The organism is Streptomonospora salina, from assembly GCF_014204715.1.
GTDB lineage: Bacteria > Actinomycetota > Actinomycetes > Streptosporangiales > Streptosporangiaceae > Streptomonospora > Streptomonospora salina.
On record NZ_JACHLY010000001.1, the window covers coordinates 851,260 to 964,512 of the forward strand.

At 72.0% G+C, this 113,253-nt stretch carries 102 protein-coding genes and 2 tRNA genes (2 of these 104 cut by a window edge); 38 read left to right on the top strand and 66 right to left on the bottom strand.

What is annotated here, in order from left to right; translation table 11 throughout:
* The 8 genes from HNR25_RS03910 to HNR25_RS03940 all read right to left on the bottom strand — a co-directional run.
* On the bottom strand, positions 1 to 416 hold the beginning of the coding sequence (locus HNR25_RS03910) for a LacI family DNA-binding transcriptional regulator (RefSeq protein ID WP_312862345.1). It extends 628 nt beyond the left edge of the window; only the first 416 of its 1,044 coding nucleotides appear in the window; the start codon lies at positions 414 to 416; the stop codon falls past the left edge of the window.
* Positions 417 to 779: 363 nt separating this feature from the next.
* Complete coding sequence (locus HNR25_RS26740) at positions 780 to 1,139, bottom strand: 3'-5' exonuclease (RefSeq protein ID WP_312862346.1); 360 nt, start codon at positions 1,137 to 1,139, stop codon at positions 780 to 782.
* A complete protein-coding gene (locus HNR25_RS25640; RefSeq protein ID WP_246463515.1) occupies positions 1,136 to 1,453 on the bottom strand; it encodes a hypothetical protein in 318 nt (105 codons plus the stop codon). Before HNR25_RS25640 ends, HNR25_RS26740 begins: the two co-directional genes overlap by 4 nt.
* Positions 1,450 to 1,593 carry a hypothetical protein gene (locus HNR25_RS03920; RefSeq protein WP_221457428.1) on the bottom strand — a complete coding sequence of 48 codons (144 nt, stop codon included), beginning with the start codon at positions 1,591 to 1,593 and terminating at the stop codon, positions 1,450 to 1,452. Before HNR25_RS03920 ends, HNR25_RS25640 begins: the two co-directional genes overlap by 4 nt.
* A 67-nt stretch (positions 1,594 to 1,660) precedes the next feature.
* Positions 1,661 to 2,350: a hypothetical protein gene (locus HNR25_RS03925; RefSeq protein WP_184633362.1), complete on the bottom strand. Its 690-nt coding sequence runs from the start codon at positions 2,348 to 2,350 to the stop codon at positions 1,661 to 1,663.
* Positions 2,351 to 2,501: 151 nt separating this feature from the next.
* Positions 2,502 to 2,738: a hypothetical protein gene (locus HNR25_RS03930; RefSeq protein WP_184639729.1), complete on the bottom strand. Its 237-nt coding sequence runs from the start codon at positions 2,736 to 2,738 to the stop codon at positions 2,502 to 2,504.
* Positions 2,739 to 3,011: 273 nt separating this feature from the next.
* Entirely contained in the window at positions 3,012 to 3,272 is a 261-nt protein-coding gene (locus HNR25_RS03935) for a DUF397 domain-containing protein (protein ID WP_221457429.1), read from the bottom strand.
* Complete coding sequence (locus HNR25_RS03940; RefSeq protein ID WP_184633363.1) at positions 3,269 to 4,078, bottom strand: helix-turn-helix domain-containing protein; 810 nt, start codon at positions 4,076 to 4,078, stop codon at positions 3,269 to 3,271. The genes HNR25_RS03935 and HNR25_RS03940 overlap by 4 nt, the downstream gene beginning before the upstream one ends.
* 314 nt (positions 4,079 to 4,392) lie before the next feature.
* Here HNR25_RS03940 and HNR25_RS03945 point away from each other — a divergent pair, with 314 nt between their 5' ends.
* The gene (locus HNR25_RS03945) at positions 4,393 to 4,902 is read left to right on the top strand and encodes an ATP-binding protein (RefSeq protein WP_184633364.1); all 510 of its coding nucleotides are present in this window, start codon (positions 4,393 to 4,395) and stop codon (positions 4,900 to 4,902) included.
* A 120-nt stretch (positions 4,903 to 5,022) separates the two neighbouring features.
* On the opposite strand, the gene HNR25_RS25285 is transcribed toward HNR25_RS03945, so the two are convergent.
* Complete coding sequence (locus tag HNR25_RS25285) at positions 5,023 to 5,199, bottom strand: hypothetical protein (RefSeq protein WP_221457430.1); 177 nt, start codon at positions 5,197 to 5,199, stop codon at positions 5,023 to 5,025.
* A gap of 9 nt (positions 5,200 to 5,208) precedes the next feature.
* Here HNR25_RS25285 and HNR25_RS25290 point away from each other — a divergent pair, with 9 nt between their 5' ends.
* Positions 5,209 to 5,658, top strand: a complete 450-nt coding sequence (locus HNR25_RS25290) for an MrfA Zn-binding domain-containing protein (RefSeq protein ID WP_221457431.1) — start codon at positions 5,209 to 5,211, stop codon at positions 5,656 to 5,658.
* A gap of 76 nt (positions 5,659 to 5,734) precedes the next feature.
* Here HNR25_RS25290 and HNR25_RS03955 read toward each other — a convergent pair whose 3' ends face one another.
* From HNR25_RS03955 to HNR25_RS03975, 5 genes are all read right to left on the bottom strand, one after another.
* Positions 5,735 to 5,917, bottom strand: a complete 183-nt coding sequence (locus HNR25_RS03955) for a hypothetical protein (protein WP_184633366.1) — start codon at positions 5,915 to 5,917, stop codon at positions 5,735 to 5,737.
* Positions 5,918 to 6,277: 360 nt separating this feature from the next.
* On the bottom strand, positions 6,278 to 6,907 hold the full coding sequence (locus HNR25_RS03960) for a TetR/AcrR family transcriptional regulator (protein ID WP_184633367.1): 630 nt from the start codon (positions 6,905 to 6,907) through the stop codon (positions 6,278 to 6,280).
* A gap of 148 nt (positions 6,908 to 7,055) precedes the next feature.
* Entirely contained in the window at positions 7,056 to 8,003 is a 948-nt protein-coding gene (locus HNR25_RS03965; RefSeq protein ID WP_184633368.1) for an NADP-dependent oxidoreductase, read from the bottom strand.
* Positions 8,004 to 8,120: 117 nt separating this feature from the next.
* A complete protein-coding gene (locus HNR25_RS03970) occupies positions 8,121 to 9,143 on the bottom strand; it encodes an ABC transporter ATP-binding protein (RefSeq protein WP_312862347.1) in 1,023 nt (340 codons plus the stop codon).
* Positions 9,136 to 10,038, bottom strand: a complete 903-nt coding sequence (locus HNR25_RS03975; RefSeq protein ID WP_312862348.1) for an ABC transporter permease — start codon at positions 10,036 to 10,038, stop codon at positions 9,136 to 9,138. Before HNR25_RS03975 ends, HNR25_RS03970 begins: the two co-directional genes overlap by 8 nt.
* Positions 10,039 to 10,204: 166 nt before the next feature.
* Here HNR25_RS03975 and HNR25_RS03980 point away from each other — a divergent pair, with 166 nt between their 5' ends.
* Both HNR25_RS03980 and HNR25_RS03985 read left to right on the top strand, forming a co-directional pair.
* Positions 10,205 to 10,846, top strand: coding sequence for a TetR/AcrR family transcriptional regulator (locus HNR25_RS03980; protein ID WP_184633370.1), 642 nt, complete (start codon positions 10,205 to 10,207; stop codon positions 10,844 to 10,846).
* A gap of 379 nt (positions 10,847 to 11,225) precedes the next feature.
* On the top strand, positions 11,226 to 14,132 hold the full coding sequence (locus HNR25_RS03985; protein WP_184633371.1) for a glycoside hydrolase family 9 protein: 2,907 nt from the start codon (positions 11,226 to 11,228) through the stop codon (positions 14,130 to 14,132).
* Between the two features lie 134 nt (positions 14,133 to 14,266).
* Here the strand turns inward: HNR25_RS03985 and HNR25_RS03990 are convergent, their stop codons facing one another.
* From HNR25_RS03990 to HNR25_RS04015, 6 genes are all read right to left on the bottom strand, one after another.
* Complete coding sequence (locus HNR25_RS03990; protein WP_184633372.1) at positions 14,267 to 15,298, bottom strand: DUF2207 domain-containing protein; 1,032 nt, start codon at positions 15,296 to 15,298, stop codon at positions 14,267 to 14,269.
* A gap of 74 nt (positions 15,299 to 15,372) precedes the next feature.
* Positions 15,373 to 15,768 (bottom strand): transcriptional regulator, encoded by a 396-nt coding sequence (locus HNR25_RS26745; protein WP_184633373.1) that lies wholly within the window; start codon positions 15,766 to 15,768, stop codon positions 15,373 to 15,375.
* Positions 15,768 to 16,247, bottom strand: a complete 480-nt coding sequence (locus HNR25_RS04000) for a hypothetical protein (protein WP_184633374.1) — start codon at positions 16,245 to 16,247, stop codon at positions 15,768 to 15,770. The genes HNR25_RS26745 and HNR25_RS04000 overlap by 1 nt, the downstream gene beginning before the upstream one ends.
* Positions 16,248 to 16,620: 373 nt before the next feature.
* Positions 16,621 to 17,799 carry an oxygenase MpaB family protein gene (locus HNR25_RS04005; protein WP_184633375.1) on the bottom strand — a complete coding sequence of 393 codons (1,179 nt, stop codon included), beginning with the start codon at positions 17,797 to 17,799 and terminating at the stop codon, positions 16,621 to 16,623.
* Between the two features lie 234 nt (positions 17,800 to 18,033).
* Entirely contained in the window at positions 18,034 to 18,609 is a 576-nt protein-coding gene (locus HNR25_RS04010; RefSeq protein ID WP_184633376.1) for a hypothetical protein, read from the bottom strand.
* Between the two features lie 349 nt (positions 18,610 to 18,958).
* On the bottom strand, positions 18,959 to 20,236 hold the full coding sequence (locus HNR25_RS04015; protein ID WP_184633377.1) for a hypothetical protein: 1,278 nt from the start codon (positions 20,234 to 20,236) through the stop codon (positions 18,959 to 18,961).
* A 289-nt stretch (positions 20,237 to 20,525) separates the two neighbouring features.
* Here HNR25_RS04015 and gnd point away from each other — a divergent pair, with 289 nt between their 5' ends.
* Complete coding sequence (gnd, locus tag HNR25_RS04020) at positions 20,526 to 21,968, top strand: NADP-dependent phosphogluconate dehydrogenase (RefSeq protein ID WP_184633378.1); 1,443 nt, start codon at positions 20,526 to 20,528, stop codon at positions 21,966 to 21,968.
* A gap of 463 nt (positions 21,969 to 22,431) precedes the next feature.
* On the opposite strand, the gene HNR25_RS04025 is transcribed toward gnd, so the two are convergent.
* Together HNR25_RS04025 and HNR25_RS04030 are read right to left on the bottom strand one after the other, a co-directional pair.
* A complete protein-coding gene (locus HNR25_RS04025) occupies positions 22,432 to 23,289 on the bottom strand; it encodes an SAM-dependent methyltransferase (RefSeq protein WP_184633379.1) in 858 nt (285 codons plus the stop codon).
* A 219-nt stretch (positions 23,290 to 23,508) separates the two neighbouring features.
* The gene (locus tag HNR25_RS04030) at positions 23,509 to 24,240 is read right to left on the bottom strand and encodes a sugar isomerase domain-containing protein (RefSeq protein WP_184633380.1); all 732 of its coding nucleotides are present in this window, start codon (positions 24,238 to 24,240) and stop codon (positions 23,509 to 23,511) included.
* Positions 24,241 to 24,487: 247 nt separating this feature from the next.
* Here HNR25_RS04030 and sigJ point away from each other — a divergent pair, with 247 nt between their 5' ends.
* From sigJ to HNR25_RS04050, 4 genes are all read left to right on the top strand, one after another.
* Positions 24,488 to 25,567, top strand: a complete 1,080-nt coding sequence (sigJ, locus tag HNR25_RS04035) for an RNA polymerase sigma factor SigJ (protein ID WP_184633381.1) — start codon at positions 24,488 to 24,490, stop codon at positions 25,565 to 25,567.
* The gene (locus HNR25_RS04040) at positions 25,564 to 26,022 is read left to right on the top strand and encodes a carboxymuconolactone decarboxylase family protein (protein ID WP_184633382.1); all 459 of its coding nucleotides are present in this window, start codon (positions 25,564 to 25,566) and stop codon (positions 26,020 to 26,022) included. The genes sigJ and HNR25_RS04040 overlap by 4 nt, the downstream gene beginning before the upstream one ends.
* Before the next feature lie 197 nt (positions 26,023 to 26,219).
* Positions 26,220 to 26,888: a class I SAM-dependent methyltransferase gene (locus HNR25_RS04045; protein ID WP_184633383.1), complete on the top strand. Its 669-nt coding sequence runs from the start codon at positions 26,220 to 26,222 to the stop codon at positions 26,886 to 26,888.
* Between the two features lie 41 nt (positions 26,889 to 26,929).
* On the top strand, positions 26,930 to 28,189 hold the full coding sequence (locus HNR25_RS04050) for a folylpolyglutamate synthase family protein (RefSeq protein ID WP_312862349.1): 1,260 nt from the start codon (positions 26,930 to 26,932) through the stop codon (positions 28,187 to 28,189).
* 29 nt (positions 28,190 to 28,218) lie between these two features.
* Here HNR25_RS04050 and HNR25_RS04055 read toward each other — a convergent pair whose 3' ends face one another.
* The 4 genes from HNR25_RS04055 to HNR25_RS04070 all read right to left on the bottom strand — a co-directional run bounded on the left by HNR25_RS04055 (position 28,219) and on the right by HNR25_RS04070 (position 31,843).
* Entirely contained in the window at positions 28,219 to 28,695 is a 477-nt protein-coding gene (locus HNR25_RS04055) for an SRPBCC domain-containing protein (protein ID WP_184633384.1), read from the bottom strand.
* A gap of 155 nt (positions 28,696 to 28,850) precedes the next feature.
* Positions 28,851 to 29,501, bottom strand: a complete 651-nt coding sequence (locus HNR25_RS04060) for a TetR/AcrR family transcriptional regulator (protein WP_184633385.1) — start codon at positions 29,499 to 29,501, stop codon at positions 28,851 to 28,853.
* Between the two features lie 183 nt (positions 29,502 to 29,684).
* Complete coding sequence (locus HNR25_RS04065) at positions 29,685 to 31,004, bottom strand: multidrug effflux MFS transporter (protein ID WP_221457432.1); 1,320 nt, start codon at positions 31,002 to 31,004, stop codon at positions 29,685 to 29,687.
* Between the two features lie 245 nt (positions 31,005 to 31,249).
* A complete protein-coding gene (locus tag HNR25_RS04070) occupies positions 31,250 to 31,843 on the bottom strand; it encodes a TIGR03086 family metal-binding protein (RefSeq protein WP_184633386.1) in 594 nt (197 codons plus the stop codon).
* Between the two features lie 326 nt (positions 31,844 to 32,169).
* Between HNR25_RS04070 and HNR25_RS04075 the strand changes: the two genes are divergently transcribed.
* The 5 genes from HNR25_RS04075 (at position 32,170) to HNR25_RS04095 (ending at position 37,765) form a co-directional block, all read left to right on the top strand.
* Entirely contained in the window at positions 32,170 to 33,153 is a 984-nt protein-coding gene (locus HNR25_RS04075) for an LLM class flavin-dependent oxidoreductase (protein ID WP_184633387.1), read from the top strand.
* Positions 33,154 to 33,229: 76 nt separating this feature from the next.
* A complete protein-coding gene (locus HNR25_RS04080) occupies positions 33,230 to 33,517 on the top strand; it encodes an Rdx family protein (protein ID WP_184633388.1) in 288 nt (95 codons plus the stop codon).
* A gap of 261 nt (positions 33,518 to 33,778) precedes the next feature.
* Positions 33,779 to 34,102 carry a hypothetical protein gene (locus HNR25_RS04085; protein WP_184633389.1) on the top strand — a complete coding sequence of 108 codons (324 nt, stop codon included), beginning with the start codon at positions 33,779 to 33,781 and terminating at the stop codon, positions 34,100 to 34,102.
* Between the two features lie 161 nt (positions 34,103 to 34,263).
* Positions 34,264 to 35,061 carry a nucleotidyltransferase domain-containing protein gene (locus HNR25_RS04090; protein ID WP_184633390.1) on the top strand — a complete coding sequence of 266 codons (798 nt, stop codon included), beginning with the start codon at positions 34,264 to 34,266 and terminating at the stop codon, positions 35,059 to 35,061.
* Between the two features lie 88 nt (positions 35,062 to 35,149).
* Entirely contained in the window at positions 35,150 to 37,765 is a 2,616-nt protein-coding gene (locus tag HNR25_RS04095; RefSeq protein ID WP_184633391.1) for a penicillin acylase family protein, read from the top strand.
* Positions 37,766 to 37,849: 84 nt separating this feature from the next.
* Here the strand turns inward: HNR25_RS04095 and HNR25_RS04100 are convergent, their stop codons facing one another.
* The 3 genes from HNR25_RS04100 to HNR25_RS04110 form a co-directional block, all read right to left on the bottom strand.
* Positions 37,850 to 38,545, bottom strand: a complete 696-nt coding sequence (locus HNR25_RS04100; RefSeq protein WP_184633392.1) for an RDD family protein — start codon at positions 38,543 to 38,545, stop codon at positions 37,850 to 37,852.
* A gap of 223 nt (positions 38,546 to 38,768) precedes the next feature.
* On the bottom strand, positions 38,769 to 38,876 hold the full coding sequence (locus tag HNR25_RS04105; RefSeq protein ID WP_184633393.1) for a methionine/alanine import family NSS transporter small subunit: 108 nt from the start codon (positions 38,874 to 38,876) through the stop codon (positions 38,769 to 38,771).
* A complete protein-coding gene (locus tag HNR25_RS04110) occupies positions 38,876 to 40,423 on the bottom strand; it encodes a sodium-dependent transporter (RefSeq protein WP_184633394.1) in 1,548 nt (515 codons plus the stop codon). Before HNR25_RS04110 ends, HNR25_RS04105 begins: the two co-directional genes overlap by 1 nt.
* Before the next feature lie 441 nt (positions 40,424 to 40,864).
* Here HNR25_RS04110 and HNR25_RS04115 point away from each other — a divergent pair, with 441 nt between their 5' ends.
* Positions 40,865 to 42,604, top strand: a complete 1,740-nt coding sequence (locus HNR25_RS04115) for a stealth family protein (protein WP_184633395.1) — start codon at positions 40,865 to 40,867, stop codon at positions 42,602 to 42,604.
* 105 nt (positions 42,605 to 42,709) lie between these two features.
* On the opposite strand, the gene HNR25_RS04120 is transcribed toward HNR25_RS04115, so the two are convergent.
* Positions 42,710 to 44,053 carry a pectate lyase family protein gene (locus tag HNR25_RS04120; RefSeq protein ID WP_184633396.1) on the bottom strand — a complete coding sequence of 448 codons (1,344 nt, stop codon included), beginning with the start codon at positions 44,051 to 44,053 and terminating at the stop codon, positions 42,710 to 42,712.
* A 494-nt stretch (positions 44,054 to 44,547) separates the two neighbouring features.
* Here HNR25_RS04120 and idi point away from each other — a divergent pair, with 494 nt between their 5' ends.
* On the top strand, positions 44,548 to 45,108 hold the full coding sequence (idi, locus tag HNR25_RS04125) for an isopentenyl-diphosphate Delta-isomerase (RefSeq protein WP_184633397.1): 561 nt from the start codon (positions 44,548 to 44,550) through the stop codon (positions 45,106 to 45,108).
* A 620-nt stretch (positions 45,109 to 45,728) separates the two neighbouring features.
* On the opposite strand, the gene HNR25_RS04130 is transcribed toward idi, so the two are convergent.
* Positions 45,729 to 45,802 (bottom strand) — tRNA-Ile (locus HNR25_RS04130).
* 331 nt (positions 45,803 to 46,133) lie between these two features.
* Between HNR25_RS04130 and HNR25_RS04135 the strand changes: the two genes are divergently transcribed.
* The 3 genes from HNR25_RS04135 (at position 46,134) to HNR25_RS04145 (ending at position 50,807) form a co-directional block, all read left to right on the top strand.
* Positions 46,134 to 47,123 carry a malate dehydrogenase gene (locus HNR25_RS04135; RefSeq protein WP_184633398.1) on the top strand — a complete coding sequence of 330 codons (990 nt, stop codon included), beginning with the start codon at positions 46,134 to 46,136 and terminating at the stop codon, positions 47,121 to 47,123.
* A gap of 100 nt (positions 47,124 to 47,223) precedes the next feature.
* Positions 47,224 to 48,195 (top strand): acetylxylan esterase, encoded by a 972-nt coding sequence (locus HNR25_RS04140; RefSeq protein ID WP_184633399.1) that lies wholly within the window; start codon positions 47,224 to 47,226, stop codon positions 48,193 to 48,195.
* A gap of 95 nt (positions 48,196 to 48,290) precedes the next feature.
* A complete protein-coding gene (locus tag HNR25_RS04145) occupies positions 48,291 to 50,807 on the top strand; it encodes a DEAD/DEAH box helicase (protein WP_184633400.1) in 2,517 nt (838 codons plus the stop codon).
* 118 nt (positions 50,808 to 50,925) lie between these two features.
* Here HNR25_RS04145 and HNR25_RS04150 read toward each other — a convergent pair whose 3' ends face one another.
* The 8 genes from HNR25_RS04150 to HNR25_RS04185 form a co-directional block, all read right to left on the bottom strand.
* A complete protein-coding gene (locus HNR25_RS04150) occupies positions 50,926 to 51,435 on the bottom strand; it encodes a cytidine/deoxycytidylate deaminase family protein (protein ID WP_184633401.1) in 510 nt (169 codons plus the stop codon).
* Entirely contained in the window at positions 51,432 to 52,121 is a 690-nt protein-coding gene (locus HNR25_RS04155; RefSeq protein WP_184633402.1) for a RibD family protein, read from the bottom strand. Before HNR25_RS04155 ends, HNR25_RS04150 begins: the two co-directional genes overlap by 4 nt.
* A 377-nt stretch (positions 52,122 to 52,498) precedes the next feature.
* On the bottom strand, positions 52,499 to 53,959 hold the full coding sequence (locus HNR25_RS04160; protein ID WP_184633403.1) for a benzaldehyde dehydrogenase: 1,461 nt from the start codon (positions 53,957 to 53,959) through the stop codon (positions 52,499 to 52,501).
* Between the two features lie 143 nt (positions 53,960 to 54,102).
* Positions 54,103 to 54,906, bottom strand: coding sequence for an ABC transporter ATP-binding protein (locus HNR25_RS04165; RefSeq protein WP_184638813.1), 804 nt, complete (start codon positions 54,904 to 54,906; stop codon positions 54,103 to 54,105).
* A 68-nt stretch (positions 54,907 to 54,974) separates the two neighbouring features.
* Positions 54,975 to 55,799 (bottom strand): ABC transporter permease, encoded by an 825-nt coding sequence (locus HNR25_RS04170; RefSeq protein WP_184633404.1) that lies wholly within the window; start codon positions 55,797 to 55,799, stop codon positions 54,975 to 54,977.
* Complete coding sequence (locus tag HNR25_RS04175; protein WP_184633405.1) at positions 55,796 to 56,647, bottom strand: ABC transporter permease; 852 nt, start codon at positions 56,645 to 56,647, stop codon at positions 55,796 to 55,798. The genes HNR25_RS04170 and HNR25_RS04175 overlap by 4 nt, the downstream gene beginning before the upstream one ends.
* Positions 56,644 to 57,606, bottom strand: coding sequence for an ABC transporter substrate-binding protein (locus HNR25_RS04180; RefSeq protein ID WP_184633406.1), 963 nt, complete (start codon positions 57,604 to 57,606; stop codon positions 56,644 to 56,646). The genes HNR25_RS04175 and HNR25_RS04180 overlap by 4 nt, the downstream gene beginning before the upstream one ends.
* Before the next feature lie 62 nt (positions 57,607 to 57,668).
* A complete protein-coding gene (locus HNR25_RS04185; RefSeq protein ID WP_184633407.1) occupies positions 57,669 to 58,799 on the bottom strand; it encodes a 5-methyltetrahydropteroyltriglutamate--homocysteine S-methyltransferase in 1,131 nt (376 codons plus the stop codon).
* A gap of 438 nt (positions 58,800 to 59,237) precedes the next feature.
* Here HNR25_RS04185 and HNR25_RS04190 point away from each other — a divergent pair, with 438 nt between their 5' ends.
* The 11 genes from HNR25_RS04190 (at position 59,238) to HNR25_RS04240 (ending at position 70,101) form a co-directional block, all read left to right on the top strand.
* The gene (locus tag HNR25_RS04190) at positions 59,238 to 60,053 is read left to right on the top strand and encodes an IclR family transcriptional regulator domain-containing protein (RefSeq protein WP_184633408.1); all 816 of its coding nucleotides are present in this window, start codon (positions 59,238 to 59,240) and stop codon (positions 60,051 to 60,053) included.
* A gap of 375 nt (positions 60,054 to 60,428) precedes the next feature.
* On the top strand, positions 60,429 to 61,253 hold the full coding sequence (locus HNR25_RS04195; protein WP_184633409.1) for a CoA transferase subunit A: 825 nt from the start codon (positions 60,429 to 60,431) through the stop codon (positions 61,251 to 61,253).
* 1 nt (position 61,254) lies between these two features.
* Positions 61,255 to 62,013 carry a CoA-transferase subunit beta gene (locus HNR25_RS04200; protein ID WP_184633410.1) on the top strand — a complete coding sequence of 253 codons (759 nt, stop codon included), beginning with the start codon at positions 61,255 to 61,257 and terminating at the stop codon, positions 62,011 to 62,013.
* Positions 62,014 to 62,219: 206 nt separating this feature from the next.
* Positions 62,220 to 63,395 carry a thiolase family protein gene (locus tag HNR25_RS04205; protein WP_184633411.1) on the top strand — a complete coding sequence of 392 codons (1,176 nt, stop codon included), beginning with the start codon at positions 62,220 to 62,222 and terminating at the stop codon, positions 63,393 to 63,395.
* A 76-nt stretch (positions 63,396 to 63,471) separates the two neighbouring features.
* Positions 63,472 to 64,215, top strand: a complete 744-nt coding sequence (gene pcaH, locus HNR25_RS04210; protein WP_184633412.1) for a protocatechuate 3,4-dioxygenase subunit beta — start codon at positions 63,472 to 63,474, stop codon at positions 64,213 to 64,215.
* Complete coding sequence (pcaG, locus tag HNR25_RS04215; protein WP_184633413.1) at positions 64,215 to 64,805, top strand: protocatechuate 3,4-dioxygenase subunit alpha; 591 nt, start codon at positions 64,215 to 64,217, stop codon at positions 64,803 to 64,805. Before pcaH ends, pcaG begins: the two co-directional genes overlap by 1 nt.
* Before the next feature lie 99 nt (positions 64,806 to 64,904).
* On the top strand, positions 64,905 to 66,275 hold the full coding sequence (pcaB, locus tag HNR25_RS04220) for a 3-carboxy-cis,cis-muconate cycloisomerase (RefSeq protein ID WP_184633414.1): 1,371 nt from the start codon (positions 64,905 to 64,907) through the stop codon (positions 66,273 to 66,275).
* 46 nt (positions 66,276 to 66,321) lie between these two features.
* On the top strand, positions 66,322 to 67,164 hold the full coding sequence (pcaD, locus tag HNR25_RS04225; protein ID WP_376767456.1) for a 3-oxoadipate enol-lactonase: 843 nt from the start codon (positions 66,322 to 66,324) through the stop codon (positions 67,162 to 67,164).
* Entirely contained in the window at positions 67,161 to 67,577 is a 417-nt protein-coding gene (gene pcaC, locus HNR25_RS04230) for a 4-carboxymuconolactone decarboxylase (RefSeq protein ID WP_184633415.1), read from the top strand. The genes pcaD and pcaC overlap by 4 nt, the downstream gene beginning before the upstream one ends.
* 201 nt (positions 67,578 to 67,778) lie before the next feature.
* Entirely contained in the window at positions 67,779 to 68,957 is a 1,179-nt protein-coding gene (locus HNR25_RS04235; RefSeq protein WP_184633416.1) for a 4-hydroxybenzoate 3-monooxygenase, read from the top strand.
* Between the two features lie 262 nt (positions 68,958 to 69,219).
* Positions 69,220 to 70,101 carry an SAM-dependent methyltransferase gene (locus tag HNR25_RS04240; protein WP_184633417.1) on the top strand — a complete coding sequence of 294 codons (882 nt, stop codon included), beginning with the start codon at positions 69,220 to 69,222 and terminating at the stop codon, positions 70,099 to 70,101.
* A gap of 105 nt (positions 70,102 to 70,206) precedes the next feature.
* Here HNR25_RS04240 and HNR25_RS04245 read toward each other — a convergent pair whose 3' ends face one another.
* The 4 genes from HNR25_RS04245 to HNR25_RS04260 all read right to left on the bottom strand — a co-directional run bounded on the left by HNR25_RS04245 (position 70,207) and on the right by HNR25_RS04260 (position 71,773).
* Positions 70,207 to 70,695, bottom strand: a complete 489-nt coding sequence (locus HNR25_RS04245) for an NUDIX hydrolase (RefSeq protein ID WP_184633418.1) — start codon at positions 70,693 to 70,695, stop codon at positions 70,207 to 70,209.
* Positions 70,696 to 70,820: 125 nt separating this feature from the next.
* Positions 70,821 to 71,258 carry a type II toxin-antitoxin system VapC family toxin gene (locus HNR25_RS04250; protein ID WP_184633419.1) on the bottom strand — a complete coding sequence of 146 codons (438 nt, stop codon included), beginning with the start codon at positions 71,256 to 71,258 and terminating at the stop codon, positions 70,821 to 70,823.
* The gene (locus HNR25_RS04255; protein ID WP_184633420.1) at positions 71,255 to 71,494 is read right to left on the bottom strand and encodes a ribbon-helix-helix domain-containing protein; all 240 of its coding nucleotides are present in this window, start codon (positions 71,492 to 71,494) and stop codon (positions 71,255 to 71,257) included. The genes HNR25_RS04250 and HNR25_RS04255 overlap by 4 nt, the downstream gene beginning before the upstream one ends.
* A 206-nt stretch (positions 71,495 to 71,700) precedes the next feature.
* A tRNA-Asn gene (locus HNR25_RS04260) sits at positions 71,701 to 71,773 on the bottom strand.
* A gap of 153 nt (positions 71,774 to 71,926) precedes the next feature.
* Between HNR25_RS04260 and HNR25_RS04265 the strand changes: the two genes are divergently transcribed.
* Both HNR25_RS04265 and HNR25_RS04270 read left to right on the top strand, forming a co-directional pair.
* On the top strand, positions 71,927 to 72,244 hold the full coding sequence (locus HNR25_RS04265) for a hypothetical protein (protein WP_184633421.1): 318 nt from the start codon (positions 71,927 to 71,929) through the stop codon (positions 72,242 to 72,244).
* 5 nt (positions 72,245 to 72,249) lie between these two features.
* The gene (locus HNR25_RS04270) at positions 72,250 to 72,732 is read left to right on the top strand and encodes a hypothetical protein (RefSeq protein ID WP_184633422.1); all 483 of its coding nucleotides are present in this window, start codon (positions 72,250 to 72,252) and stop codon (positions 72,730 to 72,732) included.
* Positions 72,733 to 72,770: 38 nt separating this feature from the next.
* On the opposite strand, the gene HNR25_RS04275 is transcribed toward HNR25_RS04270, so the two are convergent.
* Complete coding sequence (locus HNR25_RS04275; protein ID WP_184633423.1) at positions 72,771 to 75,770, bottom strand: FAD-binding and (Fe-S)-binding domain-containing protein; 3,000 nt, start codon at positions 75,768 to 75,770, stop codon at positions 72,771 to 72,773.
* Positions 75,771 to 75,866: 96 nt separating this feature from the next.
* Here HNR25_RS04275 and HNR25_RS04280 point away from each other — a divergent pair, with 96 nt between their 5' ends.
* On the top strand, positions 75,867 to 76,391 hold the full coding sequence (locus HNR25_RS04280) for a pyridoxamine 5'-phosphate oxidase family protein (protein ID WP_184633424.1): 525 nt from the start codon (positions 75,867 to 75,869) through the stop codon (positions 76,389 to 76,391).
* A gap of 5 nt (positions 76,392 to 76,396) precedes the next feature.
* Here the strand turns inward: HNR25_RS04280 and HNR25_RS04285 are convergent, their stop codons facing one another.
* The 19 genes from HNR25_RS04285 to ppdK form a co-directional block, all read right to left on the bottom strand.
* On the bottom strand, positions 76,397 to 77,734 hold the full coding sequence (locus tag HNR25_RS04285; RefSeq protein ID WP_184633425.1) for a glycoside hydrolase family 18 protein: 1,338 nt from the start codon (positions 77,732 to 77,734) through the stop codon (positions 76,397 to 76,399).
* Between the two features lie 111 nt (positions 77,735 to 77,845).
* Positions 77,846 to 78,970, bottom strand: a complete 1,125-nt coding sequence (rpoD, locus tag HNR25_RS04290) for an RNA polymerase sigma factor RpoD (RefSeq protein WP_184638817.1) — start codon at positions 78,968 to 78,970, stop codon at positions 77,846 to 77,848.
* 100 nt (positions 78,971 to 79,070) lie between these two features.
* Positions 79,071 to 80,951 carry a DNA primase gene (dnaG, locus tag HNR25_RS04295; protein WP_184633426.1) on the bottom strand — a complete coding sequence of 627 codons (1,881 nt, stop codon included), beginning with the start codon at positions 80,949 to 80,951 and terminating at the stop codon, positions 79,071 to 79,073.
* 141 nt (positions 80,952 to 81,092) lie between these two features.
* Positions 81,093 to 82,394, bottom strand: coding sequence for a multiple monosaccharide ABC transporter permease (mmsB, locus tag HNR25_RS04300; RefSeq protein WP_246463516.1), 1,302 nt, complete (start codon positions 82,392 to 82,394; stop codon positions 81,093 to 81,095).
* A 6-nt stretch (positions 82,395 to 82,400) separates the two neighbouring features.
* A complete protein-coding gene (locus HNR25_RS04305) occupies positions 82,401 to 83,933 on the bottom strand; it encodes an ATP-binding cassette domain-containing protein (protein ID WP_184633427.1) in 1,533 nt (510 codons plus the stop codon).
* 13 nt (positions 83,934 to 83,946) lie between these two features.
* Positions 83,947 to 85,041, bottom strand: coding sequence for a multiple monosaccharide ABC transporter substrate-binding protein (gene chvE, locus HNR25_RS04310; RefSeq protein WP_376767535.1), 1,095 nt, complete (start codon positions 85,039 to 85,041; stop codon positions 83,947 to 83,949).
* Positions 85,042 to 85,092: 51 nt separating this feature from the next.
* Complete coding sequence (gene arfA / locus HNR25_RS04315) at positions 85,093 to 86,607, bottom strand: arabinosylfuranosidase ArfA (RefSeq protein WP_184633429.1); 1,515 nt, start codon at positions 86,605 to 86,607, stop codon at positions 85,093 to 85,095.
* Positions 86,608 to 86,742: 135 nt separating this feature from the next.
* Positions 86,743 to 86,901 carry a hypothetical protein gene (locus HNR25_RS04320; RefSeq protein ID WP_184633430.1) on the bottom strand — a complete coding sequence of 53 codons (159 nt, stop codon included), beginning with the start codon at positions 86,899 to 86,901 and terminating at the stop codon, positions 86,743 to 86,745.
* A 63-nt stretch (positions 86,902 to 86,964) separates the two neighbouring features.
* Positions 86,965 to 87,861, bottom strand: a complete 897-nt coding sequence (locus HNR25_RS04325) for a carbohydrate ABC transporter permease (RefSeq protein WP_184633431.1) — start codon at positions 87,859 to 87,861, stop codon at positions 86,965 to 86,967.
* A complete protein-coding gene (locus HNR25_RS04330; RefSeq protein WP_184633432.1) occupies positions 87,858 to 88,817 on the bottom strand; it encodes a carbohydrate ABC transporter permease in 960 nt (319 codons plus the stop codon). The genes HNR25_RS04325 and HNR25_RS04330 overlap by 4 nt, the downstream gene beginning before the upstream one ends.
* A 37-nt stretch (positions 88,818 to 88,854) precedes the next feature.
* On the bottom strand, positions 88,855 to 90,171 hold the full coding sequence (locus HNR25_RS04335; RefSeq protein WP_184633433.1) for an ABC transporter substrate-binding protein: 1,317 nt from the start codon (positions 90,169 to 90,171) through the stop codon (positions 88,855 to 88,857).
* Positions 90,172 to 90,487: 316 nt separating this feature from the next.
* Positions 90,488 to 91,846 carry an L-fucose/L-arabinose isomerase family protein gene (locus HNR25_RS04340; RefSeq protein WP_221458091.1) on the bottom strand — a complete coding sequence of 453 codons (1,359 nt, stop codon included), beginning with the start codon at positions 91,844 to 91,846 and terminating at the stop codon, positions 90,488 to 90,490.
* A gap of 35 nt (positions 91,847 to 91,881) precedes the next feature.
* Positions 91,882 to 92,586: an L-ribulose-5-phosphate 4-epimerase gene (locus HNR25_RS04345; protein ID WP_184633435.1), complete on the bottom strand. Its 705-nt coding sequence runs from the start codon at positions 92,584 to 92,586 to the stop codon at positions 91,882 to 91,884.
* A gap of 15 nt (positions 92,587 to 92,601) precedes the next feature.
* Complete coding sequence (gene araB, locus HNR25_RS04350) at positions 92,602 to 94,290, bottom strand: ribulokinase (RefSeq protein WP_184633436.1); 1,689 nt, start codon at positions 94,288 to 94,290, stop codon at positions 92,602 to 92,604.
* 29 nt (positions 94,291 to 94,319) lie between these two features.
* Positions 94,320 to 95,360: a LacI family DNA-binding transcriptional regulator gene (locus HNR25_RS04355; RefSeq protein ID WP_184633437.1), complete on the bottom strand. Its 1,041-nt coding sequence runs from the start codon at positions 95,358 to 95,360 to the stop codon at positions 94,320 to 94,322.
* A gap of 255 nt (positions 95,361 to 95,615) precedes the next feature.
* Positions 95,616 to 96,410, bottom strand: coding sequence for a putative protein N(5)-glutamine methyltransferase (locus tag HNR25_RS04360; RefSeq protein WP_184633438.1), 795 nt, complete (start codon positions 96,408 to 96,410; stop codon positions 95,616 to 95,618).
* Between the two features lie 211 nt (positions 96,411 to 96,621).
* Entirely contained in the window at positions 96,622 to 97,947 is a 1,326-nt protein-coding gene (locus tag HNR25_RS04365; RefSeq protein WP_184633439.1) for a deoxyguanosinetriphosphate triphosphohydrolase, read from the bottom strand.
* Positions 97,948 to 98,057: 110 nt separating this feature from the next.
* Positions 98,058 to 98,993, bottom strand: coding sequence for a YdcF family protein (locus HNR25_RS04370; RefSeq protein WP_312862351.1), 936 nt, complete (start codon positions 98,991 to 98,993; stop codon positions 98,058 to 98,060).
* Between the two features lie 114 nt (positions 98,994 to 99,107).
* The gene (ppdK, locus tag HNR25_RS04375) at positions 99,108 to 101,786 is read right to left on the bottom strand and encodes a pyruvate, phosphate dikinase (RefSeq protein ID WP_184633440.1); all 2,679 of its coding nucleotides are present in this window, start codon (positions 101,784 to 101,786) and stop codon (positions 99,108 to 99,110) included.
* A gap of 464 nt (positions 101,787 to 102,250) precedes the next feature.
* On the opposite strand from ppdK, the gene HNR25_RS04380 reads away from it, so the two are divergent.
* Both HNR25_RS04380 and trhA read left to right on the top strand, forming a co-directional pair.
* Entirely contained in the window at positions 102,251 to 103,612 is a 1,362-nt protein-coding gene (locus HNR25_RS04380) for a DUF2252 domain-containing protein (RefSeq protein WP_184633441.1), read from the top strand.
* A gap of 195 nt (positions 103,613 to 103,807) precedes the next feature.
* Positions 103,808 to 104,515, top strand: coding sequence for a PAQR family membrane homeostasis protein TrhA (gene trhA / locus HNR25_RS04385; RefSeq protein ID WP_312862352.1), 708 nt, complete (start codon positions 103,808 to 103,810; stop codon positions 104,513 to 104,515).
* Positions 104,516 to 104,859: 344 nt separating this feature from the next.
* Here trhA and HNR25_RS04390 read toward each other — a convergent pair whose 3' ends face one another.
* The 3 genes from HNR25_RS04390 to HNR25_RS04400 all read right to left on the bottom strand — a co-directional run bounded on the left by HNR25_RS04390 (position 104,860) and on the right by HNR25_RS04400 (position 110,528).
* On the bottom strand, positions 104,860 to 106,251 hold the full coding sequence (locus HNR25_RS04390; RefSeq protein WP_184633443.1) for a glycine--tRNA ligase: 1,392 nt from the start codon (positions 106,249 to 106,251) through the stop codon (positions 104,860 to 104,862).
* A gap of 176 nt (positions 106,252 to 106,427) precedes the next feature.
* Complete coding sequence (locus HNR25_RS04395) at positions 106,428 to 106,763, bottom strand: antibiotic biosynthesis monooxygenase family protein (RefSeq protein ID WP_184633444.1); 336 nt, start codon at positions 106,761 to 106,763, stop codon at positions 106,428 to 106,430.
* 84 nt (positions 106,764 to 106,847) lie between these two features.
* Positions 106,848 to 110,528: a CDP-glycerol glycerophosphotransferase family protein gene (locus tag HNR25_RS04400; RefSeq protein ID WP_184633445.1), complete on the bottom strand. Its 3,681-nt coding sequence runs from the start codon at positions 110,526 to 110,528 to the stop codon at positions 106,848 to 106,850.
* 653 nt (positions 110,529 to 111,181) lie between these two features.
* On the opposite strand from HNR25_RS04400, the gene HNR25_RS04405 reads away from it, so the two are divergent.
* The 3 genes from HNR25_RS04405 to HNR25_RS04415 form a co-directional block, all read left to right on the top strand.
* Complete coding sequence (locus tag HNR25_RS04405) at positions 111,182 to 111,574, top strand: DUF6703 family protein (protein ID WP_312862353.1); 393 nt, start codon at positions 111,182 to 111,184, stop codon at positions 111,572 to 111,574.
* 85 nt (positions 111,575 to 111,659) lie between these two features.
* Entirely contained in the window at positions 111,660 to 112,469 is an 810-nt protein-coding gene (locus HNR25_RS04410) for a metal ABC transporter ATP-binding protein (protein ID WP_184633446.1), read from the top strand.
* Positions 112,462 to 113,253, top strand: the 5' portion of a protein-coding gene (locus tag HNR25_RS04415; RefSeq protein ID WP_184633447.1) for a metal ABC transporter permease. Its footprint extends 108 nt past the window's final position; the window shows 792 of its 900 coding nt (coding positions 1–792); the start codon lies at positions 112,462 to 112,464; its stop codon lies beyond the right edge, outside the window. The genes HNR25_RS04410 and HNR25_RS04415 overlap by 8 nt, the downstream gene beginning before the upstream one ends.

The following is a 113,253-nucleotide window of genomic DNA, read 5'->3' on the forward strand; positions in this document are numbered from 1 at the left end:
GGAGAGGGACCGGTGAGGATCAGCGCCTCGCTGCGCAGCCCGAGCAGCTCCTCGATGGCCTGGCGCTCACCGCGCGAAGGGACGTTGGCGCTGAGCGCGATGCCGTAACCGACGTCCTGGGCGCAGGCGTAGAGGCCCTCGACCAGTTCGACGTTGTGCGGCTGATCCATGTTGAACAGGACGCCGATCTGCCGGCTGCGGGTGCGGCGCAGCAGCTGCGCGGCGGTGTGGGGGCGGTAGCCGAGCTCGTCGGCGGCCTCGCGCACCCGGCGCCGGGTCTCGTCGCTGGGACCGGCCTGGTCGCGCATGACCAGCGACACCAGTTGCCGGGACACGCCCACGCGTTCGGCGACGTCGCCCATCGTGGGGCGCCGCCGCGGCTCGGCGGCCCCGGTCGCGCTCTTCGAGTCCGTCACCCTGTCTCATCTCCGGCCGGCTGCGGGCGGAAAAGACCCGCGCCGTGGCGAGAACGATCGCCTTCGGGGCGAGGTTCGCAGTTTAGCACGTTAAAACTCTTCGCTCGGCGGATGCTCACGGGGCCCGGACGGCCGGCAGCACGACGTCGTCCTCGGCCGAGTCGGGCATGTTCTCCAGCAGGCCGTCGCACCGCCCACATGGTCGGCGCCGACGAGCGCGCGGATTTCGCCGCCGCAGCGCCGGAAAACGGTCATGACCCCGCGCTCGTTTCCAGTGAACCCGACACTGCGGGGTCGGAACGCACGCTGAAGCGACCGCCCGCCCGCCGACGCCGTGCAACGGTCCGCATGCCCCACGGCCGCTCAGGCGATCCCCGCCTCGGTGAGGAACTCGCTGGGTTCGCCGTACCACGACACGTGCAGGCTGTCGCGGGCGCGTGTGCAGGCGACGAACAGCAGGCAGCGTTCGCTCATCATGTCGGTGGCGTGCTGGATGGAGTCGACTTCTTTCGGTGTGACGGCCTTGGCGAAGGGCAGCGCCCATGAGCACACTCCGGCCACCGCGACGCAGCGGAACTCCAGTCCCTTCAAGGCGTACCAGCTGCCCACCCGCACGCCCGCGGCCTCCGCGCCGGTGGCGGAGCCGAGCCGGACCGCCGCGATGCCGTCCGCCTCCAGGGCCTCCGCGACCTTCTTGGCCGCCGAGTTGAAGCGCACGGTCACGGCGATGTCGGCGGTGTCGATGCCGGCCTCCGTCCACGACCGGACCCGCCGGACGACCGTGGCGATCTCCTCGTCCTGGTCGGTGTCACGCGCTCCAGCGCGTCGGCGTTCCAGATCTCCAGCCCGCGGGTCACCGGGTTGGCGGCGGCGTCGAGTTTGCGCGCCCAGGCGTAGGCGTCGTCGTGCGGCAGCACCTTCAGCAGGACGAGGGTGCCGCCGCCCTCGGGGGCGTAGACCACGCCGCGGAAGTTGTCGTCGACTTTGAACGTGCGTACGTGCGGGTTGCGCGCCGTCTGGGGCGGTTTGAAGTTCAACCCTTGTCCGCCTTCAGCTGGGAGGGCGTGAGCCGGGGGAACTTGTCCATCGCCGCGCGCACCCGCTTGCGGATGTGCTTGGGCAGTGCGTCGTAGTCGCCGCCCGTGAAGAAGCTTTTGGCGAACGCCAGTTGGGGCACGGGGGTGCTCGCTTTCAGCGGCCGGGGCATGGGCCGGGCAGGGGTACGCAGGGGCAGGGACAGGGCGTCATGGCGCGCCGCCCTGCAGCTCGATCCATTCGGAGTTCTCGAACGCGGCCGTGTGGGGCTCGACCTCCTCGGGCGCCTCGATCTCGGGGAAATCGTCGGCCACCATCCAGTCGCCGTCACGCACGTCCGCCACCCAGACACACCGGGCTTTCGGAGTGACGAGGAATTCGGTGCGCCGGGATATCCCGTCGTAGGCGGAGATCTCCGCCAGCACCGCGACGTCGATCCTGCGCGCGTCGACCCGCTCGTAGACCGCGGCCAGCGGGACGGCCGACATCGAGGCCTGCGTCGGGAGCTCTTCGAACGTCATGCCGAAGCCGTACGACTCCAAATCGAGGCCGATATTGCCGCGCATGCCTTCGGTCAGCTCTTGAATGTCCTTGTTCCGCATCTCGTTCATGTAGAGCTGACCGACGCGTGCCTTGACCGCCGGATCGAGGGTTGTGTAGTTGCTGACGAAGGCGGCGAGGGCGGAGACCACCCCCTCGGGCGTGCGAGCGAACTTGACCGGGTAGCGCCCGTCGACGTGGCTGTCCCCCCCGGACAGCTGGATCGGTCCCCCGCTGGCGGGCGGCGGCGACGAGGGCGACGCTGACGGCGCGGGCGAGGCGGAAGGCCGACTCGCCGCACCGCCGGCCGCCCCCGAACCCAGGGAATAGCCGACCGATATCGCCAGTGCCAGGGCCAAGACCGCCACCAGGACGACAAGGACGGTGACCAGTCGGCGGCTGCGCTGCGCGGTGATCTCGTGGGGGGGGTGGACACCGGCGGCCTCTTCCTACCTCGTGTCGTATTCGGGGGTCCGCGGCGTCGGCCGCCGCGGTGTACGGCCGGGCCCCTCAGCCGCTCGCGCGGCGGATGCGATCGAGGAGCTCCGCGGCCTCGCCGGCCATGGGGGCGTCGGGTCCGTTCTCGGCCGTGAGGTCGGGGCGGATGAGCTTGACCGCGATCTCCCGGTCGAGAACGGTGTCGTAACCCCGCCACACCTGCCCCATCCCGCCGGTGCTGATGGGCGAGGTGAGTTCGTAGCGCTCCCCGACGCGGGTCGGCTGCTCTCGGGGCGGCTCCGTCGGCAACGTGCCCGATCCTCTCCGTTCACGGCGGGACGAACGCCCGCCGGTGGCGTGCTTGCTGGCGCGGGATCTTCGGGTCTATTCGGTCGTATTGGGCTGGACGTTGCGGCGATCCTACGGGGGAACGTGCGCGGGCGTGGAAGCGTGACGCCAGGCTTGTGAATAACTCACAGAGGGGTTGCGGGAACGGCCGGGATGCTCAAGAGACACGGCCCCCTCGGAAGGCGAGGAGGCCGTGGGGACAGGGGGATCACCGTGTGAGGCGGGGAGTCGGAGTCAGAGTCGACGTTCCTTGAGGTCCTTGAGGAAGGAAGACCACTCGGAGGCGGGGAAGGCGAGATGGCCGCGGTCACGGTTCTGGGTGTCGCGGACGGCTGCCCCGTACGCGGTGTCCGCTACCTCGACGCAGTTCCCGCCGGTGTCGTTGCTGTAGCTGGACTTGCGCCAGGTCACGGCCATCTCGACGCACTCGCCACCCGATGCGTTGCTGTAGCTGGACTTGCGCCACACACCATCCAAGCCATCCATATCTGTCATAAGAACTCACCCCTTACTGCCTCGATCAGCTTGCGAGACTCTCTCGGCGGGAGGGCCACCCCACGGATGTCGCCCAAGAGCCGAACGTACTGTGCGACATCTTCAAGACTCTCAACAGGTGCCCCGGACAGCGGTGTCTCCATGTAGAGAATCTCGGCTCCGCCGACAGTCAGGAGAGTAAACGCCCCGCTCAACCCCGGGTTGTTCTCCGTCGCCTGCGGTACCACCTGAAGGGTCACACGAGAACTCTCTGAAGCTTGAAGCAGTCGCTCCAGTTGCGGCTTCATCACCGTGGGGCCTCCGACAGGGCGCCGGATCACCGTCTCATCCAATACGCCCAGTAGCAGGGGCATATTCCCGTCTGTAAAAGCCGCTTGCCGCGCCATCCGACCATAGACGAGCTCGTCGATTGCCGAGTCTGAGTCCATCGGCCGACCATCCCGCAGGATCGTGCGGGCATAGTCCTCGGTCTGCAACAACCCATGAACGAGGAGCGGTTGAAACGACTTGATTTCGGTCGCCTGTTGCTCTAGCGAGGCAACGCCCCGGAACCAGGAAGGCAGGCCGTTGTTCTCGCTCAGGCGCTCCCAGCTTCGGAGGAGCGCACCGCCTGTTGAGAGCACCTGGTCGAATTGTTCTACATGCTCACGCCTTGCCCCCCGTGCTCCACGCTCGATTGCACTGATCATCGCATGCGATACAGCAATCTCCTTGCCGAGCTGGTGCTGCGAAAGCCCAGCTTTCGTCCGTAGACGCTTGAGTTCCCGCCCGAAACGAACCCACCTCTGATTGACGCGTTCAACCATACATCAATGGTACTCAACCACCCTGACACGTGTCTCAAACTTCGTGAACGAGAATCACCGGTTGAGTTGAATCAGTGGAATCCGAGCATCCGTAAAGGGATCGTTGATCGAGAGGCTCGCTGAACGCAGCTCCTCTTCCCGACGAAAGAACGGCCCTGCCAGGTGCTGGTGACACCGGACAGGGCCTCGGCCCCCGACCTGAACAGGACAGGTGAGGACTTGATGCCCAAGATTATCCGCCGACGGCAGTCCGCCCGAATTCGCCCCTATGTGGCGCGACGTGCCGCGCTGCGGACCTGGGAGGTGCGCTGACCATGGACATGTACAGCACCTCCCTCCCCGGCAAGCCCGAGAACGTCGCCGACGCCCGGAACTGGCTGGACGGGCTGCTGCGCTGCCAACCCGCCGGCGACCGCCCCGTCCCCGACGACACTCGCGCCACCGCCGTGCTCCTGCTCTCCGAGCTGGCGACCAACGCGCTCCACCATTCCCGCAGCGGCGACGGCGGCGCATACAACGTGCGGCTGTGCCTGGCCGCCGGAGCCCTGCGGGTGGAGGTCGAGGACGACGGCCCGCTCGGCTGTCAGGTCCCCGAGCAGCGCGCAGCCTCCCCCGACGACGAGTCCGGGCGCGGTCTGGCGCTCGTCGCCGCCTTCGCCGACGCCTGGGGACCCTGCCGCGTGGGGCGCGGCGCCTACTTCCTGCTCTACTGGCAAGACCGCACCGCCCCGCCCCTCCCCCGCCGTCGCCGCGGCCGCTCCTACGCGGACGGCAACCCGTTCGCCCCGCCCCGGCGGGCCGATGGAGGCGACGCGCGGATGTGAGGGCGGCTTCCCGGTCGCCGGTTTCCCACCGAGCGGACGGTGCGGCGTGCGCTCGGCGGGCTCTGCTCCCCGCACAGCGCGGAACTCCCCCTCAGCCGACCGGGAAGCACCCCCGCGCGATCACTCCTCGGCGCCGTGGCGCTTGCGGAGGATGCGGAAGGCCGCGCGGCGCATGCTGCCGGTCAGCGAGCTTCGGAACTCCTCCTCGCCGAAGTAGCGGTCGGTGAACTTGCTGTTCGCCTCCGCTCGCTCCAGCGCTGGGGCGCCAGCACCGTCGACAAGAAGCCCAAGGAGCACACGAACCCGTTGAAAGGGCGGGCGTGCGACGGCCCCCTCAGCAACTACTCGCTCGCGCACAATTACCAGACCGACATCCTGGAGGTCGTCTTCTCCGGGCGGCTGGACGTCGGCGGCGCCTCGGAGCAGACGCGGTTCTCGCTGCTGTACGCCCTGCTGGAAGGGGCGTCCTCGGCGTTGGAGATCAGCCGCGACGACGTCGACGGCACCCTGTACCGCCGCACGGCGGGCACCTCCACGCTGGTGCTGTTCGACACGGTGCCGGGCGGCGCCGGCGGCGCCAAGCGCATCGCCGAAGCGTTCCCCGAGGTGATAGGCGCCGCACACGAGCGCGTCCGCAACTGCGACTGCGGCGCCGAGACCTCCTGCTACAGCTGCCTGCGCACCTATCGCAACCAGTACTTCCACGACCGGCTGCGGCGGGACGCGGCGCTGGAAGCGTTGGACGCGCTGCTGTGAGGCCGCTACTGCGCTGTCACGGACAGACCGATGGTCCTCCGACGGCAGTACCCAGGGCCTGAAGGCGAATCCGCTTCTACGACGGGCGGCGATGGCGGCCGCGGGAGGGATAGCGGCCGTTGCGGCGCAGGATCCACACTGCGACCCCGGTGAAGACGAGGATCGCCCCTCCCGATAGCAGGACGGGTCTGATGCGCGCGGGCACGGCGGGCCGGTCGGACGGCGAGTGCGCAGGGGCCTGCGCCTGTGTGTCGGACATATCCGGTTTCCTTTCGAGTTCGGATCCGCGCGGAGACACGGGAGGACTCGTCTCGTCGGTCCGATGGAATCCGGACCGGCTACGCACACTGACCTCCGCTTATGGTGCACACGCATATGTTCTTACTAATGCACGTGCATAAACCATCGAACCTGGATCCTACCGACACATGACCGCCTACGCCACAAAAACGGTGCTTCCCCTGAAGCGGGATGGCGCTCCCGCGCAGCAACGGATCGCATGAAGCGGAGTCGATCGAGGCCAGGCGTAACCAGGCGCGCCAGGGCGGTCTTACACGCGTCTGCGGAATTCGTCGCCCGCGGCGATCGAGCCGGGCGTGCCCGGGGCCTCTCGCCCCCTCTACCGCCCGCGCAGCGCCAGCCCCTCGAATGCGATCCGGGTGACCGCGTCGGCGATGGCGGCGGTGTCGTGGCGGCCGTTGGGGCGGTACCACTCGACCAGGGAGTTCACCATCCCGAACAGCAGGCGGCTGGTCAGCTCCGGCGGGATGTCGGAGCGCAGCGAGCCCTCGTCGGCCGCGGCGCGGACGAGGTCGGCGAGCTTGGCGTCGATGGCGCGGCGGCGGCGCAGGGCGTCCAGCTCGACGTCGCTGTTGCCGTGCACGCGCAGCAGCAGCGTCACCGCCGGCAAGTGCTCGACCAGGACCGCCACCGACTGGCGCACCGCCGACTCCAGGCGCTCGCGGGCGGTCTCGCGCGCCCCGTTCTCGCTGGCGACAGCGGTGTCGATGACCTCCGACAACCCGTCCAGGGCCTCGTTCAGCGCGGCCTGCAGCAAGTCGGACTTGCTCGGGAAGTGGTGGTAGATGGCCGACTTGGTCAGCCCCAGCTCACCGGCGAGGTCGCCGACGCTGGTGCCGTCGTAGCCGCGGCGGTTGAAGAGGTCGACGGCGCATCGCAGGACCGCCTCCTGGTCGTAGCCGGGCCGCCCGCGGCGCGGCGCCCCGCTGGTCGGCGAAAGGCGTGGCATGGGCCCAGAATCCCATACCGCCGCAGCCGGCGAGAACGCGTCTCCCGCAGCGCCGGGGCCGCGACCTCCGGCTTCGCCGGGGTGGCGGCGCGGACACGCTCGGCGCCGGGGGCGTCCTCGGCTGCCACCCCCGGCGCGCTCGGTCCGCTCAGAACTCCAGGACGAGCCGTCCCCGCACTCCTCCGGCCTCCAGAAGGCGGTGGGCCTCGGCGGCCTGGTCGGCGGGGAAGGTCCGGGCGACGCGCAGACTCAGGGCTCCGTCCTCGGCCTGCGCGCGCAGCCCGTCGAGCTCGGCCTGCGCGCGGTGGTAGTCCACGACGAGGACCGGGTGGACGACCACACCGCGCTTCAGGGTCTCTTCGTCGCCCTGGAAGCCGCGCACGGTGGCGATCCGGCCGCCGTCGCGCACGGCGGGGCCGACCAGCTCGTCCTGCACCGCCCCGTCGGCGAGGGCGTCCACACCGCCCGGTTCGACGTCGAGGATGCGCGCGGCGACGTCGTCGCCGCGCCGCACCACGGTGTCGGCACCCAGGTCGCGGACCAGCTGCTCGTCCTTCTCGGCGGCGTCGGCGATCACCCGCAGCCCTTCGGCCTTGGCCAGCTGCACCATGTAGCCGCCGAACGCCCCGGCCGCGCCGGTGACGGCCAGCGTCGCGCCGGGCTCCAGGGCCATCCGGTCCAGGGCCAGGCGCGCGGTGAGCCCGTTCATCGGCAGGGTCGAGGCGGCGGCGTAGCCGGCCCCGGCCGGGATCCGGGCGGCCGATTCCGCCGGTACCACCAGGTGCTCGCTGTAGGCGCCGTGCGATCCGCTGGGCACCACGACCGCCATGACCGCGTCGCCGACCGCGAGGTCGGTTTCGGTGTGCGGCCCGACTTCGTCGATGTCGCCGGCGGCGTCCATGCCCGGAACGTGCGGCGACCCGGTGTCGCCGCGGCGGGCGGCGTAGACCCCGCTGCGGGCGACGGTGTCGGTCGGGTTGACCGCGGCCGCACGCACGCGCAGGCGCACCTCGCCGGGGCCCGCGTGGCGCTCGTCGACGTCGAACTCCCGCAACGCCTCGGGGGCGCCGAAATCTGCTACTCCGATGACACGCATACGCCCGCTCCTACCCGCAGGGGCCGCGCCCGATACGGCGAGCGACGACACGCCGCCCGCGCTCGGGGCCGCCGCGACGGTGTGCGGGACCGGGTCCCGGCGCGCGGCGGCGCCGCATCAGGCGTTCATGAACTCCTCGTAGGCTTCGAGCACCTCTTCGGTGGGCCCGTCCATGACCAGGCTGCCGGTTTCCAGCCACAGGACCCGGTCGCAGGTGTCGCGGATGGACTTGTTGCTGTGGCTGACGAGGAAGACGGTGCCGGCCTCGCCCCGCAGTTCGCGGATGCGCTCCTCGGAGCGCCGCCGGAACTTGCGGTCGCCGGTGGCCAGCGCCTCGTCGATCATCAGCACGTCGTGGTTCTTGGCCGAGGCGATGGCGAAGCGCAGCCGGGCGGCCATGCCCGAGGAGTAGGCGCGCATCGGCAGCGAGCTGAAGTCGCCCTTCTCGTTGATGCCGGAGAAGTCGATGATCGCCGCGCGCTTGGCGTAGGCCTCCTGCGGGGTCATGCCCATCGCCAGGCAGCCGAGGATGACGTTGCGCTCGCCGCTGAGGTCGTTCATCAGTGCCGCGTTGACGCCCAGAAGCGAGGGCTGGCCGTCGGTGTAGACGCGGCCGGCCTCGGGCGGCATCAGCCCGGCGATGGCGCGCAGGATGGTGGACTTGCCGGAACCGTTGGAGCCGATCACGCCGATGGCCTCGCCCCGGTAGGCGGTGAAGCTCACGCCCTTGATGGCGTGCACTTTGCGGCCGCCCTTCGTGTCCGGCGCGGCCGGTTTTCCGGTCAGGCGGCGCAGCGCCCGCGAGGCGCGTCCGCCGCCGCGCCGCTCCCCCCGGCCGGTGTCCTGCCGCTCTTGAGCGGACTCCTGCTGCTCTTGGGCGGCGGCCTGCTCGCGCCGGGCGGCCTTGCCTTTGCCGCCCTTTCCGGGGCCGGCGCCGGCGCGCAGCCGGTAGACGACGTGCAGGTTGTCCACGATGACCGTGGGCGTCCGGTCCTGCGCCGCCTCGGCCTGCCCGCTCCGCTCGGCCGCGTGACCGGCCTGTTGGGCCTGTCGGTCCTGTTGGGCCTGTCGGTCCTGTTGGGCCTGTCGGTCCTGTTGGGCCTGTCGGTCCTGTTGGGCCTGTTCGGACACGTCAGTCACGACCGTACTCCTCTTCCGCCCGGTAGAAGTAGACGAACCCCGCGACCAGCGAGAGCAGCGCCCAGCCCAGGGCGAGCATCCAGACGTGGTCCGGCAGGTACTCGGTACCGAAGTTCTCGGTGTTCATCAGCGCGAATCGCATGAGGTCGATGTAGACGGCGGCCGGCTGCATGTCGAGCAGGTGCAGCGCCCAAGCGGGCGCGTTCGCCGCCCGGTCCTCCACCAAGTAGAGCACACCCGACCCGTACATCCAGGCGCGCAGCACGAACGGCAGCCACTGCGCGGCGTCGCTCGATTTACTGCCCAGCCGGGCCGCCCACAGGGCCAGCCCCGTGTTGAACATCAGCTGCAGCGCCAGGACGGGGAAGATCAGCAGCCATTCCCAGTCGGGGTAGTTCGCCCGCGCCATGACGATCACCATCAGCACCACCATGGAGATCATGATCTGGCGGAACTTCATGCTGACCTGGGTGAGGGGCAGCACCGCACGGGGGAAGTGCAGCGCACGGATCAGCCCGCGCTCGCTGGAGATGGACTTCACGCCGCTGGTGACCGTGTCGCGGGTGAACGTGAACACGAAGACCCCGGTCACCAGGAAGGAGATGAAGTCCGCCACGCCCCGGCTGGTGCCGAGCAGCAGGCCGAAGATCACGTAGTAGACGGCGGCGTTCAGCAGCGGGGTGAGGACGAACCAGAACCCGCCGAGCCGGGCCTGGGTGTACTTGGTGGTGGAGCGGGCCTTGGCGAATTCGGCGATGAAGTACCGGTGCCGCCACAGGCGGCGGATGTACTCGATCACGCCAGGTCGGGCGCCGGTGACCGACAGCCCGTACTGGGACGCCAGTTCCGCGGCGCCGGGATCCGGCCGATCCCTGGTGACTCCGTCTAGTGCCACGCGTCTGCTCACTTCGGGTTGCTCTATAGGACTGAAGGATGGCTCCGTGCCCCCGGCCGGCGCTCACCTGCGAAACCACGTCGGAACGAAACCGTTTCGTCGCCCGAATAGCGTAGATCGAACCGGGACAGAACGCAACCGTTTCGTCCTGCGTTAAGATGGCCGTGTGGCCGATGCGGAGAAACCCCGGAGCGAGCGCCGAGCGCCCGCGGGAGCGGCTGTTCTGCAGAAGGATGTCACGCTTGCGATCCAGGCGGCCGTACTGACCGAACTGGCCAAGCACGGTTACGGCCGACTCTCCATCGAGGCCGTGGCCAGGCGGGCGGGCGTCGGCAAGACGGCGGTCTACCGCCGTTGGTCGTCCAAGTTGCAAATGGTCGTCGAGGTCGTCTCGGCGGCCGCGGTGAAGGTGATGCCGGTGCCCGACACCGGCACGCTGAGCGGCGACATCCGCGAGTTGCTCGATGCGGGAGCCGAGGCGATGCGCCACCCGCTGGCATCGCAGATCGTACCCGACCTTCTGGCCGAAGCCGCTCGCAACCCCGACATAGCCGAAACCCTGGAGAACACCCTGCGCGAGACGCAGCAGGGGCTCAGCGCGGTGATGATCAAGAACGCGGTGGAGCGCGGCGACCTACCGCCCGACACCGACGTCGAACTCGCCCTGGACATGGTTTTCGGTCCGCTGTATTGGCGCGTGGCCGTGACCCGCAGGCCGGTTTCCGACAGCTACCTCGACCGCCTCGCCGAGGGCGCCACCGCCGCGCTGATCGGCGCCCACACGCCCGAGGAGCGCCCGGCCGGCTGAGGCTCCCGCAGCGCGGGAGGCCGAACGCGGAACGGCCGCCGCCCCGGGCGCGCCTCGGCCGTCAACGTGGCGGGTCCGGCGACTCCGGCGGTTCCTCCGCGTGCGCCCGCCGCTTCAGGCCGGTGCGCCGCGGCGCACCGGCGTCGAGGCCGATCCGGTGGAGTCCGACGGCGAGACCGGCCACGTGTCCTGGACACCCGCCGCAGGCGCGACTGCGGACGGAACGTGTCCATTGACACACCGGAATCCGCACTGCCACGATTCCGCTACAGCTGGGAGCGCTCCCATGCATCGATCGCGCAGAGCCGGACACCACCGCCGGACACCATCCCCCGTCCCCGTCCTCTCCCCGTGCCCATCCCCCAACGTGAGGACTCCCATGAGCCCATCCTCGTCCCGCAGCAGATTCGCCGCGGGAGCGGTCACCGCCGCCTCCGCACTCGCCCTGTCCATGCTGGCCGGCGCGCCCACCGCCCACGCCGCCGAACTCGTCACCAACGGCGGCTTCGACAACGGCACCACCGGCTGGTGGAACACCGAGAACGCCCCCGCCGACGCCGCCGACGGCCGACTGTGCGCCGACGTCGAAGGCGGCACCACCGACGCCTGGGAAGCGATCGTCGGCCAGGACGACATCGCCCTCACCTCGGGCGAGTCCTACGAGTTCACCTTCACCGCGAGCGCGAGCACCGACACCACGGTCCGCGCGCTGATCCAGGAGCCCGAAGAGCCCTACACGGCGTTCTTGACCGAGAACCCCACTCTGACCTCTGAAGACCAGACCTTCACCCACACCTTCACCGCCGACTCCACACTGGAGGACGCCCAGCTCGTCTTCCAGCTCGGCGGCGAGGCCGAGGCCTGGACGCTGTGCCTGGACGACGTCTCGCTGCAGGACGGCGCCGAACCGCCCGTCTACGAGCCCGACACCGGCCCTGCGGTCAAGGTGAACCAGGTCGGCTACCTGCCCGACGGCCCCAAGAACGCCACGGTGGTCACCGACGCCGCGTCGGCCCAGCCCTGGACGCTCGCCGACGCCGCCGGCGAGGAGGTCGCCCAGGGCCAGACGTCGCCCCAGGGCACCGAGCAGAGCTCGGGCGAGGACGTCCACACCGTCGACTTCAGCGACTACACCGGCGAGGGCACCGGGTACACGCTCACCGTCGGCGACTCCACCAGCCACCCGTTCGACATCTCCGGCAGCGCCTACAAGAACCTGCGCACCGACGCGCTGCAGCTGTACTACGCCCAGCGCAGCGGCATCGAGATCGACGACTCCCTGATGCCCGGCTACGGCCGCGACGCCGGCCACGTCGGCACCGAGCCCAACCAGGGCGACCTCAGCGTGCCGTGCGACCCCGACTACCCCTGCGACTACGAGCTGGACGTGTCCGGCGGCTGGTACGACGCCGGCGACCACGGCAAGTACGTCGTCAACGGCGGTATCTCCGCCGCCCAGGTCATGAGCGTCTGGGAACGCACCACCTACGCCGACTCCGCCAGCCCCGACAAGCTCGGCGACGGTTCGCTGTCGATCCCCGAGCAGGGCAACGACGTCCCCGACGTGCTCGACGAAGCGCGTTGGGAGATGGAGTTCCTGATGAGCATGCAGGTGCCCGAGGGCCAGGAGCGCGCGGGCATGGCGCACCACAAGATGCACGACGAGGAGTGGACCGGCCTTCCGCTGATGCCGGCCGACGACCCGCAGCCGCGCTACCTGCAGCCGCCCTCCACCGCGGCCACGCTCAACCTCGCCGCCACCGGCGCCCAGTGCGCCCGCGTGTTCGAGTCCTACGACGCCGACTTCGCCGCCCAGTGCCTGGAGACCGCCGAGAAGGCGTGGCAGGCCGCCCAGGACAACCCCGACGTCATCGCCCCCTCCGACAACGGCGTGGGCGGCGGCGCCTACGGCGACGACGACGTCTCCGACGAGTTCTACTGGGCCGCGGCCGAACTGTTCGTCACCACCGGCGAGCAGAACTACGAAGACGCGGTGACCGGTCACGACCTGCACACCGAGGACGTCTTCACCGCCGGCGGCCTCTCCTGGGGCGCGGTGGCGCCGCTGGGCCGTATGAACCTGGCCCTGGTGCCCAACGACCTCGGCGACCGCGACCGCGTCGTCGACTCGGTGGTGGCCGGCGCCGACCAGTACCTGGACACCCTCGACGACCACGCCTTCGGGCTGCCCTACGCTCCCCCGGACAACGTGTTCGTGTGGGGCTCCAACAGCCAGGTGCTCAACAACATGGTCGTCATGGCCGCCGCCCACGACCTGACCGGCGACGGCGCCTACCGCGACGGCGTTCTGGAAGGCATGGACTACATCCTGGGCCGCAACGCCCTGGGCCAGTCCTACGTCACCGGATACGGCGAGCAGTCCTCCCAGAACCAGCACAGCCGCTGGTACGCCGACCAGCTCGACGCCGATCTGCCCAACCCGCCCGACGGCACCGTCTCGGGCGGCCCCAACTCCCAGACCAGCAGTTGGGACCCGGTCGCGGAGGACAACCTGGAGGGCTGCGCTCCCCAGTTCTGCTACATCGACGACATCGAGTCGTGGGCGACCAACGAACTCACCGTCAACTGGAACGCACCGCTGGCGATCGTGTCCTCGTTCGTCGCCGACCAGACCGGTGACGGCGAACCGCCGGCCGAGGACGAGACCGCTCCCACGGCACCGGGCCAGCCCGAGGTCTCGGCGGTCACCGCTTCTCAGGCCGAGCTGACCTGGGAGTCCTCCACCGACGAGGGCGGCAGCGGCGTCGACGCCTACGACGTCTACCAGGGCTCCGGCGACTCCGCCGAGAAGGTCGGCCAGGCCAGTGGCACCTCGTTCACCCTGACCGGGCTGGAGCCCGAGACCGAGTACACCGTCCAGGTCGTCGCCCGCGACGGTGCCGGAAACGAGTCCGACCCCGGCCCGAGCGCCGCGTTCACCACCGAGGCGGATGACACCGGCGGCGGTGGCGACGCCGCCTGCGAGGTCGACTACAGCACCAGCGGCTGGAACGGCGGGTTCACCGCCTCGGTGACCGTCACCAACACCGGCGACACCGAGATCGACGATTGGGAACTGGCCTTCGAGTTCGGTGCGGACCAGGAGATCAGCCACGGCTGGAACGCCGAGTGGGCCCAGGACGGCAGCTCCGTGACGGCCTCGGGCCTGTCGTGGAACTCCGGTATCGCTCCGGGGTCCTCGGTCGACGCCGGGTTCAACGCCGACGCCCCGGGCTCCAACCCCGCCCCGGAGGAGTTCACCGTCAACGGCGAGACCTGCGCCTGACGGGACGCGGCGGGTGACGCCGCTCAGAACCGGGCCGGCCACCGCGCACGCGCGGTGGCCGGCCGCTTGAGCGGGGGCGCCCTGTCGGGCCGGCGGCGGGAACCGCGAGGCACCGCGGCGGGGGGGGCGACGGGTCAGCCGCCGCCACCCCCGCCTCCCCCGCCGCCGGCACCACCTCCGCCTCCGCCGCCTCCGCCTGCACCACCGCCACCGGCGCCGCCACCGGCCGCACCGCCGCCGACCCCGCCGACGCCCCGACCGCCGCCGCTCCCCCGGGTGCGGTAGGAACTCACCGCCAACAGCGCGAAGACGGCCGGCCCGACGATGAGCACAATCAGCATCACGCGTTCGCGAAGGGCGTCGGACCCCGCCTCCGAGTCGCCGCTGCCGCCGCCTCCGGCCTCCTGGGGAGCGGGCGCGGGAGCGGGAACGTCCACCGCCCCCGCGCCGAGTCCGAGGTCGATGCTGAAGGCCTGTCCGGGATCGATCCGGCCGCTGGCGAACGACGCGTCGCCGCCCTGCGAGTCGGCTCTCCGGCAGGACGCCGTCGACGAGGGCTCGCCGGCGTAGCAATCGGCGCTGTCGACCGTCCCGGGGGTGTGCACCCGGGCCCGCGCCGACTCCACGGGGATCTCCCATCCGCTGCCGACGATGTCCTGGAACAGCCGGGGACGGCCCTCGGGCCCCTCGGTCAGCAGCGTCTCGTAGGTGTAGGTGAACACGAACGTCTTCTCGCCCGTCAGTTCGATGTCGCGGTCCGAACCGATCCGGGCCACGTCCGCGCCGTCGCCGCTTTCGGTCTCGACGGGACCGACGCCCGCGGCGTCGGCGACCACCAGGTCCGTGAGCCCGAAGGACCGCTCCTGGCCGTCGATCGCGCCGCTGTGGGGCACCCACCGCTCCACCGGGCCGCCCGCCCCCTCTCCCAGGCGGTACGTCAGCTCCTCGCGCACCCGGACCGCGCCGTCTTCGGCTACGGTCACGTCCGCGGCGAAGTCGGTGATCGCCCGCTCGGTCTCCGCCGTGTCTCCGGTGCCGGCCGCCGCCGGCGGTACCGTCCACATCCCGGCCAGCGCGGCCGCCGCCAGACTCGCGGCCGCCGCGCGGACGGCGCTTGGCGTCCCCGCCGGCCCTCCGGTTCGCGTTCCCGTCGTCGTCGACTCCATACCGGATCCGACTCACCGACCGGGCCTCCGGTTCCACAGCCGCCCTGTGCGGCCGGATCCGGACGCCGACGGGCTCAGGGCTCCCGCGGCACCGCTCCCGGGGCGCGGGCGGCCCGGTCCGCTTCGTCACCGGGTGCGTTCCCCGGCTCGTCCCCGCCCGTATCGGCGCGCCGCCCGGCCGCGCCGCCGATGATGGCGTCCAGGGCGGCGACGTGGCCGTGGAACGCCGTGTCGCCCTCCTCGGTGATGTCCACCCGGGTGCGGCGCCGGCCGCGGCCGAGGTTCTCCTTGCGCACGGTCAGATAACCGGCCGCTTCCAGAGCGCCCAGGTGCTTGGAGAGGACGGAGTCGCTGACGCCCAGCTCGTCGCGGATGAACCGGAACTCGATCGCCGCGCCCGCAGCGGCCATCGCCATGATCGACAGCCGCGTGGAGGCGTGGATGAGCTCGTCGAACCGCGGCGCCGCCACTACCGGGCTCCCGGGGAGGATCGGCGCGGCCCGAAGGAGACCCACCACATCCACTGGGCGAAGAACCACGTGACGACCGCCGCCGGGAGGCCCGCCGCGAAGGGCGCCAGCCACTCGGCCAGGTGGTCGTCCAGAATCGAATCGGCCAGGAGGAACACGGCGAGGATCCCCACGAGCCAGGCCGCGGTCACCGCCAAGCGCAGGGGCGTCCACATCGGGCGCCGAGCGCCCACCGGGCTGCGCCCCGCCCGCACGATGGCCAGCACCCCCGACACGACCAGCGCGGCGAAACCGCCGCCGGCCACCAGCAGGGACCCGGCGGCCCCCAGCTCGATGCTGGCCATGACCAGGTACATGCCCAGTACGTACAGCGCCGTCATCCACCACACCGGCCGGTAGCGGCCGAGCTCCCGGCCGACCGCCTCCTGTCTGCGCCGCACGCCGTCGCGTGCGGCGCGCGCCTCCTGCTCCTGTTCCATCACGTGCCTCCCCGAGCGAACCCTCCCACTTTCCACGTTAGAAAGTAGCACGACTTTCCATGACGGAAAACAGGTTGGGGCAGGTCCCCGCGTTCGGCGGCCGCGAGGCCGGCCGGAGCAGCGCAGCGGCGCGCCGCGCGAAAACCCCGCACGGGCGGGCGCAGCCGTGCCACGCGGATGAACAGCCGATGCGCGCAGGCCGCAGTGGCCGCGCCGGAGAGGCGGGCGCGCCGCCGGACGGACGGGATCCGGCGGCGCGCCTTTTCATCCTGCCCGCTACGCCCAGCCAGGGCAGGACGGCCTTGCAGCGGTAACGCTAGACGAGTCCGCCGCGTGCCGCCCCGGGCTGGCCGCCTCCGGCCAGCACATGCGATCAGGCCTCTTCGGCCACCGCATCGCGGTACTCGGTTCCCGGAAGATGGGCGAATTCGCCGCGCCGGAACTCGGTGTGCTCGTGCAGCGCCTGCCGCCAGGACTCCTCGGTGGCCCGCTCCCAGCGGCGCACCCGGGAGTTGGCCATCGCCAGCAGCGGAACGTAAGGGGCGGGGTCCTCAGGTCCGATTCCCAGCGCGTCGGCGAGCTCGTCGCCGTGGATCAGCCGGGTCAAGGCGTCCAGCAGCCGCCGGACGGAGTCGCCCTGCAGCGGCAGGACCTGGCCCAGCGGGCCGCCGGCCAGCGCATCCAACAGCGCGTGCACCAGTGCGCTCGCGGTCTCGTCGGGGCGGTCGTTGGCGGTCTCCACCAGCGCCAGCAGCCGGTCCGCCGACGCGTGGTCGACCACGTCGGCGTAGAAGCGCGGGTCCACGCCCAGCAGCGCGGCGACGGTGCGCCAGTACCGGTGGAGTTCGCGCTCCTCGTCCTCGCCGAGCACGATGCCGACCTTCTCCAGCGCCCGGAACGGCACGATGGTGAAGTCCAGCCAGGTGCGGACGGCGTCGACCTGGTTGATGGGCACACCCCAGCGGTCGGCGTCCCAGCCGCGCCGCTGCGTGGCGGCGCGCACGCGCGCGTGCAGCAGGCGGACCTGGACGGTGTCGGTGTAGCCGGGGGCGCCGCGCAGCAGGCCGCCCGGCAGGATGGCGTTGGTGCGCCACAGCGCGGTTTCGGCGAGCCGGCGGCCGGCGGACTCGGTGAGCTTTCCGGTGCCGACGAGCACCCGCGCGATGCCGGGGGCGCTGTAGGTGTGCACCAGCGACCCCAGCGCGAGGGCGATGCGGCTCCAGAAGGGGTCGACGGCGATGCCGGCGACGTCGCCGCGCTCCAGCAGGTCGGGGTCGGCGGCGGCGACCGCTTCTTCGGACTCGCGCAGCAGCTCGGCGATCCCGGCCGGGACGTCGGGCACCGACCCGCGCCCGTCGCTCAGGCCGGCCGCGAGGGTGCGGCGCGCGGCGGCGCCGCCCGCGTCGAGGTCGGCGAAGGCGGCGTCGGCGACCGGGTCGCCGGTGTTCAGCCCTTCGGTCAGCAGCGCGAGCCGGGATTCGCCGTGCTCGTGGGCGATCCGCTCCGGCTCGCGGAGGCGCTGCGGGGCGGTCGGGGCTGATTCGTCGGACATTCGGACCCTTCTTGACGTGCGGGTATGAACGGATCGGCACGGCCCCGGCTGCGGGACCGCCCTGCGGGTCGGGGTTCGCGCCCGTGCCCGGGGCGCCGAGCGGGGCCGCGCGGGAACCCTATCCACCGCGCCGGCCCGTGCCCGCTGCGGCCTCGGCCGAGCGTTCGGGCCGCCTCTGGTACGGCAGCCGCAATACGAAACACCCAAGAAGGATATTATGCACTTGTCGACAGGCTACCGCGGAACCGTCGTCCCGATAGCCCAAAAAAGACCGAACCAAAGCACGAACGACACGATTATCCACACGAACCCGAAACGAAAGAGGCGCTCTACTCCACCCGGCCCGTTTCTCTTCATCGCACGGCGGTGTGTGCGCGCATACCGGTTGATCTCGTCCGCTGCGCGACGATGGTAGCGATCACCGAACAGACTTCCCAGCACACTCCCCGACATCCCGATGCAACCGTAGACTTCACCGCCCGCGCTTCGAACCTCCAATGGCCCGTTCCCCGAAGCGGAAGCAACCAGATCCGCTGGAATTCGATAACGAAAGACGATCCCGTCGACCTCGACGAACCCCGAACGCAATCGCATGCGAGAAAGAAACGCACCTTTAAGCATAACCCAAGCGGCGACCGAAAAGAGTGCCGACACCGCTAGCGCAACATTGAAGAATTTTGTCGTTGAAAATTCATTGGAATCGAAGGAGAAACCGAAAACCAAAAACGCCAGAAAACCGAAACAGAAGACTGAGAAAATAGTCCCTGGAATATTCCGGTAGCTCTTCCCTTCGAGGGATCCAGACATCATCCTTCTTTCTCGTGGCGTTCGGCGAGGACCGGCAGTGGAAGTAACGGCGGTGACCGGACACGGCCGTACCGATCGACCACCGGGGCGCGGGCGCGGGTGCTTCCGAATCCGCAGGCCGAACGGATCAAGAATGCGGAATCACGCACGTCGGCACCGGAGCCGAGCAGGGGCGGGTGCCGCGCGCGGGCTCACCGGGCACATCACCGACCGCTCTGCGCCCGGACAGCCCCCGGAACGGCCGTCAATCCGCCTTGCCAGCCGACCCGGCTGATCACGCTGGGCGTTGCGTATCAACCGCACCGCAGTCTGGCCGGGCGCGCTCTCCCCGCATGTTCCTCTGCGCCCCGGATCAAGCGGAGCCGCGGCTCCGGCGTCCGGGCGACACGCGCTTGCGCAACCGGCGGAGCTTGCGGACGCCGCGGTTGCCGAGCTCGCGGACCAACCGCCCGGACGTCACGTTGGGCAGCCGTTCCGGATCGCGCTTCCTCGCCTTCTCCGCGACCGCGGCCGCTCCCTCCTCTGCCGCGACGGCCTTCCGGGCGGCGGACTCCGCTTTCTTCTTCGCGGCGATCTCGCTGTCCCTGCCTGCGGCGACGGCGCCGAACACGGCGTGGGCCGCGGCTTCAGAAGGGACGGCCGCGTCGCCGGGCGGCGTACCCACCCGGTCCTTCGGGAGTTCGCTGAGCACCGCGAGGTCGCCCATGATCCGCAGCCCGAGGCCGGAGATGGCCGACGCCGATTCACTGCCCGACTTCGCGGCGCGCGCCATGGCCCACTCGGGTGTGCGGATGACGGATTCCTCCCGCGAGGGCCGGTATTCGACCTTCATGCGCCGAACCGCGCCGCGGCGGATGTATCGCCCGTACAGCAGCCGATCCCAGTCGTCTTGCCCCCGGAACTCCTCGTTGAACCGCCGGAAAAGCTCGGCCTCGCCGTAGGACAGCGAGCGGTTCTCCTGGGTGTCGTCGGGTGCCAGGAAGCCGTCGGGCAGATCCGTGATCTCCTCGAAGCTGCGCAGCAGCATGCCCCGATCGGAGTCGTCCACGGCGATCACCGTCATGTTCTCCGGGCCGACGATCGCGGACCACCTGCTGACCAGGTCCCCGTGGTCGTGGCGCCGCCAGAAGCTGGGGTTGGGCTGTTCGGCGGCCGGCCGGTTGAAAACCGCCTCCAGCCACTCGTCGTAGGGGACCCTCGACCCGTTCTGCACATACTGCTGCCATTGGGCGGCGAGGACCTTGGACAGCGGCCGCAGCGTCACGACGAGATGCACCCGGGATCCGCCGAGGTCGTCGACGATCCGGCGGGCCGACGCGTCGTCGGCCTCGCAGAAGAACTCGCTGCTGATCACCGGACGCAGGTCGTCGTTCGCCTCGACCTCGTCGAGCAGGTTCCGCCAGTGGTCCTTGCCGCCGTGCGCGGACCCGAACATGGGTGGGCGTCCCGTGGCCTGCTGCGCCGCTTTGACCGGCTGGCGGCCCGTGCCGACGTAGAACAGCCCGTGCTCCCGCAGGCGGGGGCGGGCCAGATTGAACGCGCCCTGAATCGCGGTCGTCCCGGTCTTGTGCGGACCGATGTGCAAGAACCGGGTCCCGCTCGGAAGCTCTCCCATACCCGACGGCGTCACGGATTCTCTCCTCTAAGCGTTTTGGGGGATTTCGGATGAAATTAACGGAAACTGAAGACTCCGGCAAATCACCGGCATCCAGGCACGCGCGCCTCCGGGCGCAGCGGTGCCGCCAGCCGCCCGCCCGCCCCGCACCGGCGCAGACACCGTCGCATTCCCCGACGAGCCGCAGCGCGCCGCCGCGCGGGCGCATCCCGCGCCCGCGTGCGGGCAGCGCCTACGGTGGACGCAGCCCGCGCCCCGGCCTTCGCGCACCGGCGACCGGGGCAGACTTCGACCGGGGAGCAGCATGAGCACACCAGCCGACGTCGGCGTCACCGGCCTGGCCGTGATGGGGCGCAACCTCGCCCGTAACCTGGCCCGCAGCGGAAACACCGTCGCCGTCCACAACCGCACTCCCGCCAAGACCCGGGCCCTGGTCGCCGACTTCGGCGACGAGGGCGCCTTCGTGCCCGCCGAGTCGCCGCAGGAACTGGTGGCCTCGCTGAAGCGGCCGCGGCGCCTGATCACCATGGTCAAAGCGGGCGAGGCGACCGACGCCGTCATCGCCGAGGTCGCCCCCCTGCTGGAGGAAGGCGACATCATCGTCGACGGCGGCAACGCCCACTTCGCCGACACCCGCCGCCGCGAGCGCCAACTGCGCGAGCGCGGCATCCGCTTCGTCGGTGCGGGCATCTCCGGCGGCGAGGAAGGGGCGCTGCACGGCCCCAGCATCATGCCCGGCGGCTCGGCCGAGGCCTACGCCGCGCTGGCGCCGACACTGGAGGGGATCGCCGCCGAGGCCGCCGACGGCTCCCCCTGCACCGCCCACGTGGGCACCGACGGCGCCGGCCACTTCGTGAAGATGGTGCACAACGGCATCGAGTACGCCGACATGCAGCTCATCGGCGAGGCCTTCCACCTGCTGCGCGACGTGGCCGGCTACACGCCCGCACAGATCGCCGACGTGTTCGCCGCCTGGAACCGGGGGCGGCTGGACTCCTACCTGATGGAGATCTCCGCGGAGGTGCTGACGCACACCGACGCCGAGACCGGCGCACCGTTCGTGGACGTGGTGGCCGACCGCGCCGAGCAGAAGGGCACCGGCCGCTGGACGGTGCAGACGGCTCTGGAACTGGGCGTACCGGTCCCGGGCATCGCCGAAGCCGTGTTCGCCCGCTCCCTCTCCGGCCACGGCGAGCTGCGCGCCGCCTCGGCGGGCCTGCCCGGCCCGCACGCCGAGGCGCTGGACGGCGACGCCGCGAAACGCTTCGCCGACCAGGTCGAGCAGGCGCTCTACGCCTCCAAGCTGGCCTCCTACGCCCAGGGGTGGCACATGCTGACCGCCGGCGCCCGCGAGTACGGGTGGGACCTCGACCTGGGCGCGATCGCCGCCATCTGGCGGGGCGGCTGCATCATCCGGGCGGCGTTCCTGGACCGCGTCCGCGCCGCCTACGCGGCCGACCCGGGCCTGACCACGCTCCTGGCCGACGCGGGGTTCGCGCAGGAGCTGGGCCGGGCCCAGGGCGACTGGCGGTCCGCGGTGGCCACGGCCACCCACCACGGGGTCCCCGTACCGGGGTTCGCTGCGGCGCTGTCGTACTACGACACCCTGCGCGCGGGACGGCTCCCGGCCGCCCTCACCCAGGCTCAGCGGGACTTCTTCGGAGCCCACACCTACCGCCGCTCCGACCGCGAAGGCGTGTTCCACACCCGCTGGGGCGCCGACCGCGGCGAGGAGCGCGCCGACTGAGCGCCATCCCGCGCAGGCGGCCGGGGCCGAGGGCGCCTCGTCCGCGCCCTACGTGCCGCGCCGCATCCGCCGCGTGCCCAGCACCAGCCCCGCCGCGGCCACCGCGGCCGCGGCCAGGGCGCCGTGCAGCACCGCCGACGCGGCCGTGGCCGGCGCAGTATGCCGGGCGATCGCGACTACGCGGCCGCGAAGGCCCGATTGGTGCCCCGGGGTCCGCACCGGGCGCGAGGTTTTTACCGGCACAGTGCCGGAGAACGGTTGAAACCCCGCGCTCGTTTTCAGCGAACCCGACACAGCGGACACGACGGGCACACCCGCCCGGTGTCCGGGCACAGCCCCGGCCTCGGCCCCGGGCGGGCACTCGCTGAACCGGGCCGACGTCGCCCGATGCGGCAGTGGCTCTGCCCGAGCGCGTCATCGACCCCGCTCACACCGCACAGTGCGGCTGTAGTACCGGGGCGTGTCAGGGCTTGCGCCCCACGGCGCAGAACGCGTCGACCTCAGGTGGTTCGGCGCCGTCGGGCCGGGCGTCGGGGCGCCAGCGCGAGGTCGAGACGATGCCGGGCTCCAGGATCTCCAGTCCGGTGAAGAACCGGGAGATCAGTTCCGGGCTGCGCAGGGTGATCGCGGGGGTGGCGCTCTCGTTCCACTGGCGCACCGCCGCGTCGGAGACGTCGCCGTGCACGACGTTGGTGTCGTGGGCCAGCACCAGGTAGCTGCCGGAGGGCAGCGCTTCGACCAGGCGGCCCACGACCGCGTAGGGGTCGTCGGAGTCGGGGATGTGCTCGACGACTCCCAGCATGGTGAGTGCGACCGGCCGGCTCAGGTCCAGGGTGCGGGCGGCGGCGTGCAGGACGGCGTCGCCGTCGCGCATGTCGGCGTGGACGTAGTCGGTGGCGCCCTCGGGGCTGCCCACCAGCAGGGAGCGGGCGTGGGCGTGGATCAGCGGGTCGTTGTCGACGTAGACGATGCGCGATTCGGGTGCTGCCGCCTGTGCCACTTCGTGGGTGTTGTCGGCGGTGGGCAGGCCGCTGCCGACGTCGAGGAACTGGCGGATGCCGGCGTCGCGCGCCAGTCGGGTGACGGCGCGGCCGAGGAAAGCGCGGTCGGCGCGGGCGAGTTCGACGACCGTCGGCAGGAACTCGCGGATGCGGTCGCCGAGCTCGCGGTCGGCGGCGAAATTGTCAGTGCCGCCGAGCCAGTAGTTCCACACGCGGCCGGTGTGGGCGACCGTGGTGTCGACGTCGGGTATCAGGCCGGCACCGGGGGAAGCGGCGCTGTCGGGCCGTGGGCGGGTGTGATCGTCGCCTGGACTGTTCATCGCAATACCCCTGGGGAGGGTGGAGGGTCGCACGTACGCGGCGGTGCGTGGCGGTCGAGGGGGCACCACCGCCGTGTCCATTTCTAGCAGCAACGCACGCGCGCGGGCGGCGCCTTGCAAACCTCACCAGTGCAATTGCTCCTGGCCGTGCGTCCGGCCCCGCCGCTCCCGCGAGTGGGAAGCGGCGGGGCCGGTACTCGGGCGCGGCCGGTGCGCCGCTCAGCCCAGTTCGGGGATCCGCGGCCGGTACCGCTCCAGCAGTCCGGCGTTGGCCTCGTCGCCGCCGGACATGTTGGAGGAGCGCCACAGCGGCAGATCGCGGCCGCTCGCCGCGGCCCGCGCGTCCAACTCGGCCAGCAGCAGGTTCCACAGGAAGGTGTTGGCCAGGCTGGACATCGCACCGGTGTGCGGGGTGCCGGGCGGGTAGGCGACGTCACCGGGGCGCACGCAGGTGTCGAGGACGTGGTCGGCTTCCTCGCTGAGGGTGCTGCCGGCGCGCGGGGGTGCGGCGGCGTTGCACTCGCGGGAAGTGACGGCGACGACGGGGATGCGACGGTCGGCGGCCTCGCGCGCCATTTCGACCGGGTAGAAGTTGACACCCGACGTGGAGAAGACGAACAGCACGTCGCCGGGGTCGGGCTTGGCTCGGTCCAGCACGTCGGCGGCCAGCCCCGGCGTGCGCTCGGCGGCGGTGCTGGAGGAGGCGCCGTTGACCAGCTGCAGCCGGGAATCGTGCAGCGGTTTGACGGTGGCCAGCCCGCCGGCGCGGTGGAAGGCCTCGGTCACGGCGTTGAACGAGTGGCCGGCGCCCGCGGCGAGGACGACCCCGCCGCCCGCGACCACCCGCTCCATCAGCACGTCGGCGACCTCGGCCAGCGCTGCGGTGTTGCGCTCCTGGACCTGCGCGAGCTGTTCGCGCATCAGCTCACCGAAGTCCGCTTCCTGGGTCATGGAATCCTTTCACTGGGTGTGGTGGCGCGCCCCTCGCGGGATGCGCGGCCGGACGCGGCGCACCGCCGGCGCGGTTCCGGCGGCGGCCGGCACCATCGGCGGTACGGTCCGGTCTATACCAGCTTCGCCCGTCGGCGATCCCCGCGTCAACGCAACGCGGGAAAGCCCCCTGGGGAATGTCGAGAAGGGCCGGCGGGGAGCCCCGCGTGCTCCGGCCGCCCGCTGCACCGAAGGAGCCACCGGGCCGATGTCACACCAGCGCCCGCCGTCCCGTCGGAACGGTGTGGACAGCGAAACCGACGCCGCCGAATTCCGCGCACTGCGGCCGCGCCTGCTCTCGGTCGCCTACTCGCTGCTGGGCAGCATGGAGGAGGCCGAGGACACGGTCCAGGAAGCCTGGCTGCGGCTGGACCGGACCCGGAGCCGCGGCGAGCACGACGAGATCCGCGACACCGCCGCCTGGCTGGTGACCACCGTCTCCCGGCTGGCCCTGGACACCCTGCGTTCGGCACGCCGGCGCAGGGAGGAGTACGTCGGCGAGTGGCTGCCCGAGCCCGTGGTGGGGCACCCGCTTGCGGTCGGCGGTCCCGCGGCCGCCGGCCACGGGGGCGGCGACCCGGCCGACCGCGTCACTCTGGACGAGTCCATGAGTATGGCGATGCTGGTCGTTCTGGAGTCGCTCTCGCCAGCCGAGCGCACCTCCTTCGTCCTGCACGACGTGTTCGGCCTGGCCTTCGACGAGGTGGGCCGGGCCGTGGGGCGCACTCCGGCGGCCTGCCGCCAGCTCGCCGCACGCGCCCGCAAGCACGTCCAGGCGCAGGCGCCGCGGTTCGACGTCGACGACGGCGAGCACCGCAGGATCGTCGACGCGTTCCGGGCGGCCGTGCAGGGCGGCGACCTCGACGGCCTGGTCGCGCTGCTGGACCCCGACGTCGTGCTGCGGTCCGACGGCGGCGGGATCGTGCGCAGCGCGCGCCGGCCCATCCGGGGGTCCCGGAAGGTGGCGCGGTTCCTGCTGGGGGCCGCGTCCCGGTTCGGCGCGCACCGGGCGCTGCGCCCGGCCGAGGTCAACGGGCGTCCGGGACTCGTCGGCATCTGCGGCGGACGCACCGAACAGGTCGTCGCCTTCGCGGTCTCCGGCGGCCGGATCGGCCGAATCCACGCCGTGATGAACCCGCAGAAGCTGAAATGGGCGGGCGGGGGCGCCGAAGCGGACCGCGCAGGCGCCGCCGGCCCCTCCGCACCCCGGGTGCCGACCGATCGCACCTTCGCGAACACACCGATCCCGAGCGACAACACCCCTCAAGACACAGAGGAGAATCCATGACCGCACGCATGAACGCCTTCGAGCAGGCACCCGCCGCCTACGAGGCCATGAGGGGCCTGGAGCGGTTCCTGGCGCAGAGCCCGCTTCCGCACTCCACCCTCGAACTGGTCAAGCTGCGCGTGAGCCAGATCAACGGCTGCGCCTTCTGCGTGGACATGCACAGCAAGGACGCGCAGAAGGCGGGCGAAAGCGACGAGCGCCTGTTCGCGGTGGCGGTCTGGCGCGAGTCGCCGCTGTTCACCGGTGCCGAGCGGGCGGCGCTGGCCCTGGCCGAGGACGCCACCCGCCTGGCCGATCCCGGAGAGTCCGTGCCCGACGCCGTGTGGCAGGAGGCGGCGCGCCACTACGACGAGCCGGCGCTGGCCGCTCTGGTCGTGGCCGTGGCGACCATCAACGCCTGGAACCGCATCGCCGTGGCGACCCGCATGGTCCCGGGCTCGCACACCCCGGCCTGACGGGCCCCGGCCGCGGTCCCCGCACGGGGCGGGGCCGCGGCCGCTCCCGGGGAACACCCCCGGTCCGAATCCGGCCACCGCGGTCTGCCGACTGTGCGGAACGCGCCGGACCGGCAGGGCGTTGTCCTACACGAAGGCGGCCCGCCGCGGCTCGGCCCGGCGACCGCCGCCCGTCGTCCACCGGAACGGACCCGGACATGACCCGAAACGAACGGCCCGACCACCGACCCGCCGGCTCCGATCCCGTCCTCGATGCGACGCGCACCCACTGGAACGGTCAGGCCCCCTCCTACGACCGGGCCATGGACCGCGTGGAGCGCCTGTTCGTCGGCGACGGCCGCTCCTGGGTGTGCCGGCGGGCCCGCGGGCGGACCCTGGAGGTCGCCATCGGCACCGGCCGCAACCTCGGCCTCTACGGCGACGACGTGGAGCTGACCGGGATCGACCTGAGCCCGGACATGCTCGACGTCGCCCGGCGGCGCGCCCGCGGCATGGAGAACGTGGCCGCGCTGCGCGAAGCCGACGCCGAGCACCTGCCCTTCCCCGACGCCCACTTCGATGCGGTCGTGGCCACGCTCTCCCTGTGCTCGGTGCCCGACGTCGGCACGTCGGTCGCCGAAATGCGCCGGGTCCTGCGGCCGGGCGGGCGCCTGCTGCTGCTCGACCACGTGCGCCCGACCGCGGCACCGCTACGCTGGATCCTGCACGGCCTGCAGTGGATCACCGACCGCACCCAGCCCGACAGCGGCGAGCACTACCTGCGCCGCCCGCTGGAGCAGGTGCGCGAGCAGGGCTTCACCGTCGAGGCCGGCGAACGCTTCAAGGGCGGTGCCGTCGAACGCGTGAGCGCCCGGAAACCCGAGTAGGCCGCCGCTGCCGGGGCAGGTCAGCACGGCGCAGGAAGGACGTGGTCGATGTGGCCGGACCCGCCGAACAGGCGCCGGACGTGTTCTTCGCCGAGTGGCGGCGGCGCCGGGCGGGCGCGCGCCGCGACGTGGAGCGCGCCGCCGCCCTGCTGGCCGAGTCGGGCCTGCCGACTCCGGACACGCCCGTGCTCGGGGTGGTCGGCTCGAAGGGCAAGGGCACCTGCGCCACCTACGCCTCGGCGACACTGGCGGCGGCCGGCGCCCGCGTCGTGACGGTGACCAGCCCGGGCGTGCGCGGTGCGCGCGACCGCATCCGGCTCGACGGCGCCGCCGCGACCGAGGAGGACCTCGCCCGCCTGGCGGCCGAGCTGGAGGAGGCGGTCGGGCGCCTGCCGCCGCCGGACACCGGCTACCTCTCCCCCAGCGGGCTGTTCCTGGCCGCGGGGGCTCTCTACGCACGCGAACGCGGAGCGGACCTGCTCGTCCTGGAGGCGGGCATGGGCGGCGCCGGCGACGAGCTGCGCCTGTTCGATCCGACCGTGGTCGCGCTGACGACGGTCTTCGGCGAGCACCTGGGGGTGCTCGGCGACACCGTCGAAGAGATCGCCGCGGAGAAGACCGGGGTCGCGGGCCCGGACACGCGCGCGTTCGTGCACGGGCCGCTGGAGTCCGCGGTCGAGGAAGCCGTCCACGCGGCGCTGGCCGCACGGACCGGTGGGCGGGTGCACCCGGAACGGCCCGAGACGGAGGCGGACGACCTGCCCGACGGCCTACTGCCCGAGGGGCTCGGGCGGCCCGCGGCCGAGCTCGGCTACGCGGCCGCCCTGCGCCTGCTCGCCGCCACGGCACGGGCCGCCCCGGAACCGCACCGCCTGCACACGGTCCTGGACGGCCTGCGGCTGCCCGGCCGGCTCTCCCACCACGTCCTGCCCGGCTCCGGCACCGAGCTCGTCGTCGACTCGGCCGTGGACCGCACGGGCGTGGCCGCCGCGCTGGAGCACGCGCGGCGGCGGTGGGGCGGCACCGACCACGTGCTGGTGTGCCTGCCCGACCACAAGGACGTGGCGGGCGCGGTCGCCGAGCTGCGCGGGCAGAAGGTCACCGCGGCCGCGCTGGAGGACGCCCACCTGTCGTTCTCGGCCGCGCTGCCCGAAGAATGGGGGCGAGTGCGCGCCGACGAGGTCACCGCCGACCTGGTGGGCGGGCTGGGCCGGCGCGTCCTGGTTCTGGGCACCGTGTACTTCACCGGTCTGGTCCTGGAGGCGATCGGCGCCGACACCGAGTCGCTGTTCGCCCCCTGAGCTTGCGCGGGCCGGGCGGGTTCCGGGGCTCAGGACTCCACGAGTTCGGCCAGCTTCTGCAGGCCCGCGCGCACGCCCTGTTCCATGCCGGCGGCGACGATGGCGTCGCGGGCCTCGACCGAGGGGTACACCGACAGGGACATGTAGGCGGTCCCGCCGCTGTCGGTCTCCTCCAGAGAGGCGCTCTCCAGGGCGATGTGGCCGGGCATGGCTTCGAACTCGCAGGTCTGCACCACCCGCTGGGGCGGTTCGACGTCGTGGAAGACGCCGCTGAACACGTACTCGGCGCCGGTCTCGTCGCGGTTGATGTGGCGGTAGGTGCCGCCGCGGCGGGCCTCGAACTCCGCGATCTCCAGTTCGCCGGGGCCGCCGGCGCCCCACCACTGCGCGACCAGCCTGGGGTCGGTCAGTGCGGCGAAGACCTCCTCGCGCGAAGCGTCGAAGACGCGGGAGACGACGATGTCCTGCCGACCGGGTTCGACGATGATCTCGGTGGTGTCGGTCATGGCCTGGCCTCTCCTTGTGCTCGCCGCTGCGGCGCCGCTGTCCGGCTGTGTGCCTCCAGTTTCCCCGCCGAGCGCGGGTGCACGCGGCGGTGCCGCGGCCACGGCGCCGCGCAGCCGGGGTGCGCGGTCGTTCGAGGCCGCCGGGCCGGCACCGGCTACCGCCAGCGGCGTCCGATCTCCTCCTCGCTCGCGGGCGGACCGGGCAGACCGGTCGCGGAGCCGGTTGCGGGACCGGCGGTGTCCAGACCGGCCAGCTGCAACTCCAGGTAGCGCCGGCGCAGCAGGCGGGCGCGCTCGGCGTCGGGATAGCGCACGGCCGCGCACCCCTCCAGGATCAGTACGATGTCGGACGCGGCGACGTCTGCGCGCAGCCGCCCCGACTCGTGTGCGCGCCGGGTCACCAGCGCCGCGAGCTCGGAGGCGCGGGCCGCGTCGGCGGCCATCTCGGGGGTCGGGGCGAACGAGCCGGCCAGGTGCACGGTCAGCGAGTGCAGGTCGGCGTCGACGAGCCGGCGCAGGAACGAGATGAAGGCCTGCCAGCCGTCGTCGGCCGCCAGCGCCTGCTGGGCCTGGGCGAGATAGCGGCGCAGCCCGTCGTGGCAGATCTGGCGCAGCAGGTCCTCCTTGCCGCCGTAGCGGCGGTAGAGGGCGCTGATACCCACTCCCGCGCGCGAGGCGACCGCGGAGACGGGGGCCTTGGGGTCGTCGAGGAACACGGCGCGGGCGGCGTCGACGATCGCGGAGTCGTTGCGCGCCGCCTGGGCGCGGCGCCCGGAGCGGCCGGCCGCCTCAGTCGGGTTCGGCACGGTTCCAACCTATCAATGGAACGAAACATTCCGTTCCTGATCGGGTCGCGCGGCGGTGAACACACAAAGGCCGGGCGGCGGCGCCCCGTCGGACACCGCCGCCCGGCCGTCCTGCCGGCACGGGCCCCTGTTTCCGCACCGGCCCCGGGCACCCACCGCCGCAGTGCGGCGGCCGTTCCCGGATCAGGTACCTGCGGCCGCCGCACGCTCCGCACGGCGCGCCCCCGCCATCAGCACCGACAGCAGCACCAGCGCGACGACGGAACCGCCGGTCATGATCGTGGCCATGGCCGGCCCGTCGTTGCCGAGCACACCCACCAGAGGCGCGATGAGCGCACCCAGGCCGAACTGGCCGGCGCCCAGCAGAGCCGCCGCGGTCCCGGCCGCCTCGCCGTGCCGCGACAGCGCCAGCGCGGGGGCGTTGGGCATCACGAACCCGACCGCGAGCAGCATGCACCACAGCGGGACCATGAAGCCGACGAGGCCGCCGGCTCCGGTGAAGGCCACGGCCATCAGCACCACACCGGCGGCCGCGGCGCCGATCAGCGCATACAGCACGATCCGGCGGGCGCTGAGGTGATTGAGCGCCACCACGTTGAGCTGGGAGGCGCCGATGACCGCGATCGCGCCGGCGCCGAAGACGAACCCGAACTCCTGCTGATCGAGCCCGTACTGCTCCTGCAGGACGAACGACGCTCCCGAGACGTAGGAGAACAGCGCCGACATGGCCAGCGAGGCCACCAGCACCATCACCACGAAGTCGCGGTCGGTCAGCAGCGACCCGTAGGTACGCAGCACCGGCAGCACCTCGCCGGCGCGCCGGCGCTCGGGCGGCAGGGTCTCGCGCAGCGCCAGCACGCCCACGACCAGCAGCACCACACCGAGGACGGCCAGGGCGCCGAACACCCACCGCCACGAGCCGGCGATCAGCACGGCGCTGCCCAGGCTCGGAGCGAGGACCGGCGCCGCGCCCATGACCAGCATGAGCCGCGAAAGCGTCGTCGCCGCGGCGCGGCCGCTGAACAGGTCGCGCACCACGGCCAGGGCCACGACCATCGTCGCGGCCGCACCCACGCCCTGCACGACGCGCAGCACGCCCAGCACAGCGATGTCGGGCGCCACGAGGCACAGCAGCGAAGCGCAGATGTGCAGCACGGTTCCCGTGATGAGCGGGATCCGCCGGCCCACGCTGTCGGCGAGCGGACCGATGAGCAGCTGCCCCAAGCCGAGGCCCAGGAGAGTGCCGGTGAGGGTCAGCTGCACGGCCGAGGACGAGGCCCCGAGGTCGTCGCCGATCTCGGGCAGCGCGGGCAGGTACATGTCGATGGTCAAAGGGGCGAGCGCGACGAGTGCGCCCAAGACGAGGATCACCCGCACCCGCTGCCAGCCGGTCGGCTCCGGAGGCGACGCCGCGGGTGCCTGCCCTGCGCCGCCGTCGGTCTGGGTGGAGGAGGAGTCGGATACCGCCACTGTCTCGTTCCGGCCTTCCCGTAGGTCGATCACCGTGCCGCATTGCGGTTCGCCCGGAACCGGGCCGCAAGCAAGCGATCCGCCGGCGACCGGCTCGGTCTTCCGGCGAATGCCTGAGCTTCAGCACCTTCGACCGGCGCGCTGTTCCCGGCTCATCGCCGATCGCGGTGTGACCCCCGCAACAGCATCGCTGTGTGACCGCGGGAACGCGTTGTGTTCCCGCCCTCGCGGCGTGCGGCCCCGCACCGGTCCGCACGCCGCGGCGGACGCACCGCCGGTCAGGGCAGCGGCGGGGTCCAGTCGGGGTGGCGGCCGCTGAGCCCCAGGACCTTGTCCAGCAGCGGGGCGTCGTCGGGCACCTGCACGACCGGGCCGAACATCCCCTTGCGCGCGTGGGTGTCGTCGGCGGGGATCTCGGAGACGAAGGCGTAGCTGGCCTCCACGCTCGCCGGGTCGCCGATGTAGGCCTGATCGGTGGCCCGCGCCAAGTCCCAGCCGTGCAGCAGCAGTTCGTTGAGCGCGACCACGCCGGCGGCCTCGCCGCCGAGCCCGATGCCGCCGACGGCGGTCGCGCCCTGCCAGGCGGCCGGATCGCGCCAAGCCGCGACGAGGGCGTCCAGGCGCCGGTCGAGCTCGGCGCGCCAGTCGTCGGGGAGGTTCTCGACGGAAGGCTCGGGCGGGGTCTCGGCCGTGGTGGAGGTCTTGTCCGCGGCGCGGCGGAACGCCTCGCACAGCACGAGCACGTGGTCGAGCAGGTCGCCCACGGACATCCGCTCGCAGGGGGTGGGCGCGCCGAGTTCACCGTCCCGTACGCCCTGGGCCGCCTCCCTCATCCGGTTCGCCACGGGTTCCAGGTCGGGAATGGTGCTCATCGCGTCTCCTCCCGCGGCGCATGCGCGCCGCCGTCGCTGTCCTTCCGGCTCTGCGCCGGCTGCCGTCGTCGTCCTGGTGCCGCCCGCGCCGCGCACCGCGGTGCGGGGCCCGTTCGGGTGCGGCCGGGCTCGGCGGCACCACGCCCGCATGCTAGGCGCCGGCGGGGACACGTCCATGCGACCGACACCCGGTCGGGTGTTCGGGCCGCCCTGCGGAACAACAGTCCGCCCTCCACTGTTCGACTGGAATGAAACGAGGCGACCGGTCGCCTCGGCCCGGCGCATGCCGCCGGGTGCCCCGACGCCGCGATGAAAGGCCGCCGCCCGTGTCCGTCCCGCTCTCCCTGCTCGACCTGGCGCACATCTCCGAGGGCATGACGCCCCGCGACAGCTTCGACGCCAGCCTCACCCTGGCCACACGCGCCGAAGAGCTGGGCTATCGGCGGATCTGGTACGCCGAGCACCACAACATGGCCACCATCGCCTCTTCGGCCACGAGCGTGCTGATCGCCCACATCGCCGCCAACACCGAACGCATCCGGTTGGGGTCGGGCGGTGTGATGCTTCCCAACCACGCGCCGCTGCCCATCGCCGAGCAGTTCGGCACGCTGGCCACGCTGCATCCCGACCGCATCGACCTCGGCGTGGGCCGCGCCCCCGGAACCGACCAGAACACCATGCGCGCGCTGCGCCGCGACGGCTCCTCCGCCGATACCTTCCCCCAGGACGTGCTGGAGCTGCAGGGGTATCTGACCGGCGAGTCGCGCATCTCCGGCGTCGACGCCGTCCCCGGCAAGGGCACCGACGTGCCGATCTACATCCTGGGTTCGTCGCTGTTCGGCGCCAAGCTCGCGGCGACGCTCGGCCTGCCCTACTCCTTCGCCTCGCACTTCGCGCCGTCGACGCTGGAGGAGGCGGTTGCGGCCTACCGCCGGGAGTTCACCCCCTCCGACCGACTCGCCGAGCCCTACGTCATCGCCGGGGTCAACGCCACCGCCGCCGAGACCTCCGAGCAGGCCGCCGAGGAGTCGCACCGGTCCAAGCGGCGCATGGCCCAGCAGCTGCTGGGGCGCGGCCGCACCCTCTCCGCCGAGGAGGCCGAGGCTGCGCTGGAGTCGCCCGCCGGGCGGCAGGTGATGCAGATGGCGAAGTACTCGGCGGTGGGCGACCCGGGCGAGGTCGCGGCCTACTTGGAGTGGTTCGCCGGGCACGCCGACGCCGACGAGCTGATCCTGGTGCCGCAGGCGGGCTCACTCGAGGGCCGGCTGCGCACCCTCGACCTGGTCGCCGCGGAGACCGGTATGCCCTGACCCCGGCGGCGCCGGTGCGGCCCCGGGCGTCCCGGCGCATGCGAGCACCGGCGCCCGGGTTGGCACCATGGTCGCCATGACGACGACACCGCGCCTGGAGATCGAGTACTGCACGCAGTGCCGCTGGCTGCTGCGCAGCGCGTGGACCGCCCAGGAACTGCTGACGACCTTCTCCGACGAACTGGGCGAGGTAGCGCTCGTGCCGGGCACGGGCGGGGTCTTCACGATCCGGCTCGACGGCGAGCTGCTGTACTCGCGAGCCGAAAGCAAAGGCTTCCCCGAACTCGCCGACCTCAAGCGGCTGGTACGCGACCGGATCGCGCCGCACCGCAGTCTGGGCCACTCGGAGAAGGGAGCGCGATAGCGCGCCGACGGTCCGCACGGTGCACCGGCCCTGCTCGGGCCGGTGCCCGCCTTCTCCGCACGCCGCGACGCGTGTGCGCCCGCCCCCGCGCGTCGCGGCGCCGCCGGGCGTGCCGTGGATCGTGCGGTGTGTTTCAATCGCGGCAGCGCACGTCCGAGTCCGCGATCTACTCATATCCCCTGATAACGCTCGATCCGGATCCTCACACGGTTCCATCGCCGGGCCGTGCCGGGGAGGCGACGGTCCGACCCGAGGGGCACCATGATCCGAAGCACGGCCCGACGGCTCTTCGCTGCGCTGATACTCCTCTGCATGGCCTGGCTGGTGGGGGCCACCGCGCTCGGAGCGGGCGGCTTGCTCAGCTACTTCACCCTGGAACTGCTGCCGCTGGGCTGCACACGCGCCTTCGCCAGCTACCCGGCCCAGTACGACTGCGGAAGCGCGGGACCGCTCGGCGTCTTCGCGGCGTGGGGCCTGGCGGGGTCCGTACTGACCATGGCCGTCTACGCTGTGGCGTCCTGGCGTGTAGCCACCCGCAGCCCCCGAGCGGGGCGCGACCGCGACGGTTCCGGAGCCGAGGACTGACCCGGACGGTCCGACCGATCGGACCACTCCCCCCGAAATGCGGAGAAAGGGGTGGCCAGGCGCCCGGCGGTCCGGGCAAGCTGGGCCCCGGCGCCCGCTCCGGTCCGCACCCGGGCGCCGACCGCTCCCCCACGCCGCCGACCGCAACGGGGCCCTCCGCGATGAAGCACTCCAGCGCCGCGTCCGCCCGCATCGCCGAGCACGGCACCGTCCTGCGCTGCCGGGTGGGGTCGGGCGTCCACGGCATCACCGTCGACGACCAGGAGGACCGCGACGAGATGGGCGTCTGCGTGGAGCCGCCGGAATACGTGATCGGGCTGAGCTCCTTCGAGCAGTACGTCTACCGCACCCGGCCCGAGGGCGTGCGGTCGGGCCCGGGCGATCTCGACCTGACGGTGTACTCGCTGCGCAAGTGGATGCGCCTGGCGCTGGACGGCAACCCCACGGTCCTGCTGCCCCTGTTCGTCCCCGACGACGAGCTCGTGCGGATCGACGGCCTGGGACGCGAGCTGCGCGCGTCCGCCGACCGGGTCCTCTCCCGCCGGGTGGGCCACCGCTTCCTCGGCTTCCTGTGCGCCCAGCGCGACAGCCTGCTGGGCCGGCGCGGCGGCCGCCACACCAATCGACCCGAACTGGTGGAAGAACACGGGTTCGACACCAAGTTCGCCTACCACATGGTGCGCCTGGGCGTGCAGGGCGTCGAACTGATGGAGACGGGCCGCCTGACGCTGCCGATGCCCGAACCCCGGGCGACCTGGCTGCGCGAGCTCCGCCGGGGCGAGCACTCCCGCGACGAGGCGCTGGAGGCGGCGGCCGAGCTGGAGGACCGGCTGACCCGCCTGCTGTGCACCGGTGACCTGCCGGAAGAGCCGCAGCGGGAGTGGGCCGACACCTGGCTGGTCGAGGCCTACCGCCGGCACTGGGCCGCGCAGGGGGCGGTACCCGCCGCCGACGGCTGATCCGGACGGGTCCGTCGCGGTGGTCGACGGGCCCGCGTTCCGGGCCCCGCAGCCCGCGGCGCACCCCGCGCGTGCTTAGAGTCGGCACATGACGGAGACGAGAACGCGTTTCAGGCGGTGGTCGCTGATCGCACTGTCCGTAGCGGCGGGCCTGGCGGTCGCCGCCGCGGGCGCCGGCGTCTGGGCGGTGCAGCGCGCCTTCCCCGACACCGGCGGCGAAATCACACTGCCCGCTCTGGAAGGCGAGGCGTCCGTCTACCGCGACGCCCGCGGCATCCCCCAGATCTACGCCGACACCGCAGCGGACCTGTTCCGGGCCCAGGGTTTCGTCCACGCCCAGGACCGCTTCTGGCAGATGCACTTCAACCGGCTGACCACCGCCGGGCGGCTGGCCGAGGTCTTCGGCGAAGAACAGGCCGAGACCGACGTCTACCTGCGCACCATGGGCTGGCGGCGCGTCGCCGAGCGCGAATACGAACTGCTGCGGCCCGACACCCGCGCCTACCTCGACTCCTACGCCGAGGGTGTCAACGCCTACCTCGACCGGCGCGACGGCGGCGAGCGGGGCCTGGAGTTCACCGTGCTGGCGGCGCTGGCCCCCGACCACGAAGTCGAGCCGTGGACCGCGGTCGACAGTCTGGCCTGGCTCAAGGCCATGGCATGGGACCTGCGCGGCAACATGCAGCACGAAACCGAACGTGCCGCGCTGCTGGCGTCGGGGATCGGCCGCGAGCGCATCGAGGAGCTGTACCCCGCGTACCCCGAGCGGGATCACCGGCCCATCGTCGACGGCGGATCGGTCGCCGACGGGCGGTTCCGCGCCGATGCGGGCGAGGGCGGCGCGTCCGCTGCGGCCGCCGGCGGCGAGGGCGGCGAGGGCGGCGAGGGCGGCGACGCGACGCTGCCGCCGCAGGAGGCCGCCGGGGTGCTGGCCGGGGTCGGCGCCGGCCTGGACGCGATCCCGCCGATGCTGGGCCCCGAATCGGCCGGGCTGGGGTCCAACTCGTGGGTGGTCTCCGGCGAGCACACCGCATCGGGACTGCCTCTGCTGGCCAACGACCCGCACCTGGGCGCACAGCTGCCGTCGGTGTGGCACCAGACCGGGCTGCACTGCACCGACGTCACCGACCAGTGCCCCTTCGACGTCACCGGGTTCTCCTTCGCCGGGCTGCCCGGCATCGTCATCGGCCACAACGCCGATATCGCCTGGGGCTTCACCAACCTCGGCCCCGACGTGGCCGACCTGTACCTGGAGCGCATCGACGACGGCGCGGCGATGGTCGACGGCGAGCCCGAGCCGATGGACACCCGCGAGGAGACGGTGAAGGTGGCCGGCGGCGACGACCTGGTCTTCACCGTGCGCTCCACCCGCCACGGGCCGCTGCTGTCCGACGCCGAAGCGGCCCTGGACCTGCGGGAGATCGGCGCCGGACCGCCGGTCGATGCCGACGGCGAACCCGCGGACCGGGCCGCCGAACCGACCGGCGGCGGCTACGGCGTGTCCCTGAGCTGGACCGCGCTGGAACCCGGCACCACGGCCGACTCCATCTTCGGAATGAACGCCGCAGACGACTTCGCGTCGTTCCGCGACGCCGCCCGCTCCTTCGAGGTGCCGGCGCAGAACCTCGTCTACGCCGACACCGAGGGCGACATCGGCTACCAGGCGCCGGGCACCGTCCCCGTGCGCGGCACGGGCGACGGCCGCTGGCCCGCTCCCGGCTGGGACTCCGACTACGACTGGCACGGCTTCGTCGACTTCGACGCCCTGCCCGTGGTACGCAACCCCGACCGGGGCTACATCGTCACCGCCAACCAGGCCGCGGTCGGCTCCGACTACGAGCACATGCTCACCGGCGACTGGGCCTACGGCTACCGGTCGCAGCGCATCGAGACCCTGCTGGCCGGGGCGGTCGGCGACGGAGACCTGACCGCCGCCGACATGGCCGACATCCAGTTGGACGACGAGAACAGCGGCGCCCGCGCCGTGGTACCGCACCTGCTGCGGGCCGACGCCGAGGGCACCGCGGCGCAGGCGCAGGAGCTCCTGGCCGACTGGGACTTCCAGCAGGGCGCCGACTCCGCGGCGGCCGCCTTCTACAACGCCACGTGGAGCCATCTGCTGGATCTGACGTTCGACGAACTCGGCCCCGACCACTCCCCCGACGCGGGCTCACGCTCCTGGCTGGTCGTGGACCGCCTGCTCGACGATCCCGGCTCCCCCTGGTGGGACGGCGACGCCGCCGACGGGCGCGACGCCGTACTCAGCGCGGCCATGAACCGGGCCGCCGACGAGCTGGGCCGGCGCCTGGGCGAGGACCCGGCCGAGTGGCGCTGGGGCGAGCTGCACACGTTCACCGCCACCCACCCCTCCCTGGGGGAGTCGGGGATCGGCCCGGTGGAGTGGCTGTTCAACGGCCCCACGGTGGAGACCTCCGGAGGAGACAGCACCGTCAACGCGACGGGCTGGGAGCACACCGAGGGCTATGCGGTGACGACGGTGCCGTCGATGCGGATGACGATCGACATGGCCGACCTCGACGCCGCCCGCTGGATCGACCTCACCGGCGCCTCCGGGCACGCCTTCCACCCCGACAACGGGAACCAGACACCGCTGTGGGCACGCGGCGAGACGCTGCCCATGCCGTTCACCCGCGCCGCGGTCGAGGAGCACGCCGAGGACGTCCTCACCCTGCGGCCGGAGTAGCCCCACCGCCGCCGATCTTGTAGCTACGGTGCGTGAAACCGGTTTCCGGTGACCGTAGCTACAAGATCGGCGGTCCTCGGCGGCTCAGTACCAGCCGCCTGTTCCCGAGGGGGCACCGCCCGTTCCCGGCCAGGCCGGGCCCGTGCCGCCGGGGTACGGGGCCGCGTAGGGGGCGGCTTCGCCTTCGGGCACCCGGACCACGCGGGTCCCCACCGCCTTGTCGTGCACGGCCTGCCGGTAGGGCTCGTCCCAGAGCGGCCACAGCAGGTCCAGCATGGGGCCGATGCAGCTCACCGACGCCAGCAGCAGGGCGACCAGCTGCCGGCCCGCCGACAATCCCAGGCCGGGCGGCTCGCCGGTCTTGATCAGGATCAGCTTGATGCCGGCGGCGCGCTTGCCCAGTGTCCTGCCGCTGCGGGCGTGCGGGATCCAGACGTAGCTGAAGGAGGCTGCGGTCGCGACCACGAACATCACCAGCATGGTGACGATCACCGCCACCTCCCCCGCGCCGCCGTCTTCGGGGGTGAAGAGCCAGAAGCCCGCCCCCATGGCTCCGTAGAACAGGCCGAGGAAGATGACCGCCCCGATGAAGCCGTCGATGAGGTAGGCCACCACGCGGGCGCCGTAGGACGCCGGAGGCGGGAACGGGGCGGGGCCGTAGGGGTAGGGGACCGCGTACGGCTCGTTCGGCGGCGGGTACCCGGCCCCCGGGGGCGGACCGGGGCCGGACGCGGGCCCGCCGGGGCCGTACGGGGGCGGCGGACCGTACATGTGGCTCATGGGGGGCGGTTCCTCGTCGGAGCTGGCGGGGCAGGGGCGCAGGAGCGGAGCCCCCGGTGCCGCGGACGCGGGCGGAAGGGCGATCCGGCTCTGCCGGATTCTTCCACACGATCGCCGTCCGGTCCGGCGCCGCCCGAACGGGGCCCGCCGCCCCGGCACGCCCGGTGGGGCGCCGGAGCGGCGGGCCCTGGCTACGGAACGGGAATCCGGTCGGGGTATCCGATCAGTCCCGCTCTTCGGGATTGCGGCGCATGTTCAGGATGGCTGCGGCGAGGCCGCCCCACACGATCACGGCCGAGATGACCAGCATCGCGATGGCTCCGGTGGACATCACTGCCCCCTTCCGCTGTCGTCGGCCGCGGCGACGGTGGCGTTGCTGTCGTCGTCGTCGCCCGCGCGGCGCTTCCACGGGATGAGTGCGATGAGCACGGCGACGACGATGACACCGATCGCCACGCCCCATCCCGCGGAGCTGAGGAACCAGGTCGGGTAGCCCTCGTAGTTCTCCGCGAGCTCGGCGCTCAGGCTGTCCCACATCATCCAGCCCAGCACGATGGGGGTGATCACGCCCAGCGTGACCGCCCACCACACGCGCAGCGGGACCGAGGAGTAGGTGTCCAGGTGCCGGCGCAGCGCCGGCAGGCGGCGCAGCAGCCACGAGAGCACCACGACGATCACCAGCGCCGCGAGCGCGATGCCGTACTGGTTGATGAAGTGGTCCACCGCGTCCAGCAGGTACAGGCCCTGGTCGGTGGGGAACACCGCGATGGACACGACGGCGGTGAACCCGCCGACGGTCAGCACCGCGGGCAGGCGGCGCATGCCGGTGCGATCGCGCACCGAGGAGATGACCACCTCGACGATACTGATCAGCGAGGTCAGACCGGCGACCACCAGCGACACGAAGAACAGCAGGCCGAACAGCGCCGGCGCGACCGGGATGGAGTTGATGATCTGCGGGAAGACGACGAAGGCCAGGCCCAGGCCGGACGTGGCGACTTCGCCGATGGGCACACCGGCCGCAGTGGCCATGAATCCCAGTGTCGCGAAGACGCCGATGCCCGCCAGCAGCTCGAACGAGCTGTTGGCGAAGCCCGCGACCAGCGCCGAACCGGGCAGATCGGACTTGCGCCGCAGGTAGGACGCGTAGGTGATCATGATGCCGAAGCCCACCGACAGCGTGAAGAAGATCTGTCCGTAGGCGGCCACCCACACGCTGCCGTCGGTGATAGCCGACCAGTCGGGCGTGAAGAACGCGTTCAGGCCGATCTCGGCGCCGTCCAGGAACAGCGCCTGGACCACCAGGATCAAAAACAGCACGGCCAGCAGCGGGATGAAGATGCGGTTGGCCCACTCGATGCCGCGGCGGACGCCCAGCGCGAGCACCACCAGCACCACGATCCAGATGATCACCAACGGGATGAGGATCCCGGCGTTGTAGCTCCCGATGGCGCCGGGCGCGTCGGCGACGTTCAGGAAGTCGCCGTACAGGAAGCTTTCGGTGTCGCCGCCCCACGCTTGAGTCACGGAGAACCCGGCGTAGCGCACGGCCCAGGCGACGATGACGGCGTAGTAGACCGCGATCACGAAGCAGATGCCGACTTGCCACCAGCCCAGCGACTCGGCCGGGCGCGCCAGCCTGCGGAATGCCGCGGGCGGCGAAGCGCGGTAGCGGTGTCCGACCGCGTACTCGAGGATGAGCAGGGGGATGCCGGCGGTCAGCAGCGCGACGAGGTACGGAACGAGGAACGCGCCGCCGCCGTTGTCGTAGGCGACGTAGGGGAACCGCCAGATGTTCCCCAGGCCCACGGCCGAACCGATCGCCGCGAGCAGGAACCCGGCACGGGTCCCCCATTGCTCGCGGTTCTGTTGTGACATCGCTAGTGCCTACCTTTCTGGCCGGGTTTCGACAGGCCGACCATTCGGCCGCCGCTCTTGTGGAGGGAGTCGGGTATGGCCGGCGCTGCGCCACCCTATAGCTCAACCCGACTACCAGCTTGAACCGGCCGACCCCGTCGGCCGAACACCTCGGTGTCGCGGCGTGTTGTCCCGCGCGCGGTGCGGTGCACGCGGAGGCCGCGGCCGCCCGGACCGTGGGAGCCGATCCCGGTGGGCCGGCGACTCGCCGCCCCCGTGGGACCGGCGGCACATCGGCGGTTCCGCAGGGGCGCGTCCGCGTCGGAAGCTGCCCTTCGGCCCTTATGCGCGTTAAGCGGTTATGCTGCTACGCGGTATCCGCTTTGCCCGGTGCATCGCCGTGTAGCGGCGGCTGGAAGCGGTCCCGCACAGCTGTCCTCCGATCCAGTGGAGAGCCGTTCCATGACCGTTCCCGCCCGCCTGAAGCGCGTCGGCGTGCGCCTGCTTCCTCCTGCCACACGTGCCCGACGCGCCGCGGAACGCGAGGCCGCACGGGCGCAGGCGCAGGAGCAGCGCCGCCGGGAGCGCGTCGCCCAGCGTCGCGCCGCCCTCGTCGACGGCCGGCCCGACCTGGTGCGGTTCACCCTCGCCGGTGACGAGCGCATCGGCCGGCGCGTCGAGTCCTTCAGCTCCGCCGCAGCCTCCGCCGCGAGCCTGCGACGGATCGCCGAGGTCGCCGAAGCCGCGGGGATCGACTACTTCCTCGTGCCGGGCCGGGCGCCCACGCGCTACGTCGTGGGCATGGACCACCGCGACAAGAAAGAGTTCCTCACCCGGCTACGGGACGCCTACCGGGGCGGTCCGCTCTATGCGGCCAAGCCCGCCACGGGCGGCGAGCTGAACGGCGCCCCGGCGCTGTACGCCGACGGCGCCCTGCCGGACCGGATCAAGCACGGGCGGACCATCCGCTTCGGCGAGTACCTGATGGGCCCCGAGAACCAGCTCTTGGCAGGGCTGGAGCACGGCTGCGACGTGGAGTTCTGGCGCAGCGGGGAGGACGCGGCCGCGGAAGACCCGCAGCGGGTGGCCGCGCTGCGGGTTCAGGTCCCGCCCGAGGTGCTTGCAGACTCCCTCGTCGCCCCGCGCCGCAACCGGGTGGCCGACGTCCTGCCGACGAGCGAGCGCACACCCGCCACCCGCAGCGTCGACGACCGCGAATACCCCACGGTTCCGGCGTTCGCGCGCCCCGGTGCCGACGAGATCGACTTCCCGATCGACGTGGTGTACACCTGGGTGGACGGCGACGACCCCGTGCTGGCCGAGAAGCGGCGCCGTTACCGCGGTGAGGCCCCCGGCCCGGCGCGGCACGCGGGCGCCTCCCGCTACACCAGCCGCGACGAGCTCCGCTACTCTCTGCGCTCACTGGCGGCGTACGCGCCGTTCGTCCGCAACGTCTACATCGTCACCGACGGGCAGGTGCCGTGGTGGCTGGATCCCGCCGCGCCCGGGATCACCGTCGTGGACCACCGCGACGTCTTCCGGTACCCGGATGCCCTGCCCGTTTTCAACTCCCACGCCATCGCCTCACAACTGCACAACATCGACGGTCTGAGCGAACGCTACGTCTACTTCAACGACGACGTCTTCGTCGGGAAGCCGCTGACAGCCGACCGGTTCTTCCACGGCAACGGGATCGCCAAGGTGCCCTTCTCCGGCTTCCAGATCGGTACGGGCCGACCGCGCGTCGACGAGCCGGCGCCCAACTCCGCGGGCAAGAACGTGCGGACACTCATGGAGCAGGTCCACGGCCGGTCCATCACCCACAAGTTCAAGCACGTGCCCCATCCCCAGATCCGCGGCGTATTCAGCGAACTCGAAGCGATGTTCCCCGCGTGGATGGAGCAGACCGCCCGCTCGCGCTTCCGGGATCCCGCCGACCTCGCTGTGGCCGGCAGCCTGCACCACCACCACGCGCTTTTCACCGGCCGGGCGGTTCCCGGCGAATACCCGCTGCGCTACATCGACATCGCCGCCGACGACGCCGACGAGCGCATGCGCCGACTGGCTGCCGACCGCGACTTCGACTTCTTCTGCCTCAACGACGTCGACACTCCGCCCGAGCGCCAGGACGAGGTCTCGGCCCAGGTGACCGGGTTCCTGGAGTCCTACTTTCCCTTCGCGTCTCCGTTCGAGAAGGGGTGACGCGCGGCCGCCCGGCACGGCGCGAAAGCGGGGACCCGCCGGTCGGCGGGTCCCCGCGGGGACGGGCTCCGGAACCCGGGGAGCGGCCCGGAGCCCGGTCGGACGTCAGAGGTTTCCGGGTCCGGCGCCGTCGGTGACGATGCCGGGGATGTCGCCGGCGTCGTCGGGGCTGTAGTCGTAGGGCACGTCGGCGACGCTGCCGGCGGTTTCGGGTTCGCCCGAGTCGTCGTAGACGTTGCCGGCGGCTTCCAGGCGGCCGTCGTCGGAGGAGCCGTAGCCCACCTCGGTGGGGGTGTCGACGTTGTCGAAGTAGTTGTTCTCGACCAGGACGCCGGCGTCCATGGTGGAGGCGACGCCGTATTCGGCGTTGTCGCGGTAGTAGTTGTTGTAGACGTGGACGGTTTCGCCGAAGCGTACGCGGGGGTGGCGGGTGTCGGAGCCGTCGAAGAAGTTGTGGTGGTAGCTCACACGCAGGTGGCCGTCGTCGGCGGTGTGGTCGTCGGAGTGGCCCAGCAGCATCGACTTGTCGTGGTCGTAGACGTGGTTCCAGGAGACGGTGACGAAGTCGGATTCGCGCTTGATGTCGACGGCGCCGTCGTCGCCGCCGGTGAAGCTGTTGTGGTCGATCCAGACGTTGGTGGATCCGTCTTGGAGGTTGATGGCGTCGTCGTCCCAGTCGGCGAAGGCGATGTTGCGGACGACGACGTTGTGGGCGTCGTCGATGTCGAGGCCGCCGCCGGTGATTTCGGCGCCGGGGGCGCCGAGAAGGGTGGTGTCGGAGGCGACGTCGGTCATGCCGGACAGGGTGATGCTGCCGTCGATCCGCACGGTCAGCGGTTCGGTGCGCTGCATCTGTTCGACGAGTTCGTCGGCGGTGGCGACGGTGACGGTGTCGCCGTCGGCGCCGCCGGTCGTACCGCCGTTCTCCGTCGCCCACCCTTCGAGTTCGCCGGGCGGTTGCGAGCCGCCGCCGTCACCGTCGTCGCCGTCGTCGTCACCGCCGTCGTCGCCGCCGGTACTGCCGTCGCAGACGGTGCCGTTGAGGCTGAAGGCCTCCGGTAGGCCGTTCTGGCCGGACCGGGTGGCCTGGAAGCCGAACGAGACGGTGCCACCGGAGTCGATACCGGCGTTGTAGGAGACGTTCTCAGCGGTGACGGCGGAGCCGGACTGGTCGACCTCGGCGCTCCACGCCCCGGTGACCTGCTGGTCGTCGGAGAACTCCCATTCCAGCGTCCAGCCGTCGACGGAATCTCCGAGATTGGTGATCTGCACATCGGCGACGAAACCGGAGTTCCATTCGCTCACGCTGTAGTCGACTTCGCAGCCTGCGGCTGCGCCGGCGGGAGCGGCGGTGGCGAGCACCGCCGAGCCCAGAGCCAGGGCGCAGCCCGCGGCCAGTCCGCGACGGAACGCCCGGGGCCCTCCGTCGCGCGTTGGGGGATGCGGCATTTCGCGATTACCTCCTCGGTTCGCCGTCGCCGCGATGGCGGGCCGCTCATCGGCCCGCCTGGGGGAATCGCGGCGACGGCCACTCCCGCCCGCGGACACACGGAAACCCGCGGGCGGCGAATGCGCAGCGGATAAGCGAACACCGGACCGGGCACACCAGAAGCTCTGCGACCGATCCCCGCGTTCCGTTGCGCACCATATATGGAAAGCGCTTTCCATATAGTAAAAATGTTACGCACCTCACCGGGGAGCTGTCAATCACCGGAAAGCCGTTCGATGCGAATTCGACGACCGTGCCGCGCCCCGGCATTCTGACCTGCGACTGCGGAATCCGATCGTGAAAAGACCGGTGATCCTGCGGATCCGTGCGGGTGCGCCGGCGCACCCGCACGGATCCGCCCACCGCCCGCAGCTTCCGATGGAAACGCCCGACGCCGCGCACGGTCCGGTGGTACGTTCCCGGAGAATGATCTTCGAGGACGGGGAGGGCGCGCGTGCCGGGCACAACAGGCTCCGCGGAAGGCGCCGACCCGCCGACCCGGGAACGCGTGGTGCTGCTCGACAGCGCCCGCCGCCCCACCGGCACCGCCGACAAGCGGCTGGTGCACGGGCAGCGCACACCGCTGCACCTCGCGTTCTCCTGCTACGTCTTCGATCCCGACGGCCGGCTGCTCGTTACCCGCCGCGCCCTGGACAAGGCCGCCTGGCCCGGTGTGTGGACCAATTCCTTCTGCGGACATCCCGGCCCCGACGAGCCGATGGAGCAGGCTCTGCACCGGCGGGCCCGCCAGGAACTGGGGATCGCCGTCCAGGACGTCGCCGCTGTATTGCCGGAGTTCTCCTACCGGGCCACAGACCCGTCGGGAATCGTGGAGAACGAATTCTGCCCGGTCTACCGCGCCGCCACGCGCGACACCGCCCCGCGTCCCGACCCCGCCGAAGTCGTGGAATGGCAATGGGTGGACTGGGCGGACTTCGCAGCCGTGGCCCGGCTCGCCCCGTGGACGATCAGTCCGTGGGCGGCCCGCCAGATCCCCCTGCTCGCCGGGGACTGACCGGCCGCGATCCGCCCGGCCCGGCGGGAGTACGGTGGCCGCCCGGCCCGGAACGGTGCGCCGTCCGCGGTTTCGGGACCCGTCCGCACTCCGTCGGGAGGAACGATTGCAGGAGTTCGAAATCCTGCGCGTCGTGCTGCGCACCGGAGCCTACCTCGCGTGCACCGCCTGCGGCCACGACCGCTTCGAGGCCCACGAATGGAAGCTCAACACCACGGGCATGACCGCATTCGGCATGGACTGGATGAACAGGGACGCCACCTGCTACGTCTGTTCCGAATGCCGCATGATCCACTGGTTCGACGTGAACGCCGAGTTTCGGTTTCGGGATACGCGGACGCGCACGCCGCCCCGCCGGGGTTTCCCTCCCCCTGCGACGCACCCCCGGGCGGATCCGCCGAACCCGGCACCGGAGCCGACACGCATTCCGCATGTGCCGGTGCGCAGCCCGGAGCACCGCTTCGAGAGCCGGCCGGCCGCGGAGAACCGCATCCCGTATTCGCCGCGATTCACCGCACGAAGCCGGTTCGCCGGTTCCCGTCGCAACCGGCCGACACGCGCCACAGCGCCGCTGCCCTTCCTTCCGCAGGTCAGCGGCGCCTTTTCATACTCACGAGAAGTAGGGCGGGCGGGGCTCGAACCCGCGACCCAAGGATTATGAGTCCTCTGCTCTAACCAGCTGAGCTACCGCCCCGCCACGGGGCGGGAATGCGTCCCGCCGATGGCTGCCCGGCCGGGGTGATCGGTCGGGAACGCCGTTATCTTAACAGCACCCCGCGTCTCCCATTCTGCCGGAAACCCGCTGGGGAGAGCGCCGCCGGGCGACCGCGCCGCCGTCCCCGCCGGGCGGGCCGCCCGCGCAGGTGGGGCGGGACGCCGGTACGCGCCGCGGCACGGCTAGGGTGGGGTTTCGCGGCGCCGGTCGGCAGCGCCGGCGGGGTGCCGTGTGCGGGGGCGGACGCCGGCAGGCCGCGGGGCCGCGGATAGCATCGCCGGTCGCACAAACGTCTCAGGAGAAGAAGGTCATGGCCCAAGTACCTGTCAACGTCACCGTCACCGGGGCAGCCGGCCAGATCGGCTACGCGCTGCTGTTCCGCATCGCCTCGGGTCAGCTTCTGGGCCCCGACACGCCCGTCAAGCTGCGTCTGCTGGAGATCCCGCAGGCCGTCACCGCCGCCGAGGGCACGGCGATGGAGCTGGACGACTGCGCGTTCCCCCTGCTGAAGGGGATCGACATCTTCGACGACGCGCGCCAGGCGTTCGCCGGCACCAACGTCGCCCTGCTCGTGGGCGCGCGCCCGCGTAGCCAGGGCATGGAACGCGGCGACCTGCTGGAGGCCAACGGCGGCATCTTCAAGCCGCAGGGCGAGGCGATCAACGCCGGCGCCGCCGACGACGTGCGGGTGCTGGTGGTGGGCAACCCCGCCAACACCAACGCCCTCATCGCCCAGGCGCACGCGCCCGACGTGCCGGCCGACCGCTTCAACGCCATGACCCGTCTGGACCACAACCGGGCCCTGACCCAGCTGGCCAAGAAGACCGGGACCTCGGTCACCGACATCGCGAAGCTCACCATCTGGGGCAACCACTCGGCGACGCAGTACCCCGACGTCTTCCACGCCGAGGTCGGCGGCGCCAACGCCGCCCAGCGGATCGGCGACGAAGCCTGGCTGCGCGACACGTTCATCCCGACCGTCGCCAAGCGCGGCGCCGCCATCATCGAGGCCCGCGGGGCGTCCTCGGCCGCCTCCGCCGCCAACGCCGCCGTCGACCACGTCTACGACTGGGTCAACGGAACGCCCGAGGGCGACTGGACCTCCGCGGCCTTCCCCTCCGACGGCTCCTACGGCGTCCCCGAGGGCATCATCTCCTCGTTCCCGGCCGTTTCCCGCGGCGGCCGGTGGGAGATCGTGCAGGGCCTGGATCACGGTTCGTTCTCCCGCGAGCGCATCGACGCCTCCGTCCGGGAACTCGTCGAGGAGCGCGACACCGTCAGCAAGCTCGGCCTGGTCTGACCGGTCCGGTTCCCGGCGCGACGCGCGCCGTTGCGGGTGCGGCGCCCTTCAGGGGGCCGCACCCGTCGTATGCCGGGGCCCTTTTCCTACGATGGCGCCCATGCCGCGAACCGACCTTCTCTTCGACGACCTCCCCCGCTACAGCGCCGCCGCCACCGCCCCCGCCGACTTCGACGACTTCTGGGCCCAGACCCTCGACGAGGCCGCCCGCCACGACGCCGCCGCCGTCGCCGTCCCCTACCCGGGCCCGCTCACGACGCTGGAGGTCTTCGACGTCAGCTTCTCCGGCTACGGCGGGCACCCCGTCAAAGCCTGGCTGGCCCTCCCCCGGCACCGCAGCGGGCGGCTGCCCTGCGTCGTGCGCTACCCCGGCTACGGCAACGGCCGCTCCAGCCCGCTGGACGCCCTGGAGTACGCCTCGTGCGGCTACGCCCAACTGGTGATGGACGTCCGCGGGCAGGGAACCTCGGAGAAGGGCACCGGCGACACCCCCGACCCCGAAGGCTCCCCGCACCCGCACCGGCCCGGCTTCATGACCAAGGGCGTCCTCGACCCGCGCCACTACTACTACCGCCGGGTCATCACCGACGCCGTGCGCGCGGTGGCGGCGGCCCGCACCCTCGACAGCGTCGATCCCGACCGCGTCGCCGTCGCCGGCGGCAGCCAGGGCGGCGGGCTCGCCGTGGCCGCGGGCGCGCTGGCACCGGGCGTGGCGGCCGTCGTCGCCGACGTGCCGTTCCTGTCGCACTTCCGGCGGGCGGCCGAGGTCGCCGCAGAGGGGCCCTACCTGGAGATCTCCGAGTACTGCCGCGCGCACCGCGACAGCACCGAGCGCGTCTTCACCACCCTGGCCTATGCCGACGCGCTCAACTTCGCCTCGCGCGCGACCGCCCCCGCGGCGTTCAGCGCCGCCGGGATGGATCCGGTGACACCTCCCTCCACCTGCTATGCGGTGTACAACGCCTACGCCGGCCCGAAGCGGATGCGGCTGTGGGAGTTCAACGGCCACGAGGGCGGCGGCGTGTTCGCCGTCGAGCGCAACCTCGCCTTCCTCGCCGAGCACGTGGGCTGAGAGCCCCGGTCCCGCCCGCGCCGGCCCCCGTCCGGACGGGGGCCGGCGCGGCGCCTGTGGACGAGTGGCCCGGACGGTCACCGGGAGCAGGCAGTATGGAATGCGTGAGTCTCATCGATCAGCTTCCCGCCCGCCCTGAACCCGACACCGTTTTCGAGTCGTTCGCGTCGTGGGCCGAGGAGCGCGGGCTCACCCTGTACCAGCACCAGGAGGAATCCCTCATCGAGGTGGTGTCGGGGTCCAACGTCATCCTGAGCACCCCCACCGGATCCGGCAAGAGCCTGGTCGCCTCCGGCGCGCTGTTCGCGGCGCTGGCCCGCGACGAGTGCGCGTTCTACACCGCACCCATCAAAGCCCTGGTCTCGGAGCGGTTCTTCGAGCTGTGCGCGATCTTCGGCACCGACAACGTCGGCATGATGACCGGCGACGCCAGTGTCAACGCCGACGCCCCCATCGTGTGCTGCACCGCCGAGGTCCTGGCCCAGATCGCGCTGCGCGACGGCGCCGGCGCCGACATCGGCACCGTGGTCATGGACGAGTTCCACTTCTACGGCGAACCCGACCGCGGCTGGGCCTGGCAGGTGCCGCTGCTGGAACTTCCGCAGGTGCAGTTCCTGCTGATGTCGGCCACCCTGGGCGACGTCAGCCGGTTCGAGGACGATCTCACCCGCCGCACCGGGCGCGCCACCACGGTGGTCAGCTCCGCCGAACGGCCGGTGCCGCTGTACTACTCCTACCGCACCACCCCGCTGCACGAGACGCTCGAGGAGCTGCTGGAGACCCGCGAATCGCCGGTCTATATCGTGCACTTCACCCAGGCTCAGGCGGTCGAGCGCGCTCAATCCCTGACCAGCATCAACATGTGCACGCGTGCGGAGAAGGACGCGATCGCCGAGGAGATCGGCAGATTCCGCTTCACCACCAAGTTCGGGCGCAACCTCTCGCGGTACGTGCGGCACGGCATCGGCGTGCACCACGCGGGCATGCTGCCCAAGTACCGGCGGCTGGTCGAGCGGCTCGCCCAAGCCGGCCTGCTCAAGGTCATCTGCGGCACGGACACTCTGGGGGTGGGCGTCAACGTCCCTATCCGCACGGTGCTGTTCACGGCGCTGAGCAAATACGACGGTTCGCGCGTGCGGCGGCTGAGCGCCCGCGAGTTCCACCAGATCGCGGGGCGCGCCGGGCGCGCCGGCTTCGACACCGTGGGCAACGTGGTCGTACAGGCTCCCGAGTACGTCATCGAGAACGAGAAGGCGCTGGCCAAGGTCGGCGACGATCCCAAGAAGCGCCGCAAGGTCGTACGCAAGAAGGCGCCCGACGGTTTCGTCGGCTGGGACCAGAACACGTTCGAGAAGCTGATCGCCGCCGAGCCCGAGCCGCTGAAGTCGCGGTTCAAGGTCAGCAACGCCATGCTGCTGAGCGTCCTGGCCCGGCCGGGCGACTGCTTCGCGGGCATGCGCCACCTGCTGACCGACAACCACGAGGACCGCGCGTCCCAGCGCCGCCACATCAGTGAAGCCGTGGCCATCTACCGCTCGCTGATCGACGGCGGCATCGTGGAGCGCCTGGACGAGCCCGACTCCGACGGCCGCCGCGCCCGGCTGACCGTCGACCTCCAGCCGGACTTCGCACTGAACCAGCCGCTGTCGACGTTCGCGCTCGCGGCACTGGAGCTGCTCGACCCGGCCTCCACGACGTACCCGCTCGACGTCCTGACCGTGGTCGAATCCGTCCTGGACGACCCCCGCCAGATCCTCGGCGCCCAGCTGAACAAGGCGCGGGGCGAAGCCGTGGCGCAGATGAAGGCCGACGGCGTCGAGTACGAGGAACGCATGGAGCGGCTGGAGGAGATCGAATACCCCAAGCCGCTGGAGGAGCTGCTCGACCACGCCTACGAGGTCTACCGGCGCGGCCACCCGTGGGTGGGCGACCATCCGCTGCGCCCCAAGTCGGTGGCCCGCGACCTCTACGAGCGGGCGATGACCTTCACCGAGTACGTCGGCCATTACGAGCTGGCGCGTTCGGAGGGACTGGTACTGCGCTACCTCGCCAGCGCGTACAAAGCCCTCAGCCAGATGGTGCCCGAGGACGCCAAGACCGAGGATCTGCGCGACCTGATCGAGTGGCTGGGGGAACTCGTGCGCCAGGTCGACTCCAGCCTGCTCGACGAATGGGAGCAGCTGACCAATCCCGACGACGGCGCGGCCGCCGAGGCGGAAGCGGTCGAGGAACGCGTCAAGCCGGTCACCGCCAATCCCCGGGCGTTCCGGGTTCTGGTGCGCAACACGATGTTCCGGCGCGTGGAGCTGGCGGCGCTGGGCCGCTACCGGGATCTGGGCGAGCTCGACGGCGAGGACGGTTGGGACGCCGAGTCGTGGGAGGCCGCCATGGAGGACTACTACGACGAGCACGACGAGCTCGGAATCGGCCCCGACGCGCGCAACCCGGGGATGCTGCTCATCGAGGAGGACGGCGATACGTGGCGGATCCGCCAGATCTTCCACGACCCGGCCGGAGACCGCGACTGGGGCATCAGCGCCGAGGTCGACCTCACCGCCTCCGACGAGGCCGGCCACGCCGTCGTCCGGGTGACCGACGTCAACCGGCTCTAGCCGTGGCGGTCCCGAGGTATCCGGGGTGTGCCCGCCCGGGACGCCCGAGCGGGTACACCCGGGAACCGTCCGAGGGATGCCGCGGACCCCGCCTCCGGGGCGGGCCCGGGCACCGGGATCAGGCCAGGAGGTGGGCGTTGACCTCCCGCGCCTCCTCGGCCAGGGCGGCGTCCTCCACGACCGTGCGGCCGGCGCGGCGCAGTCGCTCCACCCCCTCGGCGTCGACGAACAGAGCGGGCTCGCGCCAGGCGATCACCACCCGCGGAACGGCCGTGGCCAGGATGAGGTCGCTGCACGGACTCGTGCGGGAGGTCCGCTCCGCGCAGGGCTCCAGAGAGCTGTAGAGGGTCGCCGAGGCCGACCGCGGGTCGTCGGGGGCCAGGGAGCGCAGCGCGGCCTCTTCGGCGTGGTCGGCGGGGTCGTCGCGCCGCGAATAGCCGTCCGCGACGACCGCACCCCCGGCGTCCACGAGGATCGCGCCGACGGAGAACGCGGCCGCCGACGGCGGGCACCGGCGGGAGAGTGCGACGGCTGCGCGCAGCCAGTAGCGGTCGGCGTCGGTGGGGTCGGGGCCGGTGCCCGGTCTGGGGCCGGTTTCGGTCGGCGTCGGCGAGAGGGACGGGTTCATCGGCGGGGCTCCGGAGTCTGGGGCAGGTAGCGCAGGATGGCCATGTCGCCGAGGGCGCGCGCCTCGGCGAGCCGCATCGGGTTGTCGGGGCCGTCGGCGAAGACCCCCGGTCCCACGAAGGCGGGCGCTTCGGCCTGGCCGACGAAGAAGGGCGCGACGGCCAGCCGCAGCTCGTCGGCGAGCCCGGCGGTCAAAAAGCGGGTGTGCACGCCGGTGCCGCCTTCGACCAGCAGCCGCTCGACGCCGCGCGCGGCGAGGTCGGCCAGGACGGCGCCGAGTCCGCCGGCCGCGACGAGCTCCGTGCCGCTCCCCGCTTCGGCGAAGCGCCGCTCGGCGGCGGCGTGGGCGCCGGCGTCGACGTAGACCAGCGTGGCACCGTCACCGGTGGTGAACACGCGCGCGGACGGATCGATTCCGCCGCTTTCGCTGAGGACGACGCGGACCGGACCGGCGGTGCGCCCCTGGGCGAGCCGCCGTGCGCGCCGTTCCGGCGAGCGCACGAGCAGCCGGGGGTCGTCGGCGCGGACGGTGCCCGCCCCCACGAGGATGGCGTCGCAGCCCGCCCGGAGCTCGTCGACGTCGTCGAAGTCCTCCGGCGAGGACAGCCGCAGCCGCTCGGGGCCGTCGTCGTCGATGCGCCCGTCGAGCGACATCGCGCAGCTGAGCAGGGTGTACGGGCGTGGCATGCCGCCAGCCTAGCGCCCGCCGCACCCCAGCTCTCGAACAGCCGCCGCTGCGACCTGCGGCGATACACCGGTAGCGAAGATCACATCCCGGCCGCCCGCGTCCGACGCGCCGGCGGAGTGGGTTCGGTCGATCCGGACGACGCGTACGGCGGCGATCGCCGGCATCGCGATCAGCGGCGAGCCGGAGGGGAGATGCGGCCCGGTCATCACCATGCTCCTCAGGAGGCGTCCGATGGCGGGTGCACGGCCCGTCCGGGATCATCTTACGGGTAGCCGCCGTCGGTGCCGGCGCGGTTCTACGCCGGACAACATACGGCCCCGGCGACCGGGACGGCGGTCTGCCGGGGCCGTATGGCCGGGGTGCGCTGGCGGTGCGCCTAGAACGGGTAGCGCTGGATCTCGCTCTGCATGGTGACCCACTGGGTCTCGGTGAAGGCTTCCAGGTTGGCGCGGGTGCCGCCGAAGCGTGCGCCGGTGCCCGAGGCACCCACCCCGCCGAAGGGCGCCACGGCTTCGTCGTCGACCGTCTGGTCGTTGATGTGCACGATGCCGCTGGGGATCCGGTCGGCCAGCTCCATGCCGCGCATGGGGTTCGCGGTGAGGACGCCCAGCGACAGGCCGTAATCGCCGGCGACGGCGATCTCGGCGGCCTCGTCGAGAGTGGAGAAGGGGACGACCGGCGCCACGGGCCCGAAGACCTCCTCCTCGAAGGCCGGGCTGCCGGGGGTGACGCGGTCCAGCACGGTGGGCCGGTAGTACCGGTCGTCGTAGGTGCCGCCGGCGCGCACGCGGGCGCCGGCCTCGACGCTGCGGGTGACGAGGTCGTGGATGTGGTCGCGCTGGCCGGCGTCGATGATCGGGCCCAGGGCGACGTCCTGGCGGACGGGGTCGCCGACGGTGAGCGCGTCGGCCTTGGCGGCCAGCTTCTCCGCGTACTCCTCGGCGAGCGACTCGTGCACCAGGTGGCGCCCGGTGGTCATGCAGATCTGGCCCTGGTGCAGGAACGATCCCCACGCGCCGGCCGAGGCCGCCCGGTCGACGTCGGCGTCGTCGAGCACGACCAGCGGCGAATTGCCGCCGAGCTCCAGGTGGGCGCGCTTGAGGTGGCGTCCGGCGGCCTCGCCGACCTTGCGGCCGGCGGCGGTGGAGCCGGTGAAGGAGATGACGGCGACGTTGGGGTCGGCCACGAGTCGGGCGCCGGCTTCGGCCCCGCCGGGCAGGACTTGCAGTACGCCTTCGGGCAGGCCGGCTTCGCGCAGGACTTCGGCGATCACGGCGCCGCCGGAGACGGCGGTACGCGGGTCGGGCTTGAGGATGACGGCGTTGCCCAGGGCCAGCGCCGGGGCGACCGAGCGCATGCCCAGGATCAGCGGGAAGTTGAAGGGGGCGATGACGCCGACGACGCCGGCCGGCACGCGGCGCGCCAGGCTCAGCCGCGGCTGGGCGCTGCGCAGCACTTCGCCGGTGGGCTGGGAGGCCAGCGCCGCGCACTCGTAGGACTCGGTCACGGCCAGGTGGGCTTCGAAACCGGCCTTGCCCGCCGCGGATCCGGCCTCGGCGCGCAGCCAGGAGGCGATCTCGTCGGTGTTGTCCTCGAAAACGGCGCCGGCGCGGCGCAGCACCGCGGCGCGCTCCTCGAAGGACCGGGCCGCCCAGTCCTTCTGGGCCGTGGCGGCGCGCTCGGCGGCCTCGGCGACGTCGGCGGCCCCGGCGTGGCCGATCAGGCCCAGTTCGTCGCCGGTGGCCGGCGAGGTGACCGGGGCGGTGCCGCCCTGGGCGGGCTGCCACGCGCCGGTGAAGACGTTGCCGCGCCACTGGCGGTCGTTGAGCAGTGTCATGGTCGCTCCTCGCGTCGAAGGATCACGGGCCGGGCGCGGCGGCGGTGTGCCGCCGCGCCCGGTGTGGCCGATCGGCGGGCGCCGACGCCCGCCGTGTTCGTGTGCGGCGCCCGCCCCACCGCGCTCGCGTGCCGCAGCAGGCGCTACCCGGCCCGGCCCGCCTCCTGCGGCCGGGCCGCCGCGGCCTGGGAGGCGTTGCGGATCTCGGCGTAGATGCGCGTCCGCAGTTCGGCGAAGCGGTGTTCGCCGCGGGTGTTGATCTGGTCGCGTTCGGCGGGCAGGTCGATGGTCACGTCGTCTTGGATGACCGTCGGCGAAGACGACATCACCAGGACGCGCTCGCCCAGGTAGACGGCTTCGTCGATGTCGTGGGTGACGAACAGGACCGTCATGGAGAACCGCTTCCACAGCGTGCGGATGAGGTCCTCCAGGTCCGCCCGGGTCTGGGCGTCGACCGCGGCGAAGGGCTCGTCCATGAGCAGAACGCGGGGCTCGTAGGCGATGGCGCGGGCGATGGCGACGCGCTGCTGCATGCCGCCGGAGAGCTGCCACGGGTAGGCGTCGGCCGACTTGAGCAGGCCCACGGCGTCGAGCGCTTCGTCGCTGAGCTCGCGGCGGCGCCGCTTGGGCAGCTTCTTCTCCTTGAGCGGCAGTTCGACGTTGTCGCGCACGCGCAGCCACGGGAACAGGCTGCGGCCGTACTCCTGGAAGACGACGGCCATGTCCGGAGGCGGCCCGGTGATGGAGTTCCCGGCCAGCACGACGCTGCCGGAGCTGGGGCGCATCAGTCCGGCGATGCACTTGAGCAGCGTCGTCTTGCCGCACCCGGAAGGCCCGACGAGGCAGGCCAGCTCTCCCTGGCCGAGTTCGAAGGTCAGGTCGCGCAGCGCCTCGACCTCGCCCTGCTGGCCCGGGTAGATCTTCTGCAGTCCGGTGACGTCGAGCATGGGTGCCTTCTCGTGCGGGGCGGTGGTCTCGGGTGCCGGTGCGGTCGGTGTGGTGGCCATGGTCGCGCTCACTCCCCGCGCGCCGCTGCGCGCACGCCGTTGTACCAGTACAAAACCCTGCGTTCCGCGAGGCCGAACAGCACGGAGAGCCCGAATCCGAGCAGGCCGAGCAGCAGGATGCCGCTCCACATCTCCGGGATGGCGAAGGTGCGCTGGAACTGGATGATCGTGTATCCCAGTCCGCTGCTGCTGGCGAACATCTCGCTGATCACCATCAGGATGATCGCGATCGACAGGCCCTGGCGCATGCCCGCCATGATCTGCGGGCTGGCGGAGCGCAGCACGAGCGTGGTCAGCCAGCGCCGGCCGCGGATGCCGTAGCAGCGGCAGGTGTCGGCCAGCACCGGATCGACGGCCCGCACTCCCTCGATGGTGTTGAGCAGGATGGGCCAGATGCATCCGGAGACGATCACCGCGAGTTTCATCGTGGTGTTGACACCGACGAACAGCATCAGCAACGGGACCAGCACCGGGGGCGGGATCGCGCGGAAGAACTCCAGGACGGGCTCCAGCAGCGCCCGCAGGCGGGCGGAGAGCCCGAGGACGATGCCCAGGGCCGCGCCGAGGACGGTGCCCAGGGCGAAGCCGCCGATCAGGCGTCCGATGCTGGGCAGCACGTCGGCTGCCAGTCGCTCGGTTCCCCAGACTTCGACGAAGGTCGCGGCGATCTCGCCGGGCGTGGGCAGGTAGTACAGGCCCGTCGCGAGGCTGGCGACCCACCAGATACCGATGAGCAGCAGCGGCAGCAGCACGATGTGCAAGACGCGCAGCACGATCCGGGCCGCGCCGGGGTTTCGCGCTGCGGTGCGCGCGGTGGTGCTTGCGGCGCTCACGCGTTCTCCTCTCCGCGGACCGAGGGATGCCAGCTCAGCGTCCGCCGCTCCAGTGCCCGCACGCCGACGTTGACGGCGACACCGAGGGCGCCGGTGGCGATGATGAGCGCGTAGACCAGCTCGGTCGCGTTGCTGTTCTTGGCGACGGAGATCTCCTGGCCCAGGCCGGGCGTGCCGATGACCAGCTGTCCGGTGATGGTCAGGATGAGCGCCACCGCCGCACCCAGGCGCAGCCCCGTCAGGACGTAGGGCAGTGCCGAGGGCCAGGCGACATAGCGCAGCCGCGCCAGCCGCCCGAGTCCGTAGGAGCGAGCGGTCTGCTCGGCGACCGGGTCGATGTCGGAGACCCCGTAGAGGACCTGGATGTAGATCTGCCAGAACGCCGCGTAGACCACGAGCAGCAGCGTCGAGGCCATGTCGGTGCCGTAGAGCAGGATCGCCAGCGGGATGAGCGCCACCGAGGGGATGGGGCGCAGGAACTCCACCGTCGAGGAGGTGAAGGCCCGCAGCACGGGGATCGATCCCACGACGAATCCCAGCAGAGCGGCGGCGGCGAAGGCGATGCCCAGGCCGATCGCCCACGTGAGCACGGTGTCGCCGACGGCGGTCCAGAACCGGGCGAGCACCAGCCGCTCGCCGAGCGTGGCGAGCACCTCCGAGGCCGGCGGCAGGAAGCGGGAGGGGACCAGGCCGATGCGCGGAACCGCTTCCCACAGCAGCAGGAAGCCGATGACTCCGATGGTCCCCAGCACGGCGCGGTCGGGCGGGCGGCGCAGAGTGCGGGGGCGTCCCCCCGCCCCGGAGGGACGGGCGGGGGGACGCGCGGTGTCGGCGGTAGCGGTCTTCATCGGAACAGGGCGTCCATGTCGGGCTGGGACTCGATGACGCCGTCGTGCATCATCAGGTCGGCGACCGACTGGGCGGGCTCCTGGTAGTTCTCGGTGGGCCAGCGCGGCAGGCGGATCTGGTCGATGGCTTCGGAGTCGAGCTCGGTATAGTCGCCGAGGATGTCGCGGGCCGCGTCCGGGTTGTCCTCGGCGTAGGTGAGGGACTCGTTGATGGCGGCGGTGAAGTCGTCCACCAGCTCGGGATCCTCGTTGATCATCTGCTCGGTGGTGAAGTAATAGGCCACCGACAGGTCGGGGTCGGCGTCGACGAAGTTGGAGGCGACCTCGGTGGCTCCGCCGTTGAGCGAGGAGGTCAGGAACGGCTCGACGACCCAGGCGGCGTCGACGTCGCCGCGGTCGAGAGCGGCCGGCATCTCTGGGAAGGGCAGCTCGACGAACTCCACGGTGTCGGAGTCGCCGCCGTCCTCGCGGATGGAGTTGCGGACGGTGGTGTCGCCGATGTTCTCCAGGTTGTTCACCGCGACGGTCTTGTCTTCGAGGTCCTTGGCATCGGTGATGTCGCTGCCTTCGGGCGCCACGACGCCGCCGAAGTCGGCGCCCTGCTCACCGGTGCTCGTGACGCCGTTGGAGACGATCGTCAGCGGCAGATCGTTGCTGCGCCCGACGATGATCGAGGTGATGTTGCCGAAGGCGAAGTCGTAGTCGCCGGAGACGACGCTGGGCACGGCCTGGGCGCCGCCCGTCGTGTTCTCGATCTCCAAGTCGATGCCGTGCTTGTCGAAGATGCCCTGGTCGGCGCCGAGGTGCAGGGGCGCGACGTCGACGATGGGGATCGCTCCGACGGTGACGGACTTGTTACCGCCGCCGTCGCCGTCGCCGCCTTCCTGGCCACCGCCGCCGCAGGCTGTGCTGGCGAGCAGTGTGACCACAGCGGCCACGGGCAGAGTCATCCGGCGCATGTTGGGTCTCCTGGTGGGTGAATAGTCGGGCACACGCCACTCACATCGACGCGAGTGGGGGATCATCCCCAGACCTCGGCAGCGGTCTCGACGATCAGCCGCAGCTTGGCGGCCTGCTCGTCGTGGGTGAGGTCGTTGCCTTCGGAGGTGCTGGAGAAACCGCACTGAGGGGCGAGGCAGAGCTGTTCGAGCGGGATGTAGCGGCTCGCTTCCTCGATGCGGCGCTTGAGGTCGTCCTTGCTCTCGAGGGCGCCGCGCTTGGTCGTGACCAGGCCCAGCGCCACGTACTTGCCCTGCGGGACGAAACGCAGGGGCTCGAACCCGCCGGAGCGGGCGTCGTCGAACTCGAGGAAGTAACCGTCGACGTCGAGGGTGCCGAACAGTTCCTCGGCGACGTAATCGTAGCCGCCCTCGGCCACCCAGGAGGAGCGGAAGTTGCCGCGGCACATGTGCGTGGTGACGCGCATGCCTTCGGGACGGCCCGCGAGGGCGGCGTTGAGCTGATCGATGTAGCGGCGGTGGATCGCGCCGCCGTCGTCGCCGCGCTCGTCGATCATGGCGCGCTGGCGCGGGTCGTTGAGGTAGGCGAGGCTGGTGTCGTCGAGCTGCAGGTAGGTGCAGCCCAGCTCGCCGATGCGGCGGATCTGTTCGGCGTAGGCGGCGGAGAGGTCGCGCCAGAAGTCCTCGGTGTCGGGGTAGACGCCGGGGTCGATGGAGGCCTGCCCGCCGCGGTAGTGGACCATGCTCGGCGAAGGGATGGTCAGCTTGGGCGTGGCGGTGGTGGCGGTGTCGCGCAGGAACGCGAAGTCGTCGGCGAAAATCGTGCGGTCCAGCCCGACGGTGCCGCTGACTTCCAGGGCGGCGGGGGTGAACTCGATGTCGCCCTGCTCGTTGTGGAAGGTGACGTTGAGGTCGCCGGGCGCCTTGGTGATCCCGCCGAGCTGGTAGATGAAGTCCATGTGCCAGGAAGCGCGCCGGAACTCGCCGTCGGTGGCCGAGGACAGCCCGGCTTCTTCCTGCATGCGGACGACGTCGCGGATCGCGTCGTCCTCGATCCGGCGCAACTCGTGATCGTCGAGCGCGCCTTCGGCGTGGCGGGAACGGGCGTCGAGCAGGCGGCGCGGACGCAGCAGGCTGCCCACGTGGTCGGCGCGGAAGGGCGGTTCGTCGCGGCCCCTGGCGGGGAGTGTCATCGTTCGCCGGTCTCCCTTCGGATCCTCGGTGCGCTCCGGCGCGGGGTGTCCGGCGCGTCGGGCACACCCGCTGGGGTGCTGCGGCACCGGGTCGGTACGGGCGGCGGACGGTGTCCGCCGCCGGGCTGCTCGCCGGAATGCGGCAATGGCCCGATCGCCCGCCACCGGGGGCGGTAGCCGCGGTCGAGTGCCTAGGCACCGTACCGCATCCACCCTCTGCTGTACGAAATACGAACAAGCGTTCTTCGAGCGAACGTAAGTGAGGGTGATCACCCACGTCAACCCCTACATAACGGATGACCCCACCGGTGGTACCCGCCGTCACCTGGGGCGCCGCTTGTTCGGTATGAGAACATCCCCCTAGGCGCCTGGACGCGGAGCGGTGCGCCGCGCACCCCGCGCAGCCTGAAGCGCCGCCGAAACCGAAGGGAACAGAACATGAGCACGGACCTCACCGACACCGGCGCGCAGCCCAAGGGCGAACACTACGTGCAGTCGCTGGAGCGCGGTCTGGCCGTGATCCGCGCCTTCACCTCGCAGAGCCCGACGATGACGCTCAGTGAGGTCGCGCGAGGCACCGGGCTCACCCGCGCCGCGGCCCGCCGCTTCCTGCTCACTCTGGTCGACATGGGCTACGTGCGCACCGACGGCCGGCTTTTCTCGCTGACGCCGCGGGTGCTGGAGCTGGGGTATGCCTACCTGTCTTCGGCCGGACTTCCCGAGGTCGCCCAGCCGCACTTGGAGCGGCTGGCCGCGGAACTGCACGAGTCCTCCTCGGTATCGGTGCTCGACGGCGGCGACGTCGTCTACGTGGCCCGGGTGTCCACCTCGCGGATCATGAACGTGGCGATCAACGTCGGCACCCGCTTCCCGGCGTATGCGACGTCGATGGGGCGGGTGCTGCTGGCGGGCCGACCGGTCGACGAGCTCGACGCCTACCTGGACGGCACCGACCTGGCGCGGCTGACCGCTTACACGCTGACGACGCCCGGCCGGCTGCGCGCCGAGATCGAACGGGTGCGCAACCAGGGATGGTCGCTGGTCGACCAGGAGCTGGAGGAAGGGCTGCGCTCGGTGGCCGCACCCGTGCGCGACCGCGAGGGCCGGGTGGTCGCGGCGGTCAACGTCTCGGCGCACGCCAGCCGGTCCTCGGTGGAGGACATCCGGCGCGACCTGCTGCCCGCGCTACTGGCCTCGGCCGCGCGCATCGAGGCCGACCTGGAGATCTCCCAGCGAGCGTCGGGCCACCTCTGACGCCCGCCGCGGCGCCCTTCTTTCCGGCCGCCGCCCGCTCGGGCCACTGCGCTCCGCTCCACCGGCCCACCCGGCGCCACCGCTGGGCCCCGCCGCGCCGCGCCGCCGCCGAGGGCACGCCCGGAGCACCCGCGGCCCGCACAGTCCCGCACCCCGCGCCGATCGCACCGCCCCCTGCGGCGGCCCCGCGTCCCCCCGAACCGCCCGGCGCCGTGATCACCGAGGGTCGCCCCGCCGCTGGATTCCCGCGCACCGCCTGCTCACCCAGGGTCGTTCGCACCGGGGTCATCCGGTCTTGACCCATGGGATGACTGTCGGCAATGATGTGCGTATTAAGAACATCCATTCGGCATACGAACAGATTTGGATCCGCTTATGATCGTGCCGCTGGACGAGGGTGTACGCGAACTCGTCGGCGACTCGGACACGGTCGCGCTGGAGGGCTTCACCCACCTGATCCCGGTGGCCGCCGGCCACGAGATCATCCGGCAGGGCAGGCGCGACCTCACTCTGGCCCGCATGACCCCCGACATCGTCTACGACCAGCTGATCGGTGCGGGCTGCGCCGCGAAACTCGTCTTCTCCTGGGGCGGCAACCCCGGAGTGGGCTCCCTCCACCGGTTCCGCGACGCCATCCAGCACGGCTGGCCCCGCCCCCTGGAGATCGAGGAGCACAGCCACGCGGGCATGGCCAACCGCTACGTCGCCGGAGCCTCCGGCCTCCCCTTCGCGGTACTGCGCGGCTACGCCGGAACCGACCTCGTCGGCCAGACCGAGACCATCAAAACCGTCGAGTGCCCCTTCACCGGCGAGCACCTGGCCGCCGTCCCCGCCCTCAACCCCGACGTCGCGATCGTGCACGCCCAGCGGGCCGACCGCCACGGCAACGTCCAGCTCTGGGGCATCACCGGCATCCAGAAGGAGGCCGTGCTGGCCGCCGAGCGGTCCCTGGTCACCGTCGAGGAGATCGTCGACGAACTCGACCCCGTCCCCGGCCAGGTGATCCTGCCCGCCCGCGTCGTCAGCGCGGTGTCGGTCGTCCCCGGCGGCTCCCGCCCCTCCTACGCCCACGGTTACTACGCCCGGGACAACGGCGCTTACCAGGACTGGGACGTCGTCAGCCGCGAGCGCGAGAAGTTCGCCGCATGGCTGAAGGACGACGTGGGCGCCGACGCCCCGCTGCCCGGAAAGGCAGGATGAGATGACGACAGCGACCGGCTATACCTCGGACGAGATGATGACGGTGGCCGCCGCCCACGCCCTGACCTCCGAGATGGCCTGCTTCGTAGGCATCGGCCTACCCAGCACCGCCGCCAACCTCGCCTGCCGCACCCACGCGCGGGACCTGTGGATGATCTACGAGTCGGGAACCCTGGGCACCCGCCCCGACACGCTTCCGCTGTCCATCGGCGACGGCGTGCTCGCCGAAACCGCCGACACCGTCGTCTCGGTGCCCGAAGTCTTCAACTACTGGCTCCAACCGGGCCGCATCGACGTCGGCTTCCTCGGCGCAGCCCAGATCGACCGCTACGCCAACATCAACACCACCGTCATCGGCGACTACGCCGACCCCAAGGTGCGCCTTCCCGGCGCCGGCGGCGCGCCCGAGATCGCCGCGTCCTGCCGTGAGGTCGTCGTGATCGTCCGCCAGAGCGCACGCACCTTCGTGGACCGCGCCGACTTCGTGACGTCGGTCGGCCACGGCCGCGGCCCCGGCGACCGCGACCGCCTGGGGCTGCGCGGCGCCGGCCCCACCCGCGTCATCACCGACCTGGGCGTACTCAAACCCGACCCCGGCACCCGGGAACTGACCCTGGTGCAGCTGCACGCGGGCGTCACCGTCGACGACGTCCGCGCCGCCACCGGCTGGGAACTGGCCGTCTCCCCCGACCTGGCCACCACCCCCGAGCCCACAGCCGAAGAGCTGGCAGTGCTGCGTTCGCTGACCGGGCGGGACTAGAGGACCAGGGAAAGCACCGGGAAACCGGGGAGCGGACCCGCGGCGGGTACACGGGACTGATAAGCAGTGTTGCACCGGCGATACGCCCCACAGGCCGCAGGACGCGGCGAGCCGAGCCGGGCGGCGGCGCGCGTCGCCGCCCCCCGCCGGCTCCTCCCCCGGCACCCGCTCGGCGGCTCCGCCCGCTCGTAGCAGAAAGGCCCGCAATGACCGACGTATACGTCCTGGACGCGGTGCGCACCCCGTTCGGCAAGCACGGCGGCGCGCTCGCCGGGGTGCGCCCCGACGACCTCGCCGCCCACGCCGTCCGCGGCCTCGTCGAACGCACACCCGGGCTCGACCCCGCCGCCGTCGACGACGTCTACTTCGGCGACGCCAACGGCGCCGGCGAGGACAACCGCAACGTCGCCCGCATGGCCGCGCTGCTGGCCGGGCTGCCCACGTCCGTGCCCGGCGCCACGCTGAACCGGCTGTGCGGGTCGGGGCTGGAGGCCGTCATCGCCGCCAACCGCGCGGTCGCGGTCGACGACGCCTCACTGATCCTGGCCGGCGGCGTGGAGTCGATGAGCCGCGCGCCCTGGGTGCTGCCCAAGCCCGCCAAGGGCTTCCCCGCCGGGCACGAGACACTGCACTCCACGACACTGGGCTGGCGCATGGTCAACCCGGCCATGCCCGCGGAGTGGACCGTCTCGCTGGGCGAGTGCACCGAGCAGATCGCCGAGCAGTACGGCATCGAGCGTTCCGAGCAGGACGCGTTCGCGCTGCGCAGTCACACCAAGGCCGCCGAGGCCTGGAGCAAGGGCGTCTTCGACGCCGAGATCGTGCCGGTGCCCGGCGTCGACCTCGCGCGCGACGAAAGCGTCCGCGACACCTCGCTGGACAAGCTCGCCGGGCTCAAGCCGGCGTTCCGCCCCGACGGCACCGTCACCGCCGGCAACTCCTCGCCGCTCAACGACGGCGCGGCCGCCCTGCTGATCGGCGGCGAGCAGGCCGCCGCGGCCACCGGAGCCGCGCCGCTGGCGCGTATCGTCAGCCGCGGCGTCGCCGGAGTGGAGCCGCACCGCTTCGGCGTCGGACCGGTGGAGGCCGCCGAGACCGCGCTGTCGCGCGCGGGCATCGGCTGGGACGACCTTTCGGCCGTCGAACTCAACGAGGCCTTCGCCGCCCAATCGCTGGCCTGCCTGCGGCGCTGGCCCGGCCTGGACCCGGAGATCGTCAACCCCAACGGCGGCGCCATCGCCATCGGCCACCCGCTCGGCGCCTCCGGCGCGCGGATCCTGGGCTCGCTCGCCCACGAACTGCACCGCCGCGGCGGCGGATGGGGACTGGCCGCGATCTGCATCGGCGTAGGCCAGGGCCTCGCCGTGGTGCTGCACGCCTGACGACGCGCAGCCGGGCCCGAACCGGAACCGGGCCCACTCCGCACCCGTTCGAGCACAGGCAGGAGGAACAGGAGCCATGAGCACCGATCCGCGCACCGGCGCGGTCCCGCTCGCGGCCGGATACCGGCGCGACCACGAGGTGCACCCTCCGCTGGACTACCCCGGATATGCCAGCACCGCTCTGCGCCACCCCAAGCGGCCGCTGCAGCTGCTTCCGCACATGCTGACGGAGGTCACCGGCCCGGTTCTGGGCGAGGACCGCATCGGTGAGACCGACAACGACCTCACCGCCCAGCACGAGGCCGAACCCCAGGGCCAGCGCATCATCGTCCACGGGCAGGTGCGCGACGGCGACGGCACACCCGTCCCGCACACGCTGATCGAGATCTGGCAGGCCAACGCCGGCGGCCGCTACCGCCACACCGGCGACAACTGGCCCTGCCCGCTGGACCCGAACTTCTCCGGCGTGGGACGCACGCTCACCGACGAGAACGGCCGCTACCGGTTCGTCACCATCCGGCCGGGCGCCTACCCGTGGGGCAACCACGACAACGCCTGGCGGCCCGCCCACATCCACTTCTCGCTGTTCGGCCGGGCATTCACCCAGCGCCTGGTCACCCAGATGTACTTCCCCGGGGATCCGCTGTTCTTCCAGGACCCCATGTGGAACTCCATTCCCGACGAGAAGGCCCGGCAGCGGCTGGTGGCCCGGTTCGACTACGCCAACACGGCGCCCGAGTGGGCGCTGGCCTTCGAGTGGGACATCGTGCTGCGCGGGCGCGAATCCACCGTCTTCGAGTCGGAAGCGGACGACGACTGATGAGCAACGGCGCAACCACCCCTTCCCAGACCGTCGGCCCCTACCTGCACATCGGGCTGCCCTGGGCCGACGGACCCTACGCGCTGGCCGAAAGCGCCGACGGGGGGATCTGGATCCGCGGAACGCTCTACGACGGCGCCGGAGACCCGGTCCCCGACGGCCTGATCGAGACCTGGCAGGCCGATCCCGACGGCCGGTTCGACCACCCCGACGATCCGCGCGGCGCCCGGTCCTGGCCCGGCTTCCGCGGTTTCGGGCGGTGCGAGACCGACGCCGCCGGCCGCTTCGGGATCCGCACGCTCAAACCGGGGCCCGTTCCGGGCGCGGACGGGGCGCTGCAGGCCCCCCACATCGACGTGTCGGTGTTCGCGCGGGGCATGCTCCACCGGACCGTCACCCGCATCTACTTCCCCGAGGAGACCCGGGCCAACGCCGCCGATCCGGTGCTGGCGGCGGTGCCCGAGAGCCTGCGCGCCACCCTCGTAGCGCGGGCCGCCGAGGACGGCGCCGGCAGCGCGAGCGAAGCAGGGGACTACGTCTTCGACATCCGCCTGCAGGGTAGCGGCGAGACGGTGTTCTTCGATATCTGACCTGCGGGGACGGGCCCGTGCGGGCGGACACGCGGGGCACGGCCGAGGCGGGACGACGGGCCCACGGGCCCACGTGGTGACGGAAGCGAGCGAGGAACCGTGAACGAGGACAGCGGTGCGGCGGAAGGCCTCTTCGGAGGCGTCTTCGGCCGCGGCGGGATCGGCGCCGAGACCGGTGACCGGGCGTGGTTGCGGGCGCTGCTGGACGCCGAGGCGGCGCTCGCGCGCGCCCACGCCCGTGTCGGGCTCATCGCCCCCGAGCACGCTGCCGCCATCACCGCGGCGTGCGTACCGGAGAACTTCGACGCCGACCGGTTGGGGGCGGACGCGGCCGGGGCCGGCAACCCGGTCGTGCCGCTGGTGGCGGAACTGACCCGGCAGGTGGGCGGCGACGCCGCGCGCCGCATCCACTACGGCGCCACCAGCCAGGACATCATGGACACCGCGGCCATGCTCGTCAGCCGCCGCGCGGGCGCGGTCGTGGCCGGCCGCGCCGCGTCGGCGGGCGAGCGCCTGGCGGAGCTGGCCGCCCAGCACCGCACCACCGTGATGGCCGGGCGCACCCTGCTCCAGCAGGCGCTGCCGACCACCTTCGGCGCGGTGGCCGCCGGCTGGCTCGAAGGGCTGGAGACCGCGGCCGCACGGTTGGCGGAGGTACTCCGGCACCGGGCCGCCGCGCAGCTGGGCGGTGCGGCCGGAACCCTGGCGTCGCTGGGCGCCGACGGCCCGGCGGCGGCCGCGGCCTTCGCCGAGGAGGCGGGACTGGCCGAGCCGGAGCTGCCCTGGCACACCGAGCGCGGCCGCATCGCCGACATCGCCGCGGCCCTGGGCCGGGTCTGCGGCGCGGCGGGCAAGCCCGCCGGCGACATCGTGCTGCTGGCCCAGACCGAAGTCGCCGAGGTCGAGGAGTTCGGCGGCTCCGGTGTCGGCGGCTCCTCCACACTCCCGCACAAGCGCAACCCCATCGCCGCGGTCTCGGCCGCCGCCTGCGCCGAGCAGGCCCCGGGGCTGGTGTCGACGCTCTTCGCCGCCCAGGTCCAGCAGCACCAGCGGGCAGCCGGCGCCTGGCACGCCGAGTGGCCGACACTGACCCGGCTGCTGGAGGCCGCCGGTTCGGCCGCGGCCTGGCTGGACACGTCGCTGGAGCGGCTCGCGGTGCGCCCCGAGGCCATGCGCGCCAATCTGGCGGCCTCGGGCGGCTTCCCCATGGCCGAACGCGTCACCGCCGACCTCGCCGACGAGCTGGGCCGCGCCCGGGCCCACGAACAGGTCGGCGAGGCCTGCCGGGAAGCGGCCCGCACCGGAGACGCGTTGGCAGCGGTGCTCGCCGCCCGCCTGGAAGGGCGCCGCGACCGCGCCGCGATCGACGCGCTGCTCGACCCGGCGGGCTACCTCGGCTCGGCCCCCGACCTGGTGGACCGGGCGCTGGCCGCCCGTGCCCGCCGCACCGGAACGCGAGCGCCGTCCTGATGGCGCACCCGCCGCGGCACCCGCACCGGCCACCGGGGCGGGTGCGGTGCGGCTCCGCACCGCCGCACCCCCGTTCGACCCGCTGGAGGAGACCGTGAGCGTCGACGTGCACCACGTCGTCCAGGGCCCGCGCGACGCGCCGCTGCTCGTGCTGTCGGGATCGCTCGGCAGCACGCTTCAGATGTGGCGGCCCCAGATCGACGCGCTGTCGCAGGACTTTCGCGTCGTGGCCTACGACACCCGCGGCCACGGCGGCTCGCCCGTCCCGGCGGGCCCCTACAGCCTGGCGGACCTGGGCGGCGACGTGCTGCGCCTGCTGGACCGGCTCGGCGCCGAGCGCGCCCACTTCGCCGGGTTGTCGCTGGGCGGCATGACGGGCATGTGGCTCGCCGCTCGCGCGCCCGAGCGCATCGACCGGCTGGCGCTGCTGTGCACGGCGCCGCACCTGGAGCCCGACGGGTGGCGCCGGCGGGCGGAGACCGTGCGCGACGAGGGCACCGGCGCCGTGGCCGACGGGGTCGTGCAGCGCTGGTTCACCCCCGGTTACGCCGAGCGGGAGCCCGGCGTAGCCGAACGCATGCGCGCCATGGTGGCCGGCACCCCCGCCGAGGGCTACGCGGGCTGCTGCGCCGCCATCCAGCACATGGACCTGCGCCCCGACCTGCCGCGCGTCGCCGCGCCTACCCTGGTGGTCGCCGGCGCCGACGACCCCGCCACCCCGCCCGAGCACGCCGAGCGCATCGCCGCCGCCGTGCCGCATGCGCGGCTGCACCGGGTCGACGGCGCCCACTTGGCCAGCTGGGAGTCCGCCGACGCGGTCACCGGCCTGCTGCGGACCCACTTCGGCGGGGGCGACGACACACCGACCACGACGGAGAAGAACCGATGAGCACGGACGAGACCCGCGCCACCGACGACGCCTCCCGCCGCGACGCGGGCATGCGGGTGCGCCGCGAGGTGCTGGGCGAGGCCCACGTGGACCGCGCCGAAGCCGCCAAGACCGGCTTCACCGAGCCCTTCCAGGACCTGATCACCCGGTACGCGTGGGGCGAGATCTGGAACCGGGAGGGTCTGGACCGCCGCACGCGCAGCTGCATGGTGCTGACCGCGCTGACCGCCGGAGGCCATTGGGACGAGCTCGGCATGCACGTGCGGGCCGCCGTGGGCAACGGGCTCACCCGCGACGAGATCGCCGAGGTGTTCCTTCAGGCGGCGATCTACTGCGGCGTGCCCGCCGCCAACAAGGCCTTCGGCATCGCCCAGCGCGTTCTGGACGAGCTCGGAGAACACGACGGACAGTGACACCGGGGCCGGCGGACGCCGGTCCCGGTGTCCGCAGGCCGCTCCGCGGACGGCGCGGGCCGGAACGGCCGCCCCGCCCCCGGTAAGCGCCCGCGCACCCGTCCGTGACCACCGCCCCACCCGCTTTCTCCTCGAAGGGAGGCAAGCGGCGCGCCGCAGCCGGGCCGGCACCGGCCCCGCCGCCGCGCCGCGGACCCGATCATGCGCACCACAGTCGGAATCATCGGAGCCGGCCCCGCCGGGCTGTTCCTGTCGCACCTGCTGCATCAGCAGGGAATCGAGTCGGTCGTGCTGGAGCGCCGCGACCGCGACTACTGCGAGCGCCGCCAGCGGGCGGGAGTGGTCGAGCACGGCGTCGCCGAGGCGCTGCGCACGTCGGGGCTGGGCGAGCGCATGGACCGGGAAGGCTTCCGCCACGACGGCATCGAGCTGCGCTTCGACGGGCGCGGGCACCGCATCGATTTTCCCGCTCTGACCGGGCGCCACGTCATGATCTGGGCGCAGACCGAGATCGTCAAAGACCTGATCGCGCGGCGCCTGGCCGACGGCGGGCGGATCCTGTTCGAATCCCAGGCCCGGGCGATCGAGGGGGCCGAGACCGGGAATCCGCGGGTGCGGTTCGCCTCCGCCGACGGCACCGAGGACACGTTGGCGTGCGACTACGTCGTGGCCTGCGACGGCTTTCACGGCATCGGGCGGGCGAGCCTGCCCGAGGAGGTCGTCAGCACCTACGACAAGGTCTACCCGTTCGCCTGGCTGGGCATCCTCGCCGACGTTCCGCCCTCGTGCGACGAGCTGATCTACGCCCGCCACACCCGCGGGTTCGCGCTGCACAGCATGCGCTCGGAGTCGGTCAGCCGCCTCTACCTGCAGGTGCCCGCCGACACCGACCCCGCCGACTGGTCGGACGAGCGCATCTGGTCGGAGCTGGCGGCCCGCTTCGAGCTGACCGGCAGCGACTGGAAGCTGGAGACCGGGCCCATCACCGACAAGAGCATCACGCCGATGCGCAGCTTCGTCACCGAGCCGATGCGCCACGGGAACCTGTTCCTGGCCGGCGACGCCGCCCACATCGTGCCGCCTACCGGCGCCAAGGGGCTGAATCTGGCGATGCGCGACGTGATGCTGCTGGCCGAGGGCATGGGCGCGTGGTACGGCGCGGGCGACGCGTCCGGACTGGATTCCTACTCCGACCGGGCGCTGCGCCGGGTGTGGCGCGCCGAGCACTTCTCCTACTGGATGACGTCGCTGATGCACACCGACCCCGCGGCGACCGACTTCGAGCACCGGATCCAGCAGTCGCACCTGGACCACATCGCCGCCTGCGAGCCGGCGGCCGCCGCTCTGGCCGAGAACTACACGGGGCTGCCCCACGTGTGACCCCCCGCTTGCGCGCACCGCTTCCACCGGCGGGGCGCGCGAGCGGGCGCGGGGGGAGGACGGTCGGCATCGGGCGCCGGCGCGGGCACGGCCCGCGAGGCCGCCGGGACACACGGTGCGGACCGGATGCTTCGGGGGTTTCGGTCTGTCCGTAGATTCCGGTATTCCGATCACCGAATGCCGCGAAAAGGTGACTGGCGCCACTCGACGGGCATAGACTTCCGGCGACCATCGGCCGACTTCCCCCCTGAAGAGGATGGCGATGCCTCGTTTCGAATCACCGAAGTTCATGAAGCGTGCCGGCGGCGCCTACACCGAGCCGACGCCGATCGAATCAGACAAGGCCAGCATCGCCCGGGTCTACTCCTATTACCTGGGCGGCAAGGACCATTTCGAGATCGACCGGGACATGGCCAACTACGCCGAGTCGGTCGTTCCCGGCGTGACCGACCTCGCCCTGGGCAACCGCGCCTTCGTCCAGCGGGCCACCCGCTACCTCGCCGCCGAGCGCGGCATCGAGCAGTTCCTCGATATCGGATCGGGCCTGCCCACCGACGGCAACGTGCACGAGATCGCACACGAGTCCGTTCCCGACGCCCACGTGGCCTACGTCGACAACGACCCGATCGTGCTGGCGCACGGGCGGGCGCTGCTGGAGAACAACCGCACCACACTGGTACTGCAGAACGACCTGACCCGTCCGGAGGAGGTGCTGACCGAGGCGGAACGGCTCGGGCTGCTCGACCTCCAGCGCCCCGTAGCGGTGATGCTCGGCGGCATACTGCACCACCTGAGCGACGCGGAGGACCCCGGCGGGATCGCCCGCCGGCTGCGCGATGCCGTGGTTTCCGGCAGTTGCCTGGCGGTCAGCCATTTCTGCGAACCCGACTCCGCGCAGTTCCCCGACGAGGCCGATCGCGCCCGCCGCCTGCAGGCCGCGTTCCAAGAGCGGCTGAAGGCGGGACTGTGGCGCACCGCCGAGCGGATCCAGAGCTACTTCGGCGACTGGAACCTGGTCGAACCGGGCCTGGTCCCGCTGAACCGGTGGCGTCCGCTGCCCCCCGACGCCAAGTCGCTGGGCAGCTACACCATGCCCCCGCGCAACGCGAAACTCATCGTCGGCGGCGTCGCCGTCAAACCGTGACCCGACCGAACACGGCTCCCCCGACCGGCTGCGCGACGCGGTCCGGCACCCCGGCACCCGAGCACCGCGCTTAGGCCCGCCGGACCGCCCCGGCTCCGGGGAGCTTCACGCCCCTGACCCGCCCGGAGCCGGGCCGACCGCTCTCTCCAATACGTCCACGAACCGGACCTGGCCCGCGACCAGCTTCGCGCGCGCGGCGGGCAGGTCGAACCAGGCGGCCCGGTCGATCTCGGGGAACTCCCGGGTCCGGCCCGAGCGCGGCGGCCACTCCATCGCGAAGGTACCGCCCGCGATCCGCGAAGCGTCGAAGTCGCCTTCGAGCGCGAAGCAGGTGACGGTCTTGCCGCCGGACTGGCGCACCTGCCCCAGAACGAACGGCTCCCCCGGGGGTGCGGAGCGTCCCAGCTCCTCGGCGAACTCCCGCCGAGCGGCGGCCGCCGGCTCCTCGCCGGCGGTGTATTCCCCCTTGGGCACCGACCAGGCGCGCTCGTCCTTCTTCGCCCAGTACGGCCCGCCCATGTGCCCCAGCAGCACCTCGACGGCCCCGGCCGCGCCCCACCGGTACAGCAGCAGCCCGGCACTGGTCTTCGCCATTCGGTCTCCCCTTCCCCGTGTCGTATAGCGCCGGCCGTTCGACCCGAGCGCTCAGCCGGTCCGCCCTGGTCCGAGCGCCGCGGTGCGAGGCCCCGACGGCATTCGCTCCGGCCAAGCGCCGAGGCTCACGCGAGGTCGTCGGGAAGCAGGCGGAAGGCCTGATGCGGGGTAAGCGGGCGCACGGTCCGAAAGTCGCGCCGGTCGAGGCTCAACAGCGCGTCGGTCCGATATTCGGCGGCCAAGGCGACGTTGACGCCGGCGGCGAGATCCAGATCCAGGTCCGCATAGCGCCGCTGCACGGCTCGCGCGGTATCGAGGACGTCGACGCTCGTCTCCGGGACCTGGAAGCGCATGCGATGCGCTTGGGCGAGGAGGTGGTCCAGCAGCCGGCTCCGCGCTGCGGGGCCGAACCGGGCCTTGGCCGTGTGGTCCAGTTCGGCCAGAACCAATCCGGAAACGATCACCGTACCGGCCTTCTCCAGCACGGCCCGGCAGGCCGGCGCCTCAGGCGCGTTGCGGTCGGAGGCGGCGATGATCCCCGAGGTGTCGGCGATGACGATCATGCGCCGCGGCGCTCCTGAGCAACGGTCTCGGTGATCTCGTCGCGGGTGACGGGCTCACCGCTACCGTCGAACGTCGGCCAGTCGAGAGGATCGTCCCAGACGCGATTCGACATGGCGGCGAGATGCAGGCCTTCGCGGATGATCTCCGCCTCCGCGACGCCACGAAGCCGGGCGGCCTCCTTGATCAGGGCCAGATCCTCGGGGTCGGCATAGACATTGGTCCGCTGCATCGACATGTACCAATGCTAACCCATGCACACGTAGCCGCTTGAGCTTGACGCATCGGCGCCTGGCGGAAGCCCAAGCCTGCTTCACCATCGACCCGGCCCACTCGGTCTCGCGACACCTCGGGGGCTCCGCCCGACGATGAGGCGGACGAAAGCCGGTGGGAGACACGGCGCATGAAAAAAGCCAGGCCATCTGGCCTGGCTTCCTTCGGCTGCTCCCGCGACTGGATTCGAACCAGTAGCCTGCCGGTTAACAGCCGGCTGCTCTGCCGATTGAGCTACGCGGGATCGGACCCTTGCGCCGGTTCGACGGGTGATCCCCGCCGTGGCGACGTATCCAGACTAGCGCATCCGCAGGTGTGCTCGTGCCACGTTTTCCAGGAGCCCGGGGTAGCGTCAGGGGCGCAGGGGCAGCACCCACCGACGACGGGAGAGGGACCTATGCGCTACCGGATCACGTTCGCCGCCGGACTCGCAGTGGGATACGTACTCGGGGCCAGGGCCGGCAAGGCCCGCTACGAGCAGCTGGTCCGCACGGCTCGGCGCGTCGCCGAGAACCCGGCCGTGCAGGAGACCGCAGGCGTAGTGGGCGCCCAGGTCAGCGGCGCCGGCAAGGCCGTCTACGGCAAGGTCTCCGAGCGCATGCCGGTCACCTCGCTCAAGGACTTCCTGGCCCGGCCCACCGAGGAGGAGGCCGCCCACCTGAACGGGACGGGCCCCGACGGGGCCGGCAGCGGCACCGACACCGGAACACGCTGACGGCGATGCGCCTCCCACGCCGCACCGCGCTGCCCGCGGAGCTGCGCTCCCGGGTGTCCCTTCAGCGCCGCGAACGCGTCCTCGCCGTCACCGGCGGGGGCGCGAACGCCCTGGCGGCCACCGACCGCGCGCTGCACCTGCCCGACGGCCGCGCTGTGCCCTGGGAGCACATCGACCGCGCCCGGTGGACCGAAGAAGGCCTCACCTTCACCGAGGAGGGCCGCGGCCGGCACGTGTTCCACGTCGAGGATCCGGGGCGGATCGCGGAGGTCGTCTACGAGCGGGTGACCGCCACGATCGTCGTCTCCCGCCACGTCGGGCTGGAGGGCGGCGCCGAAGGGTTCCGCCTGGTCGCGCGGCGCCCGCCCGGCGGGTCCGACATCTCCTGGCAGATCCACGTCGACGAGGGCGTCGACCCGCAGGACCCCCGGGTCGCCGCACAGGCCGGCCCCGAACTGGCCGCTCTGCGCGAGCGGCTGGGCGTGTGAGGCACTCCGGTCCGGGCCCCGCACTCCCCGCGGGCCGGCTATCCCTGCCGGCGCCGAGCGTCCCGGTCGGCCAGGCCCTGGGCCAGCACCTCCGCCAGGTGCAGGGCCGGGCGTCCCGCCTCCTGGTCGATCTGGGTGCGGCAGCTGAAACCGTCGGCCAGCACCAGCGTCTGCGGGTCGGCCTCGCGCACGGCCGGCAGCAGCACCCGCTCCCCCACCGCCGTCGACACGTCGTAGTGCTCGGCCTCGAAACCGAAGTTCCCGGCCAGCCCGCAGCAGCCCGAATCCAGCACGTCGCCGTCGATCCCGGCGCGCTCCATGAGCGTGCGGTCGGCGTCGAAGCCGATGACCGCGTGCTGGTGGCAGTGCACCTGGCTGATGGCCTTCGCGTCCACCTGCGGCGGCTCCCAGTCGGGGGCACAGGTGTCGAGGAACTCCGCGAGGGTGTACACCGACGCGGCCACCCGCTCGCTCTCGTGTCCGGGCAGCATCTCCAGCAGGTCCGAACGCAGCGCGGCCGTGCAGCTGGGTTCCAACCCGACGACGGGCAGCCCCGCTTGCACGTGGGGTGCCAGTGCGCGCAGCGAACGGCGCATCACCTGCCGGGCGACGCTCAACTGCCCGGTGGAGACCCACGTCAGCCCGCAGCACACCTGCCCCTGGGGCAGCACCACGCGGAAACCGGCGTCCTCCAGCACCCGAACCGCCGAGGCGGGCACCTGCGGATGCAGGTAGTTGCCGAAGGTGTCGGGCCACAGGACCACGGTGCCCCGCCGGTTCTCCGGCGCCGACGCGCCGCCCGCGCCGGGTTGTGCGGCGGCGCCGCTCCGCCCGAGCACACGGCCGAGCGGGCCCCCGCTGCGCCGCCCCTCCTGCCTGCGCGCGCGGCGGCGGAACCAGCGGGTGAACGTCGTGCGCGCGAACTCGGGGACGGTCCGCTGCGGCGCGATGCCGCCCAGGCGCTTGAGCGCGTCGCCGAGTCCGCGGGCGCCGCCCGCCCGGTTGACTTCGGCGGGCGCCGCGGCCGCCAGCCGCGCCCACACCGGCAGCCACCCCATGGAGTAGTGCGACGCCGGCCGCACACGGTTGCGGTAGTGGTGGTGCAGGAACTCGGCCTTGTAGGCGGCCATATCCACGTTGACCGGGCAGTCGCTGCGGCAGCCCTTGCACGACAGGCACAGGTCCAGGCTGTCGCGCACCTCTTCGGAGGCCCAGCCGTCGGTGATGACCTCGCCGTTGATCATCTCGAACAGCATCCGGGCGCGCCCGCGGGTGGAGTCCTTCTCGTCGCGGGTGACCATGTAGCTGGGGCACATCACGCCCGACCCTTCGTGGCGCCGGCACTTGCCCACGCCCACGCAGCGGCGCATGGCGCGCGCGAAGTCGCCCTGGTCCTCGGGGTAGTCGAGGACGGTCAGCGGTCCGCTGGTCACGGCCGCCTGACGCAGGTCGGCGTCCATGGGCCGGGGGGCGACGACGACTCCGGGGTTCATCCGGTCGTTGGGGTCCCACACGGACTTGAACTCGCTGAACGCGCGCATGATCCGGTCGCCGTACATCCGGGGCAGCAGCTCGGAGCGGGCCTGGCCGTCGCCGTGCTCGCCCGAGACCGATCCGCCGTGCTCGGCGACGAGGTCGGCGGCGGACTCCATGAAGGAGCGGAACCGGACGCGCCCTTCGGCGTGGTCCAGTCCGAAATCGACGCGCACGTGCAGGCAGCCCTCGCCGAAATGGCCGTAGACCACGCCGCGGTAACCGTATTCGTCCATCAGCCGGTCGTAGGCCCGCAGGTAGGAGCCCAGGCGTTCCGGGGGCACGGCCGCGTCCTCCCAGCCCGGCCAGGCCTCGGTGCCGTCGGGCGCGCGCGTGGCCAGTCCCGAACCCTCCTCGCGGATGCGCCACAGCGCCCGCGCGTGCGCGGGGTCCTCGACCACATCGGAGTCGAGCGGGCGGGCCGCGCCCGTCAGCGAGCGCAGCACCGCCTTTCCGCGCTCGGTCGCCTCGGCCGCGTCGGCGCCACCCACCTCGACCATCAGCCAGGCGCCGCCGGAGGGCAGGCCGGTGCTGCCTTCCCCCGGCCGCCGCACCCGCGCGAGCAGCTCTTCGTTGAGGCCTTCGACGGTCAGCGGGTTGTGCTCGAGTAGTTCGGGCACGGCATCGGCGGCCGCCGGCGCGTCCCGGTAGCCCAGGACGACCAGGGTCCGGGCCGGCGGCGACTCCACCAGCCGCACCGTTGCGCCGAGCACGGTCACGCAACTGCCCTCGGTTCCGGTGAGCGCACGGGCGAGGTGGCCGCCGTTCTCCGGCAGCAGGCGGTCCAGCGCGTAGCCGGAGACGCGCCGGGAGAGCTGGGGCATGCCGGTGCGCAGGTCGCCCATGTAGGTGGTGACCAGGTCGCGCAGCGACGCGTAGATCCGGCCCTCGCGGGTGGGCAGGGCCGCGAGCCGGTCGAGTTCCTCGCGGCCGGTGGCGCCGACCGTCATCCGGGTGCCGTCGTGCAGCAGCACGTCCAGCGACTCGACGTTGTCGGCGGTGGTGCCCCAGGCGACCGAGTGGGATCCGCAGGAGTTGTTGCCGATCATCCCGCCGATGGTGCACCGGCTGTGCGTGGAGGGGTCGGGGCCGAAGGTGAGCCCGTGCACGGATGCGGCGGCGCGCAGGTCGTCCAGGATGACGCCGGGCTGGACGCGGGCGGTGCGCTGCTGCGGGTCGATCTCCTCGATGGCGGTGAGGTGGCGCGAGGTGTCGATGACCAGCCCCTGGCCGATGGCGTTGCCGGCGATGCTGGTGCCTCCGCCGCGCGTCGTCAGCGGCACCCCGTAGGTGTTGCAGGCGGCCACGGCGGCGACGACGTCGCCGACCGTGCGCGGAAGCACCACGCCCAGGGGTACGTGCCGGTAGTTGGAGGCGTCGGCGGTGTAGAGGGCCCGGGTGCCGGCGTCGAAGGCCACCGTCCCCGCGACGTCGCGGCGCAAGGCGCGCTGGAAGGCGTCGAGGTCGATGTCGGGCAGGGCCGCTGGGGAGGTCGTTTCGGGCATGATCCCAGCCTGGCGCGGGTGGCGTGGCGAGACAACCGCCGACGCGTCGGTGATACCCGACATCGGATGTCAGGTAGAGGCGTCAGGCTGGGCGGCATGCGCAGTGAATCGACGAAGACGACGACCGCCGCATCCGGCGCCGAGGCCGCACACGCCGTCGCCTGGCCGGAGTTCGCCGCGGCCGAACCCGCGTTCGCGGCCGAGGTCCGGGCCGCGTTCGGCGCCGCCAAGCACCACATCCTGGCGACGGTGCGCGGTGGCGGCTCCCCGCGGGTCAGCGGCACCGAGGTGGTCCTGTCGGGCGAGGAAATGCTGCTGGGGTCGATGTCGGGCGCACGCAAGGCGCTGGATCTGCGGCGCGACGGCCGCATGGCCCTGCACACCGCCCCCGAGGAGTCCATGGAGCGGGGCGACGCCAAGGTCGGCGGCATCGCGGCGGAGGTCACCGACCCCGAGCGGATGCGCGCCCTGCTTTCCGACCCCGGCGCCGACCCGGCCGCCTTCCACCTCTTCCGCGTCCTGATCAGCGAAGCCGTGATCACCTCGGTGGCGTCCGACAAGCTGCGGATCCGCCACTGGCACCCGGGCCGCGGCCTCGTCGACACCTACCGGGACGGGTGAAACCGCTACCGCGGCTGCCCGGACCCGGCCCTGCCGGGGTCCAGGGAGGTGTCCATGGCGCGCACGAGCTCGCCTTCGAGGTCCATGTCGAGGTTCCAGAGCATGAGGCCGCCCAGGCCGCGGTCGCGGACGTAGGCGCCTTTGAGGGCGACGGTGGCGGGGGTGTCGTAGGACCACCACTGGCCGTCGCCGACCAGCCAGTAGGCGCCGTTGGCGGGGTCGAAGAACCGCCGTCCGCCGCGCCGCTGGAGTTCGTCGTAGGAGGCGGCGTGCTCGCCGTAGTCGCCCGAGGCGGGGGCCTCGGCCCTCTCTCCGCGGCCGAAGGCCTCCCCCGGCGGCACGCCGCGCCAGCCGCGGCCGAATCCGGGGAAGCCCACGACGAGCTTGTCGGCGGGCAGGCCGTGGTCGAGATAGCCCTGCACGGCGCCGTGCACGCCCTCGTCCGGCGCTCCGGGACCGTCGGCGTAGAGGGCGGCGTGGTGCCCGGTCGTCGCGCTCCACGGTCCGGCGAAGTCGTAGCCCTGCACGGTGGCGAAGTCCAGCGGTGCGAAGGCCTCGGGCTCGTAGCCGTCGCGCATCCGGCCGGGATCGCCGGGCAGTGACGCCGACAGGGTGTACTCGTGCCCGGTCTCGCGCTCCAGCCCGTCCAGCTGGCGGCGGAACTCCCGCACGACCAGGGTGAAGTTGCGCCGGTCGTCGGGGTGCTCGACGTTGTCGGGGTGGCCGTCGCCGCCGGGCCATTCCCAGTCCAGGTCGATCCCGTCGAAGACGCCCCGGGCCGCTCCGGGGCCGCCCTGCGGTTCGCCGTCGCGCACCGGAACGTCGCCGCGCAGCCACAGGTCCAGGCACGAGGAGACGAACTCCCGGCGGGACTCGGGGGTGCGCACCGCCGCGGAGAAGTGCACGGAGGTGTTCCACCCGCCCAGCGAGATGCTCGCGCCCAGGCCGGGGTGGTCGGCACGCAAGTCGCGCAGCTGGTTGAGGCCGCCGGCCAGCGGCTGGTCGTAGGCGTCGGCCTCGCCGTCGACGCTTTCTCCGGCGTCGTAGCGCCGCTGGTAGAGCTCCCAGCGGGCGTCCTCGGCGGGCAGCCGGCAGCGTCCCTCGTCGCCGATCTCGCCGAAGGCCCACATCAGGCGGGTGAGCCGGGCGGCCGCGCCGCTGTCGGCGACGTCGGAGATCCGGTAGTCGCGCACCGGCTGGTTCCAGCCCGCGAAATAGGCGATGCGGTGCACGGGGCCGCTGCCGACCGCGTCGACGGCGGCCAGAGCGCCGGCCGCGACCGCAGCCGCCAGCGCCGCGGCGGCGGCGCCCAGCAGCAGCCGGCCGCGGCGCGTGCGCGGCACGCGCGGCCGCCGTCGGGGGGCATCGGTCCGACCCTTCACACTCGCCAACCTAGCGGGCGCTGCCCGGGCGGCGCAGGGCCACAACCGGCCGCCGGACCGCGATCGACCGGCCTAGGACTCCAGGAAGTCGCGCAGGGTCGTGGCCAGTGACGGGTGGCGCAGCTTGGCCAGGGTCTTGGCTTCGATCTGGCGGATGCGCTCCCGGGTCACGCCGAACTCCCGGCCCACCTCCTCCAGGGTGTGCTGGTGGCCGTCGCGCAGTCCGAAGCGCAGCTGGATGATGCGCTGTTCGCGGTCGCCGAGCCCGGCGAGCAGGGACAGCAGCTGGTTCTGCAGCAGGGTGAACGCCGCCGCGTCGGCGGGCACGACGGCGTCGGTGTCCTCGATGAAGTCGCCGAAGTCGGAGTCCTCCTCGCCGATGGGGGCATGCAGCGACACGGGTTCCTGAGCGAGGCGCTGGATCTCCTGCACGCGTTCGTCGCCGAATCCGAGTTCGCGCGCGATCTCGGCCGGGGCGGGATCGCGGCCCAGTTCCTGGTTCAGTCGGCGCTGAACCCGCATCAGCCGGTTGATGGTCTCGACCATGTGCACCGGGATGCGGATGGTGCGGGCCTGGTCGGCGATGGCGCGGGTGACGGCCTGGCGGATCCACCAGGTGGCGTAGGTCGAGAACTTGAACCCTCTGGTGTAGTCGAACTTCTCGACCGCGCGGATCAGGCCGAGGTTGCCCTCCTGGACCAGGTCCAGCAGCAGCAGGCCGCGGCCGAGATAGCGCTTGGCGATGGAGACCACCAGCCGCAGGTTGGCCTCGATGAGCCGCTGCTTGGCGCGTTCTCCCTCGTCTGCGACTTGTTCCAGGTCGAGGGCCTCGTCGGTCGCCGGCACGGGACCGGACCGGCGCAGCTTCTCCGCGGCGAAGAGGCCGGCTTCGATGGATTTGGCCAGGTCCACTTCTTCTTCTGCCGTCAGCAGCGGAACGCGGCCGATCTCGCGCAGGTAGACGCGCACCAGGTCGCCGGCGGGCGCTCCCGTCCCGATCTCCGCGGGCGCGGGTTCCTCGTCGGCGGCGGGGTCGACGACGTCGACGCCCTGCTGTTCGAGGTCGCGCACCACCCGGTCCAGCGACTCGGGGGGTACCTCCAGGCGCTCCAGGGCGGCGGCGACGTCGGCCACGGTCACCGTCTCCCCGGATTCCGCGCCCGCGACCTGTCGCGCCACCTGCGCGAGCGGTGGCATTTCGCCGGGCAGCACCGTTGGAGCCACCCTTACAGTGTGCCGCACAGGACCGCGAAGCAGTGAGGACTAATTTTGTCACCCTCGTGCTACCCGGGCGCCGCTAGCGTTCGCGCATCACACGTTTCTCCTGCTCGACCGACATGAGCTCGGCGAATAGGCGCTGGTATTCGTCCGGCTGAGCCGCGGGGTCCAGCCGCCCGAGGCGCGATTTCAGGTTTGCGACTCGGCGGTTGATGGAATGAATCTTGATTGTGCCGAGAATTTCCTGGGCGTAATGCTCGTCGAGTTCTCCGTAGATCTCCAGCGGCTCGACCGCCAGGCGGGTCACGAACGCCCGCTGGGCTTCGTCGGGCGCGGCGTCGCACAGCCCCGCCACCCACTGCCGGGCGTCGCCCGCGGCACCCACCCCGCCCTGGGCGCTGATCAGCTCGTAGACGGCGCGGTGCTGGGGCACGCTGAACGAGTCCGCGCCGAGATCGTCGAACTCCCCCGCCAGCCCCGGATGCTGCACCGCGATCTTCAAGGCTTGGCGCTCGCGCTGAAGCGAGGGGTCGCGCACGTCGTAGGGCGCGGCGTCGGCGGCGCCGGCCGAAGCCTGGGGCGCGGGGCGCGCGGGCGCGGAGTAGGCCCCGCCGCCGCTGCGCCGGCGCGCGGCCACGTGCGCCGACACGCGGCGCTGCACGAACGACTCGTCCATGATGCCCAGCCAGTGGTCGAGGTTGACCCCGTAGAGCTTGCGCACCCCGTCGTTGCGGATGCTGGCCACGATCTCGGCGGCGGCGTCGAGCCCGGCCATGCGGCCTTCGGCGGTGTCGAGGTCGTACTGCTCGATGACGGTGCGGATCATGAACTCGTACAGCGGCTTGCGGTCGGCGACGAGATCGCGCACCGCGGCGTCGCCGCGGCTCTGGCGCAGGTCGCAGGGGTCGAGGCCGTCGGGCTGGACGGCCACGAAGGTCTCGGATGCGAACCCGTGCTCCTCGGCGAAGGCCCGCACCGCCGCCCGGCGGCCGGCGGCGTCGCCGTCGAAGGTGAACACGACTTCGCCGCCCTGGTTGGAGCGGCCCAGCAGCATGCGGCGCAGCACCTTGAGGTGGTCCTCGCCGAAGGAGGTCCCGCAGGTGGCCACGGCGGTGGGCACGCCGGCCAGGTGGCAGGCCATGACGTCGGTGTAGCCTTCGACGATCACGGCGCGGTGCTCGCGGGCGATCTCGCGCTTGGCGAGGTCGAGCCCGTAGAGCAGGTGGCCCTTCTTGAAGATCGGGGTTTCGGGGGTGTTGAGGTACTTGGGCCCGTCGTCGTCGGGGTCGAGTTTGCGGGCGCCGAAGCCCACGATCTCGCCGTTGACTTCGCGCACCGGCCACACGAGCCGGTTGCGGAACTTGTCGTAGGCGCCGCGGCGGCCCTGTCCGGCCAGCCCTGCGGTGACGATCTCCTGGTCGCTGAAGCCCGCGTCGCGAAGGCGGCCGGTCAGCGCCTCCCAGCCGCCGGGGGCGTAGCCCACGCCGAAGTGCTCGGCGTCGGCGCGGCCGAACCCGCGCTCGGTCAGGAAGCGCCGGCCCTCCTTGGCGGCGGGCGCGAGCAGCTGCTCGGCGTAGAAGCGCTGGGCCTCGCGGTGGGCCTCGATGAGCCGCTGGCGCTGCCCCTGGTCTTGGCGGGAGGTGTGGCCGCCGCCCTGTTCGTAGCGCAGCCGGATGCCGGACTGGTGGGCCAGTGACTCGACGGCCTCGACGAAACTGAGGGTTTCGATCTGCTGGATGAACCGGATGACGTCGCCGCCCTCGCCGCAGCCGAAGCAGTAGTAGAGGCCGCGGGCGGGGGTGACGTTGAAGGACGGGGACTTCTCGTCGTGGAAGGGGCACAGCCCTTTCAGCGAGCCGCCGCCGGCGTTGCGCAGCTGCAGGTATTCGCCCACCACGTCGGCGATGGGCGTTCGTTCGCGCACGAGTGCGACGTCTTCGTCTCTGATCCTGCCGGCCACGGTTCACCAGCCTAGTTCTTGGCGGCGGCGCACCCGACCGCGGATGCCGTGCTGTGGACGCCGTCCCCGCCCGCCCGGCCCCGGAGGCGACGGGCGGGCGGGGACCGGGCGGGCGCGCGGCGGCGCCGCACGCCCGCGGCGTCAGCGCGGCGGCGCGGGCGCGGCCGCCGCGGTGCCGTCCTCCTTCTCCCGGTCCTGCTGAGCGCCGTCGGGCGGCGACGGATCACCCGGTCCCGTCGGGGCGGCGGTGCCGCCCCCCGGACGGGCCGACCCGACGCGCTTCTTGTTGTAGATGTCGAAGGCCACCGCGGCCAGCAGCACCAGGCCCTTGATGGCCTGCTGCCAGTCCACGCCCAGGCCGATGATCGACATGCCGTTGTTCATCACGCCCATGACCAGCGCGCCCACCACGGCCCCGATCACGGTGCCCACACCGCCGGAGGCCGAGGCCCCGCCGATGAAGGCGGCCGCGATCGCGTCGAGCTCGAACATCTCGCCGGCGCCCGGGGTGGCGGCGTTGAGCCGCGCGGCGAAGACCAGTCCGGCCAGCGCCGAGAGGACGCCCATGTTGACGAACACCCAGAACGTGGTGCGCTGGGTCTTCACCCCCGACAGGCGGGCGGCCTTCTCGCTGCCGCCGACGGCGTAGATGCGCCGGCCCGCGGTGGTCGACTTCATCAGGAACGCATAGCCCACGATCAGAGCGAGCAGCAGCAGTCCCACGATGGGGATCCCGTTGTGGTCGGCCAGCGCATAGGCGAACAGCATCACCACGGCCACGGTCGCCACCGCCTTGACGGCGGTCATCCGCGCGGAAAGGGCCGGCAGGCCGTGGTGCAGGTCGCGGGCACGCACCCGCCACTGGATCCACACCAGGGCGACCGACCCGGCCGCGCCCAGCAGGAGCGTGAGCAGGTGCGGCCCGTCGGTGAAGCCCGGAATGAACCCGCTGGCCCACGTGCGCACCGACTGCGGCAGCGGGCCGATGGAGCGCCCGCCCAGCACGATGAGGGTGGCGCCGCGGAAGATCAGCATCCCGGCGAGGGTGACGATGAACGCCGGGATGCGCACGTAGGCGATCCAGAACCCCTGCCAGGCGCCGATCAGGCCGCCCATGGCCAGCGCCAGCGGCACCACCACGACCGGCGGCAGCCCCCAGCTCGTCATCAGCACGGTCGAGGCCGCGCCGGTGAACGCCACCACCGATCCCACCGACAAGTCGATGTGCCCGGTGATGATGACCAGCATCATGCCCACGGCCAGGATCAGCACGTAGGAGTTCTGCATGATCACGTTGGTGATGTTCAGCGGCCGCAGAAGCAGGCCGCCGGTGAGGATCTGGAAGAGCACGACGATGACCGCCAGCGCGATCACCATGCCGTACTGCCGCGCGTTGTTGCGCACCAGATCGCGCAGTATGCGCACGAATGGTGTTGATTGCATGGCCCGTCACGCCTTCGTCGTGGTCATCAGCTTCATCAGGGTCTCCTGGTCGGCCTCGTCGCGCGGCGCCTCCCCGGTGATGCGCCCTTCGCACATCGCATAGACCCGGTCGCACATGCCCAGCAGCTCGGGCAGCTCCGAGGAGATGAGCAGCACGCAGGCGCCCTCGCCGGCCAGGCGGTGCACGATCTGGTAGATCTCGTACTTGGCGCCGACGTCGATGCCGCGCGTGGGCTCGTCCAGGATCAGCAGGTCCGGCTGGGCGAACATCCACTTGCCCAGCACGACCTTCTGCTGGTTGCCGCCGCTGAGTTCACCGGTGATCTGGTGGACACCGTTGCTTTTCACCCGCATACGGGTGCGCATCTCGTCGGCGGCCACGGCCTCGCGGGCCGGGTCGATCAGCGTGCGGCGGCTGACCCGGTCCAGCCCCGCCAGGGTCAGGTTGCGGCGGATGTCGTCGTCCAGGATCAGCCCGAGCTCCTTGCGGTCCTCGGGCACGTAGGCGATCCCGCCGGCGATCGCGTCGTCGACGCCGCGCACGTGCAGCGGCTCGCCGTCCTTGTAGACGGCGCCGTCCACGTAGCGCCCGTAGGACCGGCCGAACACGCTCATCGCCAGCTCGGTGCGGCCGGCGCCCATCAGCCCGGCCAGGCCCACGATCTCACCGCGGCGGATGTTCAACCCGGCGCCGTCGACGACCCGCCTGCCCGCCTGGGTGGGGTGGTCGACGGTCCAGTCGCGCACCTCGAAGCGCACGCCGCCGATGTCGGGGGTGCGTTCGGGGTAGCGCTCGTCCAGGCCGCGGCCGACCATCCCGCGGATGATGCGGTCCTCGTCGACGCTTCCCGAGTCCGTAGCGAGCGTCTCGATCGTCCGCCCGTCGCGCAGCACCGTCACCGAGTCGGCGACCCGGGTGACCTCGCCGAGCTTGTGGGAGATGAGGATCGAGGTGATGCCCTGCTCCTTGAGTTCGAGGAGCAGCCGCAGCAGGTTGTCGCTTTCGGCTTCGTTCAGCGCCGAGGTCGGCTCGTCCAGGATGAGCAGCCGCACCCGCTTCGACAGCGCCTTGGCGATCTCCACGAGCTGCTGCCGGCCCACGCTCAGTTGCGAAACGGGCGCGGTGGGGTCCTCGTCCAGTCCCACGCGCCCCAGCACGTCGCGCGCCATCGAGGCCGTGCGGCCCCAGTCGATGAGACCGGGGCCGCGCGTGCGCTCGTTGCCGAGGTAGATGTTCTCGGCCACCGACAGCTGCGGGATGAGCGCCAGTTCCTGGTGGATGATGGCGATCCCGGCCCGTTCGCTGTCGCTGATGCCGTGGAACGCGCACTCCTCGCCGTCCAGCAGGATCGCGCCGGAGTAGTCGCCGTGTGCGTAGACGCCGCTGAGTACCTTCATCAGCGTCGACTTTCCGGCGCCGTTCTCGCCCATCAGGGCGTGGATCTCGCCGCGTTCGACCGCCAGGTCCACGTCGTCCAGCGCGACGACACCGGGGAACCCCTTGGTGATGCCGCGCATCCGCAGCAGGACGTCACTCATGTCCGGCACCGCCTCACGACAGCTCCGATTCGTCGTAGTAGCCGCTGTCGATGAGGACCTCCTCGTAGTTGTCCTCGTCGACCGAGACCGGCTCCAGCAGGTAGGCGGGCACGACCTTCTCGCCGTTGTCGTAGCTCTCGGTGTCGTTGACCTCGGGCTCCTCGCCCGCCAGCACCGATTCGGTCATGCCCACGGCCACCTCGGCGAGCTCGCGGGTGTCCTTGAAGACCGTCTGGGTCTGCTCGCCGGCGACGATCGACTTGACCGAGGCCAGCTCGGCGTCCTGACCGGTGATCACCGGCAGCGGCCGGTCCTCGCTGCCGTATCCCACGGCCTTGAGGGAGGAGATGACGCCGATGCTGATGCCGTCGTAGGGCGAGAGGACGGCGTCGATCTGCTCGCCGGAGTAGTGGGAGCTGAGCAGGTTGTCCATGCGCGACTGGGCCTCGGCGCCGCTCCAGCGCATGGTGGCGATCTGTTCCATGTCGGTCTGGCCGCTGCGCACGTCGAGCGTGCCCTCGTCGATGTAGGGCTGCAGCACCGACATGGCGCCGTCGTAGAAGAAGTAGGCGTTGTTGTCGTCGGGCGATCCCCCGAACAGCTCGATGTCGAAGGGGCCTTCCTCGTTCTCCAGGTCGAGGGCCTCCTCGATGTAGGTGGCCTGGAGCTCGCCCACCTTGAAGTTGTCGAAGGTGGCGTAGTAGTCGACGTGCTCGCTGCCCTTGATCAGGCGGTCGTAGGAGATGACGGGGATGTCGCTGTCGGCGGCCATCTGCAGCACGTCGGTGAGCGCTTCGCCGTCGATGGCGGCGACGACCAGGGCGTCGACGTCGCGGGTGATCATGTTCTCGATCTGGGAGACCTGGTCTTCGACGACGTCCTCGGCGTATTGCAGGTCGGTGGCGTAGCCGGCGTCTTCGAACAGGTCGACCATGTTGTCGCCGTCGGCGACCCAGCGGTCGGACGACTTGGTCGGCATCGCGATACCGACGGTGCCGTTGTCGCCTCCCTGCTGGGCGGCGTCGCCGACGCCGCCGCAGCCGGTCAGCGCGAGCGCCGTGGCCGCGGCCAGGCCTGCGGAGAGGATGGCGGAGGGGGTCCGCTTCATCATGTGCTCCTTGCTGTGGGTGTTCATCGGGGGGTTTCGGGCCGGTGCCGCTCAGGCGAGCGGGAGGTCGAGCTTGAGCACCGTCCACGAGACCGGCGGGAGCACGGCCGTGAGGCGGCCGTCCTCAAGCCGGACGTCTGTGTTGTCGCGCGGGACGACGCGGTCGGGCCGCTCGCGGGAGTTGGCGGCGTAGACGTCGTCGTCGTGCAGGGTCAGGCAGGAGGCGACGCGGTCGGGCCGCAGGCCGCGCAGGTCGATGTCGACGGTGACCGGCTCGTCGGTAGCACGGTTGACCAGGAAGAGCGCGGCCTCCCCGTTCTCGGTGTCGTGGGTGGCGACCGCGTCGACGAGCGGAACCTCCCCGTATCGTGCGGTTTCGCGCACCGGGCTGTTCGGCTCCACCCGCAGCACCGTGCCCTTGGCATTGGCGGAGGTCAGCGCGAAGGGGTGGAAGGTGGTCTGGCGCCAGGCCGGGCCGCCGGGCTCGGTCATGATCGGGGCGATGACGTTGACGAGCTGGGCGAGGCTGGCGGAAGTGACGCGGTCGCTGTGGCGCAGCAGCGAGATGAGCAGGCTGCCGAACACCACGGCGTCGGCGACGTGGTACCGGTCCTCGATGACGCGCGGCGCCACCGGCCACTCGGTCTTGGGCTCCTCCGCCTCGAAGCGCATCCGGTACCAGACGTTCCACTCGTCGAACGAGAGCTGGATGCGCTTGGTGGCGCCGAGCTTGGCGCGCACGGCGTCGGCGGTGGCGACCACGGACTCGATGAAGGCGTCCATCTCGGCACCCGAGGCCAGGAAGCTGGCGAGGTCGCCGTCGTGCTCCTCGTAGTAGGAGTGCAGGGAGATGTAGTCGACGTGGTCGTAGGTCTGCTCCAGGACCTCGGCTTCCCAGGCGCCGAAGGTGGGCATCTCCGGCCCGGAGGAGCCGCAGGCCACCAGTTCCAGGCCGGGGTCGCTCATCCGCATGGCCCGGGCGACTTCGGCGGCCAGCCGGCCGTACTCGTGGGCGGTCTTGTGGCCGATCTGCCAGGGCCCGTCCATCTCGTTGCCCAGGCACCACATGCCGATGCCGTGCGGCTGGGGGCTGCCGTTGGCGATGCGCCGGTCCGACAGCTGCGTGCCGCCGGGGTGGTTGGCGTATTCGAGCAGGTCGATCGCCTCTTGCAGGCCGCGGGTGCCCAGGTTGAGCGCCATCATCGGTTCGAGTCCGAGCTTGCGGGACCAGGCCGCGAACTCGTCGAGGCCGAACTGGTTGGTCTCGGTGGAGTGCCACGCCAGTTCGCGCCGCACCGGGCGCCGATCCTTGGGCCCGACGCCGTCCTCCCAGCGGTAGCCGGAGACGAAGTTGCCGCCGGGATAGCGCACGGTGGTGACGCCCAGCTCGCGGACGAGGTCGGCGACGTCGGTGCGGAACCCGTCGGCGTCGGCGGCGGGGTGATCGGGTTCGTAGATCCCGGTGTAGACGCAGCGCCCCATGTGTTCGACGAACGTGCCGAACGTCCGGCGGTTCACGGGCGCGACGCGGAAGGCGGGGTCGACGGTCATCGACGCGTGGAGCATGGGCGGCTTCCCCCAGGAGCTGATCGTTCAGGAGCGGGTCGGGACCGCGGAGCCGGCGGCGGGCGCCGGCCCCGCGGACAGGGCGGTTCTCGGGCGGGTCAGGGCGTCAGGCGGGGCCGGCCGTCGGGCGTCCAGTCACCCGGTCGATTCCGAACACGAACCGTCCGGGCCGGTACCGGTCGTCGCCGGGGCGTGGACGGAGACTGCGGCGGGCGATGCCGGATCGACGGTGTCGGCGGCTGCAGGGGCGGCGGACAGCGCGCCCCGGTGCAGGATCCGGGCGATCGTCGGCATGGGGGTTCCTCTCGCTCGCAGACGGGGGGACCGAGCAAGGTCGGGTCGGGGCGGCCGCCGGTGTCATTTCAGTCCGGCGTCGGTGACGCCGCGCACGACCTGGCGCTGGAAGAGCATGAAGACGACGATCAGCGGAACGGCGCCCAGAACCGAGGCGGCCATCTGCTGGGCGTAGAGGATCCCGTAAGCGCTCTGCACAGTGCCCAGGCCCACCGGCACCGTCATCAGCGCCGGATCGGTGGTCGCCACGAACGGCCACAGGAAGTTGTTCCAGGCCTGGACGAAGGTGAAGATGCCCACGGCGGCGAGGATCGGTACGGACATGGGCAGCACCACGTTCCATAGCACCCGCAGGTGCCCGGCGCCGTCGATCCTCGCGGCCTCCTCGTAGTCGCGCGGGATCGCGTCGAAGAACCGTTTGAGGATGAAGATCATCACCGGGGCGACGACCTGGGGCAGTGCGACGCCCCAGTAGGTGTCGACCAGGCCGAGGAACGTCATCTCGTCGAACAGCGGCACGATCAGCACCTGAGGCGGCACCAGGATGCCGGCGATGAACAGCGCGAACAGCCACTGGCGCCCCCAGAACTCGGTCTTGGAGAAGGCGTAGGCGGCCATGACGCACGTGACCAGGGTCAGACCGGTGACCATGACGGAGACGATCACGCTGTTCATCAGCCACTGCATCAGCTCGCCGCGCGCGATGACCGTGCGGTAGGCCTCGAAGGTGGGCTCCAGCGGCAGCCAGCGCACCGGCACGGCCGTCGTCTCGGGCTCGGGCTTGAGGGAGGTCAGGATCGCCCAGACCAGCGGCAAGAGCCAGACCACGGCGAGGAACAGCGCCAGGACGGCGATCGCGGCGCCGCCGGGGGTGACCTTGAGGCGGCGGCGGGGCTGCGGCGAGGCGAGACCGGCAGGGGGACCGGGCCGCTCAGCGGCGGTTCGGGGTGCGGAGGTCATGCCGCATCCTCCTTCCGGGAGAACAGGCGGAGCTGCAGGACGGATACGACGATGATCACGGCGAAGAACAGATACGAGATCGCCGATGCGTAGCCGATGCGCAATCCGGTGAACCCGCTCTCGAAGATGTAGCCGATGATGGGTCGGGCCGCGTAGTTGGGGCCGCCCGATCCGTTGGTCATGAGGTAGGCCTGGTCGAACAGCTTGAGCGAGGCGACCATCTGCAGCAGCACGATCAGCGTGGTGGTGCGCCGCACCATCGGCACGGTGATCGAGGTGAACCGCCGCCAGGCACCCGCACCGTCGAGCGCCGCGGCCTCGTAGAGGTAGACGGGGATGCCCTGCAGTGCCGCCAGGTAGAGCAGGTAGTTGAACCCGACGGTCCACCACACGGTTGTGAGGGCGATCGCCGGAAGCACGGTGTCCTCGCCGGTGAGCCAGGAGGCCCCGGGGATTCCCACGGTGGCCAGCACGTCGTTGATCATGCCGAATTCGGGCTGGTACATCCACTCCCAGATCAGGGTCACCACGGCCACCGGCATCAGGAACGGCGCGAAGTAGGAGAACCGCAGGAACCAGCCGATACGGGCGGTCGCGCGGTGGGTCAGCAGCGCCATCGCCAGCGCGATCGCCACCAGCGGCGGCACGGTTATCAGGGTGAACAGCAGTGTTACCCACAGCGACTGCCACACCGCGGGGTCGCCGAACATCTCGATCCAGTTGGCCAACCCGACGAAGGAGGAGTCCTCCTTGGCGAGGCTGCGGTCGGTGAAGCTGGCCCACAGTCCGGCGATCAGCGGCCAGATCAGGAAGACGGCGAACAGGACGGTGAAGGGGAGGACGAACCAGATGCCGGCCGCGGACCGCCGTGCTGTTCCGCGCGCGGCACGGGGGGATGAGGACCGGGGCGCCGACGCGGCGTCCGGCGTCTCCGTGGTACTGGCCTGCACGGTCATTTCACGCTCCGGAGAAAGTGTGGGGGGCGGGCACCGCTTACACCGGCGAAGGCGTGTCGATGAGGTTCTGAGCGGCGCGCTTGAACCGGTTGAGGGCGGCCTTCGGCGTCACCGCGCCGGTATGCACGCCGGTGAAGATCGCGCCGGCGTCCGCTTGCAGCTGGGCCGCTGATCCGCTGAACCAGGCCGAGGGGTCGAACTGCACGGCCTCGGCGGCGCGCCGGTAGTTCGCCTGCGGCTGCAGATCGGCGTATTCCTGGCTTTCGGTGACCGGCGTGTACGCGGGAACGTGGCCTCCGCCGGCCCAGGTGATGCTGTGCTTGAGCATCCAGGCGGCGTACTCGACGGCGGCGGCGACGGCGTCCTCGTCGGGTTCTCGGCGCACCGGCAGGACGAAGCAGTGGGAGTCGCCCTGCCCCAGTTCCTCGCCGTAGATGCCGGGGAAGGGGCGCATGCCGAAGTCCATTCCGGCGTCCTTGAGCGTGGGCAGCTCCCAGTTTCCGGAGAGCATCAGTCCGGCGATTCCGTTCTGGAAATTGGCGGGGGTGGCCGCCCCGTCGGACGACTGGGGCGCCAGGCCGTCCTGGGAGATGCGGCGCAGAAAGTCCAGGGCCCGCAGCGCCTTGTCGTCGTCGATGGCCAGTTCACCGTCCAGCGTGAGCTCACCGCCGAGCTGGCGGTAGAGAGACCAGAACGGGCGCCAGGCGTGCGTCGTGTCCATCACGACCCCGTACTGGCCGGTGACTTCCTTGACGGCCGCGCACACCTCGAAGAACTCGTCCTCGTCGCTGACGGCGACGAGGTCGCCGTCGGCGTCCAGGACGCCGGCCTTCTCGCAGACGGGCCGGTTGAAGTAGTTCACCACCAGGTGGGTGTCCAGCGGGATGGCGTAGAGCTCGCCGTCGATCGTGCACGTGTCCCAGATGTTGGGCGTGACGGTGTCGCGGGTGATGCCGTGCTGGGCGAGCAGGTCGGTGGGCACCGGGGAGATGAGGGTCCCGGCGCCCAGGCCGCGGAGGCGGGAGACGTGCAGGGTGGCGACGTCGAAGGCACGCCCGCCGGCGGCGCCCATCGCGAACTTGGTGTAGTAGGGGTTGCCCCACTGGAACGTGGAGGTCTGGAAGTCGATGCCGGGGTGCTGCTTGCGGTAGGCATCGTGCATCTCGACCATGCGGGCGCCGTCGCCGCCGGTGAAGAGGTTCCACTGGCGCAGCCGCCGCTTGCCGCTGAGCACGGTGTCGGGCGGGCCGCAGCCGGCCATTGCGGTCCCGGCGGCGGCCAGCCCGCCGGCCAGGAAGGTGCGTCGTCCTAGGGCGGGGGCCGGCCCGGGGCCGGTTGTGGATCGTCGGCGCATTGCGACTCCTCTGCTTTCGCTGCGCTGAGTGCGGCCACCCCCCGAAAGGCCGCTGGACGAGGGCGCGTCGGCGGCGCCCTTGCGGGCCGGGCCGGAGGCGAATGGGGCCGCCTCGGCCGGCCTTCGCGCGGGGAGATCCGCGCGCTGAGTGCGTATTCGGCGTACGACTGTTCCGATGTGTCGCGGTATGTGTGCGTTTCGTCTGCGGATGCGGGTGCACGTGCCCGCACCGTCGGCCGCCGGCGGGTGGGCCGGGGCGGCCGGCGCGGGCCGGGGGTGCGGCCGCAGGGATCGCACCCGCGGCCGCATTCGCGTGTCAGACCTGGACGAACTCGACGTCGGCCATGTCGCAGAAGACCTTCCAGTCGGCCGCGGTGCGGCCCAGGTTCATCACCATGTGGTGGGTGCCGCCGGCGCGCAGCCAAGCGTCCATGCAGGCGCGCACGCCCGACGCCGGGCGGAACTGGCCGTAGGGCATCTCCAAAGCGGGCAGCTTCTGGGAGTCCAGGACCTCGCCTTCTGCCACCACGAGCCGGAAGCGCTCGCCGCCCAGGGCGACGAGGGACGCCAGCGTCGCCGGTCCGGGCTGGATGCGGAACAGCAGCGTGGGCGGGTCGTCCAGGCCGCCGATGCCCAGCGGGCGCTTGATCAGCCGCACCGGCTCGTCGTCGCGGGCGACCTTCCAGTTGCCCTCCCCCATGTGGCTCATCAGGATCGAGTCGGTGGGGAAATCCATCGCGTACATCTCGGTGAAGTGCCCGTCGCCGGCGAGCTCGTGGCCGGCGTAGACGATGGACGCGGCCAGCGCGTCGCCCTCGCCGGCGAACCCGTAGCCCTTGGCCATCAGGTTGGAGGCCGAGGCCATGGGCAGCCGCGCGAACCGTCCGTCCTCGGCGATGGCGTCGAAGTGCGTGGAGTAGGCACCGCAGCCGCGGTCGGCCAGCAGCCGCTCCAGGCCCAGCTGCATGCGGGCGTGGTCCTCGCGCTCGTGGTCGGGCAGGCGCTCGTCGATTTCGAAGCGCTCGTTCTCCTCGGCCATCAGCGCCTCGACCTCCGAGGAGGGCAGCTCGGCCATGGTGCGGTGCAGCTCGCCGGGGGCGATGTAGGCGATCTCGGGGCCGAGCTTGCGCATCCAGGCGGTCTCGTCGACGCGGGCGTCGCCCATGCCGTTCATGGGGTAGCCGACGACGCCGACCTTGAGCCGCTTCCAGGCGGTGACGGCGCGGGCGGCGCGCGCCCAGCGGCCGACGCGCTCGCGGAAGGCGTCGCCGGGCCACTCCTCGGTGACGACGTCGAAGGAGCGGCCGGCGCGCACCATGGCGTTGGCGGTGTCCTGCGCACCGTGGATGCCCTGGTTGTAGGTCATGTCGTCCATGTCCCACTCCGGTGTCACCACCGGATCGGGCTGGATGTTGGCCAGGCACAGGGGCAGCCGCGCCTCGTGCAGCGCCCGGGTGACGCGCAGCGAGGGGCCGTAGGTGAGCATGACGACCAGGACTCCGTCGAGGCCGTCGTTCTCGAATCCCCGCATCGCCCGCTCGGCGTCGTCGCGGCCGCGTACCGGGTCGGCGACGACGCAGTCGGCCACGTCGGCCAGGCTGTCGGCGATACTGCGCGCATAGTCGGCTTGCCGGTCGGTGATGCCCGGGATCATGTCGTCGTAGAGGGGCTGCATGATGCCGAGGATCCCGATGGTGGGAAGGCGTTCGCTCACGAGTCGGTCCCTTTTCTCTGGCCGTAGACGTTCTGGTAGCGGTCGTAGAGGGCGTCGATGTGCTCTTGGGCGAGCCGGTCCACGGGCCCGTGCTGGCGGGCCAGGTGCACGGTGCGGGCGACGTCCTCGCACATCACGGCGGCTTTGACGGCGGACTTGGCGTCCTTGCCGACGGTGAAGACCCCGTGCTGGGCCATCAGCACCGCCGGCGACCGGTGGCCGCTGAGGGTGGCGACGATGCCGCGGCCGATGTCGTCGCCGCCGATGAGGGCGAACGGCCCCACCGGGATGTCGTCGCCGAACTCGTCGGCCATCGCGGTGATGGCGCAGGGGATGGATTCGCCGCGGGCCGCCCAGGCGGTGGCGTAGGTGCTGTGGGTGTGCACCACCCCGCCGACCTCGGGCATGTGGCGGTAGACGTAGGCGTGGGCGTCGGTGTCGCTGGAGGGCGAGCACCCGTCCTCGACGGGGGTGCCGTCCAGGTCGCAGACGACCATCGAGTCCGGGGTCAGGTCCTCGTAGGTGACGCCGCTGGGCTTGATGACGATCAGGTCGGTGCCGGGCACCCGCTCGGAGATGTTGCCGCTGGTCCAGGTGACCAGGCTCCAGCGGGTCAGCTCGGCGTGCAGGGCGCACACCTTCTCGCGGGCGGCGCGCACCGCTCGGGCGGTGTCCGGGGGGAGTGTGGACAGTGCAGTCATGGCGTCCTTCACCGGTCAGGCAGTACGGCTCTCGTTGCGGACGGCGCGCAGCCGGTGCAGCGCGTCGCTGCCGCCGCGGCCGAAGTGGTCGTGCAGTTCGGTGTAGACGGCGTAGAGCCGGTCGTAGGCGGCGGCGCGCTCGGGGTCGGGCAGGACGGCGTCGCGGGTGGCGCCGCCCATGGCCGCCGACGCGGCCGCGATTCCGGGGTAGGCGCCGGCCGCCACGGCGGCGTGGACCGCCGAGCCCAGTGCCGGCCCCTGTTCGGAGTCGGCGACGTGCAGGGGGCGGTTGAGTACGTCGGCGTAGATCTGCATGACGTAGGCGTTGCGCTTGAGGCCGCCGGCGACGGTGACCTCCTCGACGGGGACGCCGGAGTCGACGAACGCGTCGAAGATGGTGCGGGTGCCGAAGGCGGTGGATTCCACCAGCGCGCGGTAGACCTCCTCGGGCCGGGTGGCCAGGGTCAGCCCGCAGATCATGCCGGAGAGTCCGTGGTCGACCAGCACGGAACGGTTGCCGCTGTGCCAGTCCAGGGCGACCAGCCCGTGGGCGCCCACGGGCTGGTCGGCGGACTTGCGCGAGAGCAGGTCGTGGGCGGAGATCCCGAGTTCGTCGGCTTCGCGCCGGTACTCGGCCGGCAGGTAGCTTTCGGCGAACCAGGCGAAGATGTCGCCGACGCCGCTCTGCCCGGCCTCGTAGCCCCAGTATCCGGGGGCGATGCCGTCGCGCACCGCGCCGCACATGCCCGGCACCTCGGCGAAGGACGCGCCGTTCATGACGTGGCAGGTGCTGGTGCCCATGACGGCCAGCATCCGGCCGGGTTCGACGGTCTGGGCCGCGGCGGCGGTGACGTGGGCGTCGACGTTGCCCACGGCCACCGCGACGCCTTCGGGAAGGCCGGTGAGGGCGGCGGCGGAGGCGGACAGGCCCCCGGCGCGCTCGCCCAACTGCATCAGCGGGTGGGCGAGCTTCTCCTCGGCGAAGCCGGCGAAGTCGGGGTGCAGTGCGGCCAGGTAGTCCCGGTCGGGCCAGGCGCCGTCCTGGTGGATGCCCTTGTAGCCGGCGGTGCAGACGTTGCGGGTCTCGGATCCGCACAGCACCCATACGATCCAGTCGGCGGCCTCGATCCAGCGGTCGGTGCGCCGGTAGACCCCGGGGTCCTCGCGCAGGACCTGCAGGCCCTTGGCGAACTGCCACTCGGAGCTGATCTTGCCGCCGTAGCGCCCCAGCCACTCCTCGCCGCGCTCGGCGGCCAGGGCGGTGATGTCGTCGGCTTCGCGCTGGGCGGCGTGGTGCTTCCAGAGCTTGGCGTAGGCGTGCGGCCGGTCGGCGAACTCGGGCAGTTCGCACAGCGGGGTGCCGTCGGCGGTGGTCGGCAGCACGGTGCAGGCGGTGAAGTCGGTGCCGATGCCGACCACGCGCTCGGCCGGCACGCCGGCGGCGGCCAGCGCCTCGGGCACGGTCGTGCGCAGCACGGCGCGGTAGTCCTCGGGGACCTGCAGCGCGGTGTCGGGGGCGAGCGGGATACCGGATCCGGGCAGAGCCTGCGAGACGACGCCGTGCTCGAACTCGTGGACGGCGCCGGCCAGTTCGGCGCCGTCGGCGACCCGGACGACGACCGCGCGCCCCGACAGGGTTCCGAAGTCGACGCCGATCACGACATCGTCGTTGTGAGCGCTCACATTCGTGTCTTTCTCGTCCATGGGATTCCTCCGGGCCGGGGGCGGCCGGCTTAGGCGCGGTCGGGGTCGGGGGCGGGGGCGGTGCTGACTCGGGCGACCAGGCGGGCAGGCACGACGCTGCGTGCCGTGTGGGGGGACGTGGCTCCGGCGGGGGCCTCCAGCATGTCGATGAGCAGTTCGATGCCGCGGCGGCCCACGTCGCTGAAGTCCTGGGCCACCGTGGTCAGCGGCGGGGTGAAGAACTCGGATTCGGGGATGTCGTCGAAACCGACGACGCTGACGTCGTCGGGCACCCGCACACCGGCTTCGCCCAGCGCGCGCAGCGCACCCAGCGCCATCTGGTCGTTGGCCACGAACAGGGCCGAGACGTCGGGGTCGCCGGCCAGCTGCGCGCCGATGCGGTAGCCGGAGCGGGGCCGCCAGTCGCCGTAGAGCGCGTCCGGCTCCTCGACTCCGGCCTCGGCCAGCGCCCGGCGCCAGCCGGCGATGCGCCCCTCGGACTCCAGCCAGTCGTCGGGCCCGGCGATGTGGTGGACCGTGCGGTGGCCGAGGTCGAGCAGGTGGCGCGTGGCCAGGTAGCCGCCGCCTTCCTGATCGACGCAGACCACGGGCAGGTCCGGGGCCTCGCCGCCCTCGACCGCCACGACCGGGCGGTCGGCGGGCTGGCCGGCCAGCCCTTCGACGACCGCGCGCTTGGGCGCGATGACGATGTAGCCCTCGACCGACTGCTGGGCGAGGTAGTCCATCGCCTCGCTGACGGCTTCGCGGGTGACCGTCTGCAGGGTCACCACGCTGAGGAAGTAGCCGTCGGCGCGGGCGGCGTGCTCGATGCCCGACAGGGTCTGGGCGGGGCCGTAGTGGGTGGTGTCGAAGGCGACCACCCCGATGACGCCCGTGCGCCGGGTGACCAGCGCCCGCGCCGAGGAGTTGCGGCGGTAGCCCAGTTCCTCGATCGCGGACTGGACCCGGGTCTGGGTCTCGGAGCGGACGTTGGGGTGGCCGTTGAGCACGCGCGAGACGGTCTGATGGGACACTCCGGCCAGCCGCGCGACATCGGCCATGACCGGACTGCGCCCAACGGGTACCGACATGCGTACTCCTGCTGCATCGACGTTGCGGAGCGCGCGGTGTGCGCTCTGGTGACGTGAGCAACATTGTTAGCGCTAACATTCACCCCCGTCAAGAGGGCGGACCCGACCCGGCGCACAACAGGTCGGCAACACCGCCGAACGGCACCCGGAGTGACGGCGCGGATGCGCGCAGCGTCCGCCGCGGGCGTCCCGGAGGCCGGCGGGACCGGTCGGCGGCGGCCCCACCGCCCCAGCCCACCGCTCCGGCGGCGGTTCTCAGCCGCCGGACGCGGTCGCGACCACCACCGTGGCGCCCGTGTCGTCGTCGGCGGCCACCTGCGCGTCGAACCCGTCGGCGGCGGCGACGGCCGCGGCTGCCGACGCCTGGCGCTCACTCACCTCGAAGTACAGCCGTCCGCCCGGAGCGAGCCAGTCCGGCGCCGCGGCACTCACCCGGCGCAGCGCCGCCAGGCCGTCGCCGCCCCCGTCCAGCGCCGCCCGCGCCTCGTGTTCGCGCGCCTCGCCGGGCAGCAGTGCGATTTCGGCCGTGGGCACGTAGGGCACGTTGGCCATCAGCACGTCGACACGTCCGCGCAGCCCGCTCGGCAGCGGATCGTAGAGATCGCCGGCGTAGACCCGTCCGCCGGCGTCGGCGAGGTTGCGCCGGGCGCACCGCACGGCCGCCGGGTCGACGTCGGCGGCGTACAGCTCGGTTCCGGGGCGGGCGTCGGCCAAGGCCGCCCCGAGGGCGCCCGACCCGCAGCACAGGTCCACCGCCACCGGCCGTTCCGGCGCCAGCTCCACCGCCCGGCCCACAAGGAACTCGGTGCGGCGGCGCGGCACGAACACCCCGGGTTCGAGGGCCATGCGCCGTCCGCAGAAGTCGGCCCACCCCACGACGTACTCCAGCGGCTCGCCGGCGACGCGCCGCCCGATCTTCGACTCCAGGTCGGCGGTGGTCGGTGCGGCGGGGATCAGGATCGCGGCCTCGTCCTCGGCGAAGACGCAGCCGGCCCGGCGCAGCCGGGCGACGACGGAGGAGAAGGCGGGATGTGACGAAGGAATCGACATGACGGCCTTCGGGGATCGTCGACGGGAGCGCACACCGCACCCTACAGCCGGAGCCGCGCCCCTGGGGGCGGGGCTCCAGCTGCAAAGCGCGGCGTGCGCTCGGCGGCACGCCGGCTCGCTCGCGGGGCGAGCTGCGCCCCATTGCCGCAGCTCTCGTGGTGCCGGTGTCCACGGGATTCCCGAGGGGTGCCTGCACCTTCGTCCCCGGGCTTCAGCCCGTGAGCCGGTCGTGCCAGGCGCGGGCGGAGGTGTCGGTGAGCGAGGCGATCTGGTCGACGACCACCCGCAGGGCGGCGGCGTCGTCGGCCGCGCGTTCGTAGGAGGCGCGGAACGGGCCGTCGAGGGTCGCGGGGGCGCCGCGGCGGACGGTGTCGACGAGTCCGGTGACGATCTCGCGCTCGCGGGCCTGGTAGGCCGCCGCCTCCGAGCGGCCCATGACGTAGTGGGCGGTCAGCGCCTTGAGCAGCGCGCATTCGAGGAGATTGCGGCGTGGAACCGCGAGGTCGGCGGTGTAGCGGGTGACGGGTCCGGGACCGCAGGCGGCGCGGGTGGCCTCCGCGGCCGACCGGCACAAGCGGCCGATCAGCTCGCTGGTGAGGTTCTTCAGCGCCGCCAGCGACCCCAGGTCGCCGGAGAACTCCTTGGGCCAGAACGGTTCGGCCATCAGCTCGGCGAAGACGTCCTCCAGCTCGCCCGGGCCGGCGTCGGTGTAGAGCGGGGCGGCGACCGCGCACACCTCGGCGCGCTCGGCCCGGCTGTGCAGCGCGGGAAGCCGGATCATACCGGCGTAGAGCGCGTCCTCCAGGTCGTGCACGGAGTAGGCGACGTCGTCGGCCCAGTCCATCACCTGGGCTTCGAAGCACAGCCGCGGCGGACCGCCGCCGGAGTCGGGGGCGTCCGCGCGGATCCACTCGAAGACGGCCAGGTCGTCGGGGTAGCAGTTGAACTTGGACCCGTCGGCGCCGCGCGGCCAGGGGTACTTCAGGGTGGCGTCCAGCGTCGCGCGGGTGAGATTCAGCCCGGCGCTCTCCGGCGGCTCCCGGGGCGGAACGCCGCCGCCGGCACCGCCGTCGAGGAGGCCGCCGGTTCCTCCGTCGAGCGCCCCGTCGACGACGACCTTGCCCTCAAGGCGGGTGAGCAGCCGCAGACTCTGCGCGTTGCCTTCGAATCCGCCGCAGGGCGCCGCAGCGGCGTCCAGGGCTTTCTCGCCGTTGTGGCCGAAGGGCGGGTGCCCGAGATCGTGGGCCAGGCACGCGGCCTCGACCAGGTCGGGGTCGCATCCCAGCGCCCCGCCCAATTCGCGGCCGATCTGGGCGCATTCCAGGGAGTGCGTCAGCCGGGTGCGCGGGAAGTCGCTGGCGCCGGGCTGGACCACCTGGGTCTTGGCCGCCAGCCGGCGCAGGGCGAAGCTGTGCAGCACCCGGGCCCGGTCGCGCTCGAACGGGCTGCGGGAGCGGCTTTTCGCGGATTCGGGGGCCCAGCGCCGCCGGTCGCGGGCGCTGTATCCGGGCAGTGGTGTCTCGTCGCTGGCAGCCATGGTCACCGCCGACTCTACGCAATGCAGCCGGCCGAAGCCCCGGTGGTATCCCCTGTACGCTGCGGCGGCCGCCCGTGCCGACCGCCGCGGGCGATGCCGGGTCCGGGGCCTCAGGCGGCGTCGACCTCGATGTCGCTGCTGTCGCCGAAGAGCCAATAGTGCCACAGCGACGCCGTCTCCCGGGTGATGTACCACACCTGGGTCTCCCGCTCGATCACGGCCGGGCCCGAGCGCGTCGGCGAGGTGGCCGCCTCCATACCGTGGTCCTCGGCCATCTCGCGTGAGCGCAGACTGTGCCAGGGGTCGGTGACGAGGACCACGCTGGACCAGTCCCGTCGGCCGAAGACATCGGCGACGGCCGCGACGCTCTGCAGCGTGTCGCCGCCCTCTTCGACGGCGACGACGTCGGCGGCGGGCACGCCCTGCTCCACCAGCCAGTCGCGCCCGGCGCCGCCTTCGGTGAAGTTGTCGCCGGGCTGGTTCCCGCCGACGGTGATCACGGCCGGGGCCACGCCTTCGCGGTAGAGCTCCTCGGCGTGTGCGAGCCGCTCCTCGAAGATCGGCGACGGGCGCCCGTTGTACTGGCTGGCGCCCAGCACCAGGATCGCGTCGGAGGCGGGGCGCTCGTCGGCGCGCGCGGTGTACCACACCCACACCCACGTGGCGGGCGGAGCCGCGAGCACGAGCAGCAGCACGAGCGCCACGATCCGGCGCGGCCGGAAGCGGCGCGGGCGGCGGGCGCCGCCGGATCCGGGAGGCCCGGGCGGTCCGCTGCCCCGCCCGGGTCCGGCCGCCGTCCCGGGCGGCGGCGCGGGGCGCCGCAGGACCCGTGTGCGCTCCTCGCCACCGGGCGCGCCGCCCTCGACGCCTCCCGGCTCCCCCGGTCCGCCGGCCGCCGGGCAGTCCTCCCGGGAGAGCGGCTGTGTGCGGTCCTGCGGGGAGTCCCCGGAGCCGGAGCCGGTCCGGAAGGACACCCGGGTGGTCCCGGACCCGTATCCGGCCGCCGGCGCGTTCGGCACGCCGTCGTCGTCATCCCCAGTCGGCACCTGTCACCCCCGGTTTCGCTGCTCGTCGGATACGCCAGACGATAGCGGACACCGCGAGCGTCGCGGCGCCGGGCGGCACCCGTTTCGCGCAGCCCCCGGCGCCGGTGTGCGGGTTCAGTCGCGCGCGGCGGCGCGGCCGGCTTCCAGCCGGGCCACCGGTACGCGGAACGGCGAGCAGGAGACGTAGTCCAACCCGGCGCGGTGGAAGAAGTGCACCGAGTCGGGGTCGCCGCCGTGCTCGCCGCACACCCCGAGCTTGATGTCGGGGCGAGTGGCGCGCCCTTCCTCGACGGCGGTGTCGATCAGCCGCCCGACGCCCTCGGTGTCCAGCGACTCGAACGGGGACACCCCGAAGACGCCCTTCTCCAGGTAGGCGGAGAAGAACGAGGCCTCGACGTCGTCGCGGGAGAAGCCCCAGACGGTCTGGGTGAGGTCGTTGGTACCGAACGAGAAGAACTCGGCGCTCTCGGCGATCTGCCCGGCCGTCAGCGCCGCTCGCGGCAGCTCGATCATGGTGCCGACGGGGAAGTCCAGTTCGACGCCGTACTCCGCGCCGACCTCGCGCAGCACCCGAGTGGACTCCTCGCGGACGATCTCCAGCTCCTGGACGGTGCCCACCAGCGGGATCATGATCTCGGGCCGGGGGTTGCGGCCCTCGCCGAGCAGCTGCGCGGCCGCCTCGGCGATCGCGCGCACCTGCAGGGTGAACAGCCCGGGTACGACCAGGCCCAGGCGTACACCGCGCAGGCCCAGCATCGGGTTCTGCTCGTGGAGCTTGTTCACGGCCTTCAGCAGCCGCCGGTCCTCCTCCGGGGTTTCACCGCGCTCCTCGGCGAGGGCCACGCGCACCGACAGCTCGGTGATGTCGGGCAGGAACTCGTGCAGCGGCGGGTCGAGCAGCCGCACGGTCATCGGCAGCCCGTCCATGGCCGCCAGCGCCTCGTGGAAGTCGGCGCGCTGCGGCGGCAGCAGCCGGTCCAGGGCCTCCTGCTGCTCGGTGTCGGTTTCGGCCAGCACCAGGCGTTCCACGAGCCGGCGGCGGTCGCCGAGGAACATGTGCTCGGTGCGGCACAGCCCGACGCCTTCGGCGCCCATCCGGCGGGCGCGGCCGGCGTCGTCGGCGTTGTCGGCGTTGGCGCGCACCCGCAGGCGCCGCGCGGAGTCGGCGTGGCGCATGATGCGGTCGACCGCGCGGACGAGGTCGTCGGTGTCGTCGGCGGCGGGGTCGATCTCGCCTTCGAAGTAGCGCACCACCGGGGAGGCGACCACGGGCACCTCGCCGAGGTAGACGCGGCCGCTGGTGCCGTCGATGGAGACGACGTCGCCCTCCTCGACGACCTCGCCGCCCGGTGCGGCGAGCCGGCGGTTCTTGGTGTCGATCTCCAGCTCCTCGGCGCCGCACACGCAGGTCTTGCCCATCCCGCGGGCGACGACGGCGGCGTGGGAGGTCTTACCGCCGCGGTTGGTGAGGATCCCGGCGGCCGAGAGCATGCCTTCGAGGTCGTCGGGGTCGGTCTCGCGCCGGCACAGGATGACGTCCTCGCCGCTGCGGGCCCGCGCGACGGCGGTTTCGGAGTCGAAGACGGCCGTGCCGACGGCGGCACCGGGCGAGGCGTTCATTCCCGCGCCCAGGAGGTGGCCCTGGGCGTCCTCGGCGAAGCGCGGGAACATCAGCTGGGCGAGCTGGTCGCCGGTGACGCGGGAGACCGCCTCGTCGAGGGTGATCATGCCCTGGTCGACGAGCTGGTCGGCGATGCGGAAGGCCGCGGCGGCGGTGCGCTTGCCCACCCGGGTCTGCAGCATCCACAGTTTGCCGCGCTCGACGGTGAACTCGATGTCGCACAGGTCGCGGTAGTGGTTCTCCAGCGTCTCCATGATCGTCAGGAGCTCGTCGTATCCGGCGGGGTCGAGGCGCTGCATCTCGGCCAGCGGCACCGTGTTGCGGATGCCGGCGACCACGTCCTCGCCCTGGGCGTTCTGCAGGTAGTCGCCGTAGACGCCCTGGCGGCCCGATGCGGGGTCGCGGGTGAAGGCCACGCCGGTTCCGGAGTCCATGCCCATGTTCCCGAACACCATGGCGCACACGTTCACGGCCGTGCCGAGGTCCACCGGGATGCGTTCGCGGCGGCGGTAGAGCACGGCGCGGGGTGCGGTCCACGACCCGAACACGGCGCGCACGGCCAGGTCCATCTGCTCGCGCGGGTCGGAGGGGAACTCGCGCCCGGTGTGCTCGGCGACGATCCGCTTGAACAGCTCGACGAGCTTGCGGTGGTCCGAGGCGTCCAGATCGAGGTCGTCGGTGACGCCCTTCTGCCGCTTGACCTCGTCGAAGGCGTCGTCGAACAGGTCACCGCCGATGCCCTGCACGGTTTTGCCGAACATCTGGATCAGGCGCCGGTAGGAGTCCCAGGCGAAGCGCTCGTCGCCGGATTGGGCTGCGAGGCCGTGCACCGACGTGTCGTTGAGGCCGATGTTGAGGACCGTCTCCATCATGCCGGGCATGGAGAACTTGGCTCCGGATCGGACGCTGACCAGAAGCGGGTCGTCGGGCTGGCCGAGCCGCTTGCCCATCGCGCGCTCCAGGGCGCCGAGCTTGGCGTCGACTTCGGCGTCGATGCCGTCGGGCATGGCGTCGTTGGCCAGGAAGTACCGGCAGGCCTCGGTGGTGATGGTGAACCCCGGGGGCACGGGCAGGCCCAGATTCGTCATCTCGGCCAGGTTGGCGCCCTTGCCGCCGAGCAGATCCTTCTGATCCTTGCTGCCCTCGGCGAACTCGTAAACGTACTTGGGCACGGTGGCTCCCTGCTGTCGGAAGGACCGGAAACGGCCGCTCGTCCTGGAATGCGTGCGACTGTATCCAGCTGACGCGTTTCCACCTCTCACCCCACCCTAATACCGATGTTTTCGCAGGCAGAAGCGTTTCTACAGGTCTATACCAATGGTCTCGCAACGGGATACCGGTCCCCCGGCCTCGGCGGCCCTCCGAAGTGAGCCGGAGCACACTGATGTGCAGGTGGGGCGGGTGATTCCCGTGGCGCCTCGGGGACGACGACCGCCTCCGACGACCCGCTCTTCTACTGGTCCACTGCGCATGCGCAGCGACCGGCGACCGGCGGTCGAGCGGCCCGACCGCGCGGGCCGGGCGGCCGGCGGACACGCAGCGCCTCCCCCGCTGCGCGCGCCCGGCGCGCGAAAGCCCGCACACGCCCGGCCGCGAGCGGCTGCACGACGCCGCGGGACCCTGCGAAGATGCCGACATGTCCGAATCGATCACGCCCTCCGCGGCCGCGTCCGGCGCCGAGCGCCAGGAGCGGATCGTCGCCACCCTCGTCGACGCCTTCTCCGACCTCATGACGGCCGATCCCGATGCGTTCCGCACCAAGTTCCGCAAAATGGCCGCCGACCCCTTCGCCTTCTACCGGGGCAGCGCCTGCCTGTTCTACGCCGACGCCGCCGGCGCCGAGGACCCCTGGGCCGACGAGCGCACGTCGCGCGTGTGGATCCAGGGCGACCTGCACGCCGAGAACTTCGGCACCTACATGGACTCCCAGGGCGCGCTCATCTTCGACGTGAACGACTTCGACGAGGCCTACCTGGGCCACTTCACCTGGGACGTCCAGCGGTTCGTGGCCAGCCTCGCCCTGGTGTGCTGGCGCAAGGCGTTCTCCGACGCCGACATCGACGCGCTCGTGGCCACCTATGTGCGCTCCTATATCGAGCAGGTGCGCTGGTTCGCCGAGCACAGCGGCGACGAGACGTTCTCGCTGCGGTTGGACACCACCGACGGCCGCATCCGCGAGGTGCTGCAGCGCAGCCGGATGAACAGCCGCGTCTCCCTGCTGGACTCCATGACGCGGATCCAGGACTACGACCGCCGCTTCCGCGAGGGCCAGGGCGTACGGCGGCTGTCGGACGACGAGCGCGACGCGGTCTGCGCGGCGTTCGAGGACTACCGGGCCACGATCCCCGGCGACAAGCGCTACGCGTCGATCGCTTACCGGGTGAAGGACGTCGTGGGCAAGTCGGGCTTCGGCATCGGCAGCGCCGGGCTCCCGGCCTTCAACATCCTCATCGAGGGCTTCAGCGAGGCGCTGGACAACGACATCGTACTGTCGATGAAGCAGGGCAACGTGGCGGCGCCCTCCCGCGTGGTCACCGACGACCGCATCCGCGACTACTTCCCCCACCACGGCCACCGCACCGCCGTCTCCCAGCGCGCGCTCCAGGCCCACGCGGACCCGCTCCTGGGCCACACCACCTACGGCGGCACCGGCTTCGTCGTCTCCGAACTCTCGCCTTACACCGACGACCTGGACTGGAGCGACCTGACCGAACCCGACGAGATCGCAGCGGTGGCGGCCTATCTCGGCCGGGCCACGGCCAAGGCCCACTGCGTCTCCGACCGCGACTCCGACCAGTCGCTGGTGCCTTTCACGACCGAGAACGCGATCATCGAGGCGCTCGACGGGCACGAGGAGGAGTTCATCGCCTGGAACACCCGCTTCGCCCGCCGCTACGCCGAGCAGGCGCGCAGCGACCGCGCCCTGTTCGTCGACGCGTTCCGCAACAACGCCGTTCCGGGGGTCCGCTCCACCGGCACCACGTATGCCCGCGGCTGACCCGGACGCTCCTCTGTGCCGAGCGACACAGAATTACTCGCCAGTAACCTACGCATCCGTAGGTTATAATCTGCTGTGGTAACGCCTCCGCTGCGGCGCGGGCGCGGGGGGCGCAGAGTCCCCCGCGCCCGCGCCGCAGCGGGCCCGCGGGAGGACGGAGGAACAGGTGTGCGCCCACAACGAGCCGAGGACGCGGTGACACACCCGTCACAGCCCCGCAACCGGCAGCACGACGGCGCCCGGGGCATCGCCGCCGACCTCGTCGACGCGGTCAAACCGCGCCTGCGCGGCTGGCTGCACCTGGGCACCGCTCCACTGGCGCTGGCCGCCGGGATCGTCCTGATCAGCCTGGCCCCCACCCCGGCGGCCCGCGCCGCCGCGGCCGTCTACGCCGCATCGGCGGTACTGCTGTTCACGACCTCGGCCGTCTACCACGTCGGCCGCTGGTCCCGCCGTCCGCGGGCCGTACTGCGCCGGATGGACCACGCGAACATCTACCTGATCATCGCCGGGACCTACACGCCGTTCGTCGTGCTGGTGCTCGACGGCGGACTGCGCACGGCGATGCTCACGCTGATCTGGACGGGCGCCGTCGCCGGAGTGCTGTTCAAGATCTTCTGGGTGAACGCGCCCCGCTGGCTGTCGACCGCCCTGTACCTCGCGATCGGATGGGTGGCCGTACTGTTCATCCCCCAGCTGATCGGCGGAACCCACCCGGCGGCCTGGATCCTGGTGCTGATCGGCGGGCTGCTCTACAGCGCCGGCGCCGTCGTCTACGCCCTGAAGCGCCCCGACCCGGCCCCCCGCTGGTTCGGCTTCCACGAGATCTTCCACTCGCTGACCGTGGCCGCCTACGCGTGCCACTACATCGCGGTCTCGTTCGTCGTCTACACGGCAGGCTGACCCTCCCGGGCCGGCTGCGGCGCCCGGCGCCCCGAACCGCCGGCGACGCGGCGCCACCTGGGACGACACCACAGGGAACATGTTCCACCGGTGCCCCGCGGCTGTCGGCGCCCCGGCGGCGCCGCCGACGATCACCAGTCACGATTCGCTTACACCTGCGGACGAGCCGCCCGCACCTCGGGACGTCCACGGATCGCGCAGATACCGTGAGAACCGGTTCCGCCGGATGTGTGCGTCCGGCATACCGAACGAGGCGACCGGAAACCAATCCCCCCGGGTCCGGTCGCCTCTTTCGTGTTTCGTGTCCGGTGCAAGCGGGGCGCGCCGCTCCAGCCGGGACCGCCTCAGCAGCCCGGCAGTCGCTCCACCAGGTACATCTCCACCTGGTCCAGCGAGACGCGCTCCTGCGACATCGTGTCGCGCTCCCGAACGGTGACCGCACCGTCCTCCAGGGTGTCGAAGTCCACGGTCACGCAGAACGGCGTGCCGATCTCGTCCTGGCGGCGGTAGCGGCGGCCGATCGCACCGGCGTCGTCGAACTCCACGTTCCAGCGCTTGCGCAGGGCCGCGGCGAGGTCGCGGGCCTTGGGCGAAAGGTCGGAGTTGCGCGACAGCGGCAGCACCGCGACCTTGACCGGCGACAGGCGCGGATCCAGCCGCATGACCGCGCGCCGCTCCATCTTGCCCTTGGCGTTGGGCGCCTCGTCGACGTTGTAGGCGTCGAGCATGAACGTCAGCACCGCCCGGTCCACGCCGGCCGCCGGCTCGACCACGTAGGGCACGTAGCGCTCGTCGGTCTCCTGGTCGAAGTAGGACAGGTCCACGCCCGAGGCCTGCGCGTGGGTGGAGAGGTCGAAGTCGGTGCGGTTGGCGATGCCCTCCAGTTCGCCCCACTCGGTCCCGGCGAAGTTGAACCGGTACTCGATGTCGACCGTGCGCTTGGAGTAGTGCGAGAGCTTCTCCTGCGGGTGCTCGTGCAGCCGCAGGTTCTCCTTGGAGATACCCAGATCGGCGTACCACTGCATGCGGCTGTCGATCCAGTACTGGTGCCATTCCTCGTCGTCGCCGGGGCGCACGAAGAACTCCATCTCCATCTGCTCGAACTCGCGGGTGCGGAAGATGAAGTTGCCCGGCGTGATCTCGTTGCGGAACGACTTGCCGATCTGACCGATGCCGAAGGGGATCTTCTTGCGCGCGCTCTGCTGCACGTTCAGGTAGTTGATGAAGATGCCCTGGGCGGTCTCGGGCCGCAGGAACGCCAGGCCCGACTCGTCGTCCTGGACCGCACCGAGGTAGGTGCGCAGCATCGCGTTGAACATCCGCGGCTCGGTGAAGGACTTCTTCGCACCGCAGTTGGGGCAGGCGAGGTCGTCCACGCCGTTCTCGGGCGGATGGCCGTGCTTCTCTTCGTAGGCCTCGATCAGGTGGTCGGGGCGGAAGCGCTTGTGGCAGGACTGGCACTCGGTCAGCGGGTCGACGAACGCGTTGACGTGGCCCGACGCCTCCCACACGTCGCGAGCCAGGATCACGCTGGAGTCCAGGCCGACGATGTCCTCGCGCTCCTGGACCAGGGCGCGCCACCACTGGCGCTTCACGTTGCCCTTCAGCTCCACGCCCAGCGGGCCGTAGTCCCACGAGGCGCGCAGACCCCCGTAGATCTCGCTGGAGGGGTAGACCAGCCCCCGGCGCTTGGCGAGGTTGACGAGGGCGTCCATTGCCTCAGACTTGGCGGCCATTGGTTTCTCGATTCTCCATCCGGCTGGCGGTCGGCGGATCGCGCAACGCGATGTACTTACGGTAAGTGCCCAGCTTAAGGGACTACTCGGAGCGGACGTGCATCCACGACGATACGCACCGGAACCGGCGCGCTTGACGGGTTCGCCGCCCTGTGCCCGGTTTGCGGGAGTCGGCTTCAGGCGCCGGGCTGCTCGCCGGCCCCGGGCGCGGCGCCGCCGTCCTCGGGTGAGCGGCGCGCGAGCACTTCGAAGGCGCTGGGCTCGTTGTAGGCCGTCGACAGCAGCGGAACCGCCGCCATGCGCACGTCGAAGTCCGACAGCGCCCGCCGGTAGGCGCCCGGGCCGTCCCATTCGGTGACCACGGTCCACAGCTGCGGATCGTCGGCGGCCCGCCCGATGCGCGATCCGCGGAATCCGGGGCGCCGGGACATCGCCTCGACGGCGGCCTCGGCGTCGGCGAGGAACGCGTCCTCCCCGCCGGAGGCGACGGTGTAGCGGGTGATCACGATCACGGGCCCATCCTCTCACCCGCCGGGCGCGCGGGACCGATCGCGCGGGCCGCGCCGTGCGGGCCCGCACGGCGCGCGGCGCGGCGCTCAGTCCGCACCGAAGACCCGGTCCGCGATCCGCGCGGCGGCGCTGCCGTCGTCCAGCGGGCAGAACTTCCCGGTGAAGGCCGAATACGCGTCACGGTAGGACGCACCGACCTCGTCGACGTTCACCAATGCGTCGATGACGTCGTCGGAGTGCGACAGCAGCGGCCCGGGCGCCGTCTCCTCGAAGTCGAAGTAGAAGCCGCGCAGGTTGTCGCGGTAGCTCTCGATGTCGTAGGTGAAGAACAGCATCGGGCGGCCGGTGTTGGCGAAGTCGAACATCATCGACGAGTAGTCGGTGATCAGCACGTCGGTGATCAGGAACAGCTCCATGATCTCCGGGTACAGCGACACGTCGTAGACGAAGTCGCGCCCCACGATCGGCACGCTGTCGACGACCCGCGGGTGGCGGCGCACCAGCAGCACGTGGTCGTCGCCGAGCTTCTCGTACATCCGCTGCAGGTCCAGGTGCAGATCCAGCTTGTGCTTGCCGCGGGTGTAGTACTTGTCGTCGCGCCACGTGGGTGCGTACAGCACCACCTTCTTGCCCTCGGGCAGGCCCAGGCGGCGGCGGGTGCGCTCGGCGATCTCGTCGCGCCGCGGCGAGAAGAAGATGTCGTTGCGCGGGTAGCCCGTCTCCAGGATCTCGCCCTCGAAGCGGAACGCGCGCCGCAGGATCGGGGTGGCCCACGGACTCGGCGAGACCAGGTAGTCCCACTGCCGGGTCTCCCAGGCCAGCTTCTCGTGGTAGTCGCGGGACTTGCCGCGGATGTTCTCGATGTCGAAGCCGATGCGCTTGAGCATCGATCCGTGCCAGGTCTGCACGACGACCTGGCCGGGGCGGCGGGTGAACCACGACGGCTGGCGGGAATTGGTCACCAGGTAGGAGCTGCGGGCCAGCGCCTCGTAGTAGTCGCGGCCGCTGTAGCGCACCGGGGCCAGGTCGTCGGGCAACGTCACCTGGCCGTCCTTGACCAGCCACGACATCGGGGAGTCGGCCCAGCCTCCGCGCGAGCGCAGTTCGGCGTAGATGCTGTGCGGGCTGTCGGAGAACTGGCGGCCGGTGTAGCTGTCGAAGAGGACTCCGGGCTCCAGCGGCTCCTCGCGCAGCACCGGGTAGACCGTGTCGCGCAGGCGCTGCTGGGCGTAGGTTCCCTTCTCCTCGGCACGCAGATCGCTGCCCACGCGGAGTACGGGGGTCTCGCTGCCGGTGTCCTCGAACGCATAGGTCCGCTCGGGGGTCTCCATGCGCAGCGGCAGGCGGCGCAGCAGATCAGCGTCGACCTCGGCGCCGATGTCGGTGGCCGGGCAGTCGCCGCGGCGCACCCGCGCCCACAGCTGGTAACTGCCCGCCGACAGCGGCAGCGTGCCCGAGAGCGTGGGGATGTCGGCGGGGGCGAACACGGCGCGGAAGGAGTCGCCGTCGCGCGTCAGCGACACGGAGTGCTCCTCGTCGCGCCCCAGCGCCTTGAACACCAGCTCGGCACCGGCGTGAGCGGAATAGGAGCCCTCCAGCACCAGATTGCGCCCCGACCACGACACGTCGCGCACCACGGGGTGGGCCCATCCGCCGCGCAGACGCAGGTAGCCGGTACTGGTGCGCTGCACGGCGACCTCGTGGTAGCCGTCCACGGCCGCGTAGGCGGCCGACTCGACGTCGTCGGGCACCACCACCGATGCGGTTCGGCCGTCGGGGGCCGCCAGCTCGGTCTCCCACGTCTCCTGGCGCAGCATGCGGGTGCCCTCGTCGACCGCGTTGTCGATCAGGTCGCCGACGGGCACCCGCGCGAAGAAGCGCGCCCCGTCGACGTCGAGGGGGTACTCCAGCCGCGCGGTCCCCGGAGAACGGGTCAGCCGCAAGTAGCGGGTCTCGGCCGCGGGCGGGGCGACGAACTCGCCGCCCAGCACCAGCTCCGGGCCGGGCCCGGAGCGGCTGAGGCGGTGCTCGGACAGCCGGGCCTGCACCGGCGCGACCGCGATGGACAGGCGGTCGCCGCTGTCCCAGGACGGGCGCACCCACACGTCGTCGGCGATCTCTCGGTAGGGCGGGCGCTCCGGCGGTCCGCTGACGGGGTTGCCCACGATGCGGCGGCGCAGCAGCCCGCGGTTGATCACCACCAGCTCCAGCTGCCAGCGGGACTCCCGCTGCCCGCGGCCGCGCAGCCGGGCCGGGTCGACGGTGATCTCGAAGCCGCCGTAGTCGTGCCGGGCGGCGGTGGGCACGTCGGGCAGCAGGTACTCGCCTGCGCGGCGCACCTTGACGGGCACGGCGATGCGCCGCCCCGTTCCGGTGTCGACCGCGAAAGCGAACACCTGCTGCTGCCAGCGGCGGGCGGCGCGCAGGTGCACGATCCCCACCCGGCCGGAGACCACCAGCCGCCCGTCGCGCCACTCGACGGACTCGGTCTTCTGCCGGACCTTGAGCTCGCTGTCGGCGCGGTATACGTCGCGGGGAACACCCGCGCCGGCGTCCTCGAAGAAGGGGTAGCGGATGTAGTAATGCAAGCCGCGGCGGACGACCGGCGTCTTCTTGAGCTCGACGCTCTTCTGGAACACGACGGTCTCCAGCAGGCGCTCCTCCTGGCGCTTGCGCACCAGGAAGTAGTTCAGCCGGTGCAGCGGCGCGAGGCCGTCCAGGACCTCGCGCGAGACCGTGTCCAGGTAGGCGTTGGCCAGATCGAGGAAGCGCCCGCGGGCGTCGTCGTCGGCGTCGTCCAGGCGCAGCAGGATCGACCGCAGGTCGCTGCGCAGCGCGCGGCTGTCCCACAGGTCGCGGTCGGAGCCGGTGAGCGCATCGGAGAGCGCGGCGAGCGCGGCGATCCGCCGGGCCAGAGCGGGGGCTGCGCTGAAGTCGTCGCCGCCGGCGCGGTCGCGTGCCAGGTGGACGGGGGCCTCCAGGACGTCCGTTCCGCGGGCGGCGAAGTACGCCCGCACCACGTCCAGGTCGGTGTCGCGGTCGGCCCCCGCGGGGGCGAAGCCGCCGGCGGGCAGGCGGTCCCAGAACGTCCGCCGCCACAGCTTGTTGCCGTGGAACCGGTCGACGAGCAGAGCCGGCAGCGCGTGCGGGTCCGTCGCGGTGCGCGTATCGCCGAAGACGCTGCGGTGGGCGGAGGAGGGGCGCGATCCCAGCTCGTTGAACCGGTAGATGTCGCCGGTGGCGAGGTCGGAGCCGGACTCGTCGAGGCTGCCGCCCAGGTAGGACAGGGCGTAGCTGCTCAGCATGTCGCCGCCGCGCAGGAACAGCAGGTAGTCCCCCGAGGACGCGGCGGCGCCCAGCGACCGGGCCGCGCGGTGGGAATCGGCGGTCTCCGCCGACAGCGACACCGCCGACCCGGCGGGCGGGTCGGCGGCGAACTCGCGGGCGGCGGCCAGCCCTTCGGAGCGGACGGTGTCGACCGCCTCGTCGCTGTCCTCCTCGGGCGACTCCTGCGACTCTTCGGCGTCGGCCCGGGTTTGGCCGTCGGCCCCGTCGGGATCGTCGGGATCGATGTCGACGCCCGCCGAAGCGGGATCAGCGCCGCCGGTCTCCGCGTCGCCGTCGGCGGGGCCGGTGCGAGGCGCCACGGGTACAAGGACGACTTCGACGTCGTCGTGGCGCTGATCCTGGCGCGCCAGAGAATCGAAACTGTCGTGCAGATGCGGCTCGGTGACGTCGAAAGTCACGATCACACTGAACTTCGGCACGGAAAAGATATCTCCCGACGTGTCTGCTACGGAGCACGAAGATCGGACGGCGGGGGATCGCGGTGGCGTCGGAACGACAACCTAGGTCACCGCGAGTAAGCGACCGGTAAACCTCCGACACTGCCACAGGAACCCGCACGAGTCGGCCGCCGCCCCTCGACCGGGAACGGAGCCGCTGCGGCCGCCCACCGCCTTCTCCGCAGGCCTCCAGGGTCTCCCCCGCCCTGGCTGTGCACCACCGTGTCTATCGTCGGCAGCTTGGATTTCGCTGTGAACGCACAGAGCAGCACGTGACACGGGCGCGCGGCGCGGAGCGAGGAGCCTTCCCGCTCGACGGCGGCTCCGCCCCGGCGAACAGAATAGCGCCATCGGGCGGGCCGCCGCACGACCGGGCACACGGCACCGCTCGTGGTCGTCCGCCGAGCGCGGGGAGTCCGTGCGGCGGCAGGCTGTGCGCGACGCGTCTCCGGCGGGCGGGTGCTCGCTCGCAGCGCGAACTGCGCGCCGTTACCGCAGTCTTCGGAGGCAACGGATCGTGAGCGGTGCCCCGGAGGTGCCGTCCCCACCGTTGAGGGCGGCGAGTCCCCGGGCCTAAGCTTCCGGAGCAGGAGCCTCCGCGGCGGGGCGCGGAGGCGGAACGGGCGGAGGAGACGGTGTCGGCCGAAAGCGATAGGCGGCGAACGGGCCGGTCCGCCGGCCACGACGGCGCGGCGGGGGCCTCGCGGCCGCTGCCGCAGGGAGACACGTTCTACACACCGGGTGCCGGGCGGGTGCGCCGGGAGATCGAGCGGCGCAGCGCGGTCGCGCTGGTGTGGCTGCACAATGCGCCGGGCCTGCTGCTGCCGGCGACGGTCGGCGCGGTCCTCATCGCGGGCCTGGTGGTGTCGGGCGTGATCGGCGCCGCACTGCTGGTCCTGCTCGCCGCCTTCTTCGGGTGGCTGGCGTTTCTGGCCTGGCCGCGCCTGCGCAGCGGCGAACGGGCGATGCGCGTCGTGGCGGTCGGGGTGCTGCTCGGGCTGGGGCTGCTGCAGAGCGGCGTGTTCTGACGCGGGGCGCCGGCGGCCTCCCGCCCCGCCGGTACCGCTTTCACCCAATTTTGACAATCGTTTTCGTTTTCGCGATACTCGGAACGTGTCCACCGCTACCACCGGCACGGCGCCGGCCCCCGCCGTCCGCGTGGCCGACGCCGCCGTCGCCTACGACAACGCGGCCGTCCTCAGCGGGGTGAGCCTCGACGTCCCCGCCGGCGAGACCGTGGCCGTCCTCGGCTCCAACGGCTCGGGCAAATCCACGCTGATGCGCGCCATGCTGGGCCTGGTGCCGCTGTCCGCCGGAAGCGTCGAACTGCACGGCACGCCGCTGCACCGCTTCCGCGAGTGGGGCCGGATCGGCTACGTGCCCCAGCGCCTGTCGGCCGGAGGCGGCGTTCCCGCCACCGTGCGCGAAGTCGTGGCCTCCGGTCAGGTCGTCCGGCGCCGGCGGCTGCACCGCGCCACCGCCGGCGAGCGCGCCGCCGTGGACGAAGCGCTCGCAGCCGTCGACCTCGCCGACCGCGCGCGCGACTCCGTGCACGAGCTCTCCGGGGGCCAGCAGCAGCGGGTGCTCATCGCCCGCGCGCTGGCGGCGCGCCCCGACACCTTCTTCATGGACGAGCCCATGGCCGGCGTCGACGCCGCCAGCCAGCGCGCGCTCGCCCGCACCGTCACCCGACTGAGCGGCCAGGGCGCCACCGTCGTACTCGTGCTGCACGAGCTCGGCCCGCTGGAGCCGCTGATCGGCCGCAGCGTCGTGCTCTCCGGCGGGGGGATCGTGCACGACGGGCCCCCGCCCCGCCCCGAAGGCGAGTGCGCGCGCCCCGGGCACGAGCACGTCCACCCGCACGCCGATCCCGACCCCGCCTCGGGCGCCCTTCCCGACATCGAGGTGCCCCGCCGTGACTGAGATGCTCCAACTGGACTTCATGCGCCGGGCCCTGCTGGCCGCCGTTCTGGTGGGCATGGTCGCACCGGTCATCGGCACGTTCCTGGTGCAGCGCCGGTTGGCGCTGCTGGGCGACGGCATCGGCCACGTGGCGCTCACGGGCGTCGCTCTGGGGTTCCTCACCAGCACCTCCCCGGTCGTCACCGCGGCGATCGTCTCCGCGATCGGCGCCGGACTGATCGAGCTCGTCCGGGTGCGCGCGCGCACCAGCGGCGACGTCGCCCTGGCCCTGCTGTTCTACGGCGGCATCGCCGGTGGCGTGCTGCTGATCGGGCTGGCCCCGGGCACCACGACCGCCACCCTGACCGCCTACCTGTTCGGCTCCGTCAGCACCGTCAGCAGCGGCGACATCGCGATGGTGGCGGTGCTGGCGGTGCTGGTGCTGGGCACCGTGGGCTACTTCGGCCGCGAGCTGTTCGTGCTGTGCCAGGACGAGGAGACGGCCCGCGCCCACGGCCTCCCGGTGCGCATGCTGAGCCTGGTCATCGCGGTCACGGCGGCCCTGACGGTCGTCCTGGCGATGCGGGTGGTGGGCGTGCTGCTGGTCAGCGCACTGATGGTGGTGCCGGTGGCCGCGGCGCAACAGCTCAGCCGCAGTTTCCGCGTGACCCTCGCACTGGCGGTGGCGATCGGGGTCGCCGCGGCGCTGGGCGGCCTGTCCACCGCCTTCTACGCCGACGTCGCACCCGGAGCGGCCATCGTGCTGCTGGCCCTGGGCGTGTTCGCGGCGGCCGTAGCGGCGGGC

What these genes read in the sequence shown, in the direction of transcription:
- HNR25_RS03935 (WP_221457429.1), bottom strand. Translation starts at nt 3,272, where the DNA reads ATGACAGATATGGATGGCTTGGATGGTGTGTGGCGCAAGTCCAGCTAC.
- HNR25_RS03940 (WP_184633363.1), bottom strand. Translation starts at nt 4,078, where the DNA reads ATGGTTGAACGCGTCAATCAGAGGTGGGTTCGTTTCGGGCGGGAACTC.
- HNR25_RS03945 (WP_184633364.1), top strand. Translation starts at nt 4,393, where the DNA reads ATGGACATGTACAGCACCTCCCTCCCCGGCAAGCCCGAGAACGTCGCC.
- HNR25_RS03955 (WP_184633366.1), bottom strand. Translation starts at nt 5,917, where the DNA reads ATGTCCGACACACAGGCGCAGGCCCCTGCGCACTCGCCGTCCGACCGG.
- HNR25_RS03960 (WP_184633367.1), bottom strand. Translation starts at nt 6,907, where the DNA reads ATGCCACGCCTTTCGCCGACCAGCGGGGCGCCGCGCCGCGGGCGGCCC.
- HNR25_RS03965 (WP_184633368.1), bottom strand. Translation starts at nt 8,003, where the DNA reads ATGCGTGTCATCGGAGTAGCAGATTTCGGCGCCCCCGAGGCGTTGCGG.
- HNR25_RS03985 (WP_184633371.1), top strand. Translation starts at nt 11,226, where the DNA reads ATGAGCCCATCCTCGTCCCGCAGCAGATTCGCCGCGGGAGCGGTCACC.
- HNR25_RS03990 (WP_184633372.1), bottom strand. Translation starts at nt 15,298, where the DNA reads ATGGAGTCGACGACGACGGGAACGCGAACCGGAGGGCCGGCGGGGACG.
- HNR25_RS04000 (WP_184633374.1), bottom strand. Translation starts at nt 16,247, where the DNA reads ATGGAACAGGAGCAGGAGGCGCGCGCCGCACGCGACGGCGTGCGGCGC.
- HNR25_RS04005 (WP_184633375.1), bottom strand. Translation starts at nt 17,799, where the DNA reads ATGTCCGACGAATCAGCCCCGACCGCCCCGCAGCGCCTCCGCGAGCCG.
- HNR25_RS04010 (WP_184633376.1), bottom strand. Translation starts at nt 18,609, where the DNA reads ATGATGTCTGGATCCCTCGAAGGGAAGAGCTACCGGAATATTCCAGGG.
- gnd (WP_184633378.1), top strand. Translation starts at nt 20,526, where the DNA reads ATGAGCACACCAGCCGACGTCGGCGTCACCGGCCTGGCCGTGATGGGG.
- HNR25_RS04025 (WP_184633379.1), bottom strand. Translation starts at nt 23,289, where the DNA reads ATGAACAGTCCAGGCGACGATCACACCCGCCCACGGCCCGACAGCGCC.
- HNR25_RS04030 (WP_184633380.1), bottom strand. Translation starts at nt 24,240, where the DNA reads ATGACCCAGGAAGCGGACTTCGGTGAGCTGATGCGCGAACAGCTCGCG.
- sigJ (WP_184633381.1), top strand. Translation starts at nt 24,488, where the DNA reads ATGTCACACCAGCGCCCGCCGTCCCGTCGGAACGGTGTGGACAGCGAA.
- HNR25_RS04040 (WP_184633382.1), top strand. Translation starts at nt 25,564, where the DNA reads ATGACCGCACGCATGAACGCCTTCGAGCAGGCACCCGCCGCCTACGAG.
- HNR25_RS04045 (WP_184633383.1), top strand. Translation starts at nt 26,220, where the DNA reads ATGACCCGAAACGAACGGCCCGACCACCGACCCGCCGGCTCCGATCCC.
- HNR25_RS04055 (WP_184633384.1), bottom strand. Translation starts at nt 28,695, where the DNA reads ATGACCGACACCACCGAGATCATCGTCGAACCCGGTCGGCAGGACATC.
- HNR25_RS04070 (WP_184633386.1), bottom strand. Translation starts at nt 31,843, where the DNA reads ATGAGCACCATTCCCGACCTGGAACCCGTGGCGAACCGGATGAGGGAG.
- HNR25_RS04080 (WP_184633388.1), top strand. Translation starts at nt 33,230, where the DNA reads ATGACGACGACACCGCGCCTGGAGATCGAGTACTGCACGCAGTGCCGC.
- HNR25_RS04085 (WP_184633389.1), top strand. Translation starts at nt 33,779, where the DNA reads ATGATCCGAAGCACGGCCCGACGGCTCTTCGCTGCGCTGATACTCCTC.
- HNR25_RS04090 (WP_184633390.1), top strand. Translation starts at nt 34,264, where the DNA reads ATGAAGCACTCCAGCGCCGCGTCCGCCCGCATCGCCGAGCACGGCACC.
- HNR25_RS04095 (WP_184633391.1), top strand. Translation starts at nt 35,150, where the DNA reads ATGACGGAGACGAGAACGCGTTTCAGGCGGTGGTCGCTGATCGCACTG.
- HNR25_RS04100 (WP_184633392.1), bottom strand. Translation starts at nt 38,545, where the DNA reads ATGAGCCACATGTACGGTCCGCCGCCCCCGTACGGCCCCGGCGGGCCC.
- HNR25_RS04105 (WP_184633393.1), bottom strand. Translation starts at nt 38,876, where the DNA reads ATGTCCACCGGAGCCATCGCGATGCTGGTCATCTCGGCCGTGATCGTG.
- HNR25_RS04110 (WP_184633394.1), bottom strand. Translation starts at nt 40,423, where the DNA reads ATGTCACAACAGAACCGCGAGCAATGGGGGACCCGTGCCGGGTTCCTG.
- HNR25_RS04115 (WP_184633395.1), top strand. Translation starts at nt 40,865, where the DNA reads ATGACCGTTCCCGCCCGCCTGAAGCGCGTCGGCGTGCGCCTGCTTCCT.
- HNR25_RS04120 (WP_184633396.1), bottom strand. Translation starts at nt 44,053, where the DNA reads ATGCCGCATCCCCCAACGCGCGACGGAGGGCCCCGGGCGTTCCGTCGC.
- HNR25_RS04135 (WP_184633398.1), top strand. Translation starts at nt 46,134, where the DNA reads ATGGCCCAAGTACCTGTCAACGTCACCGTCACCGGGGCAGCCGGCCAG.
- HNR25_RS04140 (WP_184633399.1), top strand. Translation starts at nt 47,224, where the DNA reads ATGCCGCGAACCGACCTTCTCTTCGACGACCTCCCCCGCTACAGCGCC.
- HNR25_RS04145 (WP_184633400.1), top strand. Translation starts at nt 48,291, where the DNA reads ATGGAATGCGTGAGTCTCATCGATCAGCTTCCCGCCCGCCCTGAACCC.
- HNR25_RS04150 (WP_184633401.1), bottom strand. Translation starts at nt 51,435, where the DNA reads ATGAACCCGTCCCTCTCGCCGACGCCGACCGAAACCGGCCCCAGACCG.
- HNR25_RS04155 (WP_184633402.1), bottom strand. Translation starts at nt 52,121, where the DNA reads ATGCCACGCCCGTACACCCTGCTCAGCTGCGCGATGTCGCTCGACGGG.
- HNR25_RS04160 (WP_184633403.1), bottom strand. Translation starts at nt 53,959, where the DNA reads ATGACACTGCTCAACGACCGCCAGTGGCGCGGCAACGTCTTCACCGGC.
- HNR25_RS04165 (WP_184638813.1), bottom strand. Translation starts at nt 54,906, where the DNA reads ATGCTCGACGTCACCGGACTGCAGAAGATCTACCCGGGCCAGCAGGGC.
- HNR25_RS04175 (WP_184633405.1), bottom strand. Translation starts at nt 56,647, where the DNA reads ATGAAGACCGCTACCGCCGACACCGCGCGTCCCCCCGCCCGTCCCTCC.
- HNR25_RS04180 (WP_184633406.1), bottom strand. Translation starts at nt 57,606, where the DNA reads ATGCGCCGGATGACTCTGCCCGTGGCCGCTGTGGTCACACTGCTCGCC.
- HNR25_RS04185 (WP_184633407.1), bottom strand. Translation starts at nt 58,799, where the DNA reads ATGACACTCCCCGCCAGGGGCCGCGACGAACCGCCCTTCCGCGCCGAC.
- HNR25_RS04190 (WP_184633408.1), top strand. Translation starts at nt 59,238, where the DNA reads ATGAGCACGGACCTCACCGACACCGGCGCGCAGCCCAAGGGCGAACAC.
- HNR25_RS04195 (WP_184633409.1), top strand. Translation starts at nt 60,429, where the DNA reads ATGATCGTGCCGCTGGACGAGGGTGTACGCGAACTCGTCGGCGACTCG.
- HNR25_RS04200 (WP_184633410.1), top strand. Translation starts at nt 61,255, where the DNA reads ATGACGACAGCGACCGGCTATACCTCGGACGAGATGATGACGGTGGCC.
- HNR25_RS04205 (WP_184633411.1), top strand. Translation starts at nt 62,220, where the DNA reads ATGACCGACGTATACGTCCTGGACGCGGTGCGCACCCCGTTCGGCAAG.
- pcaH (WP_184633412.1), top strand. Translation starts at nt 63,472, where the DNA reads ATGAGCACCGATCCGCGCACCGGCGCGGTCCCGCTCGCGGCCGGATAC.
- pcaG (WP_184633413.1), top strand. Translation starts at nt 64,215, where the DNA reads ATGAGCAACGGCGCAACCACCCCTTCCCAGACCGTCGGCCCCTACCTG.
- pcaC (WP_184633415.1), top strand. Translation starts at nt 67,161, where the DNA reads ATGAGCACGGACGAGACCCGCGCCACCGACGACGCCTCCCGCCGCGAC.
- HNR25_RS04235 (WP_184633416.1), top strand. Translation starts at nt 67,779, where the DNA reads ATGCGCACCACAGTCGGAATCATCGGAGCCGGCCCCGCCGGGCTGTTC.
- HNR25_RS04240 (WP_184633417.1), top strand. Translation starts at nt 69,220, where the DNA reads ATGCCTCGTTTCGAATCACCGAAGTTCATGAAGCGTGCCGGCGGCGCC.
- HNR25_RS04245 (WP_184633418.1), bottom strand. Translation starts at nt 70,695, where the DNA reads ATGGCGAAGACCAGTGCCGGGCTGCTGCTGTACCGGTGGGGCGCGGCC.
- HNR25_RS04250 (WP_184633419.1), bottom strand. Translation starts at nt 71,258, where the DNA reads ATGATCGTCATCGCCGACACCTCGGGGATCATCGCCGCCTCCGACCGC.
- HNR25_RS04255 (WP_184633420.1), bottom strand. Translation starts at nt 71,494, where the DNA reads ATGTCGATGCAGCGGACCAATGTCTATGCCGACCCCGAGGATCTGGCC.
- HNR25_RS04265 (WP_184633421.1), top strand. Translation starts at nt 71,927, where the DNA reads ATGCGCTACCGGATCACGTTCGCCGCCGGACTCGCAGTGGGATACGTA.
- HNR25_RS04270 (WP_184633422.1), top strand. Translation starts at nt 72,250, where the DNA reads ATGCGCCTCCCACGCCGCACCGCGCTGCCCGCGGAGCTGCGCTCCCGG.
- HNR25_RS04275 (WP_184633423.1), bottom strand. Translation starts at nt 75,770, where the DNA reads ATGCCCGAAACGACCTCCCCAGCGGCCCTGCCCGACATCGACCTCGAC.
- HNR25_RS04280 (WP_184633424.1), top strand. Translation starts at nt 75,867, where the DNA reads ATGCGCAGTGAATCGACGAAGACGACGACCGCCGCATCCGGCGCCGAG.
- rpoD (WP_184638817.1), bottom strand. Translation starts at nt 78,970, where the DNA reads ATGCCACCGCTCGCGCAGGTGGCGCGACAGGTCGCGGGCGCGGAATCC.
- mmsB (WP_246463516.1), bottom strand. Translation starts at nt 82,394, where the DNA reads ATGCAATCAACACCATTCGTGCGCATACTGCGCGATCTGGTGCGCAAC.
- HNR25_RS04305 (WP_184633427.1), bottom strand. Translation starts at nt 83,933, where the DNA reads ATGAGTGACGTCCTGCTGCGGATGCGCGGCATCACCAAGGGGTTCCCC.
- chvE (WP_376767535.1), bottom strand. Translation starts at nt 85,041, where the DNA reads ATGAAGCGGACCCCCTCCGCCATCCTCTCCGCAGGCCTGGCCGCGGCC.
- arfA (WP_184633429.1), bottom strand. Translation starts at nt 86,607, where the DNA reads ATGCTCCACGCGTCGATGACCGTCGACCCCGCCTTCCGCGTCGCGCCC.
- HNR25_RS04320 (WP_184633430.1), bottom strand. Translation starts at nt 86,901, where the DNA reads ATGCCGACGATCGCCCGGATCCTGCACCGGGGCGCGCTGTCCGCCGCC.
- HNR25_RS04325 (WP_184633431.1), bottom strand. Translation starts at nt 87,861, where the DNA reads ATGACCTCCGCACCCCGAACCGCCGCTGAGCGGCCCGGTCCCCCTGCC.
- HNR25_RS04330 (WP_184633432.1), bottom strand. Translation starts at nt 88,817, where the DNA reads ATGACCGTGCAGGCCAGTACCACGGAGACGCCGGACGCCGCGTCGGCG.
- HNR25_RS04335 (WP_184633433.1), bottom strand. Translation starts at nt 90,171, where the DNA reads ATGCGCCGACGATCCACAACCGGCCCCGGGCCGGCCCCCGCCCTAGGA.
- HNR25_RS04340 (WP_221458091.1), bottom strand. Translation starts at nt 91,846, where the DNA reads ATGCAGCCCCTCTACGACGACATGATCCCGGGCATCACCGACCGGCAA.
- HNR25_RS04345 (WP_184633435.1), bottom strand. Translation starts at nt 92,586, where the DNA reads ATGACTGCACTGTCCACACTCCCCCCGGACACCGCCCGAGCGGTGCGC.
- araB (WP_184633436.1), bottom strand. Translation starts at nt 94,290, where the DNA reads ATGGACGAGAAAGACACGAATGTGAGCGCTCACAACGACGATGTCGTG.
- HNR25_RS04355 (WP_184633437.1), bottom strand. Translation starts at nt 95,360, where the DNA reads ATGTCGGTACCCGTTGGGCGCAGTCCGGTCATGGCCGATGTCGCGCGG.
- HNR25_RS04360 (WP_184633438.1), bottom strand. Translation starts at nt 96,410, where the DNA reads ATGTCGATTCCTTCGTCACATCCCGCCTTCTCCTCCGTCGTCGCCCGG.
- HNR25_RS04365 (WP_184633439.1), bottom strand. Translation starts at nt 97,947, where the DNA reads ATGGCTGCCAGCGACGAGACACCACTGCCCGGATACAGCGCCCGCGAC.
- HNR25_RS04380 (WP_184633441.1), top strand. Translation starts at nt 102,251, where the DNA reads ATGTCCGAATCGATCACGCCCTCCGCGGCCGCGTCCGGCGCCGAGCGC.
- HNR25_RS04390 (WP_184633443.1), bottom strand. Translation starts at nt 106,251, where the DNA reads ATGGCCGCCAAGTCTGAGGCAATGGACGCCCTCGTCAACCTCGCCAAG.